The following is a 112,540-nucleotide window of genomic DNA, read 5'->3' as shown; positions in this document are numbered from 1 at the left end:
TCCCGTCGCGTAGACGTCGCGGAGCGGGAGGCGGGCGGCGGCGTCGGAGCCGATGAGCTCGCCCGCGAGCGTCGCCACGACCGTCACGACGACGTCGGTGATGCGGTCGACCGGACTGCCGGACCCGGGTGCGGCGGGGAGCGCCCGGACGAAGTCGTAGAGCGGTCGGTGCTCGAGCACGAAGTCGAGGTAGGCGTCGATCGTGCCGCGCAGGCCGGCCTCCACGCCGTCGTCGGTGGTCATGCGCACGATCACGTGGTCGAGCAGCATCGAGACGATCCGGTCGGCGACCGCGACGTCGAGGTCGTGGCGGTGGTCGAACTGGCGGTAGAGCACCTGCCGCGTGACGCCGCAGGCGCGGGCGATCGACTCGACCGGTGCGTCGGCGCCCTCGGCGTCGATCACCGCGACCGCCCGCTCGACGATCTCCTCGCGGCGTCGCTCGCGGTGCCCGGCCCAGCGGCTCGCGCGTCCGTCCCCCGTCGTGGTCATGGCCACAGCCTAACCGCGATGCTGTGACAGCGTGTAACCGTTACAGTGCGTAGCAGTCACCATCGTGCTGGAGGTCCTGATGAACCCGTTCGCGTCCATGCCCGCCTGGGCCGCCCGCGTCGTCGCCGTGCAGCTGATCGCCGTGCTGACCATGCTGATCGTCGGCCTGGTGATCCTGCTCCCGTTCCTCCCGCGCCTCGCCGCCGCCGGGGTCGCGCTGCCCGAGCTCACCGAGTCCGCCGAGCGGTCGCCGCGCACGCTCGACCAGGTCGAGCGCATCGACGGCAACGTCGCGCGCGTGGTGCCGCCGGTGCTCGAGGCCGTCGCGGTGCTGCCCGAGGTCGGCGACCAGCTGACGCAGCTGCTCGACGTCGCCCGCTCCCTCGGAGCGACGGCCGACGGGGTGGTGTCGGCGGCCGACCGCGTGGCCGGGGCGGCTGAGCCGCTCGGCTCCGTGGGCGGCGACATCCGTGCCCTGCGTGAGCAGATCGACGGGCTGGAGTCCCAGCTCGCGTCGCTGCAGGGACTGCAGGAGCCGATCGACTCCCTCGCCACGTCGGCCCGGCCCCTGCCCGGCCAGCTGGAGCAGCTCACGGCGGCTGCCACCGCCATCGCGACCGTCGCCGACGTGCTGGACCAGCTGGTCGGCTCGATCGGCCGCATGGAGCAGCACGTCGCCAACCTCGACCGCAAGACCGGCCCGGTCCTGCTCCCGGACCTCACCTCCCGCTAGCCCCTCCCGCAGTCCAGCCCTCTCCACAGGATGCGGAAGAGGAGACGGGGTCAGGTGGTGCGGGTGGCGTGGTCGACGAGGACGGCCAGCTGGTGGAAGGCGGCAGCGTCGTCGAGGCCGGTGTCGGCCTCCACGGCACCGCGGTGTATGGCCTCGAGCACGAGCCCGGCGACCGAGCCGACGAAGCGCGGGTCGAGCCGACGTCGGCCCGACGCCTCCACCAGCTCCTTGACCCGCTGGGCCGCGAGACGGACGTTGTTGCGGTAGACCTCGCGGGCCGGCTCGTAGGCGTCGAGGTCGGCGAAGTACGTCGGCCCGGCGGGAGCCAGCTCCTCGGCGATCGCGTCGAGGTAGACGCTGATCCGGCGTCCACGGTCGGGCTCGGCGGCCACCCGTCGCTCGACGGCGTCGGTCGAGCGCCGGAACGACTCGCGCACCGTGGCCTGGATGATCTGCTCCTTGCTCGGCGCGACGACGTAGAGCGTCGACTTCGAGCAGCCGAGTCGCCGGGCGAGGTCCTCCAGGCTGAACACCAGGAAGCCCTCCGCGTGGAAGAGCGGGATCAGCTCGTCGAGCAGCGACTGGCGGCGCGCGTCGTCGCGGGCAGCGACGCTCGTCGGACGGACCATGCCCCGACCCTACCGCGGCCGAGTACCCAAGACGCCTCCTCAGTACCCTCGATGCGCGCCGTCGGCACCACTGCGCGTCCCAGGGAGCGGATCTGCGCTGGGGTGACGGGGCGTCCTGCGGCTAGGGTCCTGACGTGGACTGCTCGGGGGACAGGGTCGTGCTGACCGTGCTCGCGGGGGTCACGCTGCAGTGCGACGGTGCACCCGTCGCGCTGTCGAGCCTCGAACGCGCGCTCCTCGCCGGGCTCGCCGTGGGAGCCGGGTCCTCCAGCGACACGCTCGTCCGCTGGCTGTACGACGACACCCCACCCACCTCGGCGCGCAACCGGGTGCAGGCGCTCGTCTCCGGCCTGCGCCGCAAGTGCGACGCACCCCTCGTGCGCACGGCGGCCGACGGCTACGTCCTCGACGACGGCGTCCCGACGGACGTCGGACGGCTGCGAGCGTGCCGCGACCGCGCGCGGGCGCGGGCGCAGCGCTCGGAGGTGGGATGTCTCGACGACTTCCGGACCGCGCTCGACCTCGTGCCCGAGGAGGTCCTGCTCGACGTCCGTCCCACGTCGGCCGTGGAGCTCGAGCGCACGCGTCTCGCGGCCGAGCGGCTCGGTCTCTGGGAGGAGCACGTGGCCGCGGCGGTCGCGCTCGGCCGCGCCGACACGGTCGTCGCCGACCTGGCCCTGCTGACCGCCCTGCACCCGTTCCACGAGGGCCTGCTCGCCCACTCCGTGCTGGCGCTCGCGTCGGTGGGGCGTCGCGAGCAGGCGCTGCGGGTCTACCGCGAGGCGTTCGAGCGGCTCGACGTCGAGCTGGGGGTCGAGCCGTCGGACCTGCTGCGCTCCGCGCACGCCCGGGTGCTGGAGGGCGACGTGGTGCCCGTGCGGGCGTCCGACGTCACGACCGTGCCCGGTGCCGACACTGCACTGCGCCGACCCACGGCGCCCCGGACGCTGCCGCGGCGCTCGCCGGGCTTCGTCGGCCGCGCGCACGAGCTGGAGGCGGTGCTCGGCGCCGCCCAGCAGGTCGACGACGGGCCGGTCGTCGTGCACCTGACGGGGCTGCCGGGGATGGGCAAGTCGACGCTCGCGGTCGAGGCGGGCCATCGCCTGCGCGACCGCTTCCCGGACGGCTCGCTGCACCTCGACGCCGGTCGCACACCGACGGGTCCGGACGCCGGGGCGGCCCTCGGCACCTTCCTCCGGCTGCTGGGCACGCACCCCGAGGCCGTCCCCGCCGACGTCGCCGAGCGAGCCGCCCTCTACCGCAGCCTGCTGCACGAGCGACGGGTCCTCGTCGTGCTCGACGACGTGGGAGCGGACGTCGCAGCGCCGGCCCTGCTCGACCTGCTGCCGGCGTCGGCGGGCTCCATGGCCGTCGTCGTGTCGCGGCGGGACCTGCCGTGGCTCGACGCGGACGTGCGCGTGCCGGTGGGCTCGCTCTCCACGGGTGCGGCCCGCGAGCTGCTCGTCCGCGAGCTCGGGTCGGAGCGGGTCGAGCGCGACCAGGCCGACGCCGACCGGCTGGTGGTCGCGCTCGGTGCCGCGCCCCTCGCCCTGCGGCTCGCGGCCGGGCGGGCACGGCAGCGACCCGACGTGGCGCTGGGCCGCCTGGCCGACCGGCTCTCCACCGGCGACGACGGCACCATGGCCTCGATCGCGGCGAGCCTCGCGGAGGTGTGGGAGCAGCTGCCCGGGGAGGTGCAGGAGGCGGCCCACCGCGTGGCCCGGCTGCGACTGCCTGCGTTCAGCGCCTGGGTGCTCGGGGCGCTGCTCGGCGACGACCACGCGGGGGAGCGGGCGATCGACGCCCTGAGCGCGCTGCACCTCGTCGAGCCGGTGCGGCACCTCGGGCAGGCGACGCAGTTCAAGTTGCACGACGTCGTCGCACGGTTCCTGCGCGGCACCGACACGCACGACGACGACACGTCACCGGCGGAGCGGGTGGCGGCGCTGTTGCTCGAGCGGGGACGTCCGGCGCACCGGGCCCACCCGACGCAGCTGCTCCCCGAGCCCCCGAACGGTGCTCGCCCGACGTCGCAGGCCACGACGTCGCAGGACGCGGCGCAGAGGTGGGACCGGACGTCGGCGGTGCGGTTCTTCGCGACGGAGAACGCGACCGCTCGGGTGCTGGCCTCCTCGTTGGCGCCGCACCGACCCGACCTCGCGTGGCGGCTCCTCGTCCTGGTCGCACCCGCGCACCACGGCGCGCCGGCCGAGGAGGACTGGGTGGCGTGCCTCGACCTCGTGGGCGGTGTCCTCGGGCGCGCCGCGCCCGACGACGTCGACGCGGCGACGGGCCGTGCCTTTCTCGACCTCTGCCGGGCCTGGCACCTGCAGGCCCGCGCCTCGTCGTCGGAGCAGGCCGGACGCCTGGCGGAGTCGGCGGCGGCCCGGCTGGTCGACGCCGGTCACCCGCGGGCCGCGGCCGCCGCGCAGGTGGTGGCCGCCTCGGCGGCGCTCGCGCTCGGGCGTCGCGACGCGGCGGTGGCGGCGCTCGACGCGGCGACGGCGGCGCTCGACGGCGTCCACGACCCGGTCCTCGCCGGCTGGGTCGCGAACGGCCGCGGCACCGTGCACAACGACTACGACGAGAACGAGGCTGCGGCGGTGGCCTTCGCGCAAGCGCGGGCGCTGCTCGAGCCGACCGCCGCCCGGGCGGGATACCGCCAGGCGACGCTGGAGCTCTCACGGTCGTACCGTCGCCTCGGGGTGCTCGGTGAGGCGCAGAAGCTGATCCTCGAGGTGGTCGGCCTGCTCGAGGACGACGGGGACGACTACGACCGCGGCTACGTGCTGGACGCCCAGGCCGAGGTCGCGGTCGCGCTCGGACGGGGCGCCGACGGTGTCGAGCTCGCCCGCAGCGCGCGGGCGTGGGCCGTCCGGTCGCGCGACGCCTTCGTCGCCGCCCGCGCCCGCCGCACCCTCGCGGGAGCGCTGCGCCTGGAAGGCCGACCGGCGGAGGCGGAGGCGGAGCTGCGCCTCGCGGTGACCGAGCTGACCGCCTTGGGCCGCCAGCTCAGCGCGGCCGCGGCCTGGCGTGCTCTCGCGGCCCTGCTGGACGATGCCGGGCGCACGGAGGAGGCCGCGGAGGCCCGCCGGCTGGAACGGGAGGCCTCCGCGGCTGCTCAGGCTGGGGGAGCGCCCCCTGGCGCGTCCCCCGTCCTCACTCCGCCGACGTGAAGCCGCGGAACGTCTTGTCCTTGATCGTCGGTCCGTCGCCGTCCCAGAGGTAGTACTTGTAGCCGATCTCGTCGCCGCCGACGTTGCCCTCGACGGTGTAGATCTTGTTGCCGTTGACCTCGACGACCACGCCGACGTGACCGCCGCCCGCGTTGTTGTTCTTCCACACGAGCACGTCCCCCGGGAGCGGGCGCGCGGTCGACGACGCCGAGAAGGGCTTGAAGCGCGATCCCGTCTGGTCCGCCCAGTTCTGCGAGCCCGGGTAGTACTGCGGGATGGCCGGGAAGTCGGACTTGGACGGGACCAGACGGTTGGTCCAGGCCCAGGCGGCGAAGGAGCCGCACCACTCCTGGCCGTTGTAGTTGTTGAACAGGTTCTTGTTGGTGTTGCTGCCGCCGTACTCGAACAGGTTGCGGTCCTGCACCGGCGTGCTGTTGCGCTTCGTGCCATAGCGGTCGATGTACGGCAGGGGCTTGCCGAGCGCCCACATCGCACGCTCCACCACGGCCTGGCGGTTCGCGGAGATCGCCGTGGCGGACGACGTCGAGCTGGTGCCGGCGGTGTCGGCGTGCGCGGACCCGGCGACGGCCGGTCCGGCGAGGAGGGCCGCTGCGGTGAGGGCAGCGGCGGCGAGACGGGTGCGCTTCATGAGGTGTCCTCGGTTCGTAGGTGCCTGGCGACGCCGTCCGCCGCCGTGCCTCAGCCTGCCGAGCGCCGCTGCGAACTCGCTGCGAACGGCTCGGAGCGTGATCGCAGAGCGCGTCGGCAGGCTCTCGTCATCGGCGCGACGGGGGTCGCGCCACGACACCAGGAGGACGGATGAACCGACGACGGACGATCGCCCTGACGGTCGCAGCAGCTGTGCCCGCGACCCTGCTCGCCGGCTCGCTCGCGGCTGCCGCCCACGCGGCACCCACGGCGAGCGAGGCGACCGCGTCGCAGGCCCGGCCACCGCTGCAGGTGCCCTTCCGCTGCGGCGAGGCCTGGCCGGTGAAGACGTACAGCGACCACACGCCCAACCGCCTGGCGGTGGACTTCAACATCGCCGGGTCGTCCGACGCCGGGCGTCCCGTGCTGGCGAGCGCGTCCGGCAAGGTCATCGGCGTCTCGAAGAAGTACACGAGCTACGGCCACGCGGTGGAGATCGACCACGGGAACGGCTGGCGCAGCTTCTACGCCCACCTGCAGGAGGACAGCATCGCCGTCTCCGTGGGGCAGCAGGTCTCGCCGATCACGCAGATCGGTCGCGTCGGCAGCACCGGCAAGAGCACCGGACCTCACCTGCACTACGAGCAGCGTCAGGTGGTGGACGGCCGGTCGGTCCTGCGCCCCGTCATCCTCAACGGGCACGCGTTCAACTACGACAAGACGGGCACGCAGACGTTCACGCGGCCCTGCTGACCTGCCGCCGTGCGGCGCCGTGGACCCCTGAGCCCGGCGCCGCACGGTCGCGCGTCAGGCGACGACGTCCTCGACCGGGGTGGCGGGACGCCCGGTGAGGTCCTCCACGGCCGAGGAGACGGCGGCGAGCCGGCCCTCGCGGATGGCCGTGCCGAACGAGGCGAGCAGGTGGGCGACCGGCGTCGGCAGGCCGGCCTGCTCGAGCCCGGCCACGTAGGCGGCGTCGTCGACCTGGACGACCTCGACCGGCTCGCCACGACGCTGCGCCGCGAGCGTCGCGACGTCGTCGGCCGTGATCGCGCGCGGGCCTGTGACGTCGAGCGCGACGTCGTCGAGCTCGGTGCTCAGCAGCGCGGCGACCGCGGCGGCGGCGCAGTCGGCGCGGGTCACGTAGGCGGCACCGCCGTCACCGGTGTTGGTGACGTGCTGGCCCGACGCGGCGGCCTGCGCGATCGTGTCGGCCTGCATGTCGGCGTAGAGGTTGTTGCGCAGGAACGTCCAGCGCAGGCCGCTCTCGCGCAGGTCGCGCTCGGTGGCCACGTGGTCGGGGGTCACGGCTGCGGGATTGTCGTCGGAGGGGTCGACGACCGAGGTGTAGAGCACGCGGCGCACGCCGGCGGCCTTCGCGGCCTCGACGGCTCGGCGCTGTCCCTCGACGCGGCTGCCGACGGCGTCGGTCGAGACAAGGAGCAGCTCGTCGACGCCCTCGAACGCGGTGGCGAGCGTGGTCGGGTCGTCGAAGTCGGCGGCGCGCACCGTCACCCCGGGGCGGTCGAGCTTCTCGGGGGAGCGGGTGAGCAGGACGACGTCGGACGGGTCGGCCTGCTGGAGCAGGAGGTCGGCGGCGAGCGAGCCGAGCTGGCCCGAGGCTCCGGTGATGGCGTAGGTGGTCATGGCGTCCTCATTCGTGTGCAGAGTGATTGCGGTTGTCCTAACTATAACCATGCTGATGACGGATGTGCCAGACTGGGGTCATGGCCAGTCCGCAGAGCACCCAGTTCGCCGTCGCGGTGCACGTGCTCACCTACCTGGCCGGCGCGGGCGCCGGGCCCGGGTCGCAGCCGGGTCGTCTCGTCGGCGCCACCGAGCTGGCCGCCAGCACGCAGGTGACGGCCGTCCACGTCCGACGCGTGCTCGCGCCGCTGCGCGAGGCGGGGCTCCTGGCCTCGACGCCGGGCGCCCACGGCGGCTGGCGGCTGCTGGTCGACCCTGCCGACATCCGTCTGGACACGGTCTGGCGCCTCGTGCGCGGGGAGGAGCCCGTGCTGGCGATCCACCTGCCCAGCCCCCGCTGCCCGGTCGGTCGCAGCATCCAGGACGGTCTCACCCAGGTCGACGCCGAGGTCGCGCGAGCCACCGAGGCGACCCTCGCGCGCACGACCGTCGCCGACCTCGTCCCCCGCTGAGTGTGACGTTTCGGCCCCGATCCGCCGCGGATCGGGGTCGAAACGTCACCCTCGGCGGGGTGGGGGAGGGGGGCGGTGGCCCGCTCGCAGGCTCAGGCCCGCAAGGAGGAGGTCGAGCCCGGCGCGGAACTGGGCGGCGTCGTCGTGGTCGGCGAAGACGTCGACGATGGTGTGCAGGAACGGCCACTCGTCGGGGTCGAGCTCGCGCCACTCGGCCACGGTCCGGGCCAGGTAGTCCGAGCGCGTGGTGCTGCCGTCGACGACCTCCTCGGGCGGCTGCTGGCCGAGGTCGGCCGCGATGCCGATGACGTAGCCGACGACGGCCGACGCGGCGTTGAACGTCTCGAGCGGGTCCAGGCCCAGGCGGAGCACGTGCTGGCCGACGCGCTCGTAGTAGCGCAGCGAGTTGGGCTGCGACCCGGTGTTGCGCATGAAGTAGGTGCCCAGCCACGGACGGTCGGCCACCGCGTCGAACAGGGCGATCGCGGTGCGGCGCAGGTCGTCGACCGGGTCGCCGTCGACGTAGCCTTCCGTGGCGTCCAGGACGCCCTCGAGGACGAAGTCGGCGGCGCGCTCGAGCAGCTCGTCCTTGCTGGAGACGTACCAGTAGATGCTGCCCACGCCGCCGCCCAGTCGTGCGGCGAGGGCGCGGAACGTGAGCGCGGGCTCGCCCGCCTCGTCGAGGAGCCCGACCGCCTCGGTCAGGACCGACTCCATCGAGTGGGTGGTCCGGCTGCGCAGGGGCGGCTGGCGTCGCGGCGGGCCGGGTGGGCGCGGGGGGCGCGGCTGGCGGGGCGCGCCGGCAGGGGGTCGTCGGGGACTCACTCTTGCATCCTATCGAACCATGTTCTATCGTCTCGAACAGCGTTCGATGGTCGAACGCTGTTCGAGACTTCCGGAGGTGGCTCATGACGACCACGACCACGGCTCCGACGACCCGCACCTACCCCTCGCTGCGCGCCGCCTGGATCCCCCTCACCGCCCTCTGCCTCGCGTTCTTCGTCGAGATGGTCGACAACACGCTGCTGTCGATCGCGCTGCCCACCATCGGCCGCGACCTGCACGGCACCACGACGTCGCTGCAGTGGGTCACCGGCGCCTACGCCCTGACCTTCGGCGGCCTCATGCTCACCGCCGGCTCGGTGGCCGACCGCTTCGGTCGCCGCAGGGTGCTCCTCGTCGGCCTCGCCGCGTTCGGCACCATCAGCCTGGGCGCGCTGCTCGTCGGCTCGACGGCCGAGCTCATCGCCCTGCGCGCCGCGCTCGGGCTCTGCGCCGCCGCGATGGCGCCCATCACCAACTCGCTCGTCTTCCGCCTCTTCGACGACGAGGCGCTGCGACGTCGCGCGTTCCCGATCATGATGATGGTCGGCATGGCGGGCTTCGTGCTCGGACCCGTGCTCGGCGGCACGGCGCTGGAGCACGTGGGCTGGGAGTGGCTGCTCGCCGTGAACGCCCCGATCGCGCTGGTCGCCTGGATCGGCGTGCGCGTCGGTGTCGCCGCGGACCACGCCGACGACCTCACCGACGACGCGCTCGACCTGCCCGGGGCGGCCTTCAGTGTCGCCGCCATCGGCCTCGGTGCGTACGCCCTCACCAGCGGCGTCGAGCGCGGCTGGCTGTCGGCCGTCACCCTCGCCTGCGTGCTCGGCTCGGTGGCTTCCGCGGTCCTCTTCGTCCGCCACGAGCGCCGCACCGCGTCGCCCATGCTCGACCTCGACGTCTTCCGGCGCGGCACCGTCCGCGGGGCGACGATCGCGCAGCTCGGCACGTCCGTCGCGATGACCGGCGTGATGTTCTCGCTCGTCCTGCACTTCCAGTACGCCTACGGCTGGAGCCCCGTCCGCGCCGGCCTGGCGAGCCTGCCGATGATCGTCACGATGCTGCTCTCGAACCCGCTGACGGAGTCGATGGTCTCGCGCCTCGGGCACCGCGTCGCCTGCCTGGTCGGTGCGGGTCTGCTCGCCGTCGGCCTGGTCACGATGGCGTACGCGGTCGAGCACGGGTACCCCGCGATCGTCGTCGCGATGGTCGTCATGGTCGTCGGCCTGCGCACCGTCATGATGACCTGCGCGGTCGCGCTGATCGGCGCGATGCCCGGCAACCGGACGTCGCTCGGGGCAGCCCTGAACGACACGGCCCAGGAGCTCGGCACCAGCGTCGGCACGGCGCTCGTGGGCACGTTGCTCGCCACGCTCGTGGTGCAGGCGCTGCCGGCCGGGGCCTGGACGCCGGACCTCGTCGCCTCGTTCTTCCACGGCGAGCGGATCGTCTTCCTCGTGCTCGCGGTCGTGTCCGGGTCGATCGCCGCCTACGGCGCGAGCACCCTGACCGACTCCCGCGACACCGAGGAGGCCTGACGTCAGGGCGTGATGACCCGGACCGCGACGGGGACCAGCTGCGTGCCGGTCTGCCAGAGGTGCCGGGCGTCGCGCGTGTAGCGCACCCGGAGGCCGCGCAGCTCTACGTCGCCCCGCGCGCGGGGGGTGACGCGCACGAGCAACGACTCGTCCGGGCGGGTGCGGGTCCCGGCCTTCGCGGGCCGCGCGGTCGAGCAGATCGCGGTGAGGTCGCCGGCGGTCGACACCTCGACCGAGGCGTCGCCGTCGAGCCGGCCGCAGAGCAGCACCTGCACGTCGGCCCGCGTGGTGCCCGCGGGCAGGTCCGGCTCGACCGACCGCAGGGTCAGGCCCGGCGGGACGCTCGGCACGACCACGACGTCGACCGTGCTGTCGACGGCCGCGCGCTGCGCCACCCGCTCGGCGTCGCCAGGCAGGGCCGTGGGCTGGGTCCACCACGACACGGCGAGTGCCAGGACGGTCACGACCACGAGACCGAGGACGGCGATGCGGCGGTGGTCCGAGAGCACGTCCCGACCATCTCACGGTCAGCGGGGTGGGGAGGGTTCAGGTGGGGAGGCGCAGGAGGAAGAGGTCCATCACCCAGCCGGCCTCGGCCTTTGCGGCCGCACGCGCTGCCGCGATCGCGTCGGCCACGTCGGCCACCCGGCCCGCGACGAGCCGCTCCGACGGCGCCCCCAGGTTCGCGCCCCACCAGACCTGCCAGTCGTCGAGGCCCGACAGGTCGGTCCCCGACGTCAGGAACACGACGACGTTGCGCTGCCCCTGCTCCACCGCCTCGCGCAGACGGCGCTCCGTCGTCACGTGCACGGGCTGCCCGACCTCGTGCAGCACCACCCGGTGCCGGGCGGCGAGCAGCTGCAGTGCCGAGATGCCCGGCAGCACCGACCAGTCGACCGCGACCGCGCCCCGCGCGAGCACCCGCTCCACCACCCGGATGGTCGAGTCGTAGAACGCCGGGTCGCCCCACACGAGCACCACGACGTCGCCGTCGGGGTGCTCCAGGAGCGCCTGCTCCCACGCCTGCGCCCGCGCCTCGTGCCAGTCGCCGACGACGCCCTCGTACCCCGACGTGGTCGACGTCGACGCGGCCGACCGGTCACGCTCGGGGTCGACGACCTCCACGACCCGCAGGCGGGGTGCGTGGTGGGCCAGGAGGTCCCGACGCACCGCGGCGAGCGGGTCCCCCGTCCGCTTCACCGTCACCAGAGCCACCGACGCCGACTGCAGCGCCTGGACCGCCTCCAGCGTCAGGTGGTCGGGATGGCCGAGGCCGATCCCGACCAGGGTCAAGCGCCGCCGGGTCACGTGTGCCGGTCCTCCAGGTCGCCCTCGAGGTCGAGGTACACCTGCTGCATGGCCGCGACGACCTCCGGGTCGGGCTCGGCCCACAGGCCACGCTCGGCCGCCTCGCCGAGCCGCTCGACGATGCCGCGCAGCGCCCACGGGTTCGACGTGCGCATGAACTCCTGGTTGGTCTCGTCGAGGACGTACTCGGTGGCGAGCTTCTCGTACATCCAGTCGTGCACGACGCCCGCGGTCGCGTCGAAGCCGAACAGGTAGTCGACGGTGGCCGCCAGCTCGAACGCGCCCTTGTAGCCGTGGCGCTGCATGGCCGAGATCCAGCGCGGGTTGACCACGCGGGCACGGAAGACGCGCGTCGTCTCCTCCTGCAGCGTGCGGGTGCGCACCGCGTCGGGCGTGGTCGAGTCGCCGACGTAGGCCTTCGGCTCGGCGCCGGTGAGCGCACGGACCGTCGCGACCATGCCGCCGTGGTACTGGAAGTAGTCGTCGGAGTCGGCGATGTCGTGCTCGCGGGTGTCGATGTTCTTCGCCGCCACCGCGATGCGCCGGTAGTTGGCGCGCATGTCCTCCGCCGCCGGACGGCCGTCGAGGTCGCGGCCGTAGGCGAAGCCGCCCCACGCCGTGTACACCTCGGCGAGGTCGTCGTCGGTCTTCCAGTTGCCGGCCTCGATGACCTGCAGGATGCCCGCGCCGTAGGAGCCCGGCTTGGAGCCGTAGATGCGGGTGGTGGCTCGACGCCGGTCGCCGTGCTCGGCGAGGTCGGCCTCGGTGTGCGCGCGGACGTAGTTCTGCTCCAGGGGCTCGTCGAGCTCGGCCACCTGGCGGATGGCGTCGTCGAGGATGCCGATGACGTGCGGGAACGCGTCGCGGAAGAAGCCGGAGATCCGGACCGTGACGTCGATGCGCGGGCGCCCGAGCTCCTCCAGCGGCACGACGCGCAGGCCGTTGACGCGCCGCGAGGCCGGGTCCCACTCGGGCTCGACGCCGATGAGCGCCAGCACCTCGGCGACGTCGTCGCCCGACGTGCGCATGGCCGAGGTGCCCCACACCGACAGGCCCACGGAGCGCGGGTATTCGCCGGTGTCGGACAGGTGCTTCTCGAGCAGGGAGTCGGCCATCGCGCGCCCGGTCTCCCAGGCGAGGCGCGACGGCACCGCCTTCGGGTCGACGGTGTAGAAGTTGCGGCCCGTGGGCAGCACGTTGACGAGTCCGCGCAGCGGCGAGCCCGACGGGCCGGCGGGGATGAAGCCGCCCTCGAGCGCGTGCAGCACGTGGTCGAGCTCGTCGGTGGTCTGCGCGAGGCGCGGCACGACCTGCTCGGCGGCGAAGCGCAGCACGTCGCGGACCACCGGGTCGTCGTGCAGGCCCTCGACGGCGGCGGTGTCCCAACCGGCGTCCTCCATGCCCTGCACGAGGGCGCGGGCCTGCTCCTCGACGGCGTCGATGCGCTGCAGCGACTCGCGGTCCTGGCCCTCGGTGTCGCCCTGCAGGCCGAGCGCGGCGCGCAGGCCGGGGACGGCACCGGTCTCGCCGCCCCAGATCTGTGCGGCGCGCAGGATCGAGAGCACGAGGTTCACGCGCGCCTCGCCGCCCGGCGCCTGGCCCAGCACGTGCAGGCCGTCGCGGATCTGGGCGTCCTTGATCTCGCAGAGCCAGCCGTCGACGTGGAAGATGAAGTCGTCGAAGCCCTCGTCGTCGGGCTGGTCGTCGAGGCCGAGGTCGCGGTGCATCTCGGCGGCCCGCATGTGGGTCCAGATCTGCTCGCGGATGGCGGGCAGCTTGGCCGGGTCCATCGCGCCGATGTTGGCGTACTCGTCGAGCAGCTGCTCGAGCTTGGCGATGTCGCCGTAGCTCTCGGCACGCGCCATCGGCGGGATGAGGTGGTCGACGATCGTGGCGTGCGCGCGACGCTTGGCCTGCGCGCCCTCGCCCGGGTCGTTGACGAGGAACGGGTAGATCAGCGGCAGGTTGCCGATGGCGGCGTCGGTGCCGCAGGCCGCCGACAGCGCGGCGTTCTTGCCGGGCAGCCACTCCATCGAGCCGTGCTTGCCCAGGTGCACGACGGCGTGCGCGCCGAACTCCTCTTCGACCCAGCGGTAGGCGGCGAGGTAGTGGTGCGACGGCGCCATGTCGGGGTCGTGGTAGATCGCGACCGGGTTCTCGCCGTAGCCGCGGGGCGGCTGGATCATCAGCACGACGTTCCCGGCGCGGATGGTGGCGAGCACGATCTCGCTGTCGTCGTTCACGAAGAGCCTGCCGGGCGCGGGACCCCACGCCTCGAGCATCGCGTCGCGCAGGTCGGGGTGGAAGCCCTCGAACCACTCGGTGTAGCGGCCGGCGGGGATGCGCACGTGGCTCTCGGTGAGCTGCGTGTGGGTGAGCCACTCCTCGTCCTGGCCGCCGGCGTCGATGAGCGCGTGGATGAGGGCGTCACCGGCCTCGGTGAGGTCGTCGTGCTCGAGGCCCGGGATCTCGCCCGGGGCGCCGAGGTCGTAGCCGGCGTCGCGCATGGCACGCAGCAGACGGATGGTGGAGGCGGGGGTGTCGAGGCCGACCGCGTTGCCGACCCGGCTGTGCTTCGTGGGGTACGCCGACAGCATGAGCACGACCTTGCGCTCGGCCGGCGGCGTGTGGCGCAGGCGGGCGTGGGCGGCGGCGATGCCGGCCACGCGGGCGCTGCGCTCGGGGTCGGCGACGTAGCGCGGCAGCCCGTCCTCGTCGACCTCCTTGAACGAGAAGGGTGCGGTGATGATGCGCCCGTCGAACTCGGGGATGGCGATCTGGTTGGCGGAGTCCAGCGGCGAGACGCCGTCGTCGGAGGCCTCCCACTCGGCGCGGCTCGACGTCAGGCTGAGGCCCTGGAGGATCGGGATGTCGAGGGCCTTGAGCCGCGCGACGTCCCACGACTCGTCGTCGCCGCCGGCGCTGACGGTGCCGGGCTTGGTGCCACCGGCCGCGAGCACGGTGACGATCAGCGCGTCGAGGTTCGCCATCTCCTCGAAGAGCGCGTCGGGCGCGGCGCGCAGCGACGAGCTGAAGATCGGGACGCCGACGGCGTCGCCCGTGGCGTCGACGGCGTCGGCCAGCGCGTGCGCGAAGCCGCTGTTGCCGCTCGCCTCGTGGGCGCGGTAGTAGAGGACGCCGATGCGGGCCTTGCCCACGTTCTCCGCGGCGTCGGCGCCCTGCGGACGGGGCGCCAGGCCCCACTCCGGGAGGACCTTCGGCGGCTCGAAGCCCTCGCCCGTCAGCAGGACGGTGTCGGAGAGGAAGGCGTGCAGCTGGGCGAGGTTCTCCGGCCCGCCCTCCGCGAGGTACACGTGGGCGTCGGCGCACACGCCGATCGGCACCGTCGACTGCTCCATCAGCTCGGCGCTGGGTGACTGCTCGCCACCGAGCACGACCATCGGCTTGCCGGTGGCGCGGATCCGCGCGAAGCCGGAGCACAGGTCCTGCGGCGACCCGAGGATGCGGGCGACGACGAGGTCGGCCGCCTCGATGGCCGCGGCCATGTCGGTGTGGCCCGGCTTGGCGGGGTTCGCGTACACGTAGTCGGCGCCGCTGGCGCGGGCCGAGAGCAGGTCGGTGTCGGACGTCGAGAGCAGCGCGATGCGGGTCATCGGGGTTCCTCCTCGGGGTTCTCGCCCCGTGCGGCGGGAGTCGCCGCGAAGGGTGTCTGGCTGTACCTGCTCGCAGGCGTCACAGTGGCGGAACCGCGCCGGACTCGCACCGGCTTCCCCGACCCGCGGCGACGGGTCCCGGCCAGCCTAGTCGGCCGAGCGCCCGAACCCCCTATCGGTGGATCACCAACCCCAGGACGCTCCCTGCGGTTGATGATCCACCGATCGCCGGGATCGTCGTCACGGAGGTTGCTGATCCACCGATGGGGGGCTGCGGTGGGAGGGGGTCAGGCGAGGACGCAGTCGCCGCAGGTGCCGCCGCCGGGGATCCGGTAGAAGAGGCAGCAGGAGCGGCGCCGGAACGGCAGGTCGGGCTCCCCCGTGCCCACGAGGTAGGGGTGCGCGAGTGCCCGGGCGCCGACGTCGAGCGCGCGGTCGGCGACGTCGGGGCGGGCGAGCGTGGCCATGCGCAGCGCCCCGAACACGGCCGAGGCCGCGTTGCCCGCCAGCACCTGCTCCGAGACCGAGTGCTCCGTGCGCAGACGAGCGGCGAGCGGCGCCACCACGTCGGACAGCACGGCCTCGAGGTCGGGCGCCGACCACGCACCGGCGGCCAGGGGCAGCGTGCCCGTGGGCTGCTCGCGCCAGTGCACGTCGGCCGGCGCGTCGACGTCGAGGAGCAACGCGCCCACGGTCGGCGAGAGCAGGCGTGCGAACAGCCCCAGCGACGCCACCGACGCCGCCACCCGCGGCTCCACCGCCTGCCGCCCGTGGCCCGGCACCCCCGCCGAGCTCGCCGCGGAGACGCGCGACGCGAGCGCGAGGTGCGTCGCGACCACGCGCGTGTGCAGGTAGGTTCCGTCGACGAGGTCGGCCAGCGGCCGCCAGCCGTCGCCGTCGACGGTCCGCTCGACGGCGAAGAACTCGCCGAGGCGGTCGAGCTCAGGCATGGCGACGGCTCACGACGCGTCGTCGGTGCGGTCCTGGGGGGCCTGCTCCCGGCCACGTTCCCACTCGAGCTCACGCTTGAGCCGGTCGAGCGTGCGGCGGATGTTGCCCCGCTGGAACGTCGCGAAGGAGTCGCGTCCCGTGGCCACCCGGTCGAACACCGACGCCGTCCAGTCGGGCCAGCCGGTGCGACCGTCGAGCCACGTCTCGGTCACGAGCGTGCCGCCCACGGCGGGCTCGAACGTGTACTCCCACGACGCCACCCGCACCGGCAGCAGACGTCGGCCCGGACCCCAGGCGCGCACGTCGAACGCGAAGCGTCGGCCGGGGTCGGCCGCCGTCACGACGCAACGCGTGTGCCAGCGGGCGCGGCCGCGACGGTTCGTGCCCACGAACACCGTGCCGACCCCGATCGGCGCGCCCGGGTCGGCGAGCTCGGCGCCCGTGTTCTCCGGGCTCCAACGCCCCATCTGCCGGACGTCGCTGAGCGCGGCGTAGACGACGTCGGGCTCGACGCCGACCACCACGGTGTCGCTGACGGTGAGGGCTCGGGACATGCACGGGAGGCTACCCGCGGTGCCGTCGCCGCGCCGACGCGAGGGGCGCCCAGGGAACAGGCGCGCCGCGACCGTCACCAGCCCCTCCCTCACCAACACTGGGCCCAGGCGGCCACCGACCGCACCGTCGGGGACGAGTCGTCGCAGAGCCGCTCGAGCAGGTCGGGTGACGACGCCGGGTTCGCGGCCACCCAGCCGCGGATCGTCTCGTCCGCGTCGGTCGCGAGCCGGTCGAGCAGGTCCGGCGGCGACGCGGGGTGGCGCGCCACGGCGGCGCGCACGCCCAGGTCGGGGTCGGCGGCCAGCCGCTGCAGCACCTCCGCGGCCGCCAGCGACGAGCCCGCCGCGGCGGCCCGCACCCGCGGGTCGGGCGACATGGCCATCTCCGCCACCCGCCGCCGCTTGGACGCCGACGCCTCGGGCGAGCGGAACGTCGACACCGGGCGGGGGTCGTCGCCCGCGGCGCGCACCCGGGCCAGCTGCTCGGGGGTGAAGAACCCGACGCACGACATGCTCGCCCGCCCGCTCAGGAGCCCGCGCGGGCGTTGACCTCGTAGGAGGTGTTGATCGACTCGAAGAAGTTGACGAGCTGCAGGGTGTCGTTGGCCGTCGCCATCCACTTCGCCGGGTTCGCCGCTCCGTAGTGAGGCTCGAAGCCGAGCTCCTCCAGGCGCCGGTCGGCGAGGTAGCGGACGTAGGTGTTGATGTAGTCGGCGTTGAGCCCGAGGATCCCGTGCGGCAACAGGTCGCGGTTGTAGGCCTCCTCCATGGCCACCGCGTCGAGGACCATCTGGCGGATCTCCGCCGCGAACTCCTCGGTGGCGATCTCGGGGTTCTCGTCGAGCACCGTGAGGATCAGGTTGATGCCGAACTTCAGGTGCAGGCTCTCGTCGCGCACGATCCAGTCGACGAGGGAGCCGAAGTTGCGCAGCAGGTTCCGCTGCCGGAAGCTCAGCGCCACCATGAAGCCGGAGTAGAACCAGATCCCCTCGAGGATCACGTTGTACGCCACGAGGTTGCGGACGAAGTCCTGCTTGCCCGCGGTGGTCGTGATGTCGAGGGTCTGCTCGGTCATCCGCTGGATGAAGCGCACCTCGAAGGCCTCCTTGGCGGCCATCGACGGGACGTTCACGTGCGACTCGTACGCCGCGACCCGGTCGATGGGGAACGTCTCGAGCACGTACTCGAAGCTCATGCAGTGGTTGGCCTCCTCCCACATCTGCTTGGCGAGGTAGAGGTGGCACTCGGCCGCGTTGACGTAGGGGTACACGCCGAACGCGAGCGCCTTGTTGACGAGCAGCTCGTTGGGGTTGAAGTAGCTCATGAGGAAGGTGAGCGCGTGGCGCTCGTCGTCGCTCATGCGCTCGAAGTCGGCGAGGTCCTCACCGAGCTGGACCTCGTTGGGGAACCACGTGTTGGCGACGGCCTGGTCGTACAGCTCCATCGCCCACGGGTAGGTGACGGGCTTGAGCAGCAGGCCTTCGGCGATGCCGGTGCCGAGGATGGGCATGGGGGTTCTCGCTCTCTGGGGTCGGGGTGGTGAGGCGGCCGTCGCGGAGCCGGCTCGCGCGACGGCCGCCGGGTGGTCTCGATACGTCCGTCCCTGTTCGTGCCTCACGGGACGGACTACTCGACCAGCGGGTCCGTGGTTACTGGCAGGACTCGCACTGCAGGCGCTCCTGCGGATCGATCGGGCAGGCGGACCCGTCGACGACGTCGAGCTCCTGGATCTCCTCCGGCACGACGGCCACCGGAGCCGGGGCCGGGGTCGGGGCTGCGGTGGCGGCGCCGAAGCCGCGGCGGGCGCCGAAGCCGCGCCCGCCCGACGGCGTCGCGCCCCGCGGGGCGACGGTCTCGGCCTTGTTGACCCTGACGGTGCTCTGCTCGGCCGTGTGCCGCGGCATCATGTGCAGGTAGTAGGTCGTCTTGACGCCCATCCGCCACGCGGCCGCGTACAGGTCGACCATGTCGCCGACGTCGCGGCTGGCGAGGTAGATGTTGCGGCTGATCGCCTGGTCGATCCACTTCTGCGCGCGGGCCGCCACCTCGAGGAACGCGTACGGCGACAGCTGGAAGCTGGTCCGGTAGATCTCGACCAGGTCGGCGGGCGCGCCCTCGACCTTCGACAGGTCGCCCTGGTGGCGCAGCAGGTCCTCGCGCAGCGACTCCCACAGGCCTCGCTCGCGCAGGTCCTCGACGAGGTTGCGGTTGACCTCGAGGAACTTGCCCGCCGCGGTCGCCCGGCTGAAGATCTGGCTGAACTGCGGGTCCAGCCCCGGAGTGGTGCCGGCGACGAGGCCGATCGACGCGGTCGGCGCGATGGCCATCAGCGTGGAGTTGCGGACACCTCCCGCGACCTTGGCGCGCAGCGCGTCCCAGTCCAGGCGGGAGCGACGCGTGACGTCGACGGGCACGCCGCGGTCGGCCTCGAGCAGGTCGAGGGAGTCGAAGGGGACCATGCCCTGGCTCCAGCGCGACCCGGCGAAGTTCGGGTACGCGCCACGCTCGCGGGCGAGGTCGGCGGAGGCGTCGATCGCGTGCCAGCTGACGAACTCCATCAGCTCGTCCATGAGGTCGTAGGCGCGCTCGCTCTCGTAGGACCAGCCGAACCGCTCGACGACGTCGGTGAAGCCCATGACGCCGAGCCCGAGGGCGCGGTTCTCCTCGTTCGAGCGCTCCGACTCCGGCACCGAGCTGATCGTGATGTCGATGAGGTTGTCGAGCTGGCGGACGGCGAGCCGCGTGGACTCGGCGAGCCGGTCCCAGTCGACGCGTGCGTCGCCGCGGCGTCCGACCACGTGCCGGGAGAGGTTGATCGACGCCAGGTTGCAGACGCTGATGTTCTCGCGGTCCTGCGGCAGGCAGATCTCGGTGCACAGGTTCGACAGGTGGATCGTGCCGGTGTTCTGGTTGAGGGCGCGGGTGTTGACCGTGTCCTTCCAGGTGAGCCACGGGTGCGACGTCGTCTGCAGCGTCGTGAGGATGGCGCGGAACTGCTCGCGCGCCTTCAGCTTCTTGTGCCGGATCTCGCCGCGCTCGGCCTGCGCCGCGTACTCGGCGTAGCGGCGGCTGAACGCCTGGCCGAACAGCTCCGGCAGGTCGTCGACCTCGAGCGGGTCGAACAGGTACCAGTCGGCGTCGGCCTCGACCCGCTTCATGAACTCGTCGGAGATCCAGACGGCGGTGTTGGCCGTGCGCGTGCGCCGGTAGGGGTCGCCGGAGTTCTGCCGCAGGTCGAGGAACTGGCCGAAGTCGAGGTGCCAGTTCTCCATGTAGAAGCACAGGGCGCCGAACTTCTTGCCGCCCCGGCTCACGGCGCGCAACGTCGAGTCGATGGTGTGCATGAACGGGATCGGACCGGTCGAGCTGGTGTTGTTCGAGCGGATGGGGGAGCCCTCGGCGCGCAGCTGCGTGACCGAGAGGCCGATGCCGCCCGTGCCCTTCGTCAGCCACATGACGTCGCGGACGCTCTTGGCGATGTGCTCGATGTCGTCCTCCATCTGCATGACGAAGCAGTTGGAGAGCTGGCTGTACGCGGTGCCCGCGTTGACGAGCGTCGAGCCCGCGGCGAGGTACTCGAGGCGCGACATCTTGTCGTAGAACGACAGCGCGGCCGTCGTGGCGTCCTCCTCGTTCAGCGCGAGGCCCATCGCCACGCGCATCCAGAAGAACTGCGGCACCTCCAGGGGCGTGCCGTCGGGCTCGGTGATCATGTAGCGGTTGCGCATGGTCTGCGCGCCGACGTAGCGCAGCAGGTCGTCGCGGTCGGGGTCGAGCGCGGACCCGAGCCGCTCGAGGTCGAAGGCCTCGGCCAGCCGCTCGTCGAGCAGCCCGAGCTCGACGCCGCGCAGGATCGCGCGGACGAATGCCGGCCCGTGGAAGGCGTACACCTCCTCGCGCGTGACGCCCTCGCCGAAGATCTTCTTGTAGAGCGTCTTGACCAGCAGGCGCGACGCGATCGTGTCGAAGGCCGGGTCGTCCTTGACGTTCTGCAGTGCGACGCCGATGACGGCCTCGTCGAGCTGCTCGCTGCTGATGCCGTCGAACAGCGTGATCTCCAGCTCGGCGCGCAGCTGCGTCGCCCGGGAGACCTGGTCGGGCAGGCCGGTGGCGGCCTCCTCGATGGATCTCGCGATCTCGTAGCCGTCGTAGTCCGCTCGGCTGCCGTCGCGCTTGATGACGGTGATGGTCATCGGTTCACCCCTCGTGAACTCGTCGTGACTGACGCAGTCCACGGGCACGCGGGGAGAGGAGGACGGGTCGCGGGCACGCCACGACGTCGTCTGATCCTTGGACCTTCCCACGAGGTCGCGGACCTCCACCGGTGGCGGTGGAGCACTGGCAGGTCTTCGGACTCGCGGGCCAGGCATCGCTGCCGCCTACTGGGTGTCGCTTCCCAGGGATGCATCTCTGCAGGGCCCCAGTGCTGATGACACCGTTCGTTCCCACTCACCGCTGCGGGGCAGTTCCGGTCTCTCACCGGATTCCCTCTTGCGACGACCCGTCTGGATGACGGGCCGAACCAGCTGCACGACCCACCATATACGGGGAACTACACGAATGTAACCCCTACATCTTGGGTTCATGTGAACGCCGCCTCCCAGTTGTCGGGAGGCGGCGTCTGCGGACGAGGTCAGAGTGCGGCGGCGGCCGCCCGGCGCTCGACGTCGGCCTGGTGCGCCCGCCAGGTGCGGGCCGTGAGCCCGGTGAGGGCGAGGGCGACACCGGCCCACAGTGCGGTGCTCGTGGCGAGCGAGCCGATGCGGAAGGCGTACAGGGTGGTGGCCGGGAAGGAGTCCGGGACCTCGTCGATGGGCGCGAGGACGAGACCGGCGACACCGACCACGACGACGTACAGGGCGGCCCCGGCGACGACCGCCACCCACGGGCCGCGGGCCAGCAGGGCGCGCGCGAGCAGGACGGCGGCCACGACGGCCAGCAGCGACACGGCGACGAAGCTGAAGTACAGGGCGGTGCGCTCGCCGATCGTGTCGGCCGAGCCGACCGCCGGCGGGTTCGGCGGGTACTTCAGCCACGGCACGACGGTGTAGGCGAGGTAGGCCAGCAGCACCACGACGGCGGTGGAGCCCACCGGGCCGAGCCCGCCGAGCCGGCCGACGGCGAAGGCCGAGGCGATGCCGACGACGCCGCCGGCGACGAGCCCGACGATGATCGTGGCGGTCGCGAGGCCGGGGCCGGCCTGCTCGCCTCGGCTGATCGCGGCGTCCTCGTCACCGTGGGAGTGTCCGCCGGACTCCTCGTGGGAGTGCGCGCCCTCCTCGTGCGAGTGGCCCGCGTCGGCGGCGGCACCGCCGGACTCCTCGAGGGCGATCGCGCGGTCGATGGGCGGCTCGCCGACCACGGAGGCTGCGGCGAAGGCCAGCACGCCGCCGAGCAGACCGGCGAGCAGGCCGTGGACGAGGAACGTGCGGGCGGTCAGGTGGGGTGTGCGGGTGGTGCTCATGGGTCGGGTCCTTCCCGAGCGGAGCGGCGCGACACGTCCCGTCGCGCTGACGGGTCGCTCGGGCCGCGGTTCGACGACAGGGAGCCCACGGTGTCGCCGCGGGCTCGGGGCGGGTGCCCGGAGGCCGGGTCCGCTGGCAGGACCGACCGGGCTCAGGCCCGGTCAGCCGCAGGGTCGGTCAGGGGCAGCGTCGTTCAGTGGCAGGGGAAGCCGAGCAGGTGGCGTCCGTCGTGGACCCACTCGTGCACGCCGGTGCCGGAGATGAGGGAGGTCGCGCCCTGCTCGGCGCCCACGAAGTAGAGCGCGACGAGGGCGAGGAGCGCGATGAACAGCGCCCAGGGGGCGAGCTCGCGGACCGGGATGGAGACGACCGGCACCGCGGGGGTGTCGACGGAGGGGTTCAGCTGCGACATGGCAGGCCTTTCCTGAGGGATGAGTGCGTCCCGTGGATGGAGGGCTGTCGACGACCAGGGTCTGGCTCCGTCTCCCCGGTGCTGCTGGGGCGACGTCACAGTAGCGCTACTGCGCCGGACTTCCACCGGCTTCCGTGGTGGTCGACGTGCCGAGCGTAGGGCATGGGCCGGCCGGTGCCACCGGGGTGTGGCGCGCGTCTCATGGTGCGAGCGCGCGTGCCTCCTGCTCCTGCTGCTCGCCGGGACGACGTCGTACCGTTCACCCGTGACCGTCGAGCCCGTGAGCACCCCGTCCGCCGTCCGTCCTCCCGACCCGGCGATCCACGCTGCGGCACGCGAGCGGCTCGCAGGCCTGGCCACGCCTCCCGGGGCGCTGGGCCGGCTGGGCGACCTCGCCTGCTGGGTGGCGGCGACGCAGGGCGAGGTGCCGCCGCGTCCGGTCGACCAGGTGCGCGCCGTGGTGCTCGCCGGCGACCACGGCGTGACCGCGTCGGGCGTCTCCGCGTTCCCGAGCGCCGTCACGCCCGCGATGGTCCGCACGTTCGCCGCCGGACGCGCCGGGGCGAGCGTCCTCGCCGCCCAGCACGGCGTGAGCCTGCGCGTGCTCGACCTCGGCGTCGACGACGACCTCGCCGACCTGCCCGACGCGGTGCGCGCCCACAAGGTGCGGCGGGGCAGCGGGGCGATCGACGTCGAGGATGCGCTGTCCGCGGACGAGACGGCCCGGGCGCTGGCCGCCGGCCGGGCGATCGCGGCGGAGGAGATCGCCGCCGGTGCCCAGCTGCTCGTCACGGGCGACATGGGCATCGGCAACACGACCCCGACGGCCGCGCTGGTGGCTGCCTCGCTCGGGCTGCCGGGCTCGGAGGTCGTCGGCCGCGGCACCGGCATCGACGACGCGTCGCTCGTGCGCAAGGGTGAGGTCGTGCAGGCGGCCCTCGACCGTGCGGGCGACCGCGTGGCCGACCCCGTCGAGCGGCTGGCGGCGCTCGGCAGCGCCGACCTCGCCGCGACGGTCGGCTTCCTGGTCGCGGCGGCGCAGGCCGGGGTGCCGGTGCTGCTCGACGGGCTGATCTCGGTGGCCTGCGCGCTCACCGCCGACGACCTCGCACCGGGTGCGTCGGCGTGGTTCGCCGCCGGGCACCGCTCCACGGAGCCGGCGCAGTCGCTCGCCCTGGAGAAGCTCGGCCTCGAGCCGCTGCTCGACCTCGGCCTGCGTCTGGGCGAGGGCAGCGGCGCGCTCGCGGCCGTCCCGCTCGTGCGCTCCGCCGCCCTCCTGCTGCGCGACGTCGCGCTGTTGTCGGAGGTCCTCGGCTAGCGCCCGTCGGGCACGACGCCCAGGTCGCGCAGACCCTGCGCGAGCTGCTCGATCCCGTCGACGTTGCGGATCGACGGGTCCATCGTGGTGCCGCCGAGCACCACGTAACGACGCTTCTTGACGGCGGTGAGCTGACGCGCGACGGGGTCGGACTCGAGGAAGCGGATCTTGGCCTCCGCGCTGTCGCCGTCGCCACCGCGCTCGAGGTCGGCGAGCACGAGGACGGTCGGGTCGGCGTCGAGGATCGACTCCCAGCTCGTCTCGGGCCAGAGCCGCTCGTTGTCGCCGAACGCGTTCGTGGCCCCGACCGCGCGCGTCATGAGCCCCGGGGCGCCGCAGCACCCGGCCATGTAGGGACTCTTCGTCGACGCGTACCACCAGCCGAGCGTCACGTCGTCGGCGTCGAGGTCGACGGTCACCTTCCGGGCCCGCTCCCGCAGCTCGGCGACGAGCCGGTCGCCGCGGTCCTCGACGCCGGTCAGGCGCGACACGTCGCCGATCTCGGCGTAGAGGTCGTCGAGGGTGAGCGGCTCGTCGTGCGGGGCGTCCTGGCCGCCGCACTCGCTGGGCGACTGGTACGTGGGGATGCCGACCTCGTCGAACTTCCGGCGGGGCGCGACGCCCTCGCCGGTGAACGCGTAGGCGAACGTGGCGTAGACGAGGTCGGGCTCGAGCGAGAGCATCGACTCGAAGCCGGGGAACTCGGCGTCGAGGGCCTTCGTCCTGCGGGCCTCGGCCTTCAGCCCCGGCAGGAAGTCGTGGTCGCTGACGCCGTAGCCGGCCATCCGGTCGGCGAGGCCGAGGCTCAGCAGCAGCTCGGTGGCGGGCTGGTTGATGGCGACGATGCGGCGGGGCGGTGCCGTCTCGGTGACGTCGTGCCCGCAGTTCTCGACGGTGACCGGGAACCCGGCCGCGGCGGACGCGTCGTCGGTGGATCGTGGTGACGAGGAGCCGCACGCAGCGAGCGGCGCGGCGAGGCAGAGGGTGGCCAGGAGGGCGGTGGTGCGGCGCGGGCGTGCGCCGACGGGGGAGGGCATGGGGTCTCGTCTCGGGTCCGGGGGCTCCGTGCGCGAGAGCCCCGAGTCGGGTGACGCCGCCCCGGTGGGGTGGCGGCCAGCAGGTCTTCGGACTCGGGGTCGCGGTGACGGACCGCCTTCCCAGGAGCGAGCTCCCAGTGGCGTCGTGGCCCGCCACGTCTCCCACACCGCTGCGCGTCAGTCCCGGGGTCGCACCGGGTTCCCTGACCCTCTGCGAGGGTGACTGGCGCGCTCACCGTAGCAGCGGCGGGGGTGCCGGGCCGTGGGCGGCGAACAGGGCGCGGCGGGGTGCCGGGCCCTGGGCGGCGGATAGGCCCGGCGGGGGTGCCGGGCCCTGGGCGGCGAGGGGGCGCGGCGAACGGGACCAGCGGGGGACCGGCTGGCCGGGTGCTACGGTGCGGCTGCCACGTGAGGGAACCCGGTCGAAGTCCGGGACTGACGCGCAACGGTAGGGGCCATGGCCCGAGTCCGACACCCGGTGGCGACCCGCGGCGTCCGCCGCGGGGCTCCCGACGGGTCTCGCGACACGGACCCCTGAGCGAAGGATCGCGATGCGACCACGCCGCCCCCTCTCCCTCCTCGCGACGGCCGCGCTCGCGGCGCCGCTGCTCGCCGGCTGCGGCTCCTCGACGTCGGCGTCGTCGGCCGACGCCGGCGGCACCGAGGCCGCCGGGTTCCCCGCCAGCGTCGAGCGCTGCGACCGACGGATCACGGTCGACGCGCCGCCGCAGCGCATCGCGTCGCTGAACCAGGGCAGCACGGAGATCCTGCTGAGCCTCGGGCTCGCCGACCGCATGGTGGGCGCGGCCGGGTGGACTGACCCGATCCTGCCGTCGCTGGCCGACGAGAACGAGAAGGTCGACCGGCTGGCCGACCAGGCCCCGTCGTTCGAGGAGCTGCTGGCCACCGAGCCCGACCTGGTGACGGCGTCGTTCGCGAACACGCTGAGCGAGGGCGGGGTCGCGACGCCGCAGCAGCTGGCCGACGTCGGCGTGCCGGCGTACCTGTCGGCGGCGGAGTGCGAGAAGTCCGACTTCGGCGGGGGCGACGGCGCGCGCGACCGGCCGCTGGAGATGTCGACGATCTACGCCGAGGTGCGCGACCTCGCCGCGCTCACGGGCACCGAGGAGCGTGGCGAGGAGGTCGTGTCGTCGCTGCAGCAGCGGCTCGCGGCGGCGTCGCGGACGCCGTTCGACGACGTGTCGGTCTTCTACTGGTTCGCCAACGCCGAGGCGCCGTACGGTGCGGGCTGCTGCGGCGGTCCGGGCATCGTGACCCGCGCGCTCGGCCTGACCAACGTCTTCGAGGACCAGCAGGCGGAGTGGCCGCAGATCGGCTGGGAGTCGATCGCCGCCGCCGACCCCGACGTGCTGGTGATCGGCGACCTGACGCGCAAGAGCCAGACCGCCGAGTCGGCGCGCGCGAAGATCGCCTTCCTCGAGTCCAACCCCGTCACCCGGCGCATGACGGCGGTGCGCGAGAAGCGGTACGTGCTGCTGCCGGGTGCCGCCCTGAACCCGTCGATCCGCACGGTCGACGCCGTCGAGACGGTGGCCGAGGGGCTGCGCAGCCTGGGGTACGAGCCGTCGTGACCCTGCTCCCCCCGGCGCTGCGCAGGACGGCGCCCTCGACCTCGGGTCCGTCGCGTCCGGCGCGCGCCGGACGGGCGGCCGTCCTGTGGTCGGCGGCGCTCGTGGGCCTGCTGGTCTCGATCGCGGTCGCGACGACGATCGGGCCGTCGGGGCTCGGCCCGGGCGACGCGTTCGCGGTCGCGCTGTCGCGGTTGGGCGTCGCGCCGTCGGGCCTCACGGGCATCCAGGAGGCGATCATCTGGGACCTGCGCCTGCCGCGGGCCGTGCTGGCGGCCGCCTGTGGTGCGGGGCTGGCGCTCTGCGGGGTGGTGCTGCAGTCGCTGCTGCGCAACCCGCTGGCCGACCCGTTCGTGCTCGGGATCTCCTCCGGCGCCTCGGCCGGTGCTGTCGCGATCGTCGTGCTCGGGGTGGGCGCCGGCGCCGCGACGCTCGCCTCCGGTGCGTTCGTCGGGGCGCTGCTGGCCTTCGCGCTGGTGCTGCTGCTCGGCACGCTGGCCGGCGGCACGACCGACCGGATGATCCTCGCGGGGGTCGCGGCCACGCAGCTGTTCTCGGCGCTGACGTCGTTCATCGTCTTCACCGCGGCCGACGCCGAGCAGACCCGCGGGGTGCTGTTCTGGCTGCTCGGCTCGCTCGGCACGGCGTCGTGGCGCGACGTCGTGGTGTGCGGGGGCGTGGTGCTCGTCGGGCTGCTGCTGTGCTGGCTCGCGGCGGGCTCGCTCGACGCGTTCACGTTCGGCGAGGACGCCGCCTCGGCGCTCGGCGTCTCCGTGCAGCGCACCCGGCTGCTGCTGCTCGTGGTCACCGCGCTCATGACGGCCGTCATCGTGTCGACGTCGGGGGCCATCGGGTTCGTCGGGCTCGTGCTGCCGCACGCCGCGCGCGCGGTCGTCGGCTCGCGGCACCGCGTGCTGCTGCCGGTGTCGGCGGTGCTCGGAGCGGTGTTCCTGGTGTGGGTCGACGTCGGCGCGCGGACGGTCATCGCGCCGCAGGAGCTGCCGGTCGGCGTCGCGACGGCGCTCGTGGGCGTGCCGGCGTTCGTCGTGATCCTGGTGCGGAGGCGGCGTCGTGGCTGAGGCGGGACGGGCATGAGCATCCTCGCGGTCGACGTCCGGTGGGGTGTGCGCGGCAAGGTCGTGGTCGACGGCGTGAGCCTCGACGTGGCGCCGGGCAGCACGGTGGGGCTGCTGGGACCGAACGGGTCGGGCAAGTCGTCGCTGCTGCGGCTGCTGGCGGGGTTGCGGCCGGCGTCGTCGGGCGTGGTGCGCCTCGGCGACGACGACCTCGCGAGCCTGGGTCGGCGCCAGGTGGCGCGTCGGCTCGCGATGGTCGACCAGGAGGTCGTGACCGACACCGATCCCACCGTGCGCGACGTCGTGGGCCTCGGTCGGCTCCCGCACCGGCCGTCGTGGGCGCCGCTGAGCGCCACCGACCGCGCCGTCGTGGAGGCCTCCGCCGCGACCACCCGGACGGGTCACCTGCTGGAGCGGCCCTACTCGACGTTGTCCGGCGGGGAGCGGCAGCGGGTGCAGATCGCCCGCGCGCTGGCGCAGGAGCCGACCGAGCTGCTGCTCGACGAGCCGACCAACCACCTCGACGTCCGGCACCAGCTGGAGCTGCTGGAGCTGGTGCGGGCCGCCTCGACCACGACGGTGATGGCGCTGCACGACCTCAACCTGGCGGCGCGGTACTGCGACGCGCTGGTGGTGCTCGCCGACGGCCGGGTGCGGGCGGCGGGACGTCCGGCCGACGTGCTCACCACCGAGCTCATCGCCGACGTCTACGGCGTCGACGCGCAGGTGCAGAGCGTCGACGGCGCGCCGCACGTGCGGTTCACCGGGGTGCTCGCGTGAGCGTGCTCTCCCGGACGGCTGGCCCGTCACGTCGGTGCGGTGTGACAGGATCGACGCCGTCCTGGAGCGGTCCGGCAGGCCGCCGGACCCCCGTCCGTGCTCGAGGGACAGGGGAGGAGACGGCGTGACGAGCCCACGTGACCGCGCCGACCGGTGCCCCGGCGTGTGCCGGCCGTGGATCGCCGACGACGGCGCGCTGGTGCGCCTGCGGCTGGTCGGCGGTCGGCTGCCCACGGCGGCCCTCGCGCGTCTGCTCGACGTCGCGGAGCGGCACGGCGACGGCACGGTCGGGCTGACGCGCCGTGCCAACCTGCAGGTGCGCGGCATCGCGTCCGTCGACGGCAGGCTGCCGGAGCCCGTCGTGGCCGACCTCGCGGCGACCGGCCTGCTGCCGAGCCGCAGCCACGAGCTCGTGCGCAACGTGATGGTCTCGCCGCTGTCGGGTCGGCTGAGCGGTCGGGCCGACCTGCGGCCGGTCGCCGAGCGCTACGACGCGCTCGTGTGTGCCGACCCCGACCTGGCCGACCTGTCGGCACGGTTCCTCGTCGTCCTCGACGACGGTCGCGGCGACCTCGTCGACCGCTCGCTCGACGTCGGCGCGGTCGCGGTCGACGACGGTCACGCGCAGGTGCGTGCCGGTCGGCACTGGGGCGAGGTCGTGCCGCTCGAGGCGCTGCCCGAGGTGCTGGGTGCCCTGGCCCACCGCTTCCGGCGCATGCGTCCCGACGTGGGCACGTGGCACGTCGACGACCTGCCGCGCGGCGGCGCGGCCGTGCTGGGCGACCTGCACGCCCGCGACCTGCGCACCCAGGTCCGGGCCCTCCCGCTGCCGGAGGGCCCCGGGCTGCAGGACGACGGACGCCGGTTCGTCCACGTGCCCGTCGAGGGTGGCGTGCTGCGCCGGCCCGACGTCGACCGGCTGCTCGCGCTGGCCGAGGGCGAGCTGCTCGTGACCCCGTGGCGCAGCGTGGTCGTGCCCGACCTGACCGTGACCTCCGACCTGTCGAGGGAGACCGCATGAGACCCCCCACCCGGCGCTTCGAGTACGAGGGCAGCGGCGCTGCCATCTACGTCGACTCCTTCGCGACCATCCGGCGCGAGACCGACCTGACGGGCATCCCGGCCGACGCCGAGAAGGTGGCCGTGCGGATGATCCACGGCACGGGCCAGACCGACCTCGTCGACGACATGGTCGTGCACCCGCGGCTCGTGTCGGCGGCCCGCGAGGCGTTGCAGGCCGGCGCGCCGATCCTGTGCGACGCGACGATGGTGGCGTCGGGCGTCACGCGCGCGCGGCTGCCGAAGGACAACGACGTGCTCTGCCTGCTGCGCGACGAGCGCGTGCCCGACCTCGCGCGGGAGTGGGGCACGACCCGCTCCGCGGCCGCGGTGTCGCTGTGGGGTGACCGGCTCGACGGTGCCGTCGTCGCGATCGGCAACGCGCCCACCGCCCTGTTCCACCTGCTCGAGCTGCTCGCCGACGGTGCACCGCGCCCGGCCGCGGTCGTCGGGGTGCCGGTGGGGTTCATCGGTGCGGCCGAGTCGAAGGACGCGTTGGCGGCCTTCGCGCAGACGCACGGCATCGACGTCCCGTTCGTGACCGTGCGCGGACGTCGCGGCGGCTCCGCCATGGCGGCGTCGGCGCTCAACGCGCTCGCGCAGGAGAAGGAGTGAGCGGCGGAGACGTCGTCGGCCCGGCGGGGGTGCCGGGCGGCGGGCGGCAGGACAGCAGTGGCCGGCTGTGGGGCGTGGGCGTCGGCCCCGGTGACCCCGAGCTGGTGACGTTGAAGACCGCGCGGCTCATCCGCGACGCCGACGTCGTCGCCTACCACCAGGGCGTGGGCAAGCGCTCGAACGCGCGGCGCATCGTCGACGGCCTGGTGCCGGCGGACGTCGTCGAGGAGGTGCTGCAGTACCCGGTCACCACGGGCACGGCGGAGCACCCCGGCGGCTACGCGGGGGCGATGGCCGACTTCTACGAGGAGTGCGCGCAGCGGCTGCGCGAGCACTTGGCGGCGGGTCGCGACGTCGTGGTGCTGGCCGAGGGCGACCCCATGTTCTACGGCTCGTTCATGTACCTGCACGACCGGTTGTCCGAGGAGTTCGAGACCGAGGTCGTGGCGGGGGTGCCGGCGTTCGCCGCCGCCACGGCGCTGGCCGCCACGCCGCTGGTGCGCCAGACCGACGTGCTCACGGTCCTGCCGGGCACGCTGCCGGAGGCGGAGCTGGCGCGACGCCTCGCCGACACCGACGGCGCCATCATCATGAAGCTCGGCCGCACGTTCCCGGCCGTCCGCTCGGCGCTGGAGCAGGCCGGCCGGCTCGACACCGCGCTCTACGTCGAGCGTGCCTCGATGCCCGAGCAGCGCTGGCTGCCGGTCGCCGACGTCGACCCGACGTCGGTGCCCTACTTCTCCCTCGTCGTGGTCCCGGGCGACGGCCACGGCGCCCGCTACGACGCCGCGCCGTCGGCGCGAGCCGGGTCGTCGTCGCCCGTCCCGGGCGAGGAGTCGGTCGGCGACCTCACGCACCAGGGGGAGGTGGTGGTCGTCGGGCTCGGACCGGGCCCCGATGCCTGGCTCACCCCCGAGGCCTCCGACGAGCTGGCGCAGGTCGGGCACGTCGTCGGGTACGCGCCGTACGTCGCGCGCGTGCCGCAGCGGGTGGGGCTGCAGCGTCACGCGTCGGGCAACACGGTCGAGCTCGACCGTGCCACGCACGCGCTCGAGCTGGCGAGGTCGGGGGAGCGGGTGGCCGTCGTGTCCGGCGGCGACGCCGGCGTCTTCGGCATGGCCACCGCGGTGCTGGAGGCGCAGGAGGCGCAGCCGCACCTGCACGACGTCACCGTCCGCGTGGTGCCCGGCGTCTCGGCCGTGCAGGCGGTCGCCGCCCGCGCCGGCGCGCCGATCGGCGGCGACTTCGCCGTCATGAGCCTGTCGGACCGGCTCAAGCCGTGGTCGGTCGTCGAGAGGCGGCTGCGCGCCGTGGCCGACGCTGACCTCGTCCTCGCCGTCTACAACCCGCGCTCGCGCTCGCGCACCACGCAGGTCGCCGACATGCGGCGGATCCTGCTCGAGCACCGCGACCCCTCCACCGTCGTCGTGGTCGGCCGCGACGTCGGGCGCGCCGAGGAGTCGCTGCAGGTGACCACCCTCGCCGACCTCGACCCCGAGTCCATCGACATGAAGTGCCTGCTCGTCGTCGGCTCGTCGCACACCCGGGTCAGCCCCACCGGCGCCGTCTGGACGTCGCGGTCGGTCGACGCCTGACCATCCCCGACTTCTGGACACTTCCGGGGCGCCGTAGGGGCCCACAACGCCCCGGAAGTGTCCACGACGCATGGATGTGCGCGGGAGGTCGAGCGCTGAGACGATCGGCACGTCGGGAACTCGCCGGCCCGCCGGCTCGTTCCCCCACTGATCACGACCCTCCACAGAGAGAGCCATGGACCCCAGTCGAAGTCCCCAGACCGTGACCACCCGCGACCCGGAGAGGCGCGTGCGGTGATCACGGTCCTCCTCCTGCTGCTCGGCCTGCTGGTCGTGCTCGCCATCACCGCCGCGACGGGCTACTTCGTCGCCCAGGAGTTCGCCTACATGGCGGTCGACCGGTCGCGGCTGAACTCCCTCGCGGCGCAGGGCGACAAGGGCGCCCAGCGTGCGCTCGCGGTCACCAACCGCACGTCGTTCATGCTGTCCGGCGCCCAGCTCGGCATCACCGTCACGGGCCTGCTCGTCGGCTACGTCGCCGAGCCGCTCATCGGCCGTGCCTTCGGCGAGATCCTCGGCGGCGTCGGCGTGCCGACCGCGGTCGGCATCGGCATCGGCACGGTGCTGGCGCTGGTGTTCGCGACGTTCGTGCAGATGCTGTTCGGCGAGCTGTTCCCGAAGAACCTCGCGATCGCCCGACCCGAGCCCGTCGCCCGCTGGCTGGCGCGCTCCACCAACCTCTACCTCGCGGTCTTCGGCTGGCTGATCTGGTTCTTCGACCAGGCCTCGAACGTGCTGTTGCGCGCGCTGCGGATCGAGCCCGTGCACGACGTCGACAGCACCGCGACCGCACGCGACCTCGAGCACATCGTCGCCGAGTCGCGCGAGAGCGGCGACCTCCCGCGCGACCTCTCCCTGCTCCTCGACCGGGTCATCGACTTCCCGCGCCGCGACGTCGAGCACGCCATGATCCCGCGCTCGCGCGTCGACGTCGTGCGTCCCGACGACACCGTCGACGCCGTGCGCGAGCAGATGTCGACCGGCCACTCCCGCTACCCCGTCCTCGACGACGACGACCGGCTCGTCGGCGTCGTGCACCTCGTCGACGTCATGACCGCCCGCGAGGGCACCGCCGCCGACCTCGCGCGCGAGCCCGTCGTCGTGCCCGAGGTGATGCTGCTGCCCGTGGCGCGCCGCACGCTCGAGCGCGCCCGGCAGCAGCTGGCCTGCGTGATCGACGAGTACGGCGGACTCTCCGGCGTGCTCACCATCGAGGACCTCGCGGAGGAGCTGGTCGGCGAGATCACCGACGAGCACGACGACGAGCGACCCCTCGCCGTGGTCGACGGCGACGACGCCTGGCTGTTCTCCGGCGACGCGCCGCTCGACGAGGTCGAGCGGGTCATCGACCACGACCTGCCCGAGCTCGACGACGTCGAGACCGTGTCGGGCCTCGTCATCGCGCAGGCGGGTGCGCTCCCCGAGGCCGGCGACGGCGTCGAGCTCGACCTGCCGCCCGACGCCGCGACGCTCGTCCTCGACGACCAGCCCGCCGCCCCGCGCCTGCGCTTCGACGTGCTCGAGGTCGAGCACTACGTGCCGTCGTCGGTGCGGGTCAGCTGGGTCGTCCGGCCCTACGTGGAGCCGTCCGACGACGTCGACGAGATCGCGCCCCAGCGCGCCGACGAGACCGAGGTGCCCCGATGATGAGCAACCCCTGGGTGGTCCTCGCGGTCACCGTCGTGATCATCGCGGCGAGCGCGTTCTTCGTCGCGATCGAGTTCGCGCTGCTGGCCGCGCGCCGGCACCGGCTGGAGGACGCCGCCCCGCACAGCCGCGCCGCACGAGCCGCGCTGCGCTCCTCCTCCGAGCTCACGGTGCTGCTGGCGGGCGCGCAGCTCGGCATCACGCTGTGTGTCCTGGCGCTCGGCGCAACCGCGAAGCCGGCCGTGCACTACGCGCTCACGCCGCTGTTCGAGGGCTGGGGCATGCCGTACTGGGTGGCCGACGCCGCCGGGTTCGTCATCGCGCTGGTCGTCATGACCTTCCTGCACCTCGTGGTGGGCGAGATGATGCCGAAGTCGTGGGCGATCGCCCACCCGGAGCGGTCGGCGACGATGCTCGCGATCCCGATGCGCGGGTTCATGTGGTTCACCCGGCCGATCCTCACGATGCTCAACGGCGCGGCCAACCGGTGCCTCGTGCTCGTGGGCGTCGACCCGGTCGACACCGTGGCCGGCGGCTCCACGCCGGACGACCTGCGGCACCTGGTCAAGCACTCCGCCGAGGCGGGCGCGCTCGAGGCGGGCTACTCCGCGTCGCTGTCGCGGGCCCTGGGCCTGCGCGACCTCACCGTCGCCGACCTGCTGAAGCCGGGCGCGGTGCCCACGTCAGTCCCGTCGGGCAGCACGGTCGCCGACGTGCAGGCCGCGGCGGAGCGCAGCGGGCACCTGCGGATCCTCGTCGTCGACGGCGGCGAGGTCGCCGGCGTGGTGCACGTGCGCGAGACCCTGGTGCGCGACGCCGACGAGGGCGTGGCCGACCTGGTGCGCGAGCCGTTCCACCTCGACCCGGCGACGCCGGTGCACGAGGCTCTCGCGGTCATGCGCGAGACCAGCCAGCACCTCGCCGTGGTCCGCACCGAGCACGGCATCGGCGTCGTGACCCTCGCCGACGTCCTCCGCCGTCTCCTCGACGAGGTCCCCGCCTGACCCCACCGTTGGCACTCGTCGCGGCTGCTCGACCAGCGGTGGGTTTCGCTGGTCGAGTGCCTCCACGAGCGCCAGCGAGAGGAGGCGTATCGAGACCACTCTGGGTGGTCGCTGGGGGTTGGCTCGCGCTGATCTGTTGCCGGGTGGTCTCGATACGCAGGGACCTCGCAAGCTCGTCCCTGCTACTCGACCAGCGATCCGATCCGCTGGTCGAGTAGTCCGGCCCGCGACGAAGGAGCTGGGGCGGACGTATCGAGACCACTCTGGGCTGGCGCTGGGGGTAGGCCCGCGCTGATCCGTTGCCGGGTGGTCTCGATACGCAGGGACCTCGCAAGCTCGTCCCTGCTACTCGACCAGCGGAACGCGTCGCTGGTCGAGTGCCTCCACGAGCGCCAGCGAGGCGAGGCGTATCGAGACCACTCTGGGTGGTCGCTGGGGGTTGGCCCGCGCTGGGCCGTTGCCGGGTGGTCTCGATAGGCGGCACCGGGCTCCTTCGTTGCCGGTGCCGCTACTCGACCAGCGGAACCCGCCGCTGGTCGAGTGCCTCCACGAGCGCTAGCGAGGGGAGGTGTATCGAGACCACTCTGGGTGGTCGCTGGGGGTTGGCTCGCGCTGATCCGTTGCCGGGTGGTCTCGATACGCAGGGACCTCGCAAGCTCGTCCCTGCTACTCGACCAGCGATCCGATCCGCTGGTCGAGTAGTCCGGCCCGCGACGAAGGAGCAGGGGCGGACGTATCGAGACCACTCTGGGCTGGCGCTGGGGGTCGGCCCGCGCTGAGCCGTTGCCGGGTGGTCTCGATACGCGGCACCGGGCTCCTTCGTCGCCGGTGCCGCTACTCGACCAGCGGAACGCGTCGCTGGTCGAGTGCCTCCACGAGCGCCAGCGAGGGGAGGTGTATCGAGACCACTCTGGGTGGTCGCTGGGGGTTGGCTCGCGCTGATCTGTTGCCGGGTGGTCTCGATACGCAGGGACCTCGCAAGCTCGTCCCTGCTACTCGACCAGCGGAACCCGCCGCTGGTCGAGTAGCCCGGCCCGCGACGAAGGAGCTGGGGCGGACGTATCGAGACCACTCTGGGCTGGCGCTGGGGGTCGGCCCGCGCTGAGCCGTTGCCGGGTGGTCTCGATACGCGGCACCGGGCTCCTTCGTCGCCGGTGCCGCTACTCGACCAGCGGAACGCGTCGCTGGTCGAGTGCCTCCACGAGCGCCAGCGAGGGGAGGCGTATCGAGACCACTCTGGGTGGTCGCTGGGGGTTGGCTCGCGCTGATCTGTTGCCGGGTGGTCTCGATACGCAGGGACCTCGCAAGCTCGTCCCTGCTACTCGACCAGCGATCCGATCCGCTGGTCGAGTAGTCCGGCCCGCGACGAAGGAGCTGGGGCGGACGTATCGAGACCACTCTGGGCTGGCGCTGGGGGTAGGCCCGCGCTGATCCGTTGCCGGGTGGTCTCGATACGCAGGGACCTCGCAAGCTCGTCCCTGCTACTCGACCAGCGGAACGCGTCGCTGGTCGAGTGCCTCCACGAGCGCCAGCGAGGCGAGGCGTATCGAGACCACTCTGGGTGGTCGCTGGGGGTTGGCCCGCGCTGGGCCGTTGCCGGGTGGTCTCGATAGGCGGCACCGGGCTCCTTCGTTGCCGGTGCCGCTACTCGACCAGCGGAACCCGCCGCTGGTCGAGTGCCTCCACGAGCGCTAGCGAGGGGAGGTGTATCGAGACCACTCTGGGTGGTCGCTGGGGGTTGGCTCGCGCTGATCCGTTGCCGGGTGGTCTCGATACGCAGGGACCTCGCAAGCTCGTCCCTGCTACTCGACCAGCGATCCGATCCGCTGGTCGAGTAGTCCGGCCCGCGACGAAGGAGCAGGGGCGGACGTATCGAGACCACTCTGGGCTGGCGCTGGGGGTCGGCCCGCGCTGAGCCGTTGCCGGGTGGTCTCGATACGCGGCACCGGGCTCCTTCGTCGCCGGTGCCGCTACTCGACCAGCGGAACGCGTCGCTGGTCGAGTGCCTCCACGAGCGCCAGCGAGGGGAGGTGTATCGAGACCACTCTGGGTGGTCGCTGGGGGTTGGCTCGCGCTGATCTGTTGCCGGGTGGTCTCGATACGCAGGGACCTCGCAAGCTCGTCCCTGCTACTCGACCAGCGGAACCCGCCGCTGGTCGAGTAGCCCGGCCCGCGACGAAGGAGCTGGGGCGGACGTATCGAGACCACTCTGGGCTGGCGCTGGGGGTCGGCCCGCGCTGAGCCGTTGCCGGGTGGTCTCGATACGCGGCACCGGGCTCCTTCGTCGCCGGTGCCGCTACTCGACCAGCGGAACGCGTCGCTGGTCGAGTGCCTCCACGAGCGCCAGCGAGGGGAGGTGTATCGAGACCACTCTGGGTGGTCGCTGGGGGTTGGCTCGCGCTGATCTGTTGCCGGGTGGTCTCGATACGCAGGGACCTCGCAAGCTCGTCCCTGCTACTCGACCAGCGGAACGCGTCGCTGCTCGAGTGCCTCCACGAGCGCCAGCGAGGCGAGGCGTATCGAGACCACTCTGGGTGGTCGCTGGGGGTTGGCCCGCGCTGGGCCGTTGCCGGGTGGTCTCGATAGGCGGCACCGGACTCTTTCGTCGCCGGTGCCGCTACTCGACCAGCGGAACGCGTCGCTGGTCGAGTGCCTCCACGAGCGCCAGCGAGGGGAGGTGTATCGAGACCACTCTGGGTGGTCGCTGGGGGTTGGCCCGCGCTGATCCGTTGCCGGGTGGTCTCGATACGCGGCACCGGGCTCCTTCGTCGCCGGTGCCGCTACTCGACCAGCGGAACGCGTCGCTGGTCGAGTGCCTCCACGAGCGCCAGCGAGGGGAGGTGTATCGAGACCACTCTGGGTGGTCGCTGGGGGTTGGCTCGCGCTGATCTGTTGCCGGGTGGTCTCGATACGCGGCACCGGGCTCCTTCGTCGCCGGTGCCGCTACTCGACCAGCGGGAGGGGCGGCTACTCGGCCGGCGGGAGGCGGCGCTTGGAGGTGCGGTCGCGGGTGGGGGAGTACAGGTAGGACTCCGCGCCGTCGGGGCGGGCGACGGCCGGGCCGACGAGGATCACCGCGGCCTGGCGCAGGCCAGCCGCCTCGACCTGGTCGGCGACGTCGGCGAGGGTGCCGCGCAGCACGACCTCGGCCTCCTGCGACGCGTTCGCGACGACGGCGACGGGGGTGTCGTCGCCGAGCACCGCGGCGAGGCGCTCGGCCAGCGGACGCGTGCGGGTGATCGCCAGGTGCAGGGCCAGCGTCGCGCCGGTGGCGGCGAACGCCTCCAGCTCCTCGCTCGACGGCATCGCCGTCGAGCGGGCCTGGGTGCGCGTCAGCACGACCGACTGCACCACCTCGGGCACGGTCAGCTCGACGCCGAGCCGCGCGGCCGCCGCGGCGTACGCGGGCACCCCGGGCGTCACGTCCCACGGCACCTGCGCGGCGTCGAGGCGACGGGTCAGCTCGTGCAGCGCCGAGTACAGCGACGGGTCGCCCGACGACAGCCGCACGACCTCCAGGCCCGCGCGGTGCGCGTCGACGACGACCTCAGTGATCTGGTCGAGGTCGAGGTTCTGCGTGTCGACGAGCCGCGCGTCGGGGCGGCAGTGCTCCAGCACGGCCTCGACGTAGGTGCCGGCGTAGACCACGACGTCGGCACGCTCCAGCAGGCGAGCCGCGCGGACGGTGAGCAGGTCGGCGGCCCCCGGTCCGGCGCCCACCACGTGCACGGTCATTCCTGCGCCCCCTTGACGACGGACAGCTGCGTGACGGCCCGCGCGGGCGTCCACGACGTGAACGAGCCCAGCGGGGCGGCGGTCTCGACGAGCAGGCGCACCAGCTCGCCGCCGACCCGGCCGCGCCACGCGACCAGCAGCTGCTCGGTCTCCAGCGTCACGCCGTGGACGACGAGCCGACCGCCCGGCCGCAGGGCCGCCCAGCAGGCGTCGAGGACGCCGTCGACCGTGGCGCCGCCGCCGACGAACACCGCGTCGGGGGCGTCGAGGCCTGCGAGCGCCTCCGGGGCGCGGCCGGCGACGACGCGCAGGTCGGGGACGCCGAGCGTCCTGGCGTTCCTGCCGATGCGCTCGGCGCGCTCGGGGTCGCGCTCGACCGCGACCGCCCGGCACGACGGGTGGGTGCGCGACCACTCGACGGCGACGGACCCGGCGCCCGCCCCGACGTCCCACAGCAGCGCTCCCGGCGTGGGTGCGAGCCGGGCGAGGGCGCTCGCGCGGACGTCGCGCTTGGTCACCTGGCCGTCGTGCTCGAAGGCGTCGTCGGGCAGGCCGGGGACGAGCGGCAGCACGCGCGCGCCGTCGTCGACCTGCACGGCGAGCACGGTGAGCGGGCCGACGTCGGCCGACCACGTGGCGGCGACGCCGTCGACGCGGCTCTCGTGGTCGGAGCCGAGGTCGCCGAGCGCGGTGAGGGTGCTGGTGCCGTAGCCCTGCGCGGCGAGCAGGTCCGCCACCTGTGCCGGGGTCGAGGCGTCGGAGCAGAGCACGAGCAGCCGCCCGCCGGGGTGCAGGCGGGTGACGAGCCGGTGCACGTCGCGCCCGACCAGCGTGACCACCTCCGACGACTCCGCCGACCAGCGCATGCGGGCACGTGCGAGCGCCACCGACGAGACGCCCGGCAGCACCTCCACGGCGTCGGCGCCCAGCAGCGAGACGAGCGTGGTGCCGATGCCCGACACGAGCGGGTCGCCCGACGCGAGCGCCACGACCCGGCGTCCAGCGTGCTCCTCCAGGAGCGTGGGCAGGCCCTCGCGCAAGGGCGACGGCCAGGGCACGCGGGTCGCGCCGACGTCGGCGGGCACGAGCGCGAGGTGCCGCTCGCCGCCGAGGAGCACGTCGGCGGCCTCGACCGCGGCGCGTCGGGCGGCGTCGAGGCCGGCCCAGCCGTCGGCCCCGACGCCCACGACGACGACGGTGCCGGGCGCGCGACGGGGGGTGCTCATGTCCGGCGAGGCTAGTGCCTGCACACGGACGCAGCGCGCCCCGGTAGCCTGGCTCGGACAAACTGCACACGCGCGAGGTGCCCCAGAGGGTTGGGGAGAATCGGGAAGCCGGTGGAAGTCCGGCACAGGGTCCGCTGCGGTGACCACCTAGGGGTGGAAGTCCGAAGACCGGCCTCGCGCCGCACCAGCCATGGCGATCGAGCGGGAGCCCTCATGCCACAGCACTACCCCTTCACCGCCGTCGTCGGCGCCGAGCTCGACCAGCTCGACGACATGGCGCTGGCCCTCGTCCTCACGACGATCTCGCCCGCGATCGGCGGGGTCCTCGTGCGCGGGGAGAAGGGCACGGCCAAGTCGACGCTCGTGCGCGCGCTGGCCGCGGTGCTGCCGCCCATCGACGTCGTGAAGGGCGACCGGTTCTCCAGCGACCCCGCCGACCCCGCGCCGCTCTCGCCCGACGGCCCGTTCGGTCCCGACGCGGAGGCCGAGACGCGGCCGGTGCGGCTCGTCGAGCTGCCCGTCGGAGCCACCGAGGACCGCGTGCTCGGCTCCCTCGACCTCGAGCAGGCGCTCGGCAGCGGCATCACCCGCTACGAGCCCGGTCTGCTCGCCCGCGCGCACCGCGGCGTGCTGTACGTCGACGAGGTCAACCTGCTGCACGACCACCTCGTCGACCTCCTGCTCGACGCCGCCGCGATGGGCCGCTCGACGGTCGAGCGCGACGGTGTGTCCGTCGAGCACGCCGCCCGGTTCGTGCTGATCGGCACCATGAACCCCGAGGAGGGCGAGCTGCGCCCGCAGCTGCTCGACCGCTTCGGCCTGGCGGTCGAGGTCGCCGCGCCGCGCGACCCGCAGGCCCGCGCCGAGGTCGTGCGCCGCCGGCTCGCGTTCGACGCCGACCCCGCCGGGTTCGCCGCACGCTTCGCCGAGCAGGACGCCGCGCTCACGGCGCGGATCCGCCGGGCGCAGGAGCTGGTGGCCGAGGTCGAGCTCGACGACGCGACGCTCGTGTCGATCGCCGAGCTGTGCGCGGCCTTCGAGGTCGACGGCCTGCGCGCCGACATCGTCACCGCCCGCACCGCCGCCGCGCACGCCGCCTGGCACGGCCGCACCACGATCACGCGCGACGACGTCCGCGCCGCCGCCCGTCTCGCGCTGCCGCACCGGCGTCGGCGCAACCCGTTCGACGAGACGGGCCTCGACGAGTCGCAGCTCGACGACCTCCTCGGACCCGACGAGCCGCCCGCGGGCGGGCCCGAGGACGGGCCCGGCGACGGTGGTCCTGACGACGGCGGCCCTGACGGTGGGGGTCCCGAAGGTGGACCCGGAGGCGCGCCCGAGAGCGGGTCGGCCGCCTCGGCACCCGCCACCCCGCCCACGCCGCCCGGGGGCGACGCCCCTGAGGGATCCGGCCAGGCGCAGGAATCGACGGTGGGCGCCGGTGAGCCCGTGCGGGCGCGGCTGCTGCAGGTCGACGGCGTCGGCGCCGGGGTGTCCGGACGTCGCTCGCGCGCCATCACCGACGACGGTCGCCGCATCGGCGCGCGCACGCCCGCCGGACGGTCGGGGTCGCTGCACCTCGTCGAGACCGTGCGCGCCGCGGCCCCCCACCAGCACGCCCGCGGACGGGCCGACGGGGGCCGGGTGCTGCTGCGCCCCGCCGACCTGCGCGTGGCCGTGCGCGAGGGACGCGAGTCCAACCTCGTGCTGCTGTGCGTCGACGCCTCCGGCTCGATGGCCGCGCGCCGCCGCATGGAGCAGGTCAAGACCGCCGTGCTGTCGCTGCTGCTCGACGCCTACCAGCGTCGCGACAAGGTGGGCCTGGTGACCTTCCGGGGCGCCACCGCCTCGCTCGACCTCCCGCCGACGTCGTCGGTCGACGTCGCCGCACGTCGGCTCGAGGAGCTGCCCGCCGGCGGCCGCACGCCGCTCGCCGAGGGTCTCGCCACCGCAGCCGACGCTCTCCGCCTGGAGGGCATCCGCGACCCGCTGCGCCGACCGCTCCTCGTCGTCGTCACCGACGGCCGCGCCACGTCGGGGCCCGACGCCCTCGCCCGCGCCCACCGCGCCGCCGACCACGTGCGCGCCACCCGGGTGGCCTCCGTCGTCGTCGACTGCGAGACCGGCGGGTTCCGCCTCGGCCTCGCCGGCGTGCTGGCCGACCGGCTCGGCGCCCAGCACCTGCCGCTCGGCGAGGTCAGCGCCGACTCGCTGACGTCCGTCGTCCGGTCCGCCCAGGTGAGCGGGGAGGTGGCCTGATGCCCCAGGGCCAGCCGCTGGTCGTCCCCGACGACGGCCTCACCACCCGCCAGCGTCGCAACCGTCCGCTCGTCATGGTCCACACCGGGCCCGGCAAGGGGAAGTCGACCGCCGCGTTCGGCCTCGCCATGCGCGCCTGGAACCAGGGCTGGAAGGTCGGCGTGTTCCAGTTCGTGAAGTCCGCCAAGTGGCGCGTCGGCGAGCAGAGCGTGCTCGAGCACCTGGGCCGCCTGCACGAGACCGAGGGCCTCGGCGGGCCCGTCGAGTGGCACAAGATGGGCTCGGGCTGGTCGTGGTCGCGCAAGTCGGGCACCGACGACGACCACGCCGTCGCCGCCGCCGAGGGCTGGGCCGAGATCAAGCGTCGCCTCGCCACCGAGACGCACGACCTCTACGTGCTCGACGAGTTCACCTACCCGATGAAGTGGGGCTGGGTCGACGTCGACGACGTCGCCGACACGCTCGCGTCGCGCCCCGGCCGCCAGCACGTGGTGATCACCGGCCGCGACGCCGCCCCCCGGCTCCTGGAGGTCGCCGACCTCGTCACCGAGATGACGAAGGTCAAGCACCCCATGGACGTCGGCCAGAAGGGTCAGCGAGGCATCGAGTGGTGAGCATCCAGTGAGCACGCACCTGCCCCGCCTGGTGGTCGCCGCGCCGGCGTCGGGCCACGGGAAGACGACCATCGCGACCGGCCTCATGGCCGCGCTGTCGCGGTCGGGCCACCGCGTCTCGGGCCACAAGGTCGGCCCCGACTACATCGACCCCGGCTACCACGAGCTGGCCACGGGCCTGCCCGGCCGCAATCTCGATCCGCACCTCGCGGGGGAGGAGCGGCTGCTGCCGTTGCTGCTGCACGGTGCCGCCGGTTCCGACCTCGCGGTCGTCGAGGGCGTGATGGGCCTGCACGACGGCATGCTCGGCACCGACGGCTACGCCTCGACCGCCCACGTCGCCCGCGCCACGCACAGCCCGGTGGTGCTCGTGGTCGACGTGTCGTCGGCGTCGCGCTCCATCGCCGCGCTCGTGCACGGCATGGTCACGTTCGACACGTCGGTGCGGGTGGCCGGCGTCATCCTCAACAAGGTCGGCTCCACCCGCCACGCCGACGAGGTCGTCCGCGCGCTCGAGGGCACGGGCGTGCCGGTGCTCGGCATCGTGCACCGCGACGACGGCGTCGTGGCACCGTCGCGCCACCTCGGGCTCGTGCCGGCCGAGGAGCGCGACGACGCCGTGGCCGCGCTCGACCGGCTCGCCGCGCGGGTGGCCAAGGCCGTCGACCTGGAGGAGGTCGTGCGCATCGCGCAGTCCGCGCCGCCGCTCACCGGGGAGGCGTGGGACCCGGTCGCCGAGACCGCACCGCACACGACCGTCGTGCCGTCGCAGCGTCGGGTCGTCGCGGTGGCCGGCGGCCGCTCGTTCACGTTCCGGTACGCCGAGACGGCCGAGCTGCTCGACGCGCTCGGCTGCGACGTGCGGGTCTTCGACCCGCTGCACGACGAGGCGCTGCCCGAGGGCACGTCGGGCCTGTACCTCGGCGGCGGCTTCCCCGAGGTGCACGCCGCCACCATCTCGGCCAACGAGCCGCTGCGGCACGCCATCGCCGACGCCGTCGCCGCGGGCGTGCCGACCGTCGCGGAGTGCGCCGGTCTGCTGTACCTGTGCCGCACGCTCGACGGCGCCCCGATGGTCGGCGCGCTGCCGGCGGACGCCGCCATGACCCCGCGGCTGACGCTCGGCTACCGCACCGCCGTCGCGCCCGAGGAGCACCTGCTCGCGCCGGCCGGGGGCCGGGTGACCGGTCACGAGTTCCACCGCACCCACGTGACCCCCGCCCACCTCGGCCCGGACGACGCGGCCTCGGGGCTCTCCGTCGCCTGGACGAGCGCGCACGGTCCGGCCGGGTTCGCGAGCCCGACGCTGCACGCCTCCTACCTGCACACCCACTGGGCCGGCCACCCCCGCATGGCCGCCCGCTTCGCCGCAGCCGTGACTCGCTGGTCGAGTAGTCCGGACGGCGAGCGCCAGCGAGCTCGAACGGACGTATCGAGACCACTCGGCAACGGATCCGTGCACGTGGAGGTCCACGGATCCGTCGAGAGTGGTCTCGATACGCGGCGCCCGTTCGTACCTCACGGCGCCGCTGCTCGACCAGCGAAGAGTCGTGCGACCGACCCCCTGCGCCACCACGGCGACGTCGAGGCCACGGACGGCCTCGTCGACCTCGCCGTGAACGTGCACGACGGCCCTCGACCCCCGTGGCTCGACGACGCGCTGCGCGGCGCGCTCGAGCACGTCGGCCGCTACCCCGACGCGCGGGAGGCCGAGGCGGCCGTGGCGCACCGGCACACCCGACCCGTCGAGGAGGTGCTGGCCACCGCCGGCGCCGCCGAGGCGTTCACGCTGCTCGCGCGGGCCCGACCCTGGCAGCACCCGGTGGTCGTGCACCCGCAGTTCACCGAGCCCGACGTGGCCCTGCGCCAGGCCGGGTACGAGCCGCGCCACGTGCTCCTGGGGCACGACTTCGCGCTCGAGCCCGACGCGGTCCCCGACGCCGCCGACCTCGTGGTCGTCGGCAACCCGACCAACCCGACCGGGGTGCTGCACCCGGCGTGGGCGCTGCGTGCGCTCGTCCGTCCGGGACGCGTGGTCGTGGTCGACGAGGCGTTCATGGACGCCGTGCCCGGGGAGTCGGCCTCGCTCGCCGACGCACGCCTGCCGGGCGTGCTCGTGCTGCGCAGCCTGACGAAGCTCTGGAGCATCCCGGGCGTCCGCGCCGGCTACGCCCTGGGCGACGCCGACCTGGTCGCCGACCTGCGCGCCCAGCAGCCCCCGTGGTCGGTGTCGTCGCACGCCACCGCCGCGATCGTCGCCTGCACCTCCGACGACGCCCGCGCGGAGGCCGCCCGCCGTGCCTCGCAGGTCGCCCAGCACCGCGCCGTGCTCACCGACGGCCTCGACGCCCTCGGCGTGCGGCACCTGCCGTCCGCCGCGCCATTCGTGCTGGCCGAGGTCGGCACGGGCGTGCACGGCGCGCTGCGCTCCGCCGGCTGGGCCGTGCGCCGCGCCGACACGTTCCCCGGTCTCGACGACCGCTGGGTGCGCCTCGCCGTCCGCGCGCCCGACGTCGCCCGACGCTTCCTCGCAGCCCTCGAGATCGCCCTGCAGGAGGCACGCCCGTGAGTCGTGTGCTCGTCGTGGGCGGTGGCCTGCGCGCCGCGGCGGCCGTCTCCGCGCACCTCGCCCAGGGCCACACCGTCACGGTGGTGGCCGAGGAGCTCGTCGCCACCCTCGAGGACCTCGCCGACCGAGGTCTGGTGTCCTGGCACGCCCGCGCCCTCGTCCTCGACGACGTGCTCGAGTCCGACGTGGTGGTCCGGCTGCCCGACGGCCAGGGCACCCCCGCCGCCGAGCCCACGGGTGTTCCTCGACCGCAGCCGGGCGAGGTCGTGCTCGTCGGCGCCGGCCCGGGAGACCCCGACCTCATGACGGTCGGCGGCCAGCGCGCGCTCGCCCAGGCCGACGTCGTGGTCACCGACCGGCTCGTGCCCCTGGCGGCGCTCGACGCCGTCCGCGCCGACGCGCTCGTCATCGACGTGGCCAAGGTGCCCGGAGGCCGCTCCACGCCGCAGGAGACCATCAACGACCTGCTGGTCGAGCACGCCCTGGCGGGCCGTCGAGTGGTCCGGCTCAAGGGCGGCGACCCGTTCGTGTTCGGCCGTGGTGGCGAGGAGGCGCTGGCCTGCGCCGCCGCCGGCGTGCCCGTGCGCGTCCTGCCGGGCGTCACGTCCTCGGTCTCGGCGCCGGCCCTCGCCGGCATCCCCGTGACCCACCGCGGCACCACGCAGGGGTTCACGGTGGTCTCAGGCCACGTGCCGCCCGGCCACCCCGACTGCACCGTCGACTGGAAGGCGCTCGCCTCCACCGGCACGACCCTCGTCGTGCTCATGGGGGTGCGCACGCTGCCGGCGATCGCGGAGGCGCTCGTGCAGGGTGGTCTCGACCCCCGCACCCCCGCTGCGGTCGTGGCCGACGCGGGACTGCCGAGCCAGCGTCGCGTCGACGGGACCGTGGCCACCATCGCCGACGTCGTGGCCGAGAGCGGCATCGGCGCACCGGCCGTCACCGTGGTGGGGCACGTCGTGGACGTCCTGTCGTGATCCGCCTGTTCTGGATGCGTCACGGCGAGTCCACCTGGAACGTCGCCGGCCGCGAGCAGGGTCGGACGGCACACCCGCCGCTCACCGACCGGGGCCGCGCCCAGGTCGTCGCCGCCGCCGAGACGCTGACGCAGTCGGGCGTGACCGCCGTGGTGTGCTCGCCGCTGGTCCGGGCCCGCGAGAGCGCCGACCTCGTCGCCGCGCACCTGGGGCTCGACGTCGTGGAGGACCCGCTGCTCGTCGAGCGCGGCCTCGACGAGACGGTCGAGGACGTCCTGGGGCGGATCAGGACCTTCCTCGCCCGGCCGCCGCTCGACAGCACCGTCGTCGTCAGCCACGGCGACCTCATCGCCTACGCCCACGCCCTCCTGACGGGGTCGGCGCCGAGCCTGCCCGCGAACGCCGAGGTCCGGGTGACGGTGTCGTGACCCTCGACGCCTGGCGGCTCGCCGTCGGCACGCTCAGCGCGTGGCCGGTGCGGCCACCGCGCACCGTCGACCGCGACGTCGCCGGCCGGGCCATGCTGCTCGCACCGCTCGCCGTCCTCCCGCTCGCCGTGGCCGCCACCCTGCTCGTGCTGGTCGCCGACGCCGCCGGTCTCGCACCGTTCGTGACGGGCCTGCTCGTCGTCGCGCTGCTCGCGCTCGGCACCCGCGCGTTCCACCTCGACGGCCTCGCCGACACCGCCGACGGCCTCACGTCGTCGTACGAGCGCGAGCGCACGCTCGCCGTCATGCGCTCCGGCGACGTCGGGCCGGCCGGGGCCGCGGCCCTCGTGCTCGTGCTCGGGCTGCAGGCCGCTGGCGTCGCGGCGCTCGCCGCCTCCGACGCGGCCCTCGTGGTCGGCGCGGCCGTGCTGCTGTCGCGGGGGACCCTCGCGCTCGCCTGCGCCCGACCGGTGCCGGCCGGCGAGGGCTCCAGGCTCGGCGCCACGGTCGCGGGCACCGTGCCGGTGGTCGCCGCCGTGGCCGCCCTCCTGGTCTGGACCGCTCTGCTCGTGGGCAGCGGCCTGCTCGTCGACGTGCCGTGGTGGCGCACCCTCGTCGCCGCCGGCGTCGCCGTGGTCGTCCTGGCGCTGCTCCTGCTGCGGGCCCGGCGCCGGCTCGGCGGGGTCACCGGCGACGTGCTCGGTGCCGGGGTGGAGCTGACGCTCGCGGCGGTCCTGGTGGTGCTGTCGTGACGGCACCGAGCGCGAGGGCCGCCGGACTCGTCCTGGGCTTCGCCGCCGACCGTCTCCTCGGCGACCCGCAGCGCCTCCACCCGGTCGCCGGGTTCGGTCGCGCGGCAGCCGCCCTCGAACGTCGCACCTACGCCGACCGACGACCCGCGGGCGTCGTCCACGTCGGCCTGCTCGTCGGCGGCAGCGCGCTGGCGGGCGTCGTCGCGCAGGCCACGGCGAGGCGTCGCGGGTCCCTGGCCGAGACGCTGGTGGTGGCCGGCTGCACGTGGGCCGTCCTCGGCGGTCGCTCCCTCGAGCGCGAGGCGCTCGCCGTGCACGACCACCTCGTCGCCGACGACCTGCCGGCGGCCCGCCGGCGCGTCACGCACCTCGTCGGCCGCGACCCCAGCGTCCTCGACGCCGCCGGCGTCGCGCGTGCCACCGTCGAGTCGGTGGCCGAGAACACCTCCGACGCGGTCGTCGCCCCGCTCGTGGCCGGCGCCGTCGCCGGGGTGCCGGGCCTGCTCGCGTACCGCGCCGCGAACACGCTCGACGCCATGGTCGGGCACCGCACACCGCGTCTCGAGCGGTTCGGCTGGGCCGCCGCCCGCCTCGACGACCTGCTCAACCTCGTGCCCGCACGGCTGTCCGCCGCGCTCGCCGCCGTCGCCGCCCCGCTCGTCGGCGGCAGCCCCGCGGCAGCCGTCCGCGCCTGGGCGCGCGACGCCCGGCACCATCCCAGCCCCAACGCGGGCCCCGTCGAGGCGGCGTTCGCGGGGGCGCTCGGCGTGCAGCTGGGCGGCGTCAACGTCTACTTCGGCCGCACGGAGGACCGGCACACGCTGGGCGACGGACGCCCCGTCGCGCCCGCCGACGTCGCCCGCGCCACGCGGCTCGCGCTGCTGGTCGACGTCGGGGCGCTGCTCAGCTGCGTGCTCGTGCCCAGGCTGCTGCGTCGTCGACGTCGCTGACCGTCTCGACGCCCTCGGGCGGCGCCGGGCGACGCACGACCACCACGGCGGCACCGCGCTCCGCGGCCACGTCGAGCTTCGCCACCGTGTGCTCGCCGCCGGAGTCCTTCGTGACGACCACGTCGACGTCGTGCTTCGCGAGCAGCGAGCGCTCCGACGCGAGGTCGTAGGGCCCGCGGCTCTGCAGCAGCGTCCAGGCCGGCGGCAGCGGCACCTCGGGCTCGTCGACCACCCGCACCAGTGCGGGCACGTCGCGCAGCGGCTCGACGAACGGGGCGAGCCCCTGACGTCCGATGCTCAGGAACGGCCGGCGCCCCAGCCTCGCGGTCGCCGCGGCGGCCTCCTCGTGCGAGTCGACCCAGTGCCAGCCGTCGGCGTCGGGGCGGGTCGACCAGCCCGGGCGCTCGAGCCGCAGCAGCGGCACGCCCTCGGCCGCGCAGGCCAGCGCGGCGTTGCGCGAGATGCCCGCCGCGAACGGGTGCGTCGCGTCGACCACTGCGGTCACGTCCTCGTCGCGCAGGTAGGCCCGCAGGCCGTCGACGCCGCCGAAGCCGCCGATCCGGGTCTCGCCCACAGGCATCCGCGGCCGGGCGACGCGGCCGGCCAGCGACGACGTGAACCGCAGTCCCTCGAGCGAGCGCGCGAGCGCACGGGCCTCGGCCGTGCCTCCCAGCAGCAGCATCATGCGACGCTCCCCGCTCCCGGGGGCAGCAGCGGCAGGTCGGCGGGTGCGCCGTCGCGGGCGAGCGTCCAGAGCGCGTCGACGTCGAGGTGCGCCTCCACGAGGTCGCCCAAGCGGTCCAGCCGCGCCTCGCGCAGCGCCCCGAAGGACACGTCGGAGTCCGGCAGGGTCGTGCCCGCCGCAGCCGCCACCTCCGCGAGGAACGCGTGCCGGAACGCGTCGCCCTCGAGGCTGCCGTGCCACATCGTGCCCATGACCGCGCCGCGTCGTGCGCCGGCCAGGAACTCCTCGTCGGCACCCCGCGTGATCCGGCCGTGGTGGATCTCGTAGCCCGACGTCGTCGCACCCAGCGCCTCGCCGACGGGGAGCCGGAGCACCTTCTCCGTGCCGAACGTCGTCTCCACGTCGAGCAGCCCCAGACCCTCGACGCTGCGCGGCGTCGACGCCTCGACCGCGTCAGGGTCGTGCACCTGCCGGCCGAGCATCTGGAACCCGCCGCAGATCCCCAGCACTGGGCGCCCGGCCCGCGCGTGCGCGACGACGGCGCGGTCCAGGCCCCGGGACCGCAGCCACGCCAGGTCGTCGATGGTGGCCCGGGTGCCCGGCAGCACCACCAGGTCGGCGTCGGCGACGTCGCGCGGGTCGGACACGAACACCACGTCGACCCCGGGCTCCACGCCGAGGGCGTCGACGTCGGTGAAGTTGCTGATCCGGGGCAGTCGCACCACCGCGACCCGCAGGGCCCCCGCGGTGCCGGAGCGCCTCCCCTCCAGGTCGAGCGCGTCCTCGGAGTCGAGCCACAGCGTCGGGTCCCACGGGAGCACCCCCAGGAACGGCCGACCGGTGAGCTCCGTCAGCCGGCCGAGGCCCGGCTCCAGCAGCGAGACCTCCCCGCGGAACTTGTTGACCACGAACCCCGCCACGAGCGCCTGGTCGGCCGCGTCGAGCAGGGCCACCGTTCCGTGCAGCGCGGCGAACAGCCCGCCGCGGTCGATGTCGCCCACCACGACCACCGGCATCCGCGCGTGCTGCGCGAGCCCGAGGTTCACGTAGTCCGACGCGCGCAGGTTGATCTCGGTCGGCGAACCGGCACCCTCGGCCACGACCACGTCGTGCCGCGCGGCCAGGTCGTCGAACGCCGCGTGGGCCGCCTGCGCGAGGTGGCGCCGCCCCTCGACGAAGTCCGTCGCGTCCACGACCCCGCCGGGCCGACCCATGACCACGGCATGGCTGCGCCGGTCGCTGCCCGGCTTCAGGAGCACCGGGTTCATCGCCACCTCCGGGGTGGCGCGGGCCGCGAGCGCCTGCACCCACTGGGCCCGGCCGATCTCACCGAAGCCGGCGTCGGCGTCGTGCCCCAGCGGGACGACCATCGAGTTGTTCGACATGTTCTGCGCCTTGTAGGGCGCGACCCGGAGGCCGCGGCGCGCGAACGCCCGGCAGATCCCCGTGGTGACCACGCTCTTGCCGGCGTCGGAGGTGGTGCCGGCGACCAGCAGCCCAGGTGTGCGCATCGGGGCCAGCGTAGGCGGTGCCCGCTGGTTCCCATCAACTGATGGGAACCAGCAGCTCACCATGGTTCCCTCCGCTCCCCATCGGGATCATCCGCAGGTGAGCGAGGGAGAACCATGGTGAGTGGACGGCGCGGGCCGCAGACTGTCCCCATGCGTGCCGTCGTCTGCCACGAGCAGGACCTCCAGGTGACCGAGCTGCCCGATCCCGTGCCCGGCCCCGGCCAAGTGCTCCTGAGGGTGCTGCGCACCGGCATCTGCGGGTCCGACCTGCACGCCCGCGTGCACAGCGACGCCACCGCCGACATGGCTGCCGAGGTCGGCTACGACCACTTCATGCGGTCCGGCTCACCCGTCGTCCTCGGCCACGAGTTCGTCGGCGAGGTCGTGTCCTACGGTCCGCGCACCCGCGGTCGGTGGAAGCCGGGCACCCGCGTCGTGTCGATGCCGCTGCTCGAGACCGACGACGGGCTGCACATGACCGGCCTGTCGCCGCACGCGCCCGGCGGCTACGCCGAGCTGATGGTCGTCTCGGAGGCGGTCACGTTCGAGGTGCCCGACGGCGTCGACGTCGAGCACGCCGCCACCACCGAGCCGCTCGCCGTCGCCTGGCACGCCGTGCGCAAGGGTCGGGTGGGCCGCAAGGACGTCGCCGTCGTCGTCGGCTGCGGACCGATCGGCCTCGCCGTCGTCCTCATGCTGAAGGCGCACGGCGTGCGGACCGTGGTGGCCAGCGACTACTCCCCAGGCCGACGCGCGCTGGCCGAGCGGTGCGGCGCCGACGTCGTCGTCGACCCGGCGGTCGAGTCCCCGTGGGACCGCTTCGCCGACGACTCGCGGTACCTGACGACCGCGCCCGACCTCATGCAGCTCGGGATGAGCACCATGAAGCGGCTGCGGGCCGTCCCGTTCCTGCCGTGGCCACGGGTGTTCCAGGCGGCCGAGAAGCTGGGCGCGCTCCCGACCGGTCCGGTCGTCTTCGAGTGCGTGGGCGTGCCCGGCATCATCGAGCAGGTCGTCACCGCAGCTCCGCTGCAGTCGCGCATCGTCGTGGTCGGGGTGTGCATGGAGCCCGACACGTTCCGCCCGTCGATGGCGATCAACAAGGAGGTCGAGCTGCGCTTCGCGTTCTGCTACGACCCGGCCGAGTTCCACACCACGCTGCAGATGATCGCCGCCGGCACGGTCGACCCCTCGCCGCTGCTCACCGGCACCGTGGGGCTCGACGAGGTCGCCGACGCGTTCGCCTGGCTCGCCGACCCAGAGCAGCACGCCAAGATCCTGGTCGACCCGAGCCGCTGACAGCGCTGCGGCCCCACGATTCCCAGGGCGGCATGGGAATCGTGGGACCGCAGTCGTGTCAGGGCGCGTCGGTGGGGCGGGGGAGCGTGAACGGGACGCTGGGCGGCGCCCACTCCTCCTTGCCGAGCCGGGTCATCGGAGCCAGCCGGTCGAACTCGGGGTGGCCGTCGACGAGCACGTGGTCGGCGACGCTGAACAGCAGCACCTCGGCGAGGACGAGGGTGGAGTCGCCGAGCTCCGTGGTCGAGTGCAGCCGGCACTCGATCGACGCGGGGGAGTCGACGACGCGCCGCGGCGCGACCAGCTCGCTCGGCTCGGTGGCCAGCCCCAGTGCCTCGGCCTCGTCGATGCCGTGCTCGTACGGCGCGCTCGACCCGTTGATGGCGTCGGTGAGCGGCTGCGTCGCCAGGTTCACGACCAGCTCGCCGGTCTCGCGCACGTTGCGCAGCGTGTCCTTCTCGCCCACCGACGTGAACGCGAGGATCGGCGGGTTCGCGCACGCGACCGTGAAGAACGAGTGCGGTGCCAGGTTGCCCCGGCCCTGCGCGTCGACCGTGCTGATCCAGGCGATGGGTCGGGGGACGACGAGGGCGGTCATCAGCCGGTACGGCTCGACCCCCTCGTCGCCCACGACGAGCCTGGTGCGCAGGCTCACGGCGCGAGGGTGGCGACGTCGATGACGGCGCGGTAGCGGACGTCGCCGTCGACGACCTTGTCGTAGTACTCGTCGACCTGGTCGGCCGAGATGACCTCGACGGTGGCGGTGATGTCGTGCTCGGCGCAGAAGTCGAGCATCTCCTGCGTCTGCGGCAGACCGCCGACCATCGAGCCCTCGACCGCGCGACGCATGGTGAGCAGCGAGAACGCGCCGACCTCGAGCGCGTCGCTGGGGGCGCCGAGGTTGATCATCCGGCCGCCACGGTCGAGCAGGCCGAGGTACTCATCGAGCGGCACGGAGGCGCCGACGGTGTTGAGGATGATGTCGAAGGAGCCGCGCAGCTTCTTCAGCGCACCCTTCTCCTCGGTGGCGACGTACTCCGACGCGCCGAACGCGAGGCCGTCCTCCTTCTTGGCGTCGGTGCGGCTGAGCACGGTGACCTTCGCGCCGAGCGCGGCAGCGATCTTGACGGCCACGTGGCCGAGCCCGCCCATGCCGATGACGCCGACGCGCGAGCCCTCGGTGACGCCGTGGCGCACCAGCGGGGCGTACGTCGTGATGCCGGCGCACAGCAGCGGCGTCGTGCCGGCGAGGTCGACGCCGTCGGGCACCTTCACCGCGAAGTGGTCGCGGACGACGACCTGCTCGCTGTAGCCGCCGTAGGTCACCTCGCCGTCGTAGGTCTTGGCGGAGTAGGTCTGCACGACGCCCTGGTCGCAGAACTGCTCCTCGCCGTCCTTGCAGGCGTCGCACTCCAGGCAGGAGTCGACGAAGCAGCCGACGCCCACCGTGTCGCCGACGGCGTGCGTGGTGACGTCGGACCCGACCTCCTCGACCGAGCCGATGATCTCGTGACCGGGCGTCATCGGGAAGATCCCGGCGCCCCACTCGTCGCGCGCCTGGTGGATGTCGGAGTGGCAGATCCCGGCGTACTTGATCTTGATGCGCACGTCGTTCGGCTTCAGGTCACGTCGCTCGAGGTCGACGGTCTCGAACGGCTTGCCGGCGTCGGGGACGGACAGGGCGGAGACGGTGGTAGTCATGTCGTCCACGGTAGGCACGCCCCCCGACCCCCGCAGCGCGAGCGAGCAGCATCACCCCCACGTCCCGCCGGTCGAGTAGTCGACGCTGCGACGAAGGAGCTGGCGGAGGCGTATCGAGACCATTCCAAGCGGGCGCTGGGAGTCAAGCCACGCTGAGCCGTTGCCGGGTGGTCTCGATACGCATCCACGGCGCTCGTTCCTCGCGCGTGGCCGCTACTCGACCAGCGGAGGTGTTCGCTGGTCGAGTAGTCGACGTCGCGACGAAGGAGCTGACGGAGACGTATCGAGACCACTCTGGGCGGTCGCTGGGGATTGGCCCGCGCTGAGCTGTTGCCGGTGGTCTCGATACGCAGGGACCTCGCAAGCTCGTCCCTGCTACTCGACCAGCGAAACCTTTCGCTGGTCGAGTGCCTCCACGAGCGCCGGCGAGGGGAGGTGTATCGAGACCACTCTGGGCGGTCGCTGGGAGTTGGTCCACGCTGATCCGTTGCAGGGTGGTCTCGATACGCGGCCACGGCGCTCGTCCCTCGCGCGTGGCCGCGACTCGACCAGCGGACGGTGTCGCTGGGCGAGTCGCGACGCGGCACTACGCTGGGGGCATGTCGTCGCAGCTGACCGTCGCCGAGGCCGCCGCGTTGCTCGGCGTGGCGACGGCGGAGGTGCACCGGCTCATCGCGACCGGGCGGGTCGAGCACCAGCTGGCCTGCTCCGGACGGTGCGAGCTGCTCGTCAGCGCCGAGTCGGTCGAGGCGCTGCGTTCGGCCGCCGGTCGGGCCTGACCTCGACGGTCGTCGCCCTCCTGGGTCGGCGCGCCGGGGCCGCGGTCCCGTGCTTCGATGAGGACGACGACGAGGACGCAGGAGGCATCACATGGGCAGGTTCGACGGCGACGTCGTGATCGTGACGGGCGGCGGGTCCGGCATCGGGGCCGCGACGGCGCGCCGCTTCGCGTCCGAGGGGGCGACGGTGGTCGTCGCGGGACGCCGCGAGGAGAAGCTGCGCGAGGTCGCCGAGTCCGCCGACGGCACCGTCGTGCCGCACCGCTGCGACGTCAGCGACGTGGCGGCGGTCGAGGAGCTCGTCGCCTCGACCGCCGAGACCCACGGCCGGCTCGACGTGCTCGTCAACAACGCCGGCATCGGACCGTCCGGGCCCGTGCCCGACGTCGACCGCGACGCCTGGGACGAGACGCTGGCGATCGTCCTCGGCGGCGTGTTCCACACGTCCCGCGCGGCGCTGCCCCACCTGCTCGAGACGCGCGGCAGCATCGTCAACGTCTCGTCGGTCTCCGGGGTCGGGGGCGACTGGGGCGCCGCCGCCTACAACGCGGCGAAGGGCGGCGTCACGAACCTCACCAGGGCCATGGCGCTCGACCACGCCGAGGCGGGGGTGCGGGTGAACGCGGTCGCACCGAGCCTGACGAAGTCGGAGATGACGGCGGGGATGGCCGACGACCAGGAGCTGCTCGACCGCTTCTGGGACCGGCTCCCGCTCGGTCGCGCGGCCGAGCCCGAGGAGGTCGCGTCGGTGATCGCCTTCCTCGCGAGCGACGACGCCTCGTTCGTCAACGGCGTCGTGCTGCCGGTCGACGGCGGCCTCACGGCGTCGAACGGGCAGCCCCGCCTGGGCTGAGGTCACGGTCCGGGCCCGCGACCCGGACCCACCTTCGAGGGTGTTGGCGCCGCACGCGACGGGCGCAGTCTCGAGGCGGCCGCCTGCCGAGGCGGCTCCGACTCGTGAAGGAGACCCCCATGACCCTCCAGGCGCGCCCGACGGACGTGGTCGACGACCTGCTGGCGACGTACGCCGACGTCGGCGCGGACGCGGCCTACCTCGCGTGCGACCGGCACGACCCGGCCGCGACCGCGTTCGTGCTCGTCGACGACGACCTCGTCGCGACGCCGTTGACGTACGGCGAGCTCGCCGAGGAGTCGCGACGGATGGCGGCCCTGCTGCGCGAGCACGGTGTCGCGCGCGGCGACCGCGTTCCGGTGCTGCTGGGCAAGCGACGTGAGCTGCCCGTGACGCTGCTGGCGCTGTGGCGCCTCGGTGCCGTGCACGTGCCGCTGTTCACGGCGTTCGCCACCGGTGCGATCCGCACGCGGGTGGAGGGGTCGTCGGCCCGCGTCGTCGTCACCGAGCCCGACCAGCGCAGCAAGCTCGACCCGCTGCCGGGGCTCGACGTGCTGGAGGTGGGCCCGGCGCTCGAGCACGAGCTGTCGACCGTCGAGCCGGTCGCCGAGCGGGTGGCGGTCGGCGGCGACGGCACGATCATGCAGCTGTTCACCAGCGGCACGACCGGCAGCCCGAAGCCGGTCACGGTGCCGCTGCGCGCGCTGGCGTCGTTCCACGTCTACCTGCAGCTGTCGCTCGACGTGCGCGAGGACGACGTGTTCTGGAACGCCGCCGACCCGGGCTGGGCGTACGGCCTCTACTACGGGCTGGCTGGTCCTCTCGTGGCCGGTCGGCCCAACGTGCTGCACACCGCCGGGTTCACGCCGGCCGGGACGGTCGCGGTCGTCGAGCGCCTCGGCGTCACGAACTTCGCCGGCGCCCCGACGATGTACCGCGCCATCAGCAAGAGCGGTCTCGTCGAGCACCTGCCGCTGCGGCGGGCGTCGTCGGCGGGCGAGCCCCTGACCCCGGACGTGCTGGCGTGGGCCCGGCGGGTGCTGGGGATCGAGGTGCGCGACCACTACGGCCAGACGGAGCTGGGCATGGTGATCTGCAACAGCTGGAACGACGACGTCGCCCGTCCGGTCAAGGACGGGTCGATGGGGGTGCCGATGCCCGGCTACGCCGCGGACGTCGTCGACGGGCAGATCGCGATCGACGTGCCCGCCAGCCCGCTGTTCTGGTTCGAGGGCTACCACGGCGACCCGGAGAAGACGGCCGAGCGGTTCAGTCCCGACGGCCGCTGGTACCTCACCGCCGACACGGGCTCGGTCGACGAGGACGGCTACTTCCAGTTCACGGCCCGCGACGACGACGTGATCCTGGCGGCGGGCTACCGCATCGGCCCGTTCGACGTCGAGAGCGTGCTCATCACGCACCCGTCGGTCGTCGACGTCGCCGTTGTCGGGCGGCCGGACCCCGAGGGGGTCCGCGGCGAGGTCGTGGAGGCGTTCGTGGTGCTGGCCGATGGGGTGCAGGACGGGCCGGAGCTGCACGCCGAGCTGACCGCCCTGGTGCGCGACGGCTACTCGCGGCACGCCTACCCGCGGCGCATCCACGTGCTCGACGCGCTGCCGAAGACGCCGAGCGGCAAGGTCCAGCGGTACCTGCTGCGCTCGCTGTGACGAGGCAAGGGGCGACGATCCGCTCGTACCCTCGAAAGGAGGGAGGGCGTGACGTGAGGGGCCTGGCTCGCTACTGTGACCGGCGACACAGGAGGTGCCCGATGCCCGACCACCTGGCCCCGCAGGAGGTCCTCTCGCGGGGGCTCGACGACCTGCGCCGCGTGACCGGCCTGCCGCTGGTCATGGGCGGGCTCGTGCGCAGCCGCGAGCACTTCACGATCTCCGAGCTCCGCGGGGCGCTGACCACGTCGCTGCACCAGCTGCGGGTGCGTCAGGGGGAGGGCCTGGGCGGCAAGACGCTGGCCACCCGTCGGCCGGCGGCGGTCAGCGCCTACCCGCGCTCGGCGGCGATCACCCACCGCTACGACCGTTGGGTGGCACCCGAGCGGCTGCAGTCGGTGGTGAGCATCCCCGTGGGTGCGGAGGGACGGCAGCCGTCGGCGATCGTCTACCTGTGCGACCGGCGCAGCGAGCGGCTCGGTCTCGCCGTCGTCGACGCGGCGCGACCCGTGCTCGCGGGCCTCGCCGCCGACCTCGGGGCGGCCACGGCCGTCGAGGAGCGGGTGCGGGCGATCAGCCTGCGGGCCGCGCCGGCGACCGACGACCCGCACGACCTGGCGCGCGAGCTCCGGCAGGTGGCGGATCTGACCACCGACCCGAGCACGCGAGCGCGCTTGGAGGCCGTGCTCGCGCGACTGCCCGGCCAGGGCGCGAGACGCCCGGCCGGCCCCCATCCGCTGGGTCGACGCGAGGTGGAGGTGCTGCGGCTGGCCGAGGAGGGTGCGACGAACGTCGAGATCGCCGACGCGCTCGGCCTCGTCGAGAGCACCGTGAAGTCCTACATGAAGTCGGCGATGGCGAAGCTCGGCGCGGAGAACCGCGTCAAGGCGGCCCGCGCCGCCAGGACGCAGGGCCTGCTCGACTGAGGGGCCGCGCGCCCACCTCCATCCCGCCGCGTCCTGCGGACCTGATGACGGTCCTCGCCGCGCAGATCGTCACGAGGTGCACACGCCGCGGGGTGGGTGGGGCCTAGGCGTCGACGTGCGGCAGGGGCAGCGCGCAGAGCCGCTCGGCCTCGGCCGCGTCGAGCCCGAGCATGCGCAGCAGCTGGCCGGTCAGCTCCTCGACGTCGTCGACGGCGACCAGGTCGGGGTGCGACGAGCGCAGGCGCAGGAAGCCGAGGAGGGATCCCCCCACGGTGCTGAGGGCCAGCGGCAGGTGGGTGACGGTGAAGCGTCCGGCCGCCATCGCGTCCGCGAGGTCGCGCGTGGCCCGCGGCGCGAGACCGTCCTCGAGGTCGAGCAGGTCGAGGCCGAACTGGTTGAGCACGTCGGCGAGCGCGGGGTGGGTCCAGGCGAGCCGCGCCGAGATCCGGAACGACAGCGCGAAGCGGGTGGCCGGGTCGTCCGTGTCGGCGACGGCGGCGTCGATGAGCCGGGCCCACTCCTCCAGCACGTGGGCGGTCGCGGCCTGGAAGAGCTCCTCCTTGCTCGTGAAGTGGTTGTAGAAGGAGCCGAAGCCGACGTCGGCCGCGTCGGTGATCTGCTGGATGGTGGCCGTCGCGGCGCTGCCGTCGACGATGAGCCGCTCCGCCGCGGCGAGCAGGGCCGCGCGCGTGCGCGCCCGTCGTCGGTCGACGCGGGGGCCGTCGCTCGTGCTCGTGCCGTCGCGCATCTCGTCCCTCCTCCGCTGCCGTCGGGCCAGCCTAGTGGTCGGCTCGTGCGGTCCTGGGGCTTGTCCCGACCACGGCCAGCACCTATATTGATGATCTCATCAGAAATGTAGGGATTCATCAGATGTTGGCACCCGACCTTGCGCACGACGCCAGCCACGAGCACGCCCACGACCACAGCCACCGCGACCTGCACAGCGAGCAGGGGCGTCGGCCGGGCGAGCACGTGGGCCGGTCGGCGCAGCCGGTGATCAAGGTGCGCGACCTCGCGTGGCTGGAGTTCGAGAAGCCCGACCTCGCGGCTGCGGAGGTGTTCGCGCACGCGTTCGGGTTCAGCACGACCTACCGGAGCGCGACCGAGTTGAACCTGCGGGGCGCGCTGCCCGGCGCGCCGTGCGTGGTCGTGCGGAAAGGTCGGGGGTCGCGGTTCGTGGGACCGGCGTTCGCCGCCGAGACGGCTGACCTGCTGCGGCTCTCGGAGCACACCGGCGTGCCCGTCCGTCGCCTCCCCGAGCACCTCGGCGGCCACGTGGTCGACCTGCGCGAGCCCGCGGGCGCGCGCGTGCGGGTCGTCGCCGACGTCGTCGAGCACCCCGCGCTGCCGACGCAGCAGCCGCAGACGCTCAACGTCGGGTCGGACGTCGAGCGGGTCAACGCCACGCAGCGCCCGCCGCGGCAGCCGGCCGTCGTGGAGCGCCTCGGCCACGTGGTCCTGCAGTCCGACCGCTACCTCGCCTCGCTCGACTGGTACCTCGACCACCTGGGCCTGATCGTCTCGGACTTCCTGTTCTTCCCGGGCCAGCGTGACCGCGGCCCGACGATGGCCTTCATCCGCTGCGACCGGGGCAGCGAGCCCGCCGACCACCACACGCTGGCCATGACCCTCGGACCCCGCAGCCGCTACGTGCACTCCGCGTACCAGGTGGCCGACCTCGACGCGCTCGCCGCCGGCGGCGAGCACCTGCGCGACCTCGGCTACCGGCACTCCTGGGGCATCGGCCGGCACATCCAGGGCAGCCAGCTGTTCGACTACTGGCGCGACCCCGACGGCTTCCTCGTCGAGCACTTCAGCGACGGCGACCGCTTCGACGCCTCCCTCGAGCCGGGCTGGGCCGAGATGACGGCCAGCGGCCTCGCCCAGTGGGGCCCGCCCGCCACCGCCGACTTCCTCGGGGTCGCACCCGGCAAGGAGTCGCTGCGGGAGCTGCTGTCGATGACCACCGCCCTGCGCTCGGACAACGAGTTCGACCTCGACCGCCTCCTCGGACTGATGAAAGTGGCCCGCTCATGACCCTCCCCGTCCTCCGCACCGCCGACGCGTGGTGGCTGCGCCGCCCCGACGGTGCCGTCCGCGTCGCGACGTCGGCGACGACGACCGCCGAGCTCCTCGCCGACCGGGCCGCCGTGCTCGCGGCCCGCGACGGCGGCGACCCCGTGCCGGTCGACTCGCTCGCCCTCGTCTCTCCGGTCACCGCGCCGTGCCGCGTGGTCGCCCAGATGGCGAACTACGCCAGCCACGCGAAGGACGCGGGCATGGACCCGTCGCGGGTGCCGCTCGCCTTCTTCCGCAAGTCGTCGGGCTCGATCAGCGGCCCGTCCGACCCGATCGTGCGGCCCGCGCACGTGACGCTGCTCGACTACGAGGTCGAGCTGGGCCTCGTGGTCGGCCGCGCGGTCACGGCGGGGGAGGAGGTCGCAGCCTCCGACCTGCCCGACCTCGTCGCCGCGCTCGTGGTGGCGAACGACGTCTCCGCGCGGGACCTCCAGCTGCCCAAGACGCAGTTCTACGAGTCCAAGTCCTACCGCACGTTCACCCCGGTCGGCCCGGTCCTGCTGGTCCTCGAGGACGGCGAGCTCGAGCGTCTGCCCGAGCTGCGGCTGCGGCTGTGGGTCGACGGCGAGCTGCGCCAGGACGAGCTGGCCTCCGACATGATCTACCGCCCCGCCGAGGCCCTCGCCGCCCTCGCGCGGTTCCAGGACCTCGCACCCGGCGACCTCGTCCTCACCGGCACGCCGGCGGGCACCGCGCTGAGCGCTCCGCCGGCCATCGTCGAGAAGGTGGGAGCCCTCCTCCCGCCGCACGTGAAGTGGCGGATCTTCCTCGGCAAGCAGGTGAAGGACCGGCGCTACCTGCAGGACGGCAACCTCGTCGAGGCGTCCATCGCCACCGACGACGGTGCGCTCGACCTCGGTGCCCAGCGCACGGTGGTGCGGTGGACGCGATGAGCGTCGCGACGGTGCTCCTCGTCGTCGTCAGCGTCGTGCTCGGGGCGACCGGGCTGCTCAAGCTGGTCGCCGCGACGCCGATGCGTGAGCGTGCGCAGCACTTGGGCTACCCGGTCGCGGCGTTCCGTGCGGCGGGCGCCTTGGAGCTGCTTGGCGTGGCAGGCCTGTGGGTGGGCCGCGCCGCGTCGGGTCCGCTCGCGACGACCGCGCTCGTGGCGCTGCTCGTCCTCATGGCCGGCGCGGTCGTGTCGCACCTGCGCGTCGGGGACGGCATCGCGGCCGTGGCGCCGGCGCTCGTGGTGGCGGCGCTGCTCGTGGCGCTCCTGGCGCTGGGCGTCGCACCGTGAGCCCGACGCTGCCCGTCGTCGTGGTCGGTGCCGGCCCCACCGGCAGCGCCGCCGCCCTGGCCCTCGCGGCGCGCGGCGTGCGCTCGGTGGTGGTCGAGCGGTGGCCCGAGGTGTACCCGCAGCCGCGCGCCGTGCACCTGGACGACGAGGTCTACCGGGTGCTCGTGCGGCTCGGGCTCGAGGACGACCTGGCCCGGCTGACCCGCCCGTGCGCCGGCCTGCGCCTCGTCGACGCCGACCTGCGGGTGCTGGCCTCGTTCGACCGCTCGGGCGCGTCGCCGGGGACGGGCTACCCGCGGGCGAACATGTTCGACCAGCCGGTGCTCGACGCCGTGCTCCGCGAGCGGCTGCGCTCGACTCCGGAGGTCACGTTGCTCACGGGCCGCGAGGTGGTCGGTGTCGAGCAGGAGTCGGCCGACCATGTGGTGGTGCTGCACCGCCCGCTCGACGACGACGGGCCGCAGGAGCGACTCGAGGCGTCGTTCCTGCTCGGCTGCGACGGTGCCAACAGCGTCGTTCGGCGGGAGGTCGGCGGTCGGATGGTCGACCTCGGCTTCGAGCAGCGCTGGCTCGTGGTCGACGTCGACACCGACGTCGACCTCGGCCACTGGGACGGCGTGCACCAGGTCTGCGACAGCACCCGGGCCGCCACCTTCATGCGTGTCGGCGCGCGCCGGTACCGGTGGGAGCTGCGGCTGCTCGACGACGAGACCGCCGACGACCTCGCGTCGCTGCCGGCGGTGCTCCCGCTGCTGCGTCCGTGGCTCGGCGCCGTCGACGCGGCCGACCTGCAGCTCGTCCGCTCGACGGGCTACACGTTCCGCGCCGCGGTCGCGGAGCGGTGGAGGTGGGACCGCGTGCTCGTGCTGGGCGACGCGGCACACCTGACGCCACCGTTCGTCGGCCAGGGCATGGGCGCGGGCATCCGCGACGTCGACAACCTCGTCTGGAAGGTCGCGGGCGTGCTCGACGGCTCGCTGCCGGCCGACGTGCTCGACACCTACGAGGTCGAGCGCTCCGCGCACGCCCGGGCGATGATCCTGCTGGCCCGTCGGGTCGGCGTGCTCATGAGCTCCGGCGGTCGGGTGGGCGACCACGCGCGCGGGGTCGTGCTCCCGATCGTCGCCCGGTCGGCGAGGCTCTACGCCGGTGCGGTGGACAGCGCCACGCCCGCGCTGGTGCGTTCCTCCCTCGTGCTGAGGTCGCGCGGCGACCGGCTGGCGGGGCGCCTGTGCCCGAACGTGACCGGCGGCGGAGCGACCCTCGACCGCCTGGTCGGCCTCCGGTGGGCCCTCGTCACGTCGAAGCCGCCGTCGCCGTCGGTCGCGGAGGAGCTCGCGTCGCGCGACGTGGCCGTCGTCGAGGTCGGCCCTGCCGCGGGTGGGACCCTCGACGGCCTCGCCACCTGGCTCGCCGAGGCGGGCTGCGCCGCCGCCCTCGTGCGACCCGACCGCACCGTCATGGCGTCCGGGCCCGACCTGCCCGCGCTGGTCGCGACCGCGACGTCCCTCCTGCTGCCCGCCCGGACCGAGGCCCTCGTATGAAGCCGACAGCACCCACCTACCGTCCCGACGTCTACGCCACCCGGGCGATCCTCGACCCCTACCCGCACTACCGACGCATGCGTGAGCTCGGTCCGGTCGTGTGGCTGCCGCGGCAGCGCGCGCACGCCGTCGTGCACCACGCGCCCTGCAAGGAGGTGCTGCTCGCCGACGACCGGTTCCGGTCGGAGCGGGGCGTGGCGCTCAACCCGGTGGCCAACCGGCTCAGCCGCGGCACGACCCTCAACAGCGACGACGCCGACCACGAGCGCCGACGTCGTCTGCTCGCCGGCCGGCTGACACCGAAGGCGCTGCGGTCGATGCGCGAAGAGGTCGAGCTGCGCGCGGACGCCGTCGTCGAGGCCGCCGTGTCGCGCGGCGAGGTCGACGGTGTCGTCGACGTCGCCCGCGCGCTGCCGACGTCGTTCGTGCCCGACCTGATCGGCTGGCCGCGCGAGGGCCGGGAGCACCTCCTGCCCTGGGCCGGGGCGACCTTCGACTGCCTGGGCCCGGCGAACGCACGGACGCTCCGCGCGGCACCGCGGACCCTGCGCATGATGCGCTTCGCCCGCTCCGTCGTGCGTCGCGGCGACGTGCTGCCGGGGTCGATGGGCGCCGACCTGCTCGCGAAGGTCGAGTCCGGCGAGGTCCGTCGCGAGGAGTGCCCGGCGCTCATGATCGACTACCTGGCACCGTCGCTCGACACGACGATCAGCGCGATCGCGAGCACACTCTGGCTGCTCGCGACGCACCCCGACCAGTGGCAGGCGCTGCGCGCCGACCCGTCCCTCGTCCCCAACGCGGTCAACGAGGTCGTGCGCGTGGAGTCGCCGCTGCGTGCGTTCTCGCGCTGGGTCGCCGCTGACACCGAGGTCGCCGGCACGCCGCTGCACCGTGGGTCGCGCGTGGTGGTGCTCTACGCCTCCGCCAACCGCGACGAGCGCGTCTGGGACCGGCCCGACGACGTCGACGTCACCCGCGACGCCAGCCAGCAGCTCGGGTTCGGCCAGGGCGTGCACGGCTGCGCGGGCCAGGGCCTCGCCCGCCTGGAGACGCAGGCGATCCTGCGCTCGCTGCTGGAGCGCGTCGACCGGCTCGAGCTCACGGGCTCCCCGACCTGGGGCCGCAACAACATCATCCACTCGCTCGACCGGCTGCCGCTGCGGCTGGTCCCTCTCCGAAAGGCCGCACCATGAGGATCATCGCCGACTACGACCGCTGCGAGGGCCACGGGCTCTGCGTCGACCAGGCGCCCGAGGTCTTCGACCTCGACGACGACGGCGAGCTCGTGCACCACCTCGAGGACCAGGACGTGCCTGCGGCGCTGGAGGAGGCGGCGGGGCGCGCCGTCGACTCCTGCCCGGTGGCCGCCCTGCGGCGCGCGTGAGCACCCGTCCGCCGCGTCGGGTGCTGGTCGTCGGCGGGTCGACGGCGGGGTCCACCGCGCTGCGCGAGCTGCGCCGCCGGGGCTTCGACGGTCGGCTCACCCTGCTCGACCCGCTCGACGGCACCCATCGTCCGCCGTTGTCGAAGGCCGTCCTGGCCGACGCGGCGCACGAGGCGTCGGTGCTCATGGACCTCGGGTCGCTCGACGTCGTCCGCGTGCCGTCGGCGGCGGCCTCGCTCGACGTCGACGCCCGCGTGGTGACCGAAGTCGACGGCGGCGAGCACGGCTACGACGCGTTGCTCGTGGCCACGGGCGGCCGAGCACGACGGCTCGCTACGGCGGGTCAGGACGGCGAGCTGGTGCTGCGGACGGTCGCCGACGCGCGGCTGCTGCGCGAGCGGCTCGCGGCGGCGGCCTCGGTCGTGGTGGTCGGGGCAGGGTTCCTCGGGCTGGAGGTGGCCACGGCCGCACGGCGGACCGCGGCGACGGTGACCGTCATCGACCCGGAGCCGCCCCTCGTGCGGCTGCTCGGCGACCACCTCGCGACCGTGCTGGTGGGACGCGCGACCGACTACGGCATCACCCTCCGGCGCTCCGCGGTGCGCCTGCACGGCAGCCCGGTGCGCGGCGTGGAGCTGGACGACGGCAGCGTGCTCGAGGCCGACGTCGTCGTGACCTGCGCCGGCGACGTGCCCGAGACCGCCTGGCTGGAGGGCAGCGGTGTGGCCGCACCGCAGGGCGTGCCGGTGGACGCGTCGTGCCGCAGCCGTCGGGACGGCGTGTGGGCGGCCGGCGACGTCGCGGCACCCGTCGTCGACGGTGTGGCCGTGCGCCGACCGCTCTGGGCCAACGCGGTCACCCAGGGTCGGGTGGCGGCGGCGTCGATGCTCGGCCAGGAGGTCGACGCCCCGGTCCTCGACGACTACGCCTGGACCGAGGTCGCCGGGACGTCGCTGAAGGTGGTCGGACGGCTGCCCTGCTCCGGCACGCCCCGGGTCCTCGAGGAGTCCGCGGACGGCGGTCGGCTGCTCGCCTTCGGCGCCGACACGGTGGCGGCGGTCGGGCTCCGGCGCCCCGTCCCGCGGCTGCGTCGAGCGCTGGCCGAGCTCAAGGCGTCCGGGGCCTGAAGCCCAACGCCGGACCTCAGCCCACCCGCTCCGCTGCGGCCCGACCGGCGACGCGGCCGGAGAAGAGGCAGCCACCGAGGAAGGTGCCCTCGAGGGCGTTGTAGCCCATCATCCCGCCTCCGCCGAAGCCGCTGACCTCACCGGCCGCGTAGAGCCCGGGCAGGGGCGCGCCGTCGCTCGTCAGGCAGCGGCCGGAGAGGTCGGTCTCCAGGCCGCCGAGGGTCTTGCGGGTGAGGATGTTGAGACGGACGGCGATGAGCGGTCCGTTCTTCGGGTCGAGGAAGCGGTGCGGCGTGGCGACGCGGACCAGCTTGTCGCCGCGGTAGCGCCGCGCGCCGCGCATCGCGGTGATCTGCGCGTCCTTCGTGAAGTCGTTGTCGATCTCGCGGTCGCGCGCCTCGACGAGCCGACGCAGCGCGTCGACGTCGACCGTCGCGTCGTCGTCACCGACGCGGTTCATGCCGGCGACGAGCTCCTCGAGCGTGTCGGCGACGACGAAGTCCTCGCCGTGCGTCTTGAACTTCTCGATCGGTCCCGGTGCGCCAGGACGGACGCGCGAGAGCAGCAGCTTGACGTCCTTGCCGGTGAGGTCGGGGTTCTGCTCCGAGCCGGAGAGCGCGAACTCCTTCTCGATGACCTTCTGGGTGAGCACGAACCACGAGTAGTCGTGGCCGGTGCCGCGCAGGTACCGCAGGGTGCCGAGGGTGTCGAAGCCCGGGAAGTACGGCGCGGGCAGCCGGGCGCCGGTCGCGTCGAGCCAGAGCGACGACGGCCCGGGCAGGATGCGGATGCCGTGGTTCTCCCACACCGGGTCCCAGTTGCGCAGGCCCTCCACGTACGCCCAGAGCCGGTCGGGGTTGATGACCGAGGCGCCCGCGTCCTGCGTGACGGCGAGCATGCGACCGTCCACGTGGGCCGGCACGCCGGCGACCATCGTGGCCGGGGGAGTGCCGAGCCGCTCGGGCCAGACCTTGCGGACGAGGTCGTGGTTGCCGCCGATGCCGCCCGACGTCACGATCACGGCCTGCGCACGCAGCTCGAAGTCGCCGACCACGGTGCGGCTCGACGCGACGCCACGGTCGACGCCGGTGGGCTCGAGCAACGATCCGTGGGCGCCGACCACCACGCCGTCCTCGACGACGAGGCCGTCGACCTGGTGGCGGAAGGCGAACCGGATGCGTCCGGTCGTCACGTGCTCGCGGACGCGTCGCTCGAACGGGGCGACGACGCCGGGCCCGGTGCCCCACGTCAGGTGGAAGCGGGGCACGGAGTTGCCGTGGCCCTCGGCCCGACCGTCGCCGCGCTCCGCCCACCCCACGACGGGGAAGAGCCGCAGGCCCATGCCGTGCAGCCACGACCGCTTCTCGCCGGCGGCGAAGTCGAGGTAGGCCTCGGCCCAGCGCCGCGGCCATGCGTCCTCCGCGCGGTCGAACTGCGCGCTGCCCATCCAGTCCTGCTCGGCGAGCTCGCGGGAGTCCTTGACGCCCATGCGCCGCTGCTCCGGGGAGTCGACGAGGAACAGTCCACCGAGGCTCCAGAACGCCTGCCCGCCGAGGTTCTGCTCGCCCTCCTGGTCGAGCAGCAGCACGCTGCGACCACGGTCGGCGGCCTCCGCCGCGGCGACGAGACCGGCCAGGCCGGCTCCGATGACGATGACGTCGGCGTCCATGCGTGCTCCTTCGTGTGCGAGCCGGGTGCGGGGTCGCTGTCACCTAGGATGCATTCGCAGGGCGCGAGGGACCATGGTCTTCATCATCTGGTGAGCAACGACGTCGCGTGCAAGTGACAGGAGGACCGATGGGGTCGGTGCAGCGACGGGCCGTGCAGGCGCGGGTGCTCGCCGACGGTGGACGCCTCGCGCCGCGCATCGCCGACGCCCTGCAGCGCGAGATCCCCGCGTACGCGTCGCTCGGCGAGGCCCAGCGGCGCGAGACCGAGGCGATCAGCCTCTGGGGCGTGCAGCGTCTGCTCGAGCTCTGGGTGGAGGACGGTCGGCTCGGCGACGCTGACCTCCGCCAGTTCCACGGCATCGGCGTGGCCCGCGGGACCGACGGGCGGCCGCTGTCGGCGGTGCTGCGCGCCTACCGGGTCGCCGCGGTCGAGGCGAGCGGGCTCGTGCGCGACAGCGGTGTGGCGGAGCTCGACGTCGAGGACGTGCTGGCCATGAACGTCGTGCTGCTGGAGTCGCTCGACGCCCTGTCCGAAGCACTGTCGGCGGGATACGCGGCCGCGATGGAGCGCCTCGCGACCGACCGCGACGAGGTGGTGCGCGCACTGACGCAGGACCTGCTCGCCGGTCGCCAGACCTCGGCGGCGGCGCTCGCGGACCGCACCCGCCTGCTCGACCTCACGCTCCCGGCCCGGCTGACGATGACGGTGGTCGGTGCCGCGGGGAGCGACGTGACCGCGGGTGACGTCGCCCAGCTGCTGGCGTCGGCGGACATCGACGGGCTGGTGCTCTCGACGACGCGTCAGGGTGTCGGCGTCGTCCTGCACGAGCGACCGCTCGACCTCGGCGTCGACGTGCGGTCCCGCGCGTGGCGCACCTGCCGGATCGACGACGTCGCCCTTGCCGATCTTCCCGCGACGTTCCGGCTCGCCGAGGTGGCGGTGCGCCACGCCCCGCCCGGCCTGGACAGCACACCTGCGATGGTCGAGGCCGACGCGCTGCTGGTGGCGCTGCTGCACGGGCAGCCGCCGGTGGACCCTCGGACCCTGGCCGAGGCGGCCCTGCGCCCACTGCTGGAGCCCGACCAGGCGCACCTCCTGGCCGGTCTGCGGGAGTTCCTCGAGCACGGGTCGGCCGTGGCGGCGGCCGACGCGCTCGGTCTGCACCCGCAGTCGATGCGCTACCGGTTGCGACGGGTGCGCGAGACCACGGGCCGCGACCTCGGCTCGGCGTGGGACCGGCTGCTGCTCGCGACCGCGGTGGCGGTGCTCTCGCTGCAGCCCTGAGGGTGGGGCGTGGTTCGATGGGCGCGTGGCCGACCCAGACCTCCTCGTCGAGCGCTACCTCGCGGCCCTGGAGGCTGCCGACCTCGACGCCGTGCTCGCCCTGTTCGCGCCGGACGCGACGGTCGTGTCGCCGCTGTACGGCACGCTGCCGGCCCGCGAGTTCTATCCCGTCCTGTTCGCCGACACGGCGGAGTCGCGCCTGACCCTGAAGGCGACCATGCGCGGGACGCGCGACGGCCGCGACCTGGTGAGCTTCTGGTTCGACTTCGACTGGACGCTCGCCTCGGGCGAGCCGGCCCCGTTCTCGGTGGTCGACGTCGCCGAGCTGGATGAGGAGGGACGGATCGAGCGGCTCACGATCGTCTACGACACCGCCCCCATCCGCGGGGCGTTCGACCGCCAGCGGCCCGACGTCGACCAGGACGAGGCGACTGCCGGAGCCTGAGTCCCCGGTGACCGTGCGCCCGTCGCGACCTGGCGATCGAGCGGGTCGTCCCCCGGAATGCGACCCTGGCCCTCGAGGACGGCTCCTACTCTTGAGCGGTGTCACGCACCACGAAGAGCTGGAACGGCCGATGACGACCCGCATCCGCGCAGGCGCCGTGGCGGCGCTCGCCGCTGCCCTGCTCGCCGGTGCTGTCTGCGCGACCTTCGCGTCGCCGGACACCACGCCCTCCTTGGTGTTCCGAGCGATCCCCGTGGCAACGGTCGTCGTCCCAGGACTTCTGGTCGCAGCAACTCAGCTCTCGGCTCTGCAGCAGCGGAGCAAGCGCTACGTGACGGCCGTCCAGGTCGTGGTCGGCCTGCTGTGCCTGGCAGCCGTCGCTCTCCTGGAGCTGGGCGGTGAGACGGACATCGGCGGCGGGATGGCGCTGCTCGCGGCCCTCTGGCTGCTGATCCTCACGACGGCGGTGACCTGCCTCATCGTTGCCTCGGTGGCGGGGGACGAGCCCGCCCGACCGTGAGGTAGTCGTCGTCTCCTCGCCCGTGATCGCCCCGGTGCGACCGCGCCGACGGTGTGGACGCGCGAGGGAAGCCCGCCAACGTGCCAGCCTCGCGCGCGTCGGCCATGTTTCGCGATCCCGGCGTGGAAACAGCCAGGTTGCGCAGACCTTCCGGCGACGTAGTCCGACGGTGACCAGTCCGAAACATCCCGGGCGCTGAATGGAGGCATGCCTCCCGCACCGCTCGACGCGCACCGCCACATCGGCGAGCTGCCTGCGTTCCCGTTCTACGGAGGCCCGCCGATCCGGGCCGACGTCACGGCCAAGGCGACGGTGCGCGACTTCCTGCAGACCCTCGATGACGAGGGGACCGAGCGGACGCTGGTGCTGCCGAACTACGGCGTGCCCGTGCCGGACGCCGCCTTCGACCTGAACCCGCTCGCGCTCGAGGCCGCGCAGCGCGACGACCGGGTGAGCTGCGGACTGTGGGTCTCGCCGAAGGCGTCCGACGCCGAGCGCAACACCGCCGCGCTAGCCCTCGTCGGCGAGCAGGGCGTCAAGGCCCTCAAGACCAGCTTCCTGCTCGGCGGCAGCCCCACCGACCCCGACTGCGCCGAGGAGATCGACCGCATCTTCACCACGGCCGCCGAGCACGACCTCGTCGTCCACGTGCACACCTCGCCCGGCGCGGCCTCCGACGTCGACCAGGTCGGCACGCTCGTCGACCGCTACGGCGACGACACCAAGATCCACCTCGTCCACCTCGGGGGCGGGATGAGCGGACACATGAAGCTCATCGGCGGCCGGCTCTTCGACTGGATCGAGGCCGGCAAGAAGGTCTATACCGACACCAGCTGGACCATCGGCTTCGCTCCCGCCTGGCTCGTGCAGGAGATCGAGCGCCGCGGCGTCGGGCACGACCGGATCCTCTTCGCCAGCGACGCCCCGTGGGGCGACTTCGCGGGCGAGCACGCCCGCCTCGCCGCAGCAGCCGGCGACGGCGAGCTCGCCGACCTGTTCTTCCGGCGCAACTTCGAGGCGCTCTACGGCACCTGACCCCCTGATCCCTGGCCGCGGCTCGCCGGCCAGTGCACGACCCGCACGACCCCACACCGCACTACCCCATCCCAAACCGCACCAGGAGAAGGCCATGACCGACATCGACGACCAGATCGCCCAGAACATCGCCGCCTCGCTCGCGGAGATCCCGCACCCGTCGCAGGCGAAGGGCACCAACCTCTACGGCTCGACCAAGATCTTCCCCGACTACCAGGCGGAGGACGGCGAGAGCTACTTCACGCTCGTCCACGGCATCCCGCACGAGTCGAGCGTCAGCTTCGTCGCGATCTTGCAGGCCACCCGCGCCCTGCGGAAGGGCTTCGACTCCGCGATGTACTTCTACGGCCCCGGCACCCTCGCGTGCATGGCCACCCGCGGCTTCCCGACGACGGGCGACGCCGGGTTCCCGGGCGAGCTGAACATGAACGCCTCGCTCGATACGTTCATCGCCGAGGGCGGCACCGTGTTCTGCTGTCGCTTCGGTCTCGCCCTGCACGGTCTGCGCGAGGAGGACCTCATCGAGGGCGTCATCCCGGCGCACCCGCTCGACGTCCAGGACGCGCTGATCCACTACGCGCGCAAGGGCGCCATCATCAACTCGACCTACAACCTCTGAGGGCACGGCCATGACCGCCCTCCCCGATCTCGCCGCCCAGAGCCCGGCACCCCTGCCGGGCCCTGAGCAGGGCTCGCGCACGTCGACCCGCGTCGACGTCGCCATCCAGGGCATCCGGCTGCTCGACGCGCCGCTCACGCGGCCGAACGGCGCGGGACCGAGCGCCGACGGCCACGTGCTGCTCGACGGGGTCGGTGCGGCCATTCCCCTCAACCCGCGGAGCCCGTACTCGGTGTCCGGCGGCCGCCTCCTGCTCGACGGGGCCGACACCGGCCTCGGCGTGGAGGCGGTCGGCCGGCCCCGGTTCTACGACCTCCAGACCGCCGACGGGGTGAGCTACGAGAAGATCGCCCGCCTGCACGCCGCGAACGTGCTGGCCACGACGGTGGTGCAGACCTGCGCCCGCTACGACGAGTCGGAGCGGTGCCGGTTCTGCGCCATCGAGCAGTCGCTGGAGCAGGGCTCGACCATCGCGGTCAAGACGCCGCAGCAGGTGGCCGAGGTCGCCCTGGCGGCGGTGGAGCTCGACGGCGTGACGCAGATGGTCATGACCACCGGCACCTCCCGGGGACGCGACCGCGGCGCCACCCACCTCGCCCGGTGCGTGCGCGCCGTGCACGAGGTGCTGCCCGACCTCCCGATCCAGGTGCAGATCGAGCCGCCGGGCGACCTCGCCTCGATCGCCGAGCTGCGCGAGGCGGGCGCGCGGTCCATCGGCATCCACGTGGAGTCGCTCGACGACGACGTCCGTCGGCGCTGGATGCCCGGCAAGTCCACGGTGTCCCTCGACGAGTACCGCGCCGCCTGGCGCGAGGCGGTGCGCGTCTTCGGACACAACCAGGTCTCGACCTACCTGCTCGTCGGGCTCGGCGAGGACCCCGACGAGCTGGTCGCCGGGGCCCGCGAGCTCATCGACATGGGCGTGTACCCGTTCGTCGTCCCGTTCCGTCCGCTGGAGGGGACGCTCGCGACCGACGTCGACCACGTCGCCGCGCCCGCGACCGCCGACGTCGGGCGCGTGACCCGCCAGGTCGCGACGGCGCTGCGCGTCGCCGGCATGGCGGGGTCGGACCAGGCGGCGGGCTGCGCCGCCTGCGGTGCCTGCTCGGCGCTCAGCTGTGAAGGAGCCTGACATGACCTTCGAGATCGACCACGGCATCCTCACCGGCAGGCGTCCCGCGTCGACCGCGCCTGCGGACTACATCGTCGTGCAGGCCGACGCGACGCAGCGCGAGGCCTACCGACGGCTCCGGCGCGACGTGTTCGTGCGGGAGCAGGGTCTGTTCACGACGACCGACCACGACCGCGCCGACGACGACCCGCGCACCGTCGTGCTGGTGGCCCGCTCGATCGCCGGCGAGGTGCTCGGCGGGGTGCGGCTGCACCCGGCCCCGCACACCTCCACCGAGGAGCGCGACCTCGGCTGGTGGCGGGGCAGCCGGCTGGCCGTGCGGCCCGACGTGCGGGGCGCGACCGGTGTCGGCTCGGCGCTGGTCCGCGCCGCCTGCGCCTGGGCGGAGTCGCTCGGCGCGCTGCGCTTCGACGCGGTCGTGCAGACCCAGCACCACCCCCTGTTCACCCGGCTCGGCTGGACCACCACGGGCGACGTCGAGCTCCAGGGCCGTCCGCACGTGATGCTCTCGTGGCCCATCGCGCGGGTCCAGCGGCTGGCCGAGGCCACGAAGTCGCCGCTCGGCAGCCTCCTCGCCGGCCTGGGCGCACCCGAGGGAGGTGCGCCCGCACCCGGCTTCTGGGGCGACGACGGCGCCCCCGTGCCGGGGTCCGACCTGGTGGCGGCCTGCGACGCGATCCTGCCCACGATGGTCGAGCGCGACCCCGAGTGGGCCGGCTGGTGCGCGGCGCTGGTCAACCTCAACGACCTCGCGGCCATGGGCGCGACGCCCGTGGGCCTGCTCGACGCCGTCGGGGCCCGCGACGCGTCGTTCGCCCGACGGGTCCTGGCCGGTCTGCGCGCCGCGTCGGAGGCGTGGGGCGTCCCGGTGCTCGGCGGCCACACGCAGCTGGGCGTCGCCCCGGCGCTCAGCGTCACCGCCCTCGGCCGCACCGACCGGCCCGTGCCCGGCGGCGGTGCCCGGCCGGGCGAGGAGGTCCGGCTGACCGCCGACCTCGGCGGCGGGTGGCGACCGGGCTACACCGGGTCGCAGTGGGACTCCTCGTCGCACCGCTCGCCCGGGGAGCTGCGCGCCCTCGGGCGCGTCGTCGCCGACCTGCGGCCCGCCGCCGCCAAGGACGTCAGCATGAGCGGCCTGGTCGGCACCACCGGCATGCTCGCCGAGGCGAGCGGGGTCCGCGTCGTGCTCGACGTCGACCAGGTGCCGACACCCGCCGGAGCCACGGTGGGCGACTGGTTCACGTGCTTCCCCGGCTTCGCCATGGTCACGACCGACTGCGCCGGAGCCCACCCGGGGGAGCTGCCCAGGCACGTCACGTCGCGCGTGTGCGGCGAGACGCTCGTGGGCGCCGGAGTCGGGCTGCGCTGGCCCGACGGAGTCGTGACCGAGGCCGTCCGCGGCCCGGTCACCGGGATGGGAGCAGCAGCATGACCACGACACGACTCGCCGCGGTGTCGGAGAACTTCGGCCGCGACGTCGAGCAGAACCTCGCCCGCATCGCGACCCTCGCCGACGAGGTGCGACCACCCGGTGGCGGTGGCCTCCTCGCGCTGCCGGAGGCCTGCCTCGGCGGCTACCTCTCGGTGCTGGGACGCGGTCGCGACGGCAGCCACGACGAGCAGCCCGACTCGCTGCCGCCCGTCATGGACGTCGACGGCCCCGAGCTGCGGCGCGTGGCCGCGATCGCCCGCGACCTGACGCTCGTGGTCGGGTTCTGCGAGTCCGACGGCGCCACCCGCTACAACAGCGCCGCCGTCGTGACCGGCGACGGCGTGCTCCACGTGCACCGCAAGGTGCACCAGCCGCTGGGGGAGGGGTCCTTCTACGAGGCCGGCGACACCTTCGCCGCCGTCGACACGCCGGCCGGCCGGCTCGGCGCCCTCATCTGCTACGACAAGGCGTTCCCCGAGGCCGGTCGCGCGCTCGCCCTCGACGGTGCGGAGGTCGTCGTGTGCATCTCGGCCTGGCCCGCGTCGCGCACCTCCTCGGCGGGCGACATCGCCGAGGACCGGTGGACCCAGCGGTTCAACCTCTTCGACACGGCCCGGGCGCTCGAGAACCAGGTGGTCTGGGTGGCGTCGAACCAGGTCGGCACGTTCGGGTCGCTGCGCTTCGTGAGCCATGCGAAGGTCGTCGGCCCGGGCGGCGACGTCCGCGCCACGACCGGCGTCGACGCGGGCGTGGCGGTCGCCGAGCTCGACGTGCGCGCCGAGCTCGACACCGCCCGCCGGGCGATGTTCCACCTGCGGGACCGCCGTCCCGAGACCTACCGGGAGCCCGCCCATGCCTGAGATGACCTTCACCGTCCGCTGGCCCGACGGCGACGTCGAGCACTGCTACTCCCCGTCGCTCGTCGTCCACGACCACCTGCAGGTCGGCCACCGCTACACCGTGCAGGACTTCGTCGACCGCTCGACGGCGGCGCTCACGATCGCGAGCGAGCGCGTCCGGGTGCGCTACGGGTTCGCGTGCACGTCGTCCGCGGCGACGCAGGAGCAGATCCGCCGCTCGGCCGCGGCGCACGCTCCCACGGACGTCGTCGAGGTGCTGCGGATGCACCCGCCGCTGCCGGTGGAGGTGACCCGATGACCCGCGTCGCGATCGTCGGGGCCGGCCAGGCCGGGCTCTCGGTCAGCCACCACCTCACCAGGCTCGGCGTCGAGCACGTCCTGCTCGAGGCCGCCACCCCCGCCCACGAGTGGGCCGACAACCGTTGGGACAACTTCACCCTCGTGACGCCCAACTGGCACTGCCGCCTGCCTGGCCACGTGTACGAGGGTCCCGACCCCGACGGGTTCATGACCCGCGACGAGGTGGTCGCCTGGCTCGACGACTACGTGCGCTCCTTCGACCCGCCCGTGCGGACGCACACCCGGGTCGTCGAGGCGCGGGAGCGCGACGGGGGCGGCTTCGTGCTCGACCTCGAGACGCCCGACGGCCCCGACACCCTCGAGGCCGACGACGTGGTCGTGGCGACCGGCGGGTACCACCGCCCGATCGAGCCGGCGTTCGCGCGGGCGATCGACCCGTCGGTCACCCAGCTGCACTCCCAGCAGTACCGCAACGCCGACCAGCTGCCCGAGGGTGGCGTGCTCGTGGTGGGCACCGGGCAGTCCGGCGCGCAGATCGCGGAGGACCTGCACCTCGAGGGGCGCCAGGTGCACCTCGCGCTGGGCGACGCGCCTCGCGTCGCGCGCTTCCACCGGGGCCGCGACTGCATGACGTGGCTCGCCGACATGGGCCTGTACGACACGGCCGTGGCGCAGTACCCCGGCGGCCTGGCCGCCCGGGAGAAGACGAACCACTACGTGACCGGCCGCGACGGCGGCCGCGACATCGACCTGCGGGCCTTCGCCCTCGACGGCATGCGCCTGTACGGAAAGCTGACCGACGCGCAGGGCACCGACCTGACGTTCGCGCCCACCCTGACCCGCTCGCTCGACGCCGCCGACGCGGTCTACACCTCGATCCGCCGCGACATCGACCGGTTCATCGAGCGCGAGGGCATCGACGCGCCGCCGGAGCCCGACTACGTCCCGCCATGGGCGCCCGACGCCGACCCGACGAGCCTCGACCTCGCCGCCGAGGGGATCACGTCGGTCGTCTGGGCCATCGGCTACCGGCCCGACTACCGCTGGCTGCGGGTCGGGGTGTTCGACGGGACGGGACGCCCGACGCACACCCGGGGCGTGACCGCGGTGCCCGGCCTGTTCTTCGTCGGCCTGCCGTGGATGCACACGTGGGGGTCCGGACGGTTCCTCGGCGTCGCGGCCGACGCGGAGCACGTCGCGCAGTGCATCGTCGGCGCACGGCGCTCGGTGCCCGCGGAGGCCTGATGCGCATCGGTGCGGTCGCGGCGCACTTCGGGCGCGACCTCGACCGTGCGCTCGCGAAGGTCAGGGCGATCATCGACTCCGCCCGCGCGGACGGCGTCGAGCTGCTGGTGCTGCCCGACGCGACGCTCGGCGGCTACCTGACCGACCTGCGCGACCCGCGCGCGGACCTGCCGCCGACGCTGGCGCAGGACGACCCCCGGCTCGCCGAGGTCGCGGCTGCGGCGGGCGACATGGTCGTGTGCCTCGGCTACACCGAGAGCGCCGAGGTCGACGGCGAGCAACTTCGGCACAACGCCGCCCTGTGCGTGTCGGGCGACGGCGTCCTTGGGCGGCACCGCAAGGTGCACCAGCCGCTGGGGGAGTCGCTGGTCTACGCGCCCGGCGACCGGTTCGAGGCGTTCGACACCCCACTCGGCCGCCTCGGCATGCTCATCGACTACGACAAGACCTTCCCCGAGTCGGCGCGGTCGCTGGCGCTGGACGGTGCCCACGTCGTCGCCTGCCTGTCGGCGTGGCCGGCCAGCGTGACCGACCGGGCGTCGCGGCTGCCGCAGGACCGGCAGTCGCGGCTCTTCGACCTGTACGACAGCGCCCGCGCGGCCGAGAACCAGGTGGTCTGGGCGTCGTCGAACCAGACGGGGGTGCTCGGCGGCTTGCGCTTCCTCGGCCAGGCCAAGGTCGTGGGCCCCGGCGGCGACGTGCTGGCGCGCACCTGGTCCAAGGGCGGGATCGCGGTGGCCGACGTCGACGTGGAGCACGAGGTCGCGCGGTCGCGCCGCGTCCTGCATCACCTCGACGAGCTGCGTCCCGACAGCTACGTCACGACAGGTCGCGACCCGTCGTGAGGGTGGCCCTGCTGACGTACTCGACCAAGCCGCGCGGCGGCGTCGTGCACACGCTCGCGCTCGCCGAAGCCTTGGCCCGGGCCGGTGCCGACGTCGACGTGTGGACGCTCGCGCGCGGCGGGGACCGCACCTTCTTCCGCGCCGTCGACCCGGCGGTGGGGCTGCGTCCCGTGCCGTTCCCCGACGTGCCCGGCGAGGCGGTCGGCGCCCGCATCCTGCGCTCGATCCGCACCTTGCGCGACGCCCTGAGAGGCGCCGAGTACGACGTCGTGCACGCGCAGGACTGCATCAGCGCGAACGCCGCGCTGGCGGCGGGCCTGCGCTGCCTGCGCACGGTCCACCACCTCGACACCTTCACGACGCCCGAGCTCGTGGCCTGCCACGACCGCGCGGTGCTCGAGCCGGCCGGGCACGTGTGCGTCTCCGAGGCGGTCGCCCGCGAGGTGCGCGAGCAGTACGGCGTGCAGCCCGTGGTGATCGCGAACGGCGTCGACGCCGGACGGTTCGAGCAGGCGGCGTCGCCCGCGGCAGCGCCGCAGCGCGACCGGTGGCGCGACCAGCTGGGCCACTACGTCCTGGCCGTGGGCGGCATCGAGCCGCGCAAGGGCAGCATCGACCTGCTCGAGGCGTTCGCACTGCTGCGACCACGGCACCCGCACCTGCGGCTCGTCCTCGCGGGCGGGGAGACGCTCTTCGACTACCGCGACTACCGCGCCGCCTTCGACCGACGCGCACGGGACCTGGGCGTGGAGCCGACGATGCTCGGCGTGGTCGACGACGACGCGCTCCCGTCGCTCGTCGCGGCCGCGCGGACCATGGCCTTCGTGTCGACCAAGGAGGGCTTCGGGCTGGCCGCGCTGGAGGCGCTCGCCGCCGGGGTGCCCGTGGTGGCGCGCGACCTGCCGGTGCTGCGCGAGGTCTTCGGGTCCACCGTCGCGTTCGCGACCGACCCGGCCGGCATCGCCGAGGCGGTCGACGGGGTGCTCCGCGGGCCGACCGACGCGGTGCCGGGTCGCGGGCTCGCCCGCTCCTACACGTGGGACGCCGCGGCGCGGGCGCACCTCGAGGTCTACGCAGGCCACGCGTCGTGACCGACCTGCCCATCGGCCGCGCCTTCGCCGTGCTGGCGGAGCGGTCGCCGGACGCCGTGGCGGTGCGCGACGGCGACGATGTCTGGACCCGTCGCCGGCTCGAGGACGACACGAACCGGCTGGCCCGGGCGTGGAGCGACCGCGTGGGCGTCGACGACGTCGTCACGGTGGTCCTGCCGAGCGGGATCGACCTGGTGCGCGCGTGCGTCGCGGCCTGGAAGCTGGGCGCCACGCCCCAACCACTGGCCCCGACGCTCGACGTCGCCGAGCGGCAGGCGGTCCTCGACCTCACGGGTCCGGCCCTCGTCATCGATGCATCGCTCGGCGAGGTCGACGGCGACCCCCGTCCGCTGCCCGACGCCGTCGCCTCGTCGTGGAAGGCCCCCACGTCGAGCGGCAGCACCGGTCGGCCGAAGGTCGTGCGGGCCGCCGCGCCGGCGACCGTCGACCTCGACCGTCCGGTCGCGCCGTTCGTGCCGCGGCACGCCGTGCAGCTCGTCGCGAGCCCGCTGTTCCACGCCGCACCCTTCGTGTACGCCATGCGCGGCCTCATGACCGGGCACGAGCTGGTGCTCATGCCGACGTTCGAGCCCGCCGAGTGGCTCCGCCTGGTCGAGCGCCGCCGGGTGACGTGGTCGGTGCTCGTGCCCGCGACGATGCACCGGGTCCACCGGCTCGGACCCGACGCGCTCGCGGCGGCCGACGTGTCGTCCCTGGAGCAGGTCCTGCACCTCGGTGCCCGGTGCCCCGCCTGGCTCAAGCGGGCGTGGATCGACTGGCTCGGCCCGGAGCGGGTGGTCGAGGTCTACGCCGGCACCGAGTCGCAGGGCGTCGCCATGATCACGGGCGAGGAGTGGCTCGCGCACCCGGGGTCGGTCGGACGCGGCTGCGGCGGCACCCGGTTCCGCGTCGCGCGGCCCGACGGGGAGGACTGCGCGCCCGGCGAGCGCGGCGAGATCCTCATGCGCCGCGACCACCCCACCTACTCCTACGTCGGCGCCGAGCCCACCGTCCGCGACGGCTGGCACACCCTCGGCGACGTCGGGTACCTCGACGCCGAAGGCTTCCTCTACGTCGAGGACCGGCTCGCGGACGTCGTGACCACCGGCGGGACGGTCGTGTACCCGGCCGACGTGGAAGGGGTGCTCGAGGCCCACCCGGACGTGCGGGCCTGCGTCGTGGTGCCCGCCGACGACGACCGGCTCGGCCAGGTGGTGCACGCCGTGGTCGAGACCGACGCCGACCTCGCCGACCTCGAGCGCTGGGCGGCCGAGCGGCTGGCGCCGGAACGACGGCCGAGGTCGTGGCAGCGGGTCACCGAGCGTCTGCGCCCCGACACCGGCAAGGTCAACCGCAGCCGGTGGCGACCGTCCGCCGACGGGTGACGACGCTCAGCCCTGGCGCGCGGGACGGTCGGGACCCGGCTCGAGCCACCGCTCGACCAGCTCGGCGAGGTCGCTCCCGCTGGCGTCGGCGAGGCCGGGCAGGTCGAGGAAGTGTCGCGCGATCGTGACGCCCATGATGCTCGAGACGACGAGCGCGGCCCGGGTCGCGGCCTGCTCGTCGTCCATGGTCGCGGCGAGGGTCGCTGCGCGCTCCTGCAGGTACGTGCTCATGACCTCCGCGGCCTGCGGCGACGTGAGCATCGAGCGCAGGAGCGCGCGGGTCGGCGCGGGCAGCTCGTGGAGGCGGACGTCGAGCACCTCCTCCAGGTGCCGCGGGACGTCGTCGTGGTCGAGGTCGTCGACGGGCCGTACCGCCAGGGCGAACAGCGCCTGCTTCGAGCCGTAGTGCTGCAGCACGAGCGACGGGTCGACGCCGGCGCGCCGGGCGATGCCGCGGATGGTGGCGCCGTCGCCGTGCGTGCCGAACTCCTCCTGGGCGGCCTCGAGGATGCGTGCGGCGGTCGCCTCGCGGCGCTGGGCGCGGGTCGGCTGGGAGTCCGTCATCCCTTCACTCTACATCTGTTGAGCGACATGCTAGCGTTGACTCAACAACTGATGAGCGAAAGCTCGTCGCCGAGCCCAGGGGGCACCCATGAAGGACAACAGCAGCGACACGCGAGACACCGACACCCGCCACACCGACACCCGCGCGACCACCCGGAAGGTGCTGGTCGTCGGTGCGACCCGGGGGCTGGGCCTGGCCGTGGTCGAGGAGTACGTGGGGCGGGGGGCGCACGTGGTGGCGACCGAGCGGTCCGACGGCCCGTCGGGCCTGCGCACGCTCGCCGAGCGGCACCGCGAGGCCGTCGAGGTGGAGCGGCTCGACGTGACCCGGCCCGAGCAGGTGGCGGCGCTCCGCGAGCGTCTGCGCGGCCGGACCTTCGACCTCCTCCTCGTGGTCGCGGGCATCTCGCTCGCCCCTCAGGAGGCCGTCGGGGTCGACATCGCCACCGACGACTTCACGCGCATGATGGAGACCAACGTGCTGGGCGTCATGCGCACGGTGGAGGGCCTCGACGGCCTCGTGGCCGCGGACGGCACCGTCGCGGTCATGTCGTCCGGCCAGGGCAGCGTCGCGAACAACACGTCGGGCGGCTTCGAGGTGTACCGCGCGACGAAGGCCGCGCTCAACCAGATGGTGCGCAGCTACGCCGTGCGGCAGGCCGGCGGCTCTCGGAGCATCCTCCTGCTGGCGCCGGGCTGGGTGCGGACCGACATGGGCGGCTCCGGCGCGACGCTCGAGGTGTCCGAGAGCATCCCGCCGCTGGTCGACACGATCGAGGCCCAGCGCGGGCGCCCGGGCCTGCGCTTCCTCGACCGCCACGGCGACGACGTGCCGTGGTGACCTCGGGATAGCACAGGTCGCAGGGGTCCCACGGTCTGCCCACGACGTGAGCAGCCCGCGAGGGGCTCGAACGGTCGGGCGAGGGTGGCGGCCATGTCACTCACCGCACCTCTGGCCCGCACCCGGCGGCCGCGGCGGCCAGGACAGCCCCGCCGCGCCTGGCGTCGGGCGATCAGCCCCCTGGCGCTGCTCGCCGTCTGGCAGCTGGCGTCGAGCACCGGCGTCCTGCCGCGCGAGAAGCTCGACTCGCCCCTGAACGTCCTCGACTCCCTCGTGGGGCTGTGGACCGACGGGCGGCTGCTGGACGCCATCCAGGTGTCCGTGACCCGGGTGCTCGTGGGCTTCGTCCTCGGCGCGGTCGTCGGCGTCGGCCTCGCCGTCCTCGCGGGACTGTCCCGGCTGGGCGAGGACGTCGTCGACGCGCCCATGCAGATGCTGCGCACCCTGCCGCACTTCGGGCTGCTGCCGCTGTTCATCCTCTGGTTCGGCATCGACGAGGCCCCGAAGTACGCGCTGATCGCGCTCGGCGTCGCGTTCCCGCTCTACGTCAACACCTTCGCCGGCATCCGCGGCGTCGACCCCAAGTACCTCGACGCGGCGCGGGCGTTCGGCCTCGGCTGGACCGAGCGGCTGCGGCACATCGTGCTGCCCGGCGCGCTGCCGAGCACGCTCGTCGGCCTGAGGCTCAGCCTCGGCGTCGCCTGGCTGACCCTCATCGTCGCCGAGCAGATCAACACCACCGCCGGCATCGGCTACCTCGTCTCCGACGCCGCCGGGTTCGGCCGCACCGGCGAGGTGGTCGCCGGGCTGCTCATCTACAGCGTGCTCGGCCTGCTCACCGACGCGCTCGTCCGCATCCTCGAGAGGAAGGCCCTCGCATGGCGACTCGGCTGAACGCACCCCACGCGCTGCGTGCCCCGACCGTCCCGCCCACCGTCCAGGTCCGCGGCCTGCGCCGCGCGTTCGGCGACACCGTGGTGCTCGACGACCTCGACCTCGACGTGGCGCCCGGCGAGCTCGTCGCGCTGCTCGGGCGCAGCGGCTCGGGCAAGTCGACGCTGCTGCGCCTGCTGGCGGGCCTCGACGCCCCCGACGCCGGCACGGCCGAGGTCGACGGCGTCACCTCCGTGGCGTTCCAGGAGCCGCGGCTGCTGCCGTGGCGCCGGGTGGCGCAGAACGTCGCCCTGGGCCTGCGGACCGGCAGCCGGCGCGAGCGCGACGAGCGGGCTCGGCAGCTGCTCGGCGAGGTCGGGCTGACGGAGAAGGCCGACGTCTGGCCCGTGACGCTGTCCGGCGGACAGGCCCAGCGCGCCTCGCTGGCCCGAGCGCTCGTGAGCGAGCCGGGCCTGCTGCTCCTCGACGAGCCGTTCTCGGCGCTCGACGCCCTGACCCGCATCGAGATGCACGACCTGCTGCTGCGCGTGTGGGCGCGCCACCGGGCGTCGGTGCTGCTGGTGACCCACGACGTCGACGAGGCCCTGCTGCTCGCCGACCGGGTCATCGTGCTCGACCAGGGCAGGGTCGCGCACTCCCTGCGCCTGGACCTGCCGCGTCCTCGCGCCCTGCACGACCCGCGGCTCGTCGCCCACCGCGCGACCCTGCTCGACCAGCTCGGGGTCCGCCCCTCGTCCGCCACCCTCACCAGCACCGCCCAGGAGGCCATCTCGTGAACCGCTCCCGTCTCGCCCTGCCCGCCGTCCTCGCCGCCGCCGCGCTGGTGATCGCCGGCTGCGGAGGGTCGTCCAACGCCGACGCCGTCGGCGCGGACGGCACGGTCGACCTGTCCAAGGTCACGCTCGTCGTCGGCGACCAGAAGGGCGGCTCCGAAGCGCTCCTCACCGCCGCCGGCGAGCTCGACGACGTGACGTACGACGTGCAGTGGAAGCCGTTCACGTCGGGCCCGCCGTTGCTCGACGCGGTCGCCAGCGGCGCCGTCGACGTCGGCGGGGTCGGCAACACGCCGCCGCTGTTCGCCATCGACCAGGACAAGAAGCTCAAGGTCGTGCAGGCGTCCAAGCAGGGCGCCCAGGGCGACGCGATCGTCGTCCCGAAGGGCTCCGACGTGACCTCGGTGGCCGACCTCGAGGGCAAGAAGGTGGCCGTCGCGAAGGGCAGCTCGGCGAACTACCACCTGCTCGCGCAGCTGAAGACCGCCGGACTGACCCTCGACGACATCGACCCCGTGTGGCTCCAGCCGGCCGAGGGTCTGGCGGCGTTCACCGGCGGGCACGTCGACGCGTGGTCGATCTGGGACCCGTTCACGTCGCAGGCCGAGGTGGCCAACGGCGCGAAGGTCCTGGTGACGGGCGACGGCGTCGTGAACGGTCTGGCCTTCCAGGTGGCCTCCGACGACGCGCTCGACGACCCGGCCACGGAGGCCGCCGTCAGCGACTACCTGCAGCGGCTCGCGCGGGCGCAGGCGTGGGCCAACTCGCACCGGTCGGAGTGGGCGAAGGCCTGGGCCAAGGAGACCGGCCTGCCCGCCGACGTGACGGAGAGCGCGATCGGGCGGCGCACCTACCAGCCGATCCCGGTCGCCGACGCCGTACCGTCGGAGCAGGACATGTGGGACGCGTTCGTCGCGCAGGGCCAGCTGAGCCGCGACGTCAGCCTCGCCGACTACTTCGACGACCGCTACGACGACGCCGTGCTCGCCGCCGCGAAGGGGGCGGGCGCATGACGGCCTTTCACTGGTTCCTGCCGACGACCGGCGACGGGCGCACGCTCGTCGGCGGAGGGCACGGCGTGCCCGGCGGCCTCGGCCACCCGGGTGGTCGCGCCGGCACCGCCAACGCGTTCCGCCCGCCGTCGATCGACTACCTCGCGCAGGTGGCGCGCACGGCCGAGCTGCTCGACTACGAGGGCGTGCTGACGCCCACCGGCACGTGGTGCGAGGACGCGTGGCTCACCACGGCGGCACTGGTGCGCGAAACGTCGCGGCTGAAGTTCCTCGTCGCGTTCCGCCCCGGCTCGATCGAGCCGACCCTCGCCGCGCAGATGGCCGCGACCTACCAGCGGCTGTCGAACGGGCGGCTGCTGCTCAACGTCGTCACCGGCGGGGAGCCGGCGGAGCAGGCGCGCTTCGGCGACCGGCTCACGCAGGAGCAGCGCTACGCCCGCACCGACGAGTTCCTCACCGTGGTGCGGGGCGCGTGGGACGGCGGGTTCGACTTCACGGGCGAGTACTACGACGTCCGCGACGCCCGCACCCGCGAGGCGCCCGACCCGCTGCCGGAGCTGTACTTCGGCGGCTCGTCGCCGGCCGCGGGTCCGGTGGCCGCGAAGCACGTCGACGTCTACCTGACGTGGGGCGAGCCGGTCGACCTGGTCGCCGAGAAGCTCGACTGGATCCGCGGGCTGGCGAAGGAGCAGGGGCGCGAGCTGCGGTTCGGCATCCGGCTCCACGTCATCACGCGCGACACCAGCGAGGCGGCCTGGGCGGTCGCGCAGCAGATGCTCGACGAGCTCGACCCGGCGGTGGTCGCGCAGGCCCAGGACACGCTGGGGGCGTCGTTGTCGGTGGGCCAGCAGCGCATGCGCGCCCTGCACGAGGGGCGGCGCGACGCGCGCGACGCCCACGACCTCGAGGTCGCGCCGGGACTGTGGGCCGGCGTCGGCCTCGTGCGCGGTGGTGCGGGCACGGCCCTCGTCGGGTCGCACCGCGAGGTGGCCGAGCTGGTGGAGCAGTACCGCGCCATCGGCATCGAGGAGTTCGTGCTCTCGGGCTACCCGCACGTCGAGGAGGCGTACTGGTTCGCCGAGGGTGTCCGTCCGCTCCTCGGCTGACCCCTCACTCGCCCCCGGGCGGTGGATCGTCCACCGGAGGAGCGGTTCTTCGGGTGGATCTCGCACCGCTCGGGGCGTGGGCGCGCGGGCGGTGGATCCTCCACCGGACGCGGGCCGTTCTCGGTGGAGAAGTCACCGCCGTACAGCCACGAGACCACGCGTCGGACGTGACCGGGCCAAGTCGTACGATGGCGCAAGATCGCGTCGCGGCCTGAGCCCAGCTGAGGTCGTGGCGCCTGCCCCTCACACGTCCTACGCCGGAGCCAGACCATGACGAACGACGACCTGCAGCGCGAGGCCGCCGACCCCCGGACCTCCGCAGCCCGGCTGCACGAGATCGCCCAGGCCGACCGCGAGACGTGGCCCCTCATCGCCGCGCACCCCCAGGCCTACGACGGCCTCCTCGAGTGGCTCGGCGAGCACGGCGACGACACCGTCCGGGAGGCGATCGCCGCCCGCGCCGCGGCAGTGCCCCCGCCGCCTCCGCCGCCGGGACCGCCGGCCCGCCCGCGCCCCCCACGCAGGAGAGCCCGGTGCAGGAGGCCCCCGTCGAGGAGCCGCCCGTCGAGACCGTCGCCGAGCCGACCGTCCCGCTCGAGCCGACCCCGGCCCCGACCGCACTCGCGAGCGACGGCGCTGGGAGCACCGAGGCAACGAGCAGTGACGCGACGAGCAGCGGCGGGACGAGCGTCGCCCGCGTCCTGCTCGTGCTCGGCGTCATCGCCGCGCTCGTCGCGGGTGGCTACTTCGGCATCAGCGCCCTCACCGGCGACGACGACTCCGGCAGCCCGGTGGCCGGCACGTCGGCCTCGAAGGACAGCGACGACAAGGGCGGTGACAAGGGTGGGGACGAGGCGAGCGGCTCCGGCGACTCCGACCAGTTCTGCTCGGTCATGAAGGACCTGCGCGACAGCAGCCTCAGCAGCCTCGACAACCTCAACAGCGAGGGCGGCACCCCCGACCTCGACGCCCTGCGCCAGCAGCTCGACGAGACGGCGGCGAAGTACGAGGCGCTGCGCAAGGCCGCCCCGGCGGAGATCGCCGACGACGTGAAGGTCCTCGCCGACCTGATGTCCAGCTCGGCCTCGGCCAGCAGCTCGGGAGGCACCAGCCCGTTCGCGGACTTCTCCTCCAAGGAGTACCTCGACGCCTCGACGAAGGTGTCGCAGTACTACTACACGCACTGCTCGACCTGAGGCGCGCGAGCGGGTGCTCCACGTCGCGCACAGCGGTGCGGCAGCCGATCTTCGTGGGCCTCAGGTGAGCGAGCGCAGTGCCGCCTGCGCCGCCCAGTAGCCCGACATGCCGTGCGCACCAGCGCCTGGAGGAGTGGCGGCCGAGCAGAGGAAGACGCCGTCGGCTCCGGTCGCGTACGGGTGGAGGGTGACGCGAGGGCGGAACACGAGCTGCAGCGGGTCGTTCGCGCCCGACACGATGTCGCCGCCGACGTAGTTCGCGTTCTTCCGCGACATCTGCGTCGTGCTGCAGACGGCCGTGGCGCGGATGCGGTCGCGGAACCCGGGCGCGAAGCGCTCGACCTGCGCGACGATCGCGTCGGCCGCGTCGCCGGTGTAGCCCGCCGGCACGTGCGCGTACGTGTAGAACGGGTGAAGGTCGCCGACGGAGCGGGTCGGGTCGGCCACGTACTGCTGCGCCGCCAGCACGAACGGCCGCGCCGGCACCTCGCTCGCGGCGTTCGCCCCGCCCGGCGAGAGCCTGCTGTACACCGGCATCAAGAGCTACGTGCTCGACATGTCGCAGGCGCTCGACATGGAGCTCAAGCCGCACGGCGTCCACGTCACGGCGCTCTGCCCGGGCTTCACCCGCAGCGAGTTCCACGCGACGATGGGCAGCGCCGAGGCCGCCAACCGGCTCCCGGCCCTCCTCTGGCAGGAGGCCGACGCCGTCGCCCGCGAGGGCTGGGCGGCCGTCGAGTCGGGCAAGCCCGTGTGCGTCCCGGGCCGCGTGAACAAGGTGCTCTCCCACGCCATGCGTCCGGTGCCGTTCCGCCTGCAGTACCTGATGGGGCGGTCGCTGAACCCGTTCAAGCACTGACCCCGTGCCGGCGCGCCCGGTGAGGGTGGGTGCGGCCTGACCGGGCCGTTCGCGACAAGAGGATCCTCGCGGGGCGGACAGGGTCGGCCTTCGCGGTGGACGCGAAGGAAAAATCCTGGAATTGCAGGTCGTTTGAGCCGTCAAAGTGTTGATGTTCGAACACCCGTTCGGTATCATGGAGGCATGTCCAGCACCGCACTCGCCGCCCGGCTTGAGGCCGTCGCGGCTGAGCTGCGTGCGTACCCGACGAGCACCGACGCGTTGCGGCTGCTGCAGGGACTCTCCAACGCGATCGACGCGGAGAAGGTGGCGCTGGTCGCGGAGATCGACGAGCATCGGGACTTCGAGGCCGAGGGTTGCTCGAGCCTGAAGAACTGGCTGCGCGACCAGCTCCACCTCGACGGCAAGCAGGCGGGCCAGCTGGTCCGCTCCGGCCGGACGCTGCGCGACATGCCCGACCTGGAGTCACTCGCCGTCGAGGGTGCCGTGTCCCTGGACCACGTCGACGCGTTCGGCTACGCCGCCCGCCACATCGACCCGATGGTCGTCGAACACTCGATGGACTGGATGCTGCGTCTGGCCGAGCGGGCCGAGCCCGTCCAGATCCGCAAGGCCGTCAAGAAGCTTCGCGCCACCGCCCACCCCGACGACCTCGACGAGGCTTGGATCAAAGGCATGGACCGCCACGACCTCAAGGTCTCCGTCGTCGGCGACGGCGTGGCCGTCACCGGGTTCCTGCCCTTCGACACCGGCACCAAGCTCAAGACCGTCCTGCAGTCCCTGTCCGCACCCACCTGCGCCGAGGACGACCGACCCGTCAGCATCCGCCGGGTCACGGCGCTGGACGCCCTGCTGTCCTCGGTACTCGCCTCCGGCCTGCCCCAGGACAAGGGCGTGCGCCCCCACATCACCCTCACCGCTGACCTCACCGACCTCGCCCAGGACGCGAGCACCGCGACCGGCGAGCTCGCGGGCTTCGGCACCATCGGCCCCACGCAGCTGCAGCAGATGCTCTGCGACAGCGACATCACCCCGATCCTGACCGCCGGCAAGCACACCGTCCTCGACGTCGGCCGCACCCACCGCCTCGCCACACCCCACCAACGCAAGGCCGTCGTCAACCGACAAGGTGGCACCTGCGCCGGACCCGGCTGCCACGGACCTGTGGTCCACGTCCACCACATCGAGTACTGGTCCGACGGGGGCCCCACCGACCTCGCCAACCTCATCGGGCTCTGTCCGAGATGTCACGCAGCGGTGCACCAGGGGTTCTTCACCATCGACCCCGACACGCACCAGACCCACCGCACCCTGCGCACCCGACGCACCAACGCCCGTCGCACCCGAGCCGGCTGACCTCGACGGCACTCAGCCGGGTGGCACGACGAGAGACGTGTTGCTCGAACGGTGGTGGCGGTGCGCAGCCAGCTCGCCGGGGCTTACTCGATCACCTCGACGTCGAGACGGCCCGCGCGGACGATGATCTTGAAGCTCAGGAAGTCGAGGAGGAACGTCCGCCACCCGTCCCACCGGAGCTCGCACAGCTCGTCGTTCGGGTCGTCGGGGGAGTAGCTCGCCTCGGTCGTCCAGTCGGTCACCACCGCGTCGACGAATCGCACCCGCGTCGACGGGCCGTCGTCCGACGACGGGGGCAGCACCAGCGTCAGGGTCGGGACGGGGACGAAGGTGTAGGCGAAGTGCTCGATGCGGAGGTGGTGGGTGTACGGCTGGCTGCCGTCGGGCAGGAGGAGGTCGGCCAGGTCGCCGCTGGCCGCAGCGTCCGCCAGCGACCCTGGTTCCACACCGGTGACCTCGGTGCGGGGGAGCGCGGGCTGTGCTGGACCTGACGAGCGCGGCGCAGGCCAACCCACCAGGCCGGGCGGGTAGCCGATCTCACCGCGGGGACCGACCCAGAACCGCAGCGGTGGGACGTACGTCGGGTTCCGGCGCGCGCGCCGGCGAGCTCTCCTGGACATGTGTCGACCTCGTTCACGAGATGAAGGCGAGCGACAGACAACCGCGCGCCGTCCCCTCGGCCGAGGCAACCGACCAGGATGGCCGCGTCCGAGTCGTCTTGTCAATGACGGCAGCTGTCCTGCAACGGCACGAGGTGCTCGACGTGGCGAGCGTCGGGTCCAGTGGGTGCGACGCAGGCCGGGTCAGCCCTAGCCTTCGGTCATGGACCGACTGGGCGTGCGGACGAGTCGCGTCGCACTCCTCGACGGCGACCAGCGTTCGCGACAGGACGGGTCGGCGACGGCAGTCCTGGAGTGGACGATCAACGGCGTCCCGCTCCGCAAGATCGTCGACAACCCCACCTCGACGACGCCCCTGTACGCCGCGGCGGACGAGGACCAGCGGCGCGAGCTGCTGCTGCGTCTGCGGGGCGACCGCACGGATCTGCCGACGTTCGTCCCGCGCTTCGAACGCACCCGGCTCGACCGGCTGCTCGGGCGGAGGGGGACTCCGTGGGCCCCCTTCGGGCCCGCGTTCGAGGACGGTCGCGTCGTGCTCCTCGAGTGCCCCTGCGGGGACCTGGACTGCGGAGCGCTGACGACCGAGGTCGTCGTCGCTGACGATGCGGTCGAGTGGCGTGAGATCGGCTGGCAGGTCACGTACGAGCCGTTCGCCGGTTACAACGCCGAGGTCTGGTCCGCCCGCTTCGACCGCTCCCAGTACGTCGCAGTGATCGACGACGTCCTCGCCATGGACTGGTCGCAGGTGCAGTGATTCCGTCCGCGACGTCCGCGGCGCGGGAAGGTGCCCGGCTCGAGCTGGGCGTTGAGCAGGTGCTCGTCGGCGGAGTTCCGCGCCTCGGCGATCGGAGCGGCGAGCGCGGTCGACCGCTCACCTGCCGTCGTGTCGTCGCCGATCAGTACGGCAGTCTCAGGCCACGCTGAGCCATGAGCTCCTCGTACGTGGCTATCCAGTCCCGGACGGTCTCTAGTGCGAAGCTCTCCGGGGCTTCTTCCTCCAAGTCGGAGAGCAAGATCCGCAACGTGTCTCCTTGGATCAACAGTCCGGGAAACTTCCGTCCGAGGTCTCGAGCCAGCTGGACGTTCCCTGCGCGACCCAAGGCCTCGATCTCCATGGAACAACCATCCCGCACTTCCGCGTCGCGCGTTGCGTCGTCGCCGGACGACAGAGCAGGGGCGCTCTCGGTTCGGCCTCGCCGCGCCGGATCCGCTTCGGGCGCGACGAGAACGACGGCATCGGTAGGCCCCGTGGGACTCGAACCCACAACCCGCGGATTAAAAGTCCGCTGCTCTGCCAGTTGAGCTAGAGGCCCTGGCGAGGCCCAGTCTGCCAGCGTCGGGACGGGACGTGGGGCGGGCGCCCCAATCGCGCGAAGCCGGCCCGACAGGTGAGACGGCGCGTTACCCTGGAAGCACCGTCCCCCGGCGGTTCCCACCCCCTGCCAGCAGTGGAGCTTCTCGTGCTCGAGCCCCTCGACGATCGTCTCCGTGACGACGACGTGCTCGACGAGATCGAGCTGACCAGCCGGCTCATCATCGCCGCGTCCGGGCGCGAGACGCCCATGTCGCAGGCAGAGATCGACGCGTTCCTCGGCCTCGACGTCCACTGACCCGTTCTCGGGAGTCCAGCCGATTGACACCCGGTGAACGCCAGCACCTACAGTTGTCTCGGCTTGAACCGACCCGACAGGAGCCTTGGAGTGCGATTCCGCATCCGTCCGGTGGAGACCACCTTCTACGACCTCTTCGCCGAGTCGGCGTCGCACCTGGTCGACGGGGCCAACCTGCTCGCGCAGGTGCTCGACCCCGACGTCGACCGCACCGCCCTCGCCGAGCAGATGCGCGACGCCGAGCACCAGGCCGACGAGACGACCCACAAGATCGTCAAGCGGGTCAACTCCACGTTCGTGACCCCGTTCGACCGTGAGGACATCTACCGCCTCGCGAGCAGCCTCGACGACGTCATGGACTTCATGGAGGAGACCGTCGACCTCATCGGGCTCTACGAGATCAAGGAGCTGCCCGCGCAGTTCGCCGCGCAGGTCGAGGTGCTCCAGCGCGCCTGCCAGCTCACCGCCGAGGCCATGCCGCGCCTGCGCACCATGAAGGACCTCGAGGAGTACTGGATCGAGATCAACCGGCTCGAGAACCAGGGCGACCGCTCCTACCGACGCATCCTCGCCGACCTCTTCGGCGGCGGCTACAAGTCGCTCGAGGTGCTCAAGCTCAAGGACGTCGTCGACTCCCTGGAGCACGCCATCGACGCGCTCGAGTCGGTCGCCAACACGGTGGAGCAGATCGCCGTCAAGGAGTCCTGAGCCATGGACCTCGTCCTGGCGATGGTGATCGCCGTCGTCGTCATCGCGCTCGTCTTCGACTACACGAACGGGTTCCACGACGCCGCCAACGCGATCGCCACCTCGATCTCCACGCGCGCCCTCACACCGCGCATCGCGCTGGCCATGGCCGCCGTCCTCAACTTCGTCGGCGCGCTGCTCGGCGTCGGCGTCGCGCAGACCATCCAAGGCATCATCGACATCGACTCCCAGGTGTCGTCGGGTGTGTCCATCGACCGCGCCCACGGCCTGACGATCGTGCTCGCCGCGCTCGTCGGCGCCATCACCTGGAACCTCATCACCTGGTACTTCGGCATCCCGTCGTCGTCGTCGCACGCCCTCATCGGAGGCATCGTCGGTGCCGGTGCGGCGTCGTCGACGACCGTCGACTGGGGCACGCTGGTGGAGAAGGTCGCCATCCCGATGGTCGCCTCGCCGCTCATCGGCTTCGTCGGGGCGTTCGCCCTGATGACCGCCATCATGTGGATCTTCCGTCGAGCCAACCCCGGCAAGGTCAGCCGCGGGTTCCGGCACGCGCAGACCGTCTCCGCCGCCGGCATGTCGCTCGGCCACGGCCTGCAGGACGCGCAGAAGACGATGGGCGTCATCGTCCTCGCCCTGGTCGCCGGCGGGTTCGAGGACGGATCGGACGTTCCCCTGTGGGTCATCGTCGCCGCCGCCTCCGCCATCGCGGCCGGCACCTACTCCGGCGGCTGGCGCATCATGCGCACCCTCGGCCGACGCATCATCGACCTCGACCCGCCCCGCGGGTTCGCCGCCGAGGGCGTGGCCGCGACCGTCCTGTACGTCATGGCCATCGGCCTGCACGCCCCCGTCTCGACCACCCACACGATCACCTCGGCGATCATGGGCTCCGGCGCCACCAAGCGGTTCAGCGCCGTCCGGTGGGGCGTGGCCAAGGGCATTGTGACCGCCTGGATCGTCACCATCCCGGCCGCCGCAGCCGTGGCGGCGGTGTTCTACTTCATCGCCCGGCTCTTCCTGCCTTAGCCGACCGAGCGCAGCGAGGGAGCGCTGAGGCAGCGTCGAGTGGTGCGCGCCGGAGGCGCCGGTCTGTATCGAGACGCCGGCAGGGCCCAGGCTTGAGCGCGTTTGCTGCCGTTGGTCCTGCGTCAGCGCGCACGAACGCCCGCTCCTGGTGGAGCGGGCGTTCGTCGTCGTGCGGGGGTCTGGACTCTTGCTGGGTCTCGATACAGAGAGGCGCCTTCGGCGCGCACTACTCGACCTGTCTGACCCGCTCGGGCGCTGAGCGCCCGTCGAGGTCATCCAAACCGACCCTGGATGTAGGCCTCGGTGGCCTCCTCGTCGGGGTTGGAGAAGATCTTCTCCGTCCGGCCCGACTCGACCAGCTTGCCGGGCTTGCCGACACCGGAGAGGTTGAAGAACGCCGTCTCGTCCGACACCCGCGCAGCCTGCTGCATGTTGTGGGTGACGATGACGATCGTGTACTTCTCCTTGAGCTCGTGGATCAGGTCCTCGATGACGCTCGTCGAGATCGGGTCGAGGGCCGAGCACGGCTCGTCCATGAGCAGCACCTCGGGCTCCACCGAGATGGCCCGCGCGATGCACAGACGCTGCTGCTGACCGCCCGACAGGCCCGAGCCGGGACGCGAGAGACGGTCCTTCACCTCGGCCCACAGGCCGGCACTGCGCAGCGAGCGCTCGACGATCGCGTCGGACTCGGACTTCTTCATCCGCTTGCTGTTCAGCTTCTGGCCCGCGAGGACGTTGTCGTAGATCGACATCGTCGGGAACGGGTTCGGACGCTGGAAGACCATGCCGACCATGCGACGCACGTTCACCGGGTCCATCTCGTCGGCGTAGAGGTCCTCGCCGTCGATCAGCACCTTGCCCTGCACGTGCGCGCCGGGGATGACCTCGTGCATGCGGTTCAGCGACCGCAGGAAGGTCGACTTGCCGCAGCCCGACGGGCCGATGAAGGCGGTCACGGACCGCGCCGGGATGGCGATGTTGACGCCCTCCACGGCGAGGAAGTCGCCGTAGTAGATGTTGAGGTCGGAGACGTCGATGCTCTTGGCCATCGGGGTTTACCTTTCGCCCTTGGGAGAGAAGAAGAAGGACACGAGCCGGGCGACGAGGTTCAGCAGCATCACGATGACGAGCAGCGTGAGCGCGGCGCCCCACCCTCGGTCGATGCTGAACTCCGGGGGGACGCCCGGGAAGCGGATGGAGGTGTAGGCGAACACCGGCAGGGTGGCCATGCGTCCGTCGAACAGGTTGAAGTTCGTGGAGTCCGTGGCGCCGGCGATGATCAGCAGGGGAGCGGTCTCGCCGATCACGCGCGCGATCGCGAGGGTCACACCGGTGACGATACCGGCGAGCGCCGTCGGCACCACGACCTTGGCGATCGTGCGCCACTGGGGCACACCCAGTGCGAGCGACGCCTCGCGCAGCTCGTTCGGCACGAGCTTCAGCATCTCCTCGCTCGAGCGGACGACCACCGGGATCATCAGCACCGAGAGGGCCACCGAGCCGCCGATCCCCATGCGGACGCCCTCGCCGAAGAACAGGACGAACAGGGCGTAGGCGAACAGACCGGCCACGATCGACGGGATGCCGGTCATCACGTCGACGAGGAAGCGGATGCCCTTGGAGACCCGGTTCCCGTCGCCGTACTCGACGATGTAGATCGCCGTGAACAGGCCGATCGGGACGCTGATCAGGGTGGCGGCCCCGGTGATCAGCAGGGTGCCCATGATCGCGTGGTAGATGCCGCCGCCCTCGCCGACGACGTTGCGCATCGAGAAGGTCAGGAACTCGCCCGACATCACCGACAGGCCGCGCGAGAAGACGGTCCAGATGATGCTGCCGAGCGGGATGAGCGCGAGGCCGAACGCCGAGTAGACGAGCAGCGTGACGAGCCGGTCGGTCGCCTTGCGGGAGCCCTCGACGACGCGCGACCAGATCGGCAGCGCGAACGTGAGCAGCCAGCCCAGCAGCACACCGCGGACGATGCCGAGGCTGCTCAGGGCACCCAGCACCGCGACGGTGGCGGCGATGCCCACGACGACGCGGGGCGCCCACAGGGGCAGCGTGTTGCCGCGCAGGGAGCTCAGGAGCTCCTCGGCGTCACGGTCACGCTGGGGACGGGGGTCGGTGGTGGTCATCAGTTGGCTCCCGAGAAGTCCTTGCGCCGGTCCACGATCGCGCGGGCGGCGAAGTTGACGGCGAAGGTGATGACGAACAGGACGAGGCCGGAGGCGATCAGCGCGTTGACCGTGAGTCCGCTGGCCTCGGGGAAGCTGAGCGCGATGTTGGACGCGATCGTGTTCGGGTTGGTCGAGCTGATGAGGTTCGGGGTGACGACCAGCGCGGGCGACAGCACCATGGCGACGGCCATGGTCTCGCCCAGCGCGCGGCCGAGACCCAGCATGGACGCCGAGACGATGCCCGAGCGTGCGTAGGGGAAGACGGCCATGCGGACCATCTCCCAGCGGGTCGCGCCGAGCGCGAGCGCGGCCTCCTGGTGCAGGCGCGGCGTCTGCAGGAAGATCTCGCGGCAGATGGCGGTCACGATCGGCAGGACCATGATCGCGAGCACGATGCCGGCGGTGAGGATCGTGCTGCCGGTGGCCGACGGCGGGCCCGCGAACAGCGGGATGAAGCCCAGGTTCTCGAACAGCCAGCGGTAGAACGGCACGATCGTCGGCGCGAGGAAGATGATGCCCCAGGCGCCGTAGACGACGCTGGGCACGGCCGCGAGCAGGTCGATCACGTACCCGAAGACCGCGCTGAGCCGACGCGGCGAGAAGTGGGAGATGAACAGCGCCACCCCGATCGCCACGGGGACGGCCAGCACGAGCGCGATGACGGCCGCGAGGAGCGTGCCGTAGATCAGGGGGCCGACGTACGCGGGGAACGAGAGCCCGCTCTTCACCTCGTCGGCCGAGGCGGTGACGCCGGGGATGCCCTCGGCCGTCAGGAAGATGGCGACGCCCGCGAGCGTCAGCAGGATGACGAGGGCGGCGCCGAAGGAGATGCCGAAGAACACTCGGTCGCCGGGGCGCGTCGGGGTTCGGCGGGCCTTGGCGGGCTCGGGGGCGAGCTGCGAGGTCACGACGGTCCTTCCCAGTGCTTGGAGGGGTGGTGGTGGAGCAGGTCCGGTCCCCGCCCCTGCCCTCGAAGGGACAGGCGGCGGGGACCGGATCCGATCAGCTGGCGGCCTTGATGGCCTTGACGGCCTCGGCGACCTTGCCCGAGAACTCCGACGTCAGCGGGGCGGAGCCGGCCTTGTCGGCGGCCTCCTTCTGACCCTCCTCGCTGGTGACGTACTCGAGCCAGCCCTTGACGAGGTCGGCCTTGGCGGCGTCGTCGTAGGACTCACAACCGATCATGTACGACACGAGGACGATCGGGTAGACCCCGGACTCCTCCGTCTTGCGGTCGATGTCGAGCGCGATGTCGGTGGCGTCGCGGCCCTCGACCTGCGTGGCGGTGTCGAGCACCTTGGCGGCGGCCTCGGGGGTGACCTCGGTGTACTCGTCGCCGACCTTCACCTTGGCCTTGTCGAGGTCGCCGGCCTGCGACTCGTCGGCGTAGCCGATCGTGCCGGAGCCGTTGGTGACGGACTGGACGACGCCCGACGTGCCCTGGGCGGCCTCGCCACCCTTGATCGGCCAGGTCTCGACCTCGCCGCCGGTCCACGAGCCACCGGAGGCGGCGTCGAGGTAGGCGGTGAAGTTCTTCGTGGTGCCCGAGTCGTCCGAGCGGTGCACCGGCGTGATGTCGGTGTCCGGGAGCGTGGCGTCGGGGTTGTCGGCCTTGATGGCCGCGTCGTTCCACTTGGTGATCTTGCCCTCGAAGATGCCGCCGATGGTGGCGGGGGAGAGCTGCAGGTCGTCGACGCCGTCGAGGTTGTAGATGACCGCGATCGGGCTGACGTAGGTGGGGACCTCGACGACCGGACCGTTGCAACGCTCCTTGGCCTGCGCGAGCTCGTCGTCGTCCAGGTAGGCGTCGGAGCCGGCGAAGTCGACACCGCCGGCGATGAACTGCTCGCGGCCCGCGCCGGAGCCGGCCGGGTCGTAGTTGACGGTCACGTCGCTGTTGGCGGTCTGGAACGCGGCGGTCCAGGCGTCGACGGCGGCCTCCTGCGAGCTGGCGCCGGCGCCGTTGAGGGTGCCGGAGAGCGAGGAGTCGGAGCCGGAGCCCGAGCCGCCCTCGTTGGACGCGCCGCAGGCGGAGAGTCCGAGAGCGAGGGTGAGGGCGAGCGCCGCGGGGGCGGCGACGCGCAGCGTGGTGCGGTTCACAGGGGGTGTCCCTTCGATGATCACAGGCTTCTGTCGTCGGCGACGCTAAGGAGCAGAGGTGTATCGGGGGTCCTCCGTGGGTGAACGCAGGGTGAACGACGAGCGAAGGATGGGCTCCCGTCGCAGGTCAGCGGGGTGATGCAGGTCTCCCCAACGGTTCATCTGCGACGACCACGCCTCGACGCAGGTGCAGCACCACGCCCTCGCCCGGAGCCAGCTCCGGAGCGTCCAGCCCGAGGGCCTCGAAGACCCACGGCAGGGTCGGCCGGTGTCCGCAGACGACGGCCGGCGACTTCTCCGCGAGCACGTCGGCGACCGCGCGACGCACGTCGTCCTCGGACGTCTCCTCCGACAGCCGGGCGTCGTGCCGCAGCTCGAGACCGTGGTGCTCGGCGTAGGGCGCGACGGTGTCGACGCAGCGTCGCGCCGGGCTCGACACGACCCGGCGCACGCCGTAGGCCTCGAGCAGCGGCACGAGGGCGTCGGCCCGGCCACGACCGCTCGGCGTGAGGGGACGCAGCAGGTCGTCGCGACGCCAGTGCTCACGCGCCTTCGCCTTGCCGTGACGCACCACCACGAGCGTGCGGGTCCGGTGCGCCTTCACGTCACGCAGGGCCAGGAACGCGTCGAGGAGGTCGAGGTCGTGCTCGTAGCTGAGCAGCCTGCGGGCGTCGCCCGGGCGCACCCAGCGCAGGTCGTCGATCTCGCGGTTCGGCGTGAAGGGCGTCGCGGTCTCGCCGACCACGCGGGCCGCCCAGTAGCTCACCCGCTTGGGTCCGCCGGCCACGCGGTAGCGGGTGTCGGGGAGCGGGTGGCCGAGCCGGACGAGCTGGGCGGTCTCCTCCGCCACCTCGCGCACGGCGGTGGCGACGAGGTCCTCGCCCGGGTCCGGCTTGCCCTTGGGGAAGGTCCAGTCGTCGTAGCGCGGACGGTGGACGAGGAGCACCTCCACGCCCCGCTTCCCCGACGAGCCCGGACGCGGCGCGCAGCGCCTCCAGGTGACGGCTCCGGCGGCGGTCAGCGGACGTTCACGTGCCATGCCTCGTATTGTTCACGTCCTAGGTGTCCGGACGGTGACGGGCCGATGCGCGAGGAGGTGTGCGGTGCTCCGACGGGTGCGCGACCCGCTGGTCGCGGTCGTGGTGCTGGCCGTCGTGATCGCCGCGGGCTGGTGGGTCTCGGGCACCGCCCGGGCGGAGGTGCGCAGCCCGCTCGCTGCCGCCCTCGCTGCCGCCCCTGCGGGCACGACCGTCCTCGGCCTCACCGACTGGCAGCGCATCCGCGACGTCGGCTCGGACGACCCCGGCGCGCGCGACCTCACCACCCGGTCGGTGCTCGACGACCTCGGCGACGCCGTCCCGAACGCGCTCGGCTGGTCGAGCGACGACGTGGCGTGGGAGGCGTACGTGCAGGACCCGACAGCTGCGGGCGTGCTCGTCGTCGCGCCAGGCCCGGACCTGTCCTGGAGCCGGCTCGAGGCGGGCTTCCGGCGCGCCGGCTTCGCCGACGCGGGCGGCGGGCGCTGGACCGCGTCGGCGGAGGTGCTGGGGACGACCGGGTTGGGCGACCAGCTCGCCGACGTGCGGCTCCTGCGGCGCGCCGGGCTGCTGGTCGCGGGGTCGGACTCCGCCGCGGTCGAGAAGGTCGTCCGTGCCGCGACGGGTCGCGCGCCCGCACTGACGTCGGTGCGTCGCGCTGTCGACACGGCCGCGCCGCTGGCGGACGCCGACACGGTGCTGCTGCAGGCCGGCTCGCTCGGGTGCGAGGACGCGGCCGTCTCGGCCGAGTCGGCGGACCAGGCGGAGGCCGCCCAGGCGCGCGCCGGACGGCTCGCCGGCTACGTCTACAGCGGCCGGGCGCTCACCGACGGAGGCGGTTCCGGTCCGAGCGCGCAGACCGCGACGTTCGCGATGACGTTCGACGACGTCGCCCGTGCGCGTCGTCAGGCGCCGGTGCGCGAACGGCTCGCCACGGGTCCGTTCGTCGGACGCTCCGGCCAGGTCGAGGACGAGCTGCGCGACCCGGAGGTCGCGGTCGACCAGGCCACCGTGAGCCTGTCCTTCGACCGCTCCGCCGACGGCACCGTCCTCATGCTCGGCGCCGGCGCCCTCCTCTTCGCCGCCTGCTGACGACCAGCGGAACCCTCTGCTGGTCGAGTAGTCGACGCTGCGACGGAGGAGCTGGCGGTGGCGTATCGAGACCACTCCAAGCGTTCGCTGGGGGTCGGCTCGCGCTGGGCCGTTGCCGGGTGGTCTCGATACGCAGGGACTTCGCACGCTCGTCCCTGCTACTCGACCAGCGGAACCCTCCGCTGGTCGAGTAGGCCGACCGGCGACGAAGGAGCGCGGTCGGGCGTATCGAGACCGCTCTGGGCTGTCGCTGGGGGCTGGTCCGCGCTGGGCTGTTGCCGGGTGGTCTCGATACGCGGCACGGCGCTCCTTCGTCGCGCGTGGCTGCTACTCGACCAGCGGTGGGTTTCGCTGGTCGAGTAGCGCGGAGCCGCGAGGGACGAGCGTGCTTCGGGCGTATCGAGACCACTCTGGGCGTTCGCTGGGAGCCGGCCCGCGCTGGGCCGTTGCCGGGTGGTCTCGATACGCGGCCACGACGCTCGTTCCTCGCGCGTGGCTGCTACTCGACCAGCGGTGGGTTTCGTTGGTCGAGTAGTCGACGCCGCGACGAAGGAGCTGGCGGAGACGTATCGAGACCACTCTGGGCGTTCGCTGGGAGCCGGCCCGCGCTGAGCCGTTGCCGGGTGGTCTCGATACGCGGCACGGCGCTCCTTCGTCGCGCGTGCCGCTACTCGACCAGCGGTGGGTTTCGCTGGTCGAGTAGCGCGGAGCCGCGAGGGACGAGCGTGCTTCGGGCGTATCGAGACCACTCTGGGCGTTCGCTGGGGGTTGGCCCGCGCTGGGCCGTTGCCGAACGGTCTCGATACGCGGCCACGGCTGGCGGAGACGTATCGAGACCACTCCAAGCAGACGCTGGGGGTCGGGTGACGCGGTCCGTCAGGAGAGGCGGCTGCGGCGCTTCCTCGCGCGGGCGATGAGCTCGGCCTGGACGTCGCGACCCGAGGGGTGGCGGGTCCAGGTGCCGTCGGCGCCGAGGTGCCAGGAGCTGGTCTTGTCGTCGGCCATGCGCTCGAGCAGGTCGCCCAGCACCTGCGTGTGCTCCTCGCTCGGCACCCGCACCAGCACCTCGACGCGACGGTCGAGGTTGCGGTGCATCAGGTCGGCCGACCCGATCCAGGCCTCCGGCTCGCCTCCGCCGCCGAACCAGTACACGCGGCTGTGCTCGAGGAAGCGACCGAGGACGCTGCGGACCTCGATGTTCTCGCTGAGCCCCGGCACGCCCGGACGCAGGGTGCAGATCCCGCGGATGACCAGGCGCACGGGCACGCCCGCGCGCGACGCCTCGTACAGCCCGTCGATGACGGCCTCGTCGACGAGCGAGTTCACCTTGAACGCGATCCCTGCGGGTCGGCCGGCGCGGTGGTGGGCGATCTCCTGGTGGATGCGCTCGAGCAGACCCTCGCGCAGGCCCGACGGCGCCACCATGAGGCTCCGGTAGTCGCCCTGCTGCGCGAACCCGGACAGCGAGTTGAACAGCTCGAGCAGGTCGTTCGTGATGTCCGGGTCGCTCGTGAGGAGCCCGAAGTCCTCGTACAGGCGGGCCGTCTTCGGGTTGTAGTTGCCGGTGCCGAGGTGGGCGTAGCGGCGCAGGCCGTCGGGCTCTGCGCGGACGACCAGCGCCAGCTTGCAGTGCGTCTTCAGCCCGACGAGCCCGTACACGACGTGGCAGCCGGCGCGCTCGAGCTTGCGGGCCCAGCGGATGTTGGCCTGCTCGTCGAAGCGCGCCTTGATCTCGACCAGCACGAGCACCTGCTTGCCGGCGCGGGCGGCGTCGACGAGCGAGTCGATGATGGGCGAGTCGCCCGACGTGCGGTAGAGGGTCTGCTTGATCGCAAGCACGTGCGGGTCGGCGGCGGCCTGCTCGATGAAACGCTGCACGCTGGTCGCGAACGAGTCGTACGGGTGGTGCACGAGGACGTCGCGCCGGCGCAGCGTGCCGAACAGGTCGGCCGGGCTGGCGGTCTCGACCTCGGCCAGGTGCTCGTGCGTGCCGGGCACGAACGGGTCGAACTTGAGCTCCGGGCGGTCCAGGTCGGCGATCTCGCCGAGGCTGCGCAGGTCGAGCGGACCCTGCAGGCGGAAGACCTCGCCGTGGCGGATGCCGAGCTCGGTGACGAGCAGGTCGAGCACCTCCTCGTCGATCGACTCCTCGACCTCCAGGCGCACCGGCGGGCCGAAGCGACGGCGCAGCAGCTCCTTCTCGAGCGCCTTGAGGAGGTTCTCCGCGTCGTCCTCCTCGACCTCGAGGTCCTCGTTGCGGGTCACGCGGAAGACGTGGTGGGCGACGATCTCCATGCCCGGGAACAGCAGGTCGAGGTGCGCGGCGATGACGTCCTCGAGGGGCACGTGGCGGCCGGCGCTCGTGACCATCCAGCGGTCGATGATCGGCGGCACCTTCACCCGCGCGAAGTGCTGCTTGCCGGTCTCGGGGTTGCGCAGGACGAGGGCGAGGTTCAGCGACAGGCCCGAGATGTACGGGAACGGGTGTGCGGGGTCGACGGCCAGCGGGGTGAGCACCGGGAAGACGCGCTCGCGGTAGGTGGCGGCGACCTCCTCGCGCTCCTGCGCGTCGAGGTCGTCCCAGCGGACGAGGTGGATGCCGGCGTCGGCGAGCGCGGGCACGACGTCGTCGACGAAGGTCCGCGCCTGCTCGACCATCAGACGGTGGCTGGCCTCGAGGCTGTTGGCGAGCACGTCCTTGGGGTGGAAGCCGCTCGCGGACGGCACCGCCACGCCGGCCGCGATGCGGCGCTTGAGGCCGGCGATGCGGACCATGAAGAACTCGTCGAGGTTGCTGCCGAAGATCGACAGGAACCGCACCCGCTCGAGCAGCGGCAGGTGGGGGTCCTGGGCGAGCTCCAGCACGCGGGCGTTGAACGCGATCCACGACAGCTCCCGGTCGAGGAACCGGTCGGCCGGCAGCGCGTCGTCGACGGGCTCGTACGGCGGGTCGACGTCGAACTCGTCGGGCGACGAGGGGTTCTCGACCGCAGGCAGGTCCAGATCGGTGGTGTCCACGCGGACATTGTGGCAAGACGACGTGAACGTCGTCTGAACGACGCAGCTGTCCGTCTCGCCGGGCGTGGCAGACGGGGTCGCCGCGTTGCGTGGCGAAGCGCCCCGTCGGGGGCGGTGGCGCGCTATGTTGCGCGCATGGTGACGACGTCGGACCTGCTGGCGCTGGTGCAGGCCAAGGGTGCCCAGGCCCTCTTCTCCCTCCCGACCCCGGCCGTCCGGCGGCTCGCCGGCCGACCGGTCGAGGTCGACGGGCGCACGCTCGACCCCGAGATGCAGCTGCTGCTGCGGGTGATGGGTCTCAACGGTCCGGCGGTGGAGACGCTGTCGATCACCCGCGGCCGTCGCGTGTACACCGAGGCGTTCCGGATGCTGGGCGGTCGTCAGCCCGTCGGCGCGGTCACCGACCGCACGATCGACGGGCCGGAGGGTCCGGTCGGCCTGCGCTTCTACACGCCGCGCGGGCTCAGCGGCCGGTCGCAGGCGCTCGTCTACCTGCACGGCGGCGGCTGGGTCTACGGCGACCTGGACGCGTACGACGCCGTGTGCTCCTTCCTCGCCGAGGAGGCGCAGGTGCGGGTCGTCTCGGTCGACTACCGGCTGGCTCCCGAGGCGCAGTTCCCTGCCGGGTTCGACGACGTCTGGGCGGCGTGGCGGTGGGTCACCGAGCACGCGCCGGGCCTCGGCATCGAGCCGGGCGCGATCGCGATCGGCGGCGACAGCGCCGGAGGCAACCTGTCGGCGCTCGTCGCGCAGCACGCGGCCCGGTCCGACGACGTCGTCGCGCCCGCGTTCCAGCTGCTGATCTACCCGGCCACCGACTTCGTCGAGGAGCGACCGAGCCGGACCCGTCTCGGCGAGGGCTTCCTGCTGACCAAGGCGTTCATGGACCAGTGCGAGGAGAACTACCTCGCGGGCGACGAGGACCGCGCCGACGTCCGGCTCTCACCGCTGCGTCAGGACGCGCACGGCGTGGCGCCCGCCTACCTCGTGACCGCCGGCTTCGACCCGCTGCGCGACGAGGGCACGGCCTACGCCGAGCACCTGCGCGCGGCGGGCGTGCGGGTCGAGCACGTGGAGGAGAGCGGGCTCATCCACGGCTTCGCCAACATGGTCGGCATCGGGAGGTCCGCGCCGCGCGCCATGCGTCGCGCGGCGGCGGCCCTGCAGCGGGGGCTCAGCTAGCCGAGGGCCGCGCGTAGAGCACGTCGCGCGCCCGCTCGACGAAGCCGAGCCTGCGGTACACCGCGAGCGCGGGGCCGTTGTCGCCCTCGACGTAGAGGTCGACGACGTCCACGCCCGACTCGGCCAGGTGTCGCAGCCCGCGGGCGGTGAGCGCCGTGCCCAGCCCGCCGCCGTGGTGGTCCGGATCGACGCCGACGACGTACACCTCGCCGACCGGCGGCTCGCCCCAGGCGGGGGCCTCGACCTTCGTCCAGTGGAACCCGACCACCTGGCCCTGCTCGTCCTCGGCGACGAAGAGGCCCTCGGGGTCGAACCAGTCGCTAGCGGCGCGCCGGTCGAAGTCGGCGCGGTCCATCGCACCCTGCTCCGGGTGGTGGGCGAAGGCGCGACCGTTGACGCGGACGACGGCGTCGGCGTCGTCGGGCCGGAACGTGCGGATCGTGGTGCCCGCGGGGACCTGCTCGACGACCGGCTCGCCGCCCTCGCGGCGCAGCACGAGCAGGGTGCGGACCGGCTCGAGCCCGAGCGACGACGCGAGCGCCTGCGCCCCGGGCAGGTCGCCGTGCGCCCAGAACCGGTGCTCGCCGGCGTCGAGCAGCTCGCTCGCAAGGGCGCGACCGCGACCCTGGCGCCGGTGGTCGGGGTGCACCGTGAGCTCCACCGGTGCGTCACCCACGGCGACGGCGGCGGCGACGCCACCATCGACCACGCGCCCGACGCGCAGCGGGTCGCCGGCGCCGACGGCGAGGCGGGTGGCCTCGTTGAACGGCTCCACCCCGTCGGCCTGGTGGGCGGCGTGGTTCAGGGCCAGCAGCCCGTGGTCGTCCGCGGGCTCCTCGCCGGCGGTGGCGGGTGCTGCTGACGTGGAGGTCGTGGGTCCGGTCTCGCCGCGCTGGGACTCGGCGAGCGCGGCGCCGATCGCGAGGAACGCGCCGGCCCAGACAGGGTTGCCGGTGACGAACGTGAACAGGACGCCGACGGCCGTCCAGACGAGCACCATGCCGCCGTACCGACGGTCGCGAGAGTTCTTCACCCTCCCCAGCCTAGGCGTGGGTCGAGGGGAGCCCGTTCGCGCCGCGGGCGTCGAGCAGCCCGCGCAGCTGGTGGCCGACCTCCGCCGCGACCGCACGGGCCAGGGCCTCGGGCGAGTCGTCCTCGGGCTCGGGCACGACGTGGTGCACGGTGCCGGTCTCCTGCAGGTCGAGGGCCGAGACGCGCTGCTGCTGCGCCATCTGCGGTGCGTGGTCGACGTCGCCGTGCACGATCGCGCTGGCGCCCTCGGGCGGCAGCGGCGACAGCCACGCGTTCTCGGTGGCGACCACGACGTCGGCCGGAAGCAGGGCGAGGGCCCCGCCGCCGCTGCCCTGGCCGAGGAGCACGGAGACCGACGGCACCTCCAGCGTCGACATCGCAGCGATGCAGCGGGCGATCTCGCCGGCGATCGCCCCCTCCTCGGCGCCCGGCGACAGCTCCGCGCCCGGGGTGTCGATGAGGGAGACGAGCGGCAGGCCCAGCTCGGCCGCCAGGCGCATGCCGCGCCGCGCCTCGCGCAGCGCGGCCGGACCCATCGGGTTGGCCGGGGTCTGGGTGGTGCGGTCCTGCCCGACCACCACGCACGGCACGCCGTCGAGCCTGGCGAACGCCACCAGCATCGCGGTGTCGCGCTCGCCCTCCTCGGTGCCCTGGAGCCGCACGGTGGCGTCGCTGCCGTGGCGCAGCACGTCGCGCGCGCCCACCCGCGGCTCGGCGCGGGTGATCTCGATCGACTCCCACGTGCCGTGACGCCGCGGCGTGCCCGGCTCGACGCCCGGACGTCGGGTGCGGGTCGCGTCGGTGACGGGGTCGACGAGCAGGCCGAGCGCACGGTCGACGACGGACGGCAGCTCCTCGTGCAGCACGACGGAGTCGACGATGCCGCGTCGGGCGAGGTTCTCGCTGACCTGGACCCCGGACGGGAACGGTCGCCCCTCCAGCAGCTCGTAGACCTTCGGCCCCAAGAACCCCACGAGAGCGCCGGGCTCGGCCACCGTGATGTGGCCCAGCGACCCCCACGACGCGAACACGCCGCCCGTGGTCGGGTGCCGCAGGTGCACGAGGTACGGCAGGCCGGCGGCGCGGTGGTCCATGATCGCGCGGGAGATGTCGACCATGTGCACGAACGCGGGCGTGCCCTCCTGCATGCGCGTGCCGCCCGAGGCGGTCGAGGCGAGCAGCGGCAGGCCCTCGGCCGTGGCACGCCGGACGGCCGAGACGATGCGCTGCGCCGCGGCACGACCGATCGAGCCGGCGAGGAACCCGAACTCGTTCAGGACGAACGCGACGGGGCGGCCGCGGACGAGACCGCGACCGGTGATGATCGACTCGTCGCAGCCCGAGCGCTGTGCCGCCTTCTCGACGGCCGCACGGTAGTCCGGTGAGTATCCGGACACGTCGATCGGCTGGTCCCAGGACTCGTAGGTGCCCTCGTCGAGGACCAGCGCGACCAGGTCCAGCGCGCTGATGCGGTCCATCCGGCGTCCGCTAGGCGCGGGCGCCCGGCCCGGGCACCGACGTGCTGCGGCGCGCGGCCGGCTCGTCGGCCTCCGCCGTCGTCGCGACGAAGCGGTAGCCGACGTTGCGCACGGTGCCGATCAGCGTCTCGTGCTCGGTGCCCAGCTTGGCGCGCAGCCGTCGGACGTGGACGTCGACCGTGCGGGTGCCGCCGAAGTAGTCGTAGCCCCACACCTCCTGCAGCAGCTGCTGGCGGGTGAAGACCCGGCCCGGGTGCTGGGCGAGGAACTTCAGGAGCTCGAACTCCTTGAACGTGAGGTCGAGCGTGCGGTTCTCCAGCTTGGCCGTGTAGGTGGCCTCGTCGACGACGAGACCGCTGGAGGCGATGACGTGGGAGTCGTCCTCGGCGCCCTGGCCGGCGGCCACGCGGCCGATGGCCAGCCGCAGCCGGGCCTCCAGCTCCGCCGGGCCGGCGGTCGTGAGGATGACGTCGTCCATGCCCCAGTCGGAGGCGGCGACGGCGAGTCCGCCCTCAGTGAGGATCAGCACCAGGGGGCACTCGATCCCCGTGGTGCGGATGACGCGGGTGAGGCTGCGGACCTGCGCGAGGTCGTGGCGGCCGTCGACGAGGACGGCGTCGGAGGGTGGCGCGTCGATGAGCGCGCTGGCCTCCGCCGGGAGGATCTTGACGTGGTGGGGCAGCAGCGCGAGGGCGGGCAGCACCTCCACCGAGGACTGGGTGCTCTTGGTCAGGAGCAAGAGGTGTGACACTGCGGTCCCTCCGTCGGTCCGCCGCGGGCGCCGTGCCCGCGGCTCGCACTTATGACAAGAGGCCAGGTGAAATCACCGTGGCCTCGTCGCATGCCCCAGACTAGTGCATGTGTCGGACGAATCACCACGAGGTGTCGCGAAAGAGAACGACGTCACACCGGCAGGTGGCCGGCAGGCGGACGGGGCGTCGACGCCCGTGGTGACGGTGCGCTACTGGGCTGCGGCGCGGGCCGCGGCCGGGGTCGAGAGCGAGCAGGTGTCGGCCGGCACCCTCGCGGAGGCCGTCGACGAGGCGGTGCGCCGACACGACGGCGACCAGCGGCTGCGCGCCGTGCTCGACATGTGCTCCGTCCTCGTGGGGGAGGTGCCCGTCGGGCGTCGCGACCGCACCCAGGTGGGTCTCGACGACGGGGCTCTCGTGGAGTTCCTGCCGCCGTTCGCCGGCGGCTGAGCGCTGGGCCCTGAGTCCTGGGCCCTGAGTCCTGGGCCGAGCGGAGCGGGGCGCACCCCGACGCCTGGCATCATGCGAGGATGCCTCGACTCGCCCCGTCCCTGCTCTCGGCCGCCCTGGCGGGGCTGCTGGCGCTCGCGGTCGCCACGGACGAGCTGTGGCTCGTCGCGGTCGGCGTCCTCGTCGTGCAGGTGCTCGTCGCCACGGCGCCCGCCCACGGTGCGGGTGAGCGTCCGCGGCCGACGACCTTCGTGCCCGTCGTCGCGGGCAGCGTCGTCGCCACCGCCGTCGCCTGGGACCCGCAGCTGCTGCGGGGCACCGACGGCACCGTGGCGACCGAGGACGCGTTGATCTCGGCCGGCGTGTTCTCCGGCGTCATGCTCGGGTCGGCGGTGGTCGTCTTCGCCGGACTGGTGGGGCAGATGCTGCGCCGCGACGGCCGCGAGGACCTCGTGCGGGCCGTGGCTGCCACCGTGCTCGTCGGCGTCGTCGCCACGTGCGCCGCCGGATGGGTGGCAGCGTCGGGGGAGTCGGCCTCGATCGACGTCGTCGCGATGGCCGCCGCAGCGCTCTCCGTGGCCCTCCTGGTGTGGTTGGTGCCCGGCGACCGGGTGCTGCTCGGGTCGGCTGCGGTGACGGCGGGTGCACTCACCGGCGTGCTCGTCTCCGCGACCGTCGACGGCATCGGCACGTGGGTGCTGGGGCTCGCGGTCGGTGGCGCCGCGGCCGGGTGCGCCCTCCTCGGGCAGGTGCTGGGGCGTGCCTGGAGCATCGGTGCGCTGCCCGGTCCGCAGACGTGGGCCTTCCCGGCGGCGGTGTCGGTGGCGCTCGTCGGGCCTGCGGTGCACGTCGGGGCGTCGCTGGCGGTGCTCACCGTCTAGGGCCCGTGTTCCGCCCCGTCGGACGCCGAGGTCGGGCGACCGGCGGCGGCGTAGCCTGGAGGAGTGACCGGTGTGATCGTCCTGCTCGTCGCCCTCGCAGCGACCGGCCTCGTGGCCTTGCTGCTGCGACGTCGTGACGGTCGGTTCTCCACCCCCGCGTCCGCCGCGCCAGCGTCGTCGGTGGCCGTCGGGGGAGTGCAGGAGCCGGACCCGGGTGCGTCACCCGACGTGCCGACGGAGCCGCGCGAGGTGCTCACGGCGGAGGAGATCGGCGGCCCGCTGGGTGACCGGCTGACCTTCGTCCAGTTCTCGAGCGCCTTCTGCAGCCCCTGTCGTGCCACACGTGCTCTCCTGAGCGACGTCGTGGCGACCCGTCCCGACGTCGCCCACGTCGAGGTCGACGCCGAGTCCCACCTCGACCTGGTGCGCCAGCTGAACATCATGCGCACCCCGACGGTCCTCGTCGTCGGGCCCGACGGGACGGTGCTCAGCCGGGCCTCGGGCCTGCCGCGCCGCGACCAGGTGCTCGCCGTCCTCGACGCCTGAGCGCGCTCTGGTCGGCTAGGTGCCGGACCTGGGGGCGGGGTGTCGGCGTCCGCCCTCGTCGAGCTCGGGCAGGTGGGCCCATCTCGTCGGTGCGAGAGTTGGAGGCATGGGAACCCGCACGAGCATCGAGCACCCTGCCCCCGAGCAGGACCTGGACGCGATCGTCGGCCACCGGCTCATCTACACGTACGCCAACGGCTGGCAGTACGAGATGTACGTCAAGAACGCCACGACGATCGACTACCGGATCCACACCGGCATGGTCGGGGGCCGTTGGGTGAAGGACCAGGAGGTCGACCTCGTCGGGCTGGGCCGCGGGGTCTTCAAGGTCTCGTGGAACGAGCCGACCGGCACCAGCGTCGTCGTGAACATCGTGCCCGAGGACCGCGTCCTGCACGGCACGATCTTCTTCCCGCACTGGATCGAGCTCGACGGATCCCGGACGGTCCTGTTCCAGAACGACCACCTCGACGACATGCGCCGGTTCCGCGACGAGGGGCCGACCTACCCCGTCTACGTCGTGCCGGAGTTCGCGCACATCACCCTCTTCGAGCACGTCGGCACCGACGACGAGACCGTCATCGACACCGCGCCCGGCGACCTGCCGCCCGGCTTCGCCGACCGGAGCAACTGACGCGGAACCGCATTCCGTGGGGTCGAGGTCGGGGGTGGCTTCTCGGTCGGCCTGCGGCTGCGTCGGCGTGGGTTGGTGCTCGGGTGGGGCTGCGTCGGCGCGGCTCAGTGTGGGTGTGGTCTTCGAAAGGGCCTCGACCGGGCGGCTGGGCGGGCGGCGGCTCTGGTTCTCGGGCTGTGGCCTCCGTTGGACGCAGGGATCTGCGTTCGTGCGTTGGGACTCCGAGGCTTCTGCGTTTGCTACGGGATCCCGTCACCAACGTAGAAGCGTTCGACTTCCACGCGCGAAGGAAGAATCTTGGGTGCCCTTGGGGGTGGGGTGGGCAGTGCTTCTCCCTTCTCGTGGCACGGTCCACGAGAAGGGAGAAGCTCTGCCACGTCTGACCCGCTGGCGGTGGATTCTCCACCTGTACAGCGCTGACAAGGTGGCAGATCCACCGATGGCCAGCGCAATCGCAGAATCTTGCGTCCTCCGCGAGCCACAGCCCGAGAACCCGAGCCGCCGCCGCTCCCAGCGGCCCGGTCGAGGCCCTTTCGGAGCGCAGGACGAGTCGAAGCCGCGCGGACGCAGCCCCGCCCGAGCGCGAAGCCGCGCCGACGCAGCCCCGCCCGAGCGAGAAGCCACGCCAACGCACCGCCACCCGAGCGCGAAGCCGCGCGGACGCAACCCCCACCCGAGCGAGAAGCCACGCCGACGCACCCCACGCCGCCCGAACGGCGCCACATCTTGAAAGATGAGACAGTCGTCCACCATCTGAGACGATCTTCGGGCTTCACGCGCGGACCGACCTACAGTGGTCGCATGACCGGCTCGACGTACCTGACGCGGCGCCTCGCGGTGGACAACTGCCGCACGCGTTCCGCGCTGTGTCGTCGCTCCTGATCGACCGCACCGGCTACCCGCCCGCGGTCCCGAGCCCGCCCGTCAGCCCGCCGAGCGTCGACCCTGCGTCGCGCCGGCCCGTCCAGGAGACCGTCCCATGGCCCGTCCCACCCACGTCGACCCGCGCGGCATGCGCTTCGCGGCTGCCCTGACGTCCGTCGTCCTGGCCGTCGCGCTGGTCGTGCCGACCTCGGTCGCGCTGGTGCTGCTGGCCGTCCAGGGTGTCGTGTTCGCGATCGGCGCCAGCGGTCACCTCGACAAGTCGCCGTACGCGATCCTCTTCGCCCGCCTGGTGCGACCGAGGATCGGTTCGCCGGCCGAGCCGGAGGACGCGCGCCCCCCGCGGTTCGCGCAGACCGTCGGACTCGGCTTCGTCGTCGTCGCCCTCGTGGGCTTCGGCGTCGGCATCCCGGCACTCGGCTACGTCGCCACGGCGTTCGCGCTCGTGGCCGCCCTGCTCAACGCCGCCGTCGGCTTCTGCCTCGGCTGCGAGCTGTACCTGCTCGCGCGACGCGCCACCGCGTCGCGCGCGCCCGCCTGACCACCACCTGCACGCCCACCCGACCCCACCACCGCGTGGGACCACACATGGAGGTATCCACATGAGCCGCGACACCGCGCTCGTCACCGCCGACTGGGTCGAGGAGCACCTCGACGACCCGAAGGTCGTCCTCATCGAGGTCGACGAGGACGTCGAGGCCTACGACAAGGGCCACATCCCCGGCGCGATCAAGCTCGACTGGAAGAAGGACCTGCAGGACGGCGTCCGCCACGACTTCATCTCCAAGGAGAAGCTCGAGAAGCTGCTCTCGGAGAAGGGTGTCGCCAACGACGACACGGTCGTCTTCTACGGCGGCAACAACAACTGGTTCGCGGCCTATGCCTACTGGTACCTGACCTACTACGGCCACGAGAACCTGCGCCTGCTCGACGGCGGCCGCAAGAAGTGGGAGCTCGACAGCCGTGAGCTGTCCTCCGACGTCCCGGACCGTCCGGCCACCACGTATACGGCGCAGGAGCCGAACGAGGCCGTCCGCGCCTACCGCGACGAGGTCGTCGAGGCCATCGGCTCGAAGAACCTCATCGACGTGCGCAGCCCCGACGAGTACGCCGGTCGCCTGCTCGCCCCCGCGCACCTGCCGCAGGAGGCCGCCCAGATCGCCGGCCACATCCCCACCGCGGGCAACGTGCCGTGGAGCAAGGCCGCCAACGACGACGGCACGTTCAAGAAGGACGAGGAGCTCAAGGCCCTCTACGCCGACGCCGGCCTCGACGAGGGCAAGGACACCATCGCCTACTGCCGCATCGGCGAGCGCAGCTCGCACACGTGGTTCGTGCTGAACGAGATCCTCGGCTACCCGAACGTCAAGAACTACGACGGCTCCTGGAGCGAGTACGGCTCGCTGCGCGGCGTTCCCGTCGCCGTCGGCGACGACCGCGGGGAGGCCTGACATGTGCGGAGCCGTCAAGGGCGGACCGAGCCTCGAGGGCGTCGACGTCGCCAACCAGGCCGTCATCCAGGGTGTCGTCGTGCGCGGCGACGAGCCCGTGGGCAACGCGTACGTGCGGCTGCTCGACCGGACCGGTGAGTTCACGGCCGAGGTCCCGACCTCGGCGACCGGCCAGTTCCGGTTCTTCGCCGGCCCCGGCGAGTGGACGCTGCGCACGCTCGCGCCGCGCGCCGAGGCGGTCGACCTCGCCGTGGCCGCCGCGATCGGCGTCGTCGCCGACGTGGTCGTCGACATCGACCGGGTGCCCGCCACCGCCTGAGCACCACCGTGTGGGGCCCCGGACCGTCACGGTCCGGGGTCTCCTGGTTTTTTCGTGCATTCTCGCGTGAGAAGGACGTGACTCCCTGCCGTGTCGCTCGTTCTAGAGGCGAGCACGCTCGCGCCCGGACGTCGCGCTCATGTCAGATCTTGTGAGGGAGTCTCATGAAGAAGCACCTTGCGGCACTCGTCGCCTCGGTCGTCGCCGCCGTCGGACTGGTGGCACTGCCGTCCGCGACGCTCGCCCCCGCCCAGGGAGCGACCCTGCCGTACCCCGTGCTGGTGTGCGACATCCAGGTCTCGAAGACCCGCGTCGCGCCCGGTGAGACGTTCACGGCGACCGTGACGGCCGACGTCCCGACGACGATCACCGCCACCTACGAAGGCCAGACGCGCTCGGCCAGCAACACGAAGAAGCTGGTCGCGACGTTCACCGCGCCGCAGGTCACGCGGAGCACCTCGACCACCGTGCGCGCCATCTGCGGCGACAAGGCCGGGTCGGGTGCCGAGGTCGTCGTGGCCCCCTCGGGCGGCTCCAACGGCGACGGCGGCTCGCAGGGCGACTCCGACGCCGACGGTGGCTCCCAGGGCGACGCCGACGCCGACGGCGGCTCCCAGGGTGACGCCGACGTCAGCGCCGACGGTGGCTCGCAGAGCGACGCCGACGCCGACGGTGGCTCCCAGGGCGACGCCGACGTGAACGCCGACGGCCTGGGCTCGCAGGGCGACGCCGACGTGAACGCGGGCGGTGCCGGCACCGACGGCGTGGCCGACGCCGACGCCGGCACGGAGGACCGCAACGGCATCCTGCCCGGCACCGGTGGCACCGACTTCTGGCTGCTCGTCCTCGGCGCGCTGCTCGTCCTCGCCGGTGTGGGCGCCGTGGTCGCCCGTCGCCGTCGCGACGGCTGACCCGACCGTGAGGCCGCCTCGGCGGTTCCTGCCCGAACGCTGGGACCGGGCGGGCTGGGCCCGGCTGGTGCTCTCCGTGGTGGGGGGTGTCGTCCTGGTCTGCGGGGTCGTCCTCGCCTGGCAGGGCGTCCGCGCGGCCATCCTCCTGCAACGGGCCAGCGACGCGTCGCAGGTGCTGCTCGCGCAGGTCGCCCAGGGTGACGCCGACGGCGCTCGGCGCACCGCCGAGGTGCTCGAGGACGCCGCGCGACGCTCCCACGACTCGACGGACGGTCCGCTGTGGGCGGTGGCGTCCTGGCTGCCGGTCGTCGGCGACGACGTCGACGCGGTGCGGGTGGTCAGCCGCGAGGTCGACCGGGTCGCGACCCGGGCGGTCCCGACGGTCGTCGATGTGACCGCCCAGGTCGGTCTCGACGCGTTCTCACCGCGCGACGGTCGCGTCGACATCGCGAACCTCGAGAGCGTCGCACCCCGGCTTGGCGCGCCTCGGCGGGCGCTCGACGAGGCCGCGCGCAACGTCGGCGACATCCGTCCGGAGGACGTCGTCGGCCGGCTGCAGGTGCCGGTCCGCCGGCTGCAGGACGTGCTCACGGGTGCCGCGTCGGCGGCCCGGGTCGCCGACACCGCCGCGACGCTGCTGCCCGACATGCTCGGCGCGCAGGAGCGTCGCCGGTACCTGCTGCTCATCCAGAACAACGCCGAGGTCCGCTCGCTCGGCGGCATCCCCGGCTCCTGGGCGGTCATCGAGGCCGACCGGGGCCGGGTGCGCATGACCGAGCAGGGTTCGGCGATCGACGTCCCGCCCGTCGACGACCCGCGCCTGGCCGTCCCGGCGTCGCAGTACGGCGCGGTCCCGGTGTCGGCGGCCGAGGACCTGCGCAACACCACCTCGGTCCCGGACTTCCCGGAGGCGGCCCGGTTCGCGGGGTCGCTCGTCGGCGAGGCGACCGACACCCGGTTCGACGGCGTCGTCTCGGTCGATCCCGTGACGCTCGGCTACCTGCTGCAGGGGCTCGGTCCGGTCACCCTCGGCGACGGCACGCGACTCACCAGCGAGAACGCGGTGGACGAGCTCCTCAACGGCGTGTACCGCCGCTACACGACCGACCCGCTCGCGCAGGACGCCGTGTTCGAGGACGCCGCACGCAGCATCTTCGACGCCTTCGTCGGTGGACGCGGAGCCACGCAGCCCGTCCTCGAGGCACTGGTGCGCGCCGCCGTCGACAACCGGGTGATGGTCTGGTCGGCCGACCGGTCGGAGCAGCGCCGCATCCGCACCACCGGCGTCTCAGGAGTCCTGTCGCAGGACGCCGACCGGGCGCGCGTCGGGGTGTTCGTGGACGACAGCAAGGGCTCGAAGCTGCAGTACTACCTCGAGACGTCGCACACGTTGACGTCGTCGCGCTGCGTCGACGACCGCAGCCAGGAGCTCACGCTGCGCACCCGCCTGAGCTCCGTCGTGCCGAGGTCGGGGCTGCCCGTCTCGATCACCGGCTTCCGGCTGCCCGGCCTGTCCGCCACGGACCAGCGGCTCTCCGTTCGGGTCGTGGCGCCTGCCGGAGGCGTCCTGCAGCAGGTCCGCCTCGGCGACGTCGACCGTCAGCCGGTCGGTGGTCGGCTCGGCGACCGTCGGGTC

At 73.3% G+C, this 112,540-nt stretch carries 106 protein-coding genes, 1 tRNA gene, 2 pseudogenes and 4 riboswitches (2 of these 113 cut by a window edge); of the genes and pseudogenes, 71 read left to right on the top strand and 38 right to left on the bottom strand.

Going from position 1 to position 112,540, the window contains the following annotated elements; all coding sequences use genetic code 11:
* A protein-coding gene (locus Aeryth_RS14780; protein ID WP_144433807.1) for a TetR/AcrR family transcriptional regulator crosses the window boundary here: on the bottom strand, window positions 1-492 show its 5' portion. Its footprint begins 144 nt before the window's first position; the window shows 492 of its 636 coding nt (coding positions 1-492); its start codon is at window positions 490-492; the stop codon falls past the left edge of the window.
* Window positions 493-556: 64 nt separating this feature from the next.
* Between Aeryth_RS14780 and Aeryth_RS14775 the strand changes: the two genes are divergently transcribed.
* Window positions 557-1,225, top strand: a complete 669-nt coding sequence (locus Aeryth_RS14775) for a hypothetical protein (RefSeq protein WP_144433806.1) — start codon at window positions 557-559, stop codon at window positions 1,223-1,225.
* A 50-nt stretch (window positions 1,226-1,275) separates the two neighbouring features.
* Here the strand turns inward: Aeryth_RS14775 and Aeryth_RS14770 are convergent, their stop codons facing one another.
* Complete coding sequence (locus Aeryth_RS14770; RefSeq protein ID WP_067860278.1) at window positions 1,276-1,854, bottom strand: TetR/AcrR family transcriptional regulator; 579 nt, start codon at window positions 1,852-1,854, stop codon at window positions 1,276-1,278.
* A gap of 134 nt (window positions 1,855-1,988) precedes the next feature.
* Here Aeryth_RS14770 and Aeryth_RS14765 point away from each other — a divergent pair, with 134 nt between their 5' ends.
* On the top strand, window positions 1,989-5,030 hold the full coding sequence (locus Aeryth_RS14765; RefSeq protein ID WP_083516475.1) for an AfsR/SARP family transcriptional regulator: 3,042 nt from the start codon (window positions 1,989-1,991) through the stop codon (window positions 5,028-5,030).
* Here Aeryth_RS14765 and Aeryth_RS14760 read toward each other — a convergent pair.
* Window positions 5,014-5,679, bottom strand: coding sequence for a CHAP domain-containing protein (locus Aeryth_RS14760; protein ID WP_067860273.1), 666 nt, complete (start codon window positions 5,677-5,679; stop codon window positions 5,014-5,016). The two genes, Aeryth_RS14765 and Aeryth_RS14760, sit on opposite strands and share 17 nt — an antisense overlap.
* A 170-nt stretch (window positions 5,680-5,849) precedes the next feature.
* Here Aeryth_RS14760 and Aeryth_RS14755 point away from each other — a divergent pair, with 170 nt between their 5' ends.
* Window positions 5,850-6,431, top strand: a complete 582-nt coding sequence (locus tag Aeryth_RS14755) for a M23 family metallopeptidase (RefSeq protein ID WP_067860270.1) — start codon at window positions 5,850-5,852, stop codon at window positions 6,429-6,431.
* A gap of 54 nt (window positions 6,432-6,485) precedes the next feature.
* On the opposite strand, the gene Aeryth_RS14750 is transcribed toward Aeryth_RS14755, so the two are convergent.
* Complete coding sequence (locus tag Aeryth_RS14750) at window positions 6,486-7,325, bottom strand: NAD(P)H-binding protein (RefSeq protein ID WP_067860268.1); 840 nt, start codon at window positions 7,323-7,325, stop codon at window positions 6,486-6,488.
* Window positions 7,326-7,405: 80 nt separating this feature from the next.
* Here Aeryth_RS14750 and Aeryth_RS14745 point away from each other — a divergent pair, with 80 nt between their 5' ends.
* Window positions 7,406-7,837, top strand: a complete 432-nt coding sequence (locus Aeryth_RS14745; protein WP_067860266.1) for an Rrf2 family transcriptional regulator — start codon at window positions 7,406-7,408, stop codon at window positions 7,835-7,837.
* Between the two features lie 45 nt (window positions 7,838-7,882).
* On the opposite strand, the gene Aeryth_RS14740 is transcribed toward Aeryth_RS14745, so the two are convergent.
* Window positions 7,883-8,662 (bottom strand): TetR/AcrR family transcriptional regulator, encoded by a 780-nt coding sequence (locus Aeryth_RS14740; protein WP_236749755.1) that lies wholly within the window; start codon window positions 8,660-8,662, stop codon window positions 7,883-7,885.
* 83 nt (window positions 8,663-8,745) lie between these two features.
* On the opposite strand from Aeryth_RS14740, the gene Aeryth_RS14735 reads away from it, so the two are divergent.
* Window positions 8,746-10,197, top strand: a complete 1,452-nt coding sequence (locus Aeryth_RS14735; protein ID WP_067860262.1) for an MFS transporter — start codon at window positions 8,746-8,748, stop codon at window positions 10,195-10,197.
* Between the two features lie 2 nt (window positions 10,198-10,199).
* Here the strand turns inward: Aeryth_RS14735 and Aeryth_RS14730 are convergent, their stop codons facing one another.
* The 10 genes from Aeryth_RS14730 to Aeryth_RS14685 all read right to left on the bottom strand — a co-directional run bounded on the left by Aeryth_RS14730 (window position 10,200) and on the right by Aeryth_RS14685 (window position 22,501).
* Window positions 10,200-10,706, bottom strand: a complete 507-nt coding sequence (locus Aeryth_RS14730; RefSeq protein WP_067860260.1) for a hypothetical protein — start codon at window positions 10,704-10,706, stop codon at window positions 10,200-10,202.
* A 37-nt stretch (window positions 10,707-10,743) separates the two neighbouring features.
* Window positions 10,744-11,505 (bottom strand): precorrin-6A synthase (deacetylating), encoded by a 762-nt coding sequence (cobF, locus tag Aeryth_RS14725; protein WP_067860258.1) that lies wholly within the window; start codon window positions 11,503-11,505, stop codon window positions 10,744-10,746.
* A complete protein-coding gene (cobN, locus tag Aeryth_RS14720; RefSeq protein ID WP_067860256.1) occupies window positions 11,502-15,119 on the bottom strand; it encodes a cobaltochelatase subunit CobN in 3,618 nt (1,205 codons plus the stop codon). Before cobN ends, cobF begins: the two co-directional genes overlap by 4 nt.
* Window positions 15,120-15,154: 35 nt before the next feature.
* Window positions 15,155-15,270, bottom strand: a riboswitch (cobalamin riboswitch).
* A gap of 136 nt (window positions 15,271-15,406) precedes the next feature.
* A complete protein-coding gene (locus Aeryth_RS14715; protein WP_067860254.1) occupies window positions 15,407-16,069 on the bottom strand; it encodes a (2Fe-2S)-binding protein in 663 nt (220 codons plus the stop codon).
* 9 nt (window positions 16,070-16,078) lie between these two features.
* Window positions 16,079-16,624, bottom strand: coding sequence for an SRPBCC family protein (locus tag Aeryth_RS14710; protein WP_067861874.1), 546 nt, complete (start codon window positions 16,622-16,624; stop codon window positions 16,079-16,081).
* Between the two features lie 89 nt (window positions 16,625-16,713).
* On the bottom strand, window positions 16,714-17,136 hold the full coding sequence (locus Aeryth_RS14705) for a HEAT repeat domain-containing protein (protein WP_067860252.1): 423 nt from the start codon (window positions 17,134-17,136) through the stop codon (window positions 16,714-16,716).
* A gap of 14 nt (window positions 17,137-17,150) precedes the next feature.
* A complete protein-coding gene (locus Aeryth_RS14700; protein ID WP_067860251.1) occupies window positions 17,151-18,134 on the bottom strand; it encodes a ribonucleotide-diphosphate reductase subunit beta in 984 nt (327 codons plus the stop codon).
* Between the two features lie 139 nt (window positions 18,135-18,273).
* Window positions 18,274-20,817, bottom strand: coding sequence for a ribonucleoside-diphosphate reductase subunit alpha (locus Aeryth_RS14695; RefSeq protein ID WP_067860249.1), 2,544 nt, complete (start codon window positions 20,815-20,817; stop codon window positions 18,274-18,276).
* Window positions 20,818-20,947: 130 nt separating this feature from the next.
* Window positions 20,948-21,167: riboswitch (cobalamin riboswitch) on the bottom strand.
* A gap of 90 nt (window positions 21,168-21,257) precedes the next feature.
* The gene (locus Aeryth_RS14690) at window positions 21,258-22,088 is read right to left on the bottom strand and encodes a CbtA family protein (RefSeq protein WP_067860247.1); all 831 of its coding nucleotides are present in this window, start codon (window positions 22,086-22,088) and stop codon (window positions 21,258-21,260) included.
* 194 nt (window positions 22,089-22,282) lie between these two features.
* Window positions 22,283-22,501 carry a CbtB domain-containing protein gene (locus tag Aeryth_RS14685; RefSeq protein WP_067860245.1) on the bottom strand — a complete coding sequence of 73 codons (219 nt, stop codon included), beginning with the start codon at window positions 22,499-22,501 and terminating at the stop codon, window positions 22,283-22,285.
* Between the two features lie 265 nt (window positions 22,502-22,766).
* Here Aeryth_RS14685 and cobT point away from each other — a divergent pair, with 265 nt between their 5' ends.
* Window positions 22,767-23,819, top strand: coding sequence for a nicotinate-nucleotide--dimethylbenzimidazole phosphoribosyltransferase (gene cobT, locus Aeryth_RS14680; RefSeq protein WP_236749754.1), 1,053 nt, complete (start codon window positions 22,767-22,769; stop codon window positions 23,817-23,819).
* Here cobT and Aeryth_RS14675 read toward each other — a convergent pair.
* Window positions 23,816-24,856, bottom strand: coding sequence for an ABC transporter substrate-binding protein (locus Aeryth_RS14675; RefSeq protein ID WP_067860243.1), 1,041 nt, complete (start codon window positions 24,854-24,856; stop codon window positions 23,816-23,818). The genes cobT and Aeryth_RS14675 overlap by 4 nt on opposite strands.
* 61 nt (window positions 24,857-24,917) lie before the next feature.
* Window positions 24,918-25,099, bottom strand: a riboswitch (cobalamin riboswitch).
* Window positions 25,100-25,407: 308 nt separating this feature from the next.
* On the opposite strand from Aeryth_RS14675, the gene Aeryth_RS14670 reads away from it, so the two are divergent.
* From Aeryth_RS14670 to Aeryth_RS14635, 8 genes are all read left to right on the top strand, one after another.
* Window positions 25,408-26,448, top strand: a complete 1,041-nt coding sequence (locus Aeryth_RS14670; protein ID WP_083516473.1) for an ABC transporter substrate-binding protein — start codon at window positions 25,408-25,410, stop codon at window positions 26,446-26,448.
* A complete protein-coding gene (locus tag Aeryth_RS14665; RefSeq protein WP_144433805.1) occupies window positions 26,445-27,524 on the top strand; it encodes a FecCD family ABC transporter permease in 1,080 nt (359 codons plus the stop codon). The genes Aeryth_RS14670 and Aeryth_RS14665 overlap by 4 nt, the downstream gene beginning before the upstream one ends.
* Window positions 27,525-27,536: 12 nt before the next feature.
* Window positions 27,537-28,301, top strand: coding sequence for an ABC transporter ATP-binding protein (locus Aeryth_RS14660; protein ID WP_067860239.1), 765 nt, complete (start codon window positions 27,537-27,539; stop codon window positions 28,299-28,301).
* A gap of 124 nt (window positions 28,302-28,425) precedes the next feature.
* Complete coding sequence (locus Aeryth_RS14655) at window positions 28,426-29,322, top strand: hypothetical protein (protein WP_067860237.1); 897 nt, start codon at window positions 28,426-28,428, stop codon at window positions 29,320-29,322.
* Window positions 29,319-29,975, top strand: a complete 657-nt coding sequence (locus tag Aeryth_RS14650; protein ID WP_067860235.1) for a precorrin-8X methylmutase — start codon at window positions 29,319-29,321, stop codon at window positions 29,973-29,975. Before Aeryth_RS14655 ends, Aeryth_RS14650 begins: the two co-directional genes overlap by 4 nt.
* On the top strand, window positions 29,972-31,570 hold the full coding sequence (locus tag Aeryth_RS14645) for a precorrin-2 C(20)-methyltransferase (protein WP_236749753.1): 1,599 nt from the start codon (window positions 29,972-29,974) through the stop codon (window positions 31,568-31,570). Before Aeryth_RS14650 ends, Aeryth_RS14645 begins: the two co-directional genes overlap by 4 nt.
* A gap of 234 nt (window positions 31,571-31,804) precedes the next feature.
* Window positions 31,805-33,217, top strand: a complete 1,413-nt coding sequence (locus tag Aeryth_RS14640) for a hemolysin family protein (protein WP_067860233.1) — start codon at window positions 31,805-31,807, stop codon at window positions 33,215-33,217.
* On the top strand, window positions 33,214-34,221 hold the full coding sequence (locus Aeryth_RS14635) for a hemolysin family protein (RefSeq protein ID WP_236749752.1): 1,008 nt from the start codon (window positions 33,214-33,216) through the stop codon (window positions 34,219-34,221). Before Aeryth_RS14640 ends, Aeryth_RS14635 begins: the two co-directional genes overlap by 4 nt.
* Window positions 34,222-37,188: 2,967 nt before the next feature.
* On the opposite strand, the gene Aeryth_RS14630 is transcribed toward Aeryth_RS14635, so the two are convergent.
* Window positions 37,189-37,956 carry a cobalt-precorrin-4/precorrin-4 C(11)-methyltransferase gene (locus tag Aeryth_RS14630; RefSeq protein WP_067860230.1) on the bottom strand — a complete coding sequence of 256 codons (768 nt, stop codon included), beginning with the start codon at window positions 37,954-37,956 and terminating at the stop codon, window positions 37,189-37,191.
* Window positions 37,953-39,182 (bottom strand): bifunctional cobalt-precorrin-7 (C(5))-methyltransferase/cobalt-precorrin-6B (C(15))-methyltransferase, encoded by a 1,230-nt coding sequence (locus Aeryth_RS14625; RefSeq protein WP_067860228.1) that lies wholly within the window; start codon window positions 39,180-39,182, stop codon window positions 37,953-37,955. The genes Aeryth_RS14630 and Aeryth_RS14625 overlap by 4 nt, the downstream gene beginning before the upstream one ends.
* 58 nt (window positions 39,183-39,240) lie before the next feature.
* Window positions 39,241-39,373: riboswitch (cobalamin riboswitch) on the top strand.
* A gap of 22 nt (window positions 39,374-39,395) precedes the next feature.
* Between Aeryth_RS14625 and Aeryth_RS14620 the strand changes: the two genes are divergently transcribed.
* The 8 genes and pseudogenes from Aeryth_RS14620 (at window position 39,396) to Aeryth_RS14590 (ending at window position 47,731) form a co-directional block, all read left to right on the top strand.
* Window positions 39,396-41,441, top strand: coding sequence for a VWA domain-containing protein (locus tag Aeryth_RS14620; RefSeq protein WP_067860226.1), 2,046 nt, complete (start codon window positions 39,396-39,398; stop codon window positions 41,439-41,441).
* Window positions 41,441-42,055 carry a cob(I)yrinic acid a,c-diamide adenosyltransferase gene (gene cobO, locus Aeryth_RS14615; protein WP_067860224.1) on the top strand — a complete coding sequence of 205 codons (615 nt, stop codon included), beginning with the start codon at window positions 41,441-41,443 and terminating at the stop codon, window positions 42,053-42,055. The genes Aeryth_RS14620 and cobO overlap by 1 nt, the downstream gene beginning before the upstream one ends.
* Window positions 42,056-42,062: 7 nt before the next feature.
* Window positions 42,063-44,624, top strand: a complete 2,562-nt coding sequence (locus tag Aeryth_RS14610) for a cobyrinate a,c-diamide synthase (protein WP_202967675.1) — start codon at window positions 42,063-42,065, stop codon at window positions 44,622-44,624.
* Window positions 44,621-44,812: pseudogene (locus Aeryth_RS18520) on the top strand (NAD(P)-dependent oxidoreductase); the annotation flags it as partial. The gene Aeryth_RS14610 and the pseudogene Aeryth_RS18520, both read left to right, overlap by 4 nt.
* 9 nt (window positions 44,813-44,821) lie before the next feature.
* Window positions 44,822-45,601, top strand: a complete 780-nt coding sequence (gene cobA / locus Aeryth_RS14605; protein WP_335338736.1) for a uroporphyrinogen-III C-methyltransferase — start codon at window positions 44,822-44,824, stop codon at window positions 45,599-45,601.
* Window positions 45,598-46,029: a histidine phosphatase family protein gene (locus Aeryth_RS14600; protein ID WP_067860220.1), complete on the top strand. Its 432-nt coding sequence runs from the start codon at window positions 45,598-45,600 to the stop codon at window positions 46,027-46,029. Before cobA ends, Aeryth_RS14600 begins: the two co-directional genes overlap by 4 nt.
* A complete protein-coding gene (locus tag Aeryth_RS14595; protein ID WP_067860218.1) occupies window positions 46,026-46,781 on the top strand; it encodes an adenosylcobinamide-GDP ribazoletransferase in 756 nt (251 codons plus the stop codon). Before Aeryth_RS14600 ends, Aeryth_RS14595 begins: the two co-directional genes overlap by 4 nt.
* On the top strand, window positions 46,778-47,731 hold the full coding sequence (locus Aeryth_RS14590; RefSeq protein ID WP_067860216.1) for a cobalamin biosynthesis protein: 954 nt from the start codon (window positions 46,778-46,780) through the stop codon (window positions 47,729-47,731). Before Aeryth_RS14595 ends, Aeryth_RS14590 begins: the two co-directional genes overlap by 4 nt.
* Here the strand turns inward: Aeryth_RS14590 and Aeryth_RS14585 are convergent.
* Together Aeryth_RS14585 and Aeryth_RS14580 are read right to left on the bottom strand one after the other, a co-directional pair.
* Complete coding sequence (locus Aeryth_RS14585) at window positions 47,685-48,416, bottom strand: cobalt-precorrin-6A reductase (protein WP_067860214.1); 732 nt, start codon at window positions 48,414-48,416, stop codon at window positions 47,685-47,687. The two genes, Aeryth_RS14590 and Aeryth_RS14585, sit on opposite strands and share 47 nt — an antisense overlap.
* Window positions 48,413-49,927 carry a cobyric acid synthase gene (locus tag Aeryth_RS14580; protein ID WP_067860212.1) on the bottom strand — a complete coding sequence of 505 codons (1,515 nt, stop codon included), beginning with the start codon at window positions 49,925-49,927 and terminating at the stop codon, window positions 48,413-48,415. The genes Aeryth_RS14585 and Aeryth_RS14580 overlap by 4 nt, the downstream gene beginning before the upstream one ends.
* 150 nt (window positions 49,928-50,077) lie before the next feature.
* Between Aeryth_RS14580 and Aeryth_RS14575 the strand changes: the two genes are divergently transcribed.
* Complete coding sequence (locus tag Aeryth_RS14575; protein WP_067860210.1) at window positions 50,078-51,226, top strand: zinc-binding dehydrogenase; 1,149 nt, start codon at window positions 50,078-50,080, stop codon at window positions 51,224-51,226.
* Between the two features lie 58 nt (window positions 51,227-51,284).
* Here the strand turns inward: Aeryth_RS14575 and Aeryth_RS14570 are convergent, their stop codons facing one another.
* Together Aeryth_RS14570 and Aeryth_RS14565 are read right to left on the bottom strand one after the other, a co-directional pair.
* A complete protein-coding gene (locus Aeryth_RS14570; RefSeq protein WP_236749751.1) occupies window positions 51,285-51,881 on the bottom strand; it encodes a flavin reductase family protein in 597 nt (198 codons plus the stop codon).
* The gene (locus tag Aeryth_RS14565; RefSeq protein WP_067860208.1) at window positions 51,878-52,927 is read right to left on the bottom strand and encodes an NAD(P)-dependent alcohol dehydrogenase; all 1,050 of its coding nucleotides are present in this window, start codon (window positions 52,925-52,927) and stop codon (window positions 51,878-51,880) included. The genes Aeryth_RS14570 and Aeryth_RS14565 overlap by 4 nt, the downstream gene beginning before the upstream one ends.
* A gap of 599 nt (window positions 52,928-53,526) precedes the next feature.
* Here Aeryth_RS14565 and Aeryth_RS14560 point away from each other — a divergent pair.
* From Aeryth_RS14560 to Aeryth_RS14545, 4 genes are all read left to right on the top strand, one after another.
* The gene (locus Aeryth_RS14560; protein ID WP_067860206.1) at window positions 53,527-53,706 is read left to right on the top strand and encodes a helix-turn-helix domain-containing protein; all 180 of its coding nucleotides are present in this window, start codon (window positions 53,527-53,529) and stop codon (window positions 53,704-53,706) included.
* Between the two features lie 91 nt (window positions 53,707-53,797).
* On the top strand, window positions 53,798-54,559 hold the full coding sequence (budC, locus tag Aeryth_RS14555) for a meso-2,3-butanediol dehydrogenase (protein WP_067860204.1): 762 nt from the start codon (window positions 53,798-53,800) through the stop codon (window positions 54,557-54,559).
* Window positions 54,560-54,678: 119 nt separating this feature from the next.
* Entirely contained in the window at window positions 54,679-56,226 is a 1,548-nt protein-coding gene (locus Aeryth_RS14550; RefSeq protein ID WP_067860202.1) for an AMP-binding protein, read from the top strand.
* 101 nt (window positions 56,227-56,327) lie between these two features.
* Entirely contained in the window at window positions 56,328-57,152 is an 825-nt protein-coding gene (locus Aeryth_RS14545) for a helix-turn-helix transcriptional regulator (RefSeq protein ID WP_067860200.1), read from the top strand.
* 103 nt (window positions 57,153-57,255) lie between these two features.
* Here the strand turns inward: Aeryth_RS14545 and Aeryth_RS14540 are convergent, their stop codons facing one another.
* Window positions 57,256-57,900 (bottom strand): TetR/AcrR family transcriptional regulator, encoded by a 645-nt coding sequence (locus tag Aeryth_RS14540; RefSeq protein WP_067860198.1) that lies wholly within the window; start codon window positions 57,898-57,900, stop codon window positions 57,256-57,258.
* 122 nt (window positions 57,901-58,022) lie between these two features.
* Between Aeryth_RS14540 and Aeryth_RS14535 the strand changes: the two genes are divergently transcribed.
* From Aeryth_RS14535 to Aeryth_RS14505, 7 genes are read left to right on the top strand one after another with little or no spacing between them, the layout of a single operon-like run.
* The gene (locus Aeryth_RS14535; protein WP_083516472.1) at window positions 58,023-59,189 is read left to right on the top strand and encodes a VOC family protein; all 1,167 of its coding nucleotides are present in this window, start codon (window positions 58,023-58,025) and stop codon (window positions 59,187-59,189) included.
* A complete protein-coding gene (locus Aeryth_RS14530) occupies window positions 59,186-60,124 on the top strand; it encodes a fumarylacetoacetate hydrolase family protein (RefSeq protein ID WP_067860196.1) in 939 nt (312 codons plus the stop codon). Before Aeryth_RS14535 ends, Aeryth_RS14530 begins: the two co-directional genes overlap by 4 nt.
* Window positions 60,121-60,471, top strand: coding sequence for a DoxX family protein (locus Aeryth_RS14525; RefSeq protein WP_236749889.1), 351 nt, complete (start codon window positions 60,121-60,123; stop codon window positions 60,469-60,471). Before Aeryth_RS14530 ends, Aeryth_RS14525 begins: the two co-directional genes overlap by 4 nt.
* The gene (locus tag Aeryth_RS14520) at window positions 60,468-62,015 is read left to right on the top strand and encodes a bifunctional 3-(3-hydroxy-phenyl)propionate/3-hydroxycinnamic acid hydroxylase (protein WP_202967674.1); all 1,548 of its coding nucleotides are present in this window, start codon (window positions 60,468-60,470) and stop codon (window positions 62,013-62,015) included. The genes Aeryth_RS14525 and Aeryth_RS14520 overlap by 4 nt, the downstream gene beginning before the upstream one ends.
* Window positions 62,012-63,208 (top strand): cytochrome P450, encoded by a 1,197-nt coding sequence (locus Aeryth_RS14515; RefSeq protein ID WP_067860191.1) that lies wholly within the window; start codon window positions 62,012-62,014, stop codon window positions 63,206-63,208. The genes Aeryth_RS14520 and Aeryth_RS14515 overlap by 4 nt, the downstream gene beginning before the upstream one ends.
* Window positions 63,205-63,399 carry a ferredoxin gene (locus Aeryth_RS14510; protein ID WP_067860189.1) on the top strand — a complete coding sequence of 65 codons (195 nt, stop codon included), beginning with the start codon at window positions 63,205-63,207 and terminating at the stop codon, window positions 63,397-63,399. The genes Aeryth_RS14515 and Aeryth_RS14510 overlap by 4 nt, the downstream gene beginning before the upstream one ends.
* Window positions 63,396-64,526: an NAD(P)/FAD-dependent oxidoreductase gene (locus tag Aeryth_RS14505; RefSeq protein WP_202967673.1), complete on the top strand. Its 1,131-nt coding sequence runs from the start codon at window positions 63,396-63,398 to the stop codon at window positions 64,524-64,526. The genes Aeryth_RS14510 and Aeryth_RS14505 overlap by 4 nt, the downstream gene beginning before the upstream one ends.
* Window positions 64,527-64,542: 16 nt before the next feature.
* On the opposite strand, the gene Aeryth_RS14500 is transcribed toward Aeryth_RS14505, so the two are convergent.
* Window positions 64,543-66,195 carry an FAD-binding dehydrogenase gene (locus Aeryth_RS14500; RefSeq protein WP_067860187.1) on the bottom strand — a complete coding sequence of 551 codons (1,653 nt, stop codon included), beginning with the start codon at window positions 66,193-66,195 and terminating at the stop codon, window positions 64,543-64,545.
* Window positions 66,196-66,323: 128 nt separating this feature from the next.
* On the opposite strand from Aeryth_RS14500, the gene Aeryth_RS14495 reads away from it, so the two are divergent.
* From Aeryth_RS14495 to Aeryth_RS14435, 13 genes are all read left to right on the top strand, one after another.
* Complete coding sequence (locus Aeryth_RS14495) at window positions 66,324-67,481, top strand: PucR family transcriptional regulator (RefSeq protein WP_067860184.1); 1,158 nt, start codon at window positions 66,324-66,326, stop codon at window positions 67,479-67,481.
* A gap of 25 nt (window positions 67,482-67,506) precedes the next feature.
* A complete protein-coding gene (locus Aeryth_RS14490; RefSeq protein WP_067860182.1) occupies window positions 67,507-67,926 on the top strand; it encodes a nuclear transport factor 2 family protein in 420 nt (139 codons plus the stop codon).
* 130 nt (window positions 67,927-68,056) lie between these two features.
* Window positions 68,057-68,446: a hypothetical protein gene (locus Aeryth_RS14485; protein ID WP_067860180.1), complete on the top strand. Its 390-nt coding sequence runs from the start codon at window positions 68,057-68,059 to the stop codon at window positions 68,444-68,446.
* Between the two features lie 207 nt (window positions 68,447-68,653).
* Window positions 68,654-69,481 (top strand): amidohydrolase family protein, encoded by an 828-nt coding sequence (locus Aeryth_RS14480; protein WP_067860178.1) that lies wholly within the window; start codon window positions 68,654-68,656, stop codon window positions 69,479-69,481.
* 94 nt (window positions 69,482-69,575) lie between these two features.
* On the top strand, window positions 69,576-70,100 hold the full coding sequence (locus Aeryth_RS14475; RefSeq protein WP_067860176.1) for an MSMEG_0572/Sll0783 family nitrogen starvation response protein: 525 nt from the start codon (window positions 69,576-69,578) through the stop codon (window positions 70,098-70,100).
* Between the two features lie 10 nt (window positions 70,101-70,110).
* Window positions 70,111-71,232 carry an MSMEG_0568 family radical SAM protein gene (locus Aeryth_RS14470; protein WP_083516471.1) on the top strand — a complete coding sequence of 374 codons (1,122 nt, stop codon included), beginning with the start codon at window positions 70,111-70,113 and terminating at the stop codon, window positions 71,230-71,232.
* A 1-nt stretch (window position 71,233) separates the two neighbouring features.
* A complete protein-coding gene (locus Aeryth_RS14465) occupies window positions 71,234-72,664 on the top strand; it encodes an MSMEG_0567/sll0787 family protein (protein ID WP_083516470.1) in 1,431 nt (476 codons plus the stop codon).
* On the top strand, window positions 72,661-73,524 hold the full coding sequence (locus Aeryth_RS14460) for a carbon-nitrogen hydrolase family protein (RefSeq protein WP_067860174.1): 864 nt from the start codon (window positions 72,661-72,663) through the stop codon (window positions 73,522-73,524). The genes Aeryth_RS14465 and Aeryth_RS14460 overlap by 4 nt, the downstream gene beginning before the upstream one ends.
* On the top strand, window positions 73,517-73,822 hold the full coding sequence (locus Aeryth_RS14455) for an MSMEG_0570 family nitrogen starvation response protein (RefSeq protein ID WP_067860172.1): 306 nt from the start codon (window positions 73,517-73,519) through the stop codon (window positions 73,820-73,822). Before Aeryth_RS14460 ends, Aeryth_RS14455 begins: the two co-directional genes overlap by 8 nt.
* On the top strand, window positions 73,819-75,069 hold the full coding sequence (locus Aeryth_RS14450) for an MSMEG_0569 family flavin-dependent oxidoreductase (protein ID WP_067860170.1): 1,251 nt from the start codon (window positions 73,819-73,821) through the stop codon (window positions 75,067-75,069). Before Aeryth_RS14455 ends, Aeryth_RS14450 begins: the two co-directional genes overlap by 4 nt.
* Entirely contained in the window at window positions 75,069-75,914 is an 846-nt protein-coding gene (locus Aeryth_RS14445) for a carbon-nitrogen hydrolase family protein (protein WP_067861842.1), read from the top strand. The genes Aeryth_RS14450 and Aeryth_RS14445 overlap by 1 nt, the downstream gene beginning before the upstream one ends.
* Window positions 75,911-77,005, top strand: coding sequence for an MSMEG_0565 family glycosyltransferase (locus tag Aeryth_RS14440; RefSeq protein WP_067860168.1), 1,095 nt, complete (start codon window positions 75,911-75,913; stop codon window positions 77,003-77,005). The genes Aeryth_RS14445 and Aeryth_RS14440 overlap by 4 nt, the downstream gene beginning before the upstream one ends.
* Window positions 77,002-78,390 carry an AMP-binding protein gene (locus Aeryth_RS14435; protein ID WP_158509216.1) on the top strand — a complete coding sequence of 463 codons (1,389 nt, stop codon included), beginning with the start codon at window positions 77,002-77,004 and terminating at the stop codon, window positions 78,388-78,390. Before Aeryth_RS14440 ends, Aeryth_RS14435 begins: the two co-directional genes overlap by 4 nt.
* 6 nt (window positions 78,391-78,396) lie before the next feature.
* Here the strand turns inward: Aeryth_RS14435 and Aeryth_RS14430 are convergent, their stop codons facing one another.
* Entirely contained in the window at window positions 78,397-78,954 is a 558-nt protein-coding gene (locus tag Aeryth_RS14430) for a TetR/AcrR family transcriptional regulator (protein ID WP_067860165.1), read from the bottom strand.
* Window positions 78,955-79,042: 88 nt separating this feature from the next.
* Here Aeryth_RS14430 and Aeryth_RS14425 point away from each other — a divergent pair, with 88 nt between their 5' ends.
* From Aeryth_RS14425 to Aeryth_RS14400, 7 genes and pseudogenes are all read left to right on the top strand, one after another.
* Window positions 79,043-79,795: an SDR family NAD(P)-dependent oxidoreductase gene (locus tag Aeryth_RS14425; protein WP_083516469.1), complete on the top strand. Its 753-nt coding sequence runs from the start codon at window positions 79,043-79,045 to the stop codon at window positions 79,793-79,795.
* A 93-nt stretch (window positions 79,796-79,888) separates the two neighbouring features.
* Window positions 79,889-80,689 carry an ABC transporter permease gene (locus Aeryth_RS14420; protein ID WP_067860163.1) on the top strand — a complete coding sequence of 267 codons (801 nt, stop codon included), beginning with the start codon at window positions 79,889-79,891 and terminating at the stop codon, window positions 80,687-80,689.
* A complete protein-coding gene (locus tag Aeryth_RS14415) occupies window positions 80,674-81,465 on the top strand; it encodes an ABC transporter ATP-binding protein (protein WP_067860161.1) in 792 nt (263 codons plus the stop codon). Before Aeryth_RS14420 ends, Aeryth_RS14415 begins: the two co-directional genes overlap by 16 nt.
* On the top strand, window positions 81,462-82,475 hold the full coding sequence (locus Aeryth_RS14410; RefSeq protein WP_067860159.1) for an ABC transporter substrate-binding protein: 1,014 nt from the start codon (window positions 81,462-81,464) through the stop codon (window positions 82,473-82,475). The genes Aeryth_RS14415 and Aeryth_RS14410 overlap by 4 nt, the downstream gene beginning before the upstream one ends.
* Window positions 82,472-83,581: an LLM class flavin-dependent oxidoreductase gene (locus tag Aeryth_RS14405; protein WP_067860157.1), complete on the top strand. Its 1,110-nt coding sequence runs from the start codon at window positions 82,472-82,474 to the stop codon at window positions 83,579-83,581. Before Aeryth_RS14410 ends, Aeryth_RS14405 begins: the two co-directional genes overlap by 4 nt.
* Window positions 83,582-83,851: 270 nt before the next feature.
* A pseudogene (locus Aeryth_RS18580) lies at window positions 83,852-84,031 on the top strand (variant leucine-rich repeat-containing protein); the annotation flags it as partial.
* Window positions 84,032-84,114: 83 nt separating this feature from the next.
* Window positions 84,115-84,777, top strand: a complete 663-nt coding sequence (locus tag Aeryth_RS14400; protein ID WP_067860155.1) for a hypothetical protein — start codon at window positions 84,115-84,117, stop codon at window positions 84,775-84,777.
* Between the two features lie 60 nt (window positions 84,778-84,837).
* Here the strand turns inward: Aeryth_RS14400 and Aeryth_RS14395 are convergent, their stop codons facing one another.
* Window positions 84,838-85,314, bottom strand: a complete 477-nt coding sequence (locus Aeryth_RS14395; RefSeq protein WP_067860153.1) for a phytoene desaturase family protein — start codon at window positions 85,312-85,314, stop codon at window positions 84,838-84,840.
* Between Aeryth_RS14395 and Aeryth_RS14390 the strand changes: the two genes are divergently transcribed.
* Together Aeryth_RS14390 and Aeryth_RS14385 are read left to right on the top strand one after the other, a co-directional pair.
* On the top strand, window positions 85,298-85,636 hold the full coding sequence (locus tag Aeryth_RS14390) for an SDR family NAD(P)-dependent oxidoreductase (RefSeq protein WP_144433804.1): 339 nt from the start codon (window positions 85,298-85,300) through the stop codon (window positions 85,634-85,636). The genes Aeryth_RS14395 and Aeryth_RS14390 overlap by 17 nt on opposite strands.
* A 183-nt stretch (window positions 85,637-85,819) precedes the next feature.
* Window positions 85,820-86,992 carry an HNH endonuclease gene (locus Aeryth_RS14385; protein ID WP_067860151.1) on the top strand — a complete coding sequence of 391 codons (1,173 nt, stop codon included), beginning with the start codon at window positions 85,820-85,822 and terminating at the stop codon, window positions 86,990-86,992.
* An 83-nt stretch (window positions 86,993-87,075) separates the two neighbouring features.
* Here Aeryth_RS14385 and Aeryth_RS14380 read toward each other — a convergent pair whose 3' ends face one another.
* Window positions 87,076-87,438, bottom strand: a complete 363-nt coding sequence (locus Aeryth_RS14380) for a hypothetical protein (RefSeq protein WP_067860149.1) — start codon at window positions 87,436-87,438, stop codon at window positions 87,076-87,078.
* 376 nt (window positions 87,439-87,814) lie between these two features.
* Here Aeryth_RS14380 and Aeryth_RS14375 point away from each other — a divergent pair, with 376 nt between their 5' ends.
* On the top strand, window positions 87,815-88,366 hold the full coding sequence (locus Aeryth_RS14375; RefSeq protein ID WP_067860147.1) for a hypothetical protein: 552 nt from the start codon (window positions 87,815-87,817) through the stop codon (window positions 88,364-88,366).
* A 142-nt stretch (window positions 88,367-88,508) separates the two neighbouring features.
* Here the strand turns inward: Aeryth_RS14375 and Aeryth_RS14370 are convergent, their stop codons facing one another.
* Complete coding sequence (locus tag Aeryth_RS14370) at window positions 88,509-88,727, bottom strand: DUF6959 family protein (RefSeq protein ID WP_067860145.1); 219 nt, start codon at window positions 88,725-88,727, stop codon at window positions 88,509-88,511.
* A gap of 125 nt (window positions 88,728-88,852) precedes the next feature.
* Window positions 88,853-88,925 (bottom strand) — tRNA-Lys (locus Aeryth_RS14365).
* A gap of 147 nt (window positions 88,926-89,072) precedes the next feature.
* On the opposite strand from Aeryth_RS14365, the gene Aeryth_RS18075 reads away from it, so the two are divergent.
* From Aeryth_RS18075 to Aeryth_RS14355, 3 genes are all read left to right on the top strand, one after another.
* Window positions 89,073-89,222, top strand: a complete 150-nt coding sequence (locus Aeryth_RS18075; RefSeq protein WP_169795973.1) for a hypothetical protein — start codon at window positions 89,073-89,075, stop codon at window positions 89,220-89,222.
* 90 nt (window positions 89,223-89,312) lie between these two features.
* A complete protein-coding gene (locus Aeryth_RS14360) occupies window positions 89,313-89,930 on the top strand; it encodes a DUF47 domain-containing protein (RefSeq protein WP_067860143.1) in 618 nt (205 codons plus the stop codon).
* 3 nt (window positions 89,931-89,933) lie between these two features.
* Window positions 89,934-90,959, top strand: a complete 1,026-nt coding sequence (locus Aeryth_RS14355) for an inorganic phosphate transporter (RefSeq protein WP_067860141.1) — start codon at window positions 89,934-89,936, stop codon at window positions 90,957-90,959.
* Between the two features lie 272 nt (window positions 90,960-91,231).
* Here Aeryth_RS14355 and pstB read toward each other — a convergent pair whose 3' ends face one another.
* The 5 genes from pstB to Aeryth_RS14330 form a co-directional block, all read right to left on the bottom strand.
* On the bottom strand, window positions 91,232-92,011 hold the full coding sequence (pstB, locus tag Aeryth_RS14350; protein ID WP_067860139.1) for a phosphate ABC transporter ATP-binding protein PstB: 780 nt from the start codon (window positions 92,009-92,011) through the stop codon (window positions 91,232-91,234).
* A 6-nt stretch (window positions 92,012-92,017) separates the two neighbouring features.
* Window positions 92,018-93,097: a phosphate ABC transporter permease PstA gene (gene pstA / locus Aeryth_RS14345; protein WP_067860137.1), complete on the bottom strand. Its 1,080-nt coding sequence runs from the start codon at window positions 93,095-93,097 to the stop codon at window positions 92,018-92,020.
* A complete protein-coding gene (pstC, locus tag Aeryth_RS14340) occupies window positions 93,097-94,047 on the bottom strand; it encodes a phosphate ABC transporter permease subunit PstC (protein WP_067860135.1) in 951 nt (316 codons plus the stop codon). The genes pstA and pstC overlap by 1 nt, the downstream gene beginning before the upstream one ends.
* 94 nt (window positions 94,048-94,141) lie before the next feature.
* Complete coding sequence (gene pstS, locus Aeryth_RS14335) at window positions 94,142-95,239, bottom strand: phosphate ABC transporter substrate-binding protein PstS (RefSeq protein ID WP_067860133.1); 1,098 nt, start codon at window positions 95,237-95,239, stop codon at window positions 94,142-94,144.
* 127 nt (window positions 95,240-95,366) lie between these two features.
* Entirely contained in the window at window positions 95,367-96,278 is a 912-nt protein-coding gene (locus Aeryth_RS14330) for an NUDIX hydrolase (protein WP_067860131.1), read from the bottom strand.
* A gap of 64 nt (window positions 96,279-96,342) precedes the next feature.
* Between Aeryth_RS14330 and Aeryth_RS14325 the strand changes: the two genes are divergently transcribed.
* A complete protein-coding gene (locus Aeryth_RS14325; RefSeq protein ID WP_067860129.1) occupies window positions 96,343-97,368 on the top strand; it encodes a hypothetical protein in 1,026 nt (341 codons plus the stop codon).
* An 876-nt stretch (window positions 97,369-98,244) separates the two neighbouring features.
* Here the strand turns inward: Aeryth_RS14325 and Aeryth_RS14320 are convergent.
* On the bottom strand, window positions 98,245-100,386 hold the full coding sequence (locus Aeryth_RS14320; RefSeq protein WP_417863679.1) for an RNA degradosome polyphosphate kinase: 2,142 nt from the start codon (window positions 100,384-100,386) through the stop codon (window positions 98,245-98,247).
* Between the two features lie 135 nt (window positions 100,387-100,521).
* Here Aeryth_RS14320 and Aeryth_RS14315 point away from each other — a divergent pair, with 135 nt between their 5' ends.
* Window positions 100,522-101,568, top strand: coding sequence for an alpha/beta hydrolase (locus Aeryth_RS14315; protein ID WP_067860127.1), 1,047 nt, complete (start codon window positions 100,522-100,524; stop codon window positions 101,566-101,568).
* Here Aeryth_RS14315 and mshD read toward each other — a convergent pair.
* The 3 genes from mshD to Aeryth_RS14300 are packed head-to-tail and all read right to left on the bottom strand — an operon-like array spanning window position 101,561 to window position 104,829.
* Window positions 101,561-102,601 (bottom strand): mycothiol synthase, encoded by a 1,041-nt coding sequence (mshD, locus tag Aeryth_RS14310; protein ID WP_236749750.1) that lies wholly within the window; start codon window positions 102,599-102,601, stop codon window positions 101,561-101,563. The two genes, Aeryth_RS14315 and mshD, sit on opposite strands and share 8 nt — an antisense overlap.
* Before the next feature lie 10 nt (window positions 102,602-102,611).
* The gene (locus tag Aeryth_RS14305; RefSeq protein WP_067860125.1) at window positions 102,612-104,078 is read right to left on the bottom strand and encodes a carboxyl transferase domain-containing protein; all 1,467 of its coding nucleotides are present in this window, start codon (window positions 104,076-104,078) and stop codon (window positions 102,612-102,614) included.
* A gap of 10 nt (window positions 104,079-104,088) precedes the next feature.
* Entirely contained in the window at window positions 104,089-104,829 is a 741-nt protein-coding gene (locus Aeryth_RS14300; protein ID WP_067860123.1) for a winged helix-turn-helix transcriptional regulator, read from the bottom strand.
* 199 nt (window positions 104,830-105,028) lie between these two features.
* On the opposite strand from Aeryth_RS14300, the gene Aeryth_RS14295 reads away from it, so the two are divergent.
* The 9 genes from Aeryth_RS14295 to Aeryth_RS14255 form a co-directional block, all read left to right on the top strand.
* Window positions 105,029-105,280, top strand: a complete 252-nt coding sequence (locus Aeryth_RS14295) for a MoaD/ThiS family protein (protein WP_236749749.1) — start codon at window positions 105,029-105,031, stop codon at window positions 105,278-105,280.
* An 80-nt stretch (window positions 105,281-105,360) separates the two neighbouring features.
* Complete coding sequence (locus Aeryth_RS14290; protein WP_067860119.1) at window positions 105,361-106,161, top strand: hypothetical protein; 801 nt, start codon at window positions 105,361-105,363, stop codon at window positions 106,159-106,161.
* Between the two features lie 63 nt (window positions 106,162-106,224).
* Entirely contained in the window at window positions 106,225-106,707 is a 483-nt protein-coding gene (locus tag Aeryth_RS14285; RefSeq protein ID WP_067860116.1) for a thioredoxin family protein, read from the top strand.
* Between the two features lie 106 nt (window positions 106,708-106,813).
* Window positions 106,814-107,341 (top strand): phenolic acid decarboxylase, encoded by a 528-nt coding sequence (locus Aeryth_RS14280; RefSeq protein WP_067860114.1) that lies wholly within the window; start codon window positions 106,814-106,816, stop codon window positions 107,339-107,341.
* A gap of 979 nt (window positions 107,342-108,320) precedes the next feature.
* Complete coding sequence (locus tag Aeryth_RS14275) at window positions 108,321-108,764, top strand: DUF4395 domain-containing protein (protein WP_067860112.1); 444 nt, start codon at window positions 108,321-108,323, stop codon at window positions 108,762-108,764.
* A 61-nt stretch (window positions 108,765-108,825) separates the two neighbouring features.
* Complete coding sequence (locus tag Aeryth_RS14270; RefSeq protein ID WP_067860110.1) at window positions 108,826-109,674, top strand: sulfurtransferase; 849 nt, start codon at window positions 108,826-108,828, stop codon at window positions 109,672-109,674.
* Between the two features lies 1 nt (window position 109,675).
* Window positions 109,676-109,993: a DUF1416 domain-containing protein gene (locus Aeryth_RS14265; RefSeq protein WP_067860108.1), complete on the top strand. Its 318-nt coding sequence runs from the start codon at window positions 109,676-109,678 to the stop codon at window positions 109,991-109,993.
* A 164-nt stretch (window positions 109,994-110,157) separates the two neighbouring features.
* On the top strand, window positions 110,158-110,904 hold the full coding sequence (locus Aeryth_RS14260) for an LPXTG cell wall anchor domain-containing protein (RefSeq protein ID WP_067860106.1): 747 nt from the start codon (window positions 110,158-110,160) through the stop codon (window positions 110,902-110,904).
* A gap of 7 nt (window positions 110,905-110,911) precedes the next feature.
* Window positions 110,912-112,540: the 5' portion of a DUF4012 domain-containing protein gene (locus Aeryth_RS14255; RefSeq protein WP_144433803.1), read on the top strand. The gene runs 156 nt beyond the window's last position; 1,629 of the gene's 1,785 nt are visible here — the first part of the coding sequence; the start codon lies at window positions 110,912-110,914; the stop codon falls past the right edge of the window.

Source organism: Aeromicrobium erythreum (assembly GCF_001509405.1).
Taxonomy (GTDB): domain Bacteria; phylum Actinomycetota; class Actinomycetes; order Propionibacteriales; family Nocardioidaceae; genus Aeromicrobium; species Aeromicrobium erythreum.
This window is presented reverse-complemented; position numbering and strand designations above follow the sequence as displayed.

Coding starts and splice junctions, on each gene's coding strand:
- Aeryth_RS14710 (WP_067861874.1), bottom strand. CDS start 16,624: ATGTCCCGAGCCCTCACCGTCAGCGACACCGTGGTGGTCGGCGTCGAG.
- Aeryth_RS14445 (WP_067861842.1), top strand. CDS start 75,069: ATGCGCATCGGTGCGGTCGCGGCGCACTTCGGGCGCGACCTCGACCGT.
- Aeryth_RS14375 (WP_067860147.1), top strand. CDS start 87,815: ATGGACCGACTGGGCGTGCGGACGAGTCGCGTCGCACTCCTCGACGGC.
- Aeryth_RS14260 (WP_067860106.1), top strand. CDS start 110,158: ATGAAGAAGCACCTTGCGGCACTCGTCGCCTCGGTCGTCGCCGCCGTC.
- Aeryth_RS14330 (WP_067860131.1), bottom strand. CDS start 96,278: ATGGCACGTGAACGTCCGCTGACCGCCGCCGGAGCCGTCACCTGGAGG.
- Aeryth_RS14745 (WP_067860266.1), top strand. CDS start 7,406: ATGGCCAGTCCGCAGAGCACCCAGTTCGCCGTCGCGGTGCACGTGCTC.
- Aeryth_RS14690 (WP_067860247.1), bottom strand. CDS start 22,088: ATGAGCACCACCCGCACACCCCACCTGACCGCCCGCACGTTCCTCGTC.
- Aeryth_RS14500 (WP_067860187.1), bottom strand. CDS start 66,195: ATGGACGCCGACGTCATCGTCATCGGAGCCGGCCTGGCCGGTCTCGTC.
- Aeryth_RS14685 (WP_067860245.1), bottom strand. CDS start 22,501: ATGTCGCAGCTGAACCCCTCCGTCGACACCCCCGCGGTGCCGGTCGTC.
- Aeryth_RS14750 (WP_067860268.1), bottom strand. CDS start 7,325: ATGACCACCTACGCCATCACCGGAGCCTCGGGCCAGCTCGGCTCGCTC.
- Aeryth_RS14280 (WP_067860114.1), top strand. CDS start 106,814: ATGGGAACCCGCACGAGCATCGAGCACCCTGCCCCCGAGCAGGACCTG.
- cobN (WP_067860256.1), bottom strand. CDS start 15,119: ATGACCCGCATCGCGCTGCTCTCGACGTCCGACACCGACCTGCTCTCG.
- Aeryth_RS14515 (WP_067860191.1), top strand. CDS start 62,012: ATGAAGCCGACAGCACCCACCTACCGTCCCGACGTCTACGCCACCCGG.
- Aeryth_RS14270 (WP_067860110.1), top strand. CDS start 108,826: ATGAGCCGCGACACCGCGCTCGTCACCGCCGACTGGGTCGAGGAGCAC.
- Aeryth_RS14705 (WP_067860252.1), bottom strand. CDS start 17,136: ATGTCGTGCGTCGGGTTCTTCACCCCCGAGCAGCTGGCCCGGGTGCGC.
- Aeryth_RS14290 (WP_067860119.1), top strand. CDS start 105,361: ATGCCTCGACTCGCCCCGTCCCTGCTCTCGGCCGCCCTGGCGGGGCTG.
- Aeryth_RS14425 (WP_083516469.1), top strand. CDS start 79,043: ATGAAGGACAACAGCAGCGACACGCGAGACACCGACACCCGCCACACC.
- Aeryth_RS14715 (WP_067860254.1), bottom strand. CDS start 16,069: ATGCCTGAGCTCGACCGCCTCGGCGAGTTCTTCGCCGTCGAGCGGACC.
- Aeryth_RS14495 (WP_067860184.1), top strand. CDS start 66,324: ATGGGGTCGGTGCAGCGACGGGCCGTGCAGGCGCGGGTGCTCGCCGAC.
- Aeryth_RS14545 (WP_067860200.1), top strand. CDS start 56,328: ATGCCCGACCACCTGGCCCCGCAGGAGGTCCTCTCGCGGGGGCTCGAC.
- Aeryth_RS14430 (WP_067860165.1), bottom strand. CDS start 78,954: ATGACGGACTCCCAGCCGACCCGCGCCCAGCGCCGCGAGGCGACCGCC.
- pstB (WP_067860139.1), bottom strand. CDS start 92,011: ATGGCCAAGAGCATCGACGTCTCCGACCTCAACATCTACTACGGCGAC.
- Aeryth_RS14460 (WP_067860174.1), top strand. CDS start 72,661: ATGACCACGACACGACTCGCCGCGGTGTCGGAGAACTTCGGCCGCGAC.
- Aeryth_RS14265 (WP_067860108.1), top strand. CDS start 109,676: ATGTGCGGAGCCGTCAAGGGCGGACCGAGCCTCGAGGGCGTCGACGTC.
- Aeryth_RS14620 (WP_067860226.1), top strand. CDS start 39,396: ATGCCACAGCACTACCCCTTCACCGCCGTCGTCGGCGCCGAGCTCGAC.
- Aeryth_RS14630 (WP_067860230.1), bottom strand. CDS start 37,956: ATGACCGTGCACGTGGTGGGCGCCGGACCGGGGGCCGCCGACCTGCTC.
- Aeryth_RS14560 (WP_067860206.1), top strand. CDS start 53,527: ATGTCGTCGCAGCTGACCGTCGCCGAGGCCGCCGCGTTGCTCGGCGTG.
- Aeryth_RS14625 (WP_067860228.1), bottom strand. CDS start 39,182: ATGAGCACCCCCCGTCGCGCGCCCGGCACCGTCGTCGTCGTGGGCGTC.
- Aeryth_RS14760 (WP_067860273.1), bottom strand. CDS start 5,679: ATGAAGCGCACCCGTCTCGCCGCCGCTGCCCTCACCGCAGCGGCCCTC.
- Aeryth_RS14420 (WP_067860163.1), top strand. CDS start 79,889: ATGTCACTCACCGCACCTCTGGCCCGCACCCGGCGGCCGCGGCGGCCA.
- Aeryth_RS14470 (WP_083516471.1), top strand. CDS start 70,111: ATGACCGCCCTCCCCGATCTCGCCGCCCAGAGCCCGGCACCCCTGCCG.
- Aeryth_RS14660 (WP_067860239.1), top strand. CDS start 27,537: ATGAGCATCCTCGCGGTCGACGTCCGGTGGGGTGTGCGCGGCAAGGTC.
- Aeryth_RS14735 (WP_067860262.1), top strand. CDS start 8,746: ATGACGACCACGACCACGGCTCCGACGACCCGCACCTACCCCTCGCTG.
- Aeryth_RS14525 (WP_236749889.1), top strand. CDS start 60,121: ATGAGCGTCGCGACGGTGCTCCTCGTCGTCGTCAGCGTCGTGCTCGGG.
- Aeryth_RS14275 (WP_067860112.1), top strand. CDS start 108,321: ATGGCCCGTCCCACCCACGTCGACCCGCGCGGCATGCGCTTCGCGGCT.
- Aeryth_RS14755 (WP_067860270.1), top strand. CDS start 5,850: ATGAACCGACGACGGACGATCGCCCTGACGGTCGCAGCAGCTGTGCCC.
- Aeryth_RS14315 (WP_067860127.1), top strand. CDS start 100,522: ATGGTGACGACGTCGGACCTGCTGGCGCTGGTGCAGGCCAAGGGTGCC.
- Aeryth_RS14530 (WP_067860196.1), top strand. CDS start 59,186: ATGACCCTCCCCGTCCTCCGCACCGCCGACGCGTGGTGGCTGCGCCGC.
- Aeryth_RS14575 (WP_067860210.1), top strand. CDS start 50,078: ATGCGTGCCGTCGTCTGCCACGAGCAGGACCTCCAGGTGACCGAGCTG.
- Aeryth_RS14565 (WP_067860208.1), bottom strand. CDS start 52,927: ATGACTACCACCGTCTCCGCCCTGTCCGTCCCCGACGCCGGCAAGCCG.
- budC (WP_067860204.1), top strand. CDS start 53,798: ATGGGCAGGTTCGACGGCGACGTCGTGATCGTGACGGGCGGCGGGTCC.
- Aeryth_RS14650 (WP_067860235.1), top strand. CDS start 29,319: ATGAGACCCCCCACCCGGCGCTTCGAGTACGAGGGCAGCGGCGCTGCC.
- Aeryth_RS14465 (WP_083516470.1), top strand. CDS start 71,234: ATGACCTTCGAGATCGACCACGGCATCCTCACCGGCAGGCGTCCCGCG.
- Aeryth_RS14770 (WP_067860278.1), bottom strand. CDS start 1,854: ATGGTCCGTCCGACGAGCGTCGCTGCCCGCGACGACGCGCGCCGCCAG.
- Aeryth_RS14700 (WP_067860251.1), bottom strand. CDS start 18,134: ATGCCCATCCTCGGCACCGGCATCGCCGAAGGCCTGCTGCTCAAGCCC.
- Aeryth_RS14475 (WP_067860176.1), top strand. CDS start 69,576: ATGACCGACATCGACGACCAGATCGCCCAGAACATCGCCGCCTCGCTC.
- Aeryth_RS14305 (WP_067860125.1), bottom strand. CDS start 104,078: ATGGACCGCATCAGCGCGCTGGACCTGGTCGCGCTGGTCCTCGACGAG.
- Aeryth_RS14415 (WP_067860161.1), top strand. CDS start 80,674: ATGGCGACTCGGCTGAACGCACCCCACGCGCTGCGTGCCCCGACCGTC.
- Aeryth_RS14580 (WP_067860212.1), bottom strand. CDS start 49,927: ATGCGCACACCTGGGCTGCTGGTCGCCGGCACCACCTCCGACGCCGGC.
- Aeryth_RS14370 (WP_067860145.1), bottom strand. CDS start 88,727: ATGGAGATCGAGGCCTTGGGTCGCGCAGGGAACGTCCAGCTGGCTCGA.
- Aeryth_RS14485 (WP_067860180.1), top strand. CDS start 68,057: ATGACGACCCGCATCCGCGCAGGCGCCGTGGCGGCGCTCGCCGCTGCC.
- Aeryth_RS14675 (WP_067860243.1), bottom strand. CDS start 24,856: ATGCCCTCCCCCGTCGGCGCACGCCCGCGCCGCACCACCGCCCTCCTG.
- Aeryth_RS14550 (WP_067860202.1), top strand. CDS start 54,679: ATGACCCTCCAGGCGCGCCCGACGGACGTGGTCGACGACCTGCTGGCG.
- Aeryth_RS14385 (WP_067860151.1), top strand. CDS start 85,820: ATGTCCAGCACCGCACTCGCCGCCCGGCTTGAGGCCGTCGCGGCTGAG.
- Aeryth_RS14395 (WP_067860153.1), bottom strand. CDS start 85,314: ATGCCGGTGTACAGCAGGCTCTCGCCGGGCGGGGCGAACGCCGCGAGC.
- Aeryth_RS14450 (WP_067860170.1), top strand. CDS start 73,819: ATGACCCGCGTCGCGATCGTCGGGGCCGGCCAGGCCGGGCTCTCGGTC.
- cobO (WP_067860224.1), top strand. CDS start 41,441: ATGCCCCAGGGCCAGCCGCTGGTCGTCCCCGACGACGGCCTCACCACC.
- Aeryth_RS14635 (WP_236749752.1), top strand. CDS start 33,214: ATGATGAGCAACCCCTGGGTGGTCCTCGCGGTCACCGTCGTGATCATC.
- Aeryth_RS14585 (WP_067860214.1), bottom strand. CDS start 48,416: ATGATGCTGCTGCTGGGAGGCACGGCCGAGGCCCGTGCGCTCGCGCGC.
- Aeryth_RS14405 (WP_067860157.1), top strand. CDS start 82,472: ATGACGGCCTTTCACTGGTTCCTGCCGACGACCGGCGACGGGCGCACG.
- Aeryth_RS14510 (WP_067860189.1), top strand. CDS start 63,205: ATGAGGATCATCGCCGACTACGACCGCTGCGAGGGCCACGGGCTCTGC.
- Aeryth_RS14540 (WP_067860198.1), bottom strand. CDS start 57,900: ATGCGCGACGGCACGAGCACGAGCGACGGCCCCCGCGTCGACCGACGA.
- Aeryth_RS14455 (WP_067860172.1), top strand. CDS start 73,517: ATGCCTGAGATGACCTTCACCGTCCGCTGGCCCGACGGCGACGTCGAG.
- Aeryth_RS14480 (WP_067860178.1), top strand. CDS start 68,654: ATGCCTCCCGCACCGCTCGACGCGCACCGCCACATCGGCGAGCTGCCT.
- Aeryth_RS14695 (WP_067860249.1), bottom strand. CDS start 20,817: ATGACCATCACCGTCATCAAGCGCGACGGCAGCCGAGCGGACTACGAC.
- Aeryth_RS14670 (WP_083516473.1), top strand. CDS start 25,408: ATGCGACCACGCCGCCCCCTCTCCCTCCTCGCGACGGCCGCGCTCGCG.
- pstA (WP_067860137.1), bottom strand. CDS start 93,097: ATGACCACCACCGACCCCCGTCCCCAGCGTGACCGTGACGCCGAGGAG.
- Aeryth_RS14355 (WP_067860141.1), top strand. CDS start 89,934: ATGGACCTCGTCCTGGCGATGGTGATCGCCGTCGTCGTCATCGCGCTC.
- Aeryth_RS14535 (WP_083516472.1), top strand. CDS start 58,023: ATGTTGGCACCCGACCTTGCGCACGACGCCAGCCACGAGCACGCCCAC.